Annotated in this window: 109 protein-coding genes, 1 tRNA gene, 1 other RNA gene, 6 pseudogenes and 1 other annotated feature (1 of these 118 only partly in view); of the genes and pseudogenes, 34 read left to right on the top strand and 83 right to left on the bottom strand. The window is 37.2% G+C overall.

Annotation, left to right across the window (positions count from 1 at the left end):
• Positions 1–480, bottom strand: the 5' portion of a protein-coding gene (locus PYW34_RS04805; protein ID WP_002294466.1) for a YbaK/EbsC family protein. The gene continues 3 nt to the left of window position 1, outside the view; the window shows 480 of its 483 coding nt (coding positions 1–480); it begins with the start codon at positions 478–480; the stop codon falls past the left edge of the window.
• A 149-nt stretch (positions 481–629) separates the two neighbouring features.
• Between PYW34_RS04805 and PYW34_RS04800 the strand changes: the two genes are divergently transcribed.
• Entirely contained in the window at positions 630–998 is a 369-nt protein-coding gene (locus tag PYW34_RS04800; protein WP_002294467.1) for an iron chaperone, read from the top strand.
• 464 nt (positions 999–1462) lie between these two features.
• Positions 1463–1915, top strand: a complete 453-nt coding sequence (locus tag PYW34_RS04795; RefSeq protein WP_002294470.1) for a helix-turn-helix domain-containing protein — start codon at positions 1463–1465, stop codon at positions 1913–1915.
• Positions 1916–2038: 123 nt separating this feature from the next.
• Here PYW34_RS04795 and PYW34_RS04790 read toward each other — a convergent pair whose 3' ends face one another.
• The 5 genes from PYW34_RS04790 to PYW34_RS04770 all read right to left on the bottom strand — a co-directional run bounded on the left by PYW34_RS04790 (position 2039) and on the right by PYW34_RS04770 (position 8684).
• On the bottom strand, positions 2039–2890 hold the full coding sequence (locus tag PYW34_RS04790) for a GRP family sugar transporter (protein WP_002288523.1): 852 nt from the start codon (positions 2888–2890) through the stop codon (positions 2039–2041).
• Positions 2891–2902: 12 nt separating this feature from the next.
• Positions 2903–3688, bottom strand: a complete 786-nt coding sequence (locus PYW34_RS04785; RefSeq protein ID WP_002294471.1) for an SDR family oxidoreductase — start codon at positions 3686–3688, stop codon at positions 2903–2905.
• Positions 3689–4082: 394 nt separating this feature from the next.
• A complete protein-coding gene (ribF, locus tag PYW34_RS04780) occupies positions 4083–5024 on the bottom strand; it encodes a riboflavin biosynthesis protein RibF (RefSeq protein ID WP_002294472.1) in 942 nt (313 codons plus the stop codon).
• Between the two features lie 3 nt (positions 5025–5027).
• A complete protein-coding gene (truB, locus tag PYW34_RS04775) occupies positions 5028–5951 on the bottom strand; it encodes a tRNA pseudouridine(55) synthase TruB (protein ID WP_002294474.1) in 924 nt (307 codons plus the stop codon).
• 369 nt (positions 5952–6320) lie between these two features.
• Complete coding sequence (locus PYW34_RS04770) at positions 6321–8684, bottom strand: phosphoketolase family protein (RefSeq protein WP_002294145.1); 2364 nt, start codon at positions 8682–8684, stop codon at positions 6321–6323.
• A 164-nt stretch (positions 8685–8848) separates the two neighbouring features.
• Between PYW34_RS04770 and PYW34_RS04765 the strand changes: the two are divergent.
• Positions 8849–9353 (top strand): annotated as a pseudogene (locus PYW34_RS04765) (hypothetical protein); the annotation flags it as partial.
• Positions 9354–9460: 107 nt separating this feature from the next.
• Here PYW34_RS04765 and rbfA read toward each other — a convergent pair.
• The 15 genes from rbfA to rpsB form a co-directional block, all read right to left on the bottom strand.
• A complete protein-coding gene (rbfA, locus tag PYW34_RS04760) occupies positions 9461–9808 on the bottom strand; it encodes a 30S ribosome-binding factor RbfA (protein WP_002294142.1) in 348 nt (115 codons plus the stop codon).
• 26 nt (positions 9809–9834) lie between these two features.
• Complete coding sequence (infB, locus tag PYW34_RS04755) at positions 9835–12141, bottom strand: translation initiation factor IF-2 (RefSeq protein ID WP_002294141.1); 2307 nt, start codon at positions 12139–12141, stop codon at positions 9835–9837.
• Positions 12142–12153: 12 nt separating this feature from the next.
• Positions 12154–12465 carry a YlxQ-related RNA-binding protein gene (locus PYW34_RS04750; RefSeq protein WP_002288509.1) on the bottom strand — a complete coding sequence of 104 codons (312 nt, stop codon included), beginning with the start codon at positions 12463–12465 and terminating at the stop codon, positions 12154–12156.
• Positions 12462–12755 (bottom strand): RNase P modulator RnpM, encoded by a 294-nt coding sequence (gene rnpM / locus PYW34_RS04745; RefSeq protein ID WP_002288501.1) that lies wholly within the window; start codon positions 12753–12755, stop codon positions 12462–12464. Before rnpM ends, PYW34_RS04750 begins: the two co-directional genes overlap by 4 nt.
• 21 nt (positions 12756–12776) lie before the next feature.
• Entirely contained in the window at positions 12777–13952 is a 1176-nt protein-coding gene (gene nusA / locus PYW34_RS04740) for a transcription termination factor NusA (protein WP_002288500.1), read from the bottom strand.
• Between the two features lie 23 nt (positions 13953–13975).
• A complete protein-coding gene (rimP, locus tag PYW34_RS04735; protein WP_002288499.1) occupies positions 13976–14449 on the bottom strand; it encodes a ribosome maturation factor RimP in 474 nt (157 codons plus the stop codon).
• Positions 14450–14592: 143 nt separating this feature from the next.
• Positions 14593–18945, bottom strand: coding sequence for a PolC-type DNA polymerase III (locus tag PYW34_RS04730; protein ID WP_002294138.1), 4353 nt, complete (start codon positions 18943–18945; stop codon positions 14593–14595).
• A 211-nt stretch (positions 18946–19156) separates the two neighbouring features.
• The gene (locus tag PYW34_RS04725; protein WP_002294137.1) at positions 19157–20866 is read right to left on the bottom strand and encodes a proline--tRNA ligase; all 1710 of its coding nucleotides are present in this window, start codon (positions 20864–20866) and stop codon (positions 19157–19159) included.
• 67 nt (positions 20867–20933) lie between these two features.
• Positions 20934–22202, bottom strand: a complete 1269-nt coding sequence (gene rseP, locus PYW34_RS04720) for an RIP metalloprotease RseP (protein WP_002294136.1) — start codon at positions 22200–22202, stop codon at positions 20934–20936.
• Between the two features lie 160 nt (positions 22203–22362).
• Complete coding sequence (locus PYW34_RS04715) at positions 22363–23163, bottom strand: phosphatidate cytidylyltransferase (RefSeq protein WP_002294135.1); 801 nt, start codon at positions 23161–23163, stop codon at positions 22363–22365.
• A complete protein-coding gene (locus PYW34_RS04710) occupies positions 23160–23972 on the bottom strand; it encodes an isoprenyl transferase (protein ID WP_002294134.1) in 813 nt (270 codons plus the stop codon). Before PYW34_RS04710 ends, PYW34_RS04715 begins: the two co-directional genes overlap by 4 nt.
• A gap of 194 nt (positions 23973–24166) precedes the next feature.
• Entirely contained in the window at positions 24167–24724 is a 558-nt protein-coding gene (gene frr / locus PYW34_RS04705) for a ribosome recycling factor (RefSeq protein WP_002293875.1), read from the bottom strand.
• A 2-nt stretch (positions 24725–24726) separates the two neighbouring features.
• A complete protein-coding gene (pyrH, locus tag PYW34_RS04700; protein WP_002293877.1) occupies positions 24727–25449 on the bottom strand; it encodes a UMP kinase in 723 nt (240 codons plus the stop codon).
• 135 nt (positions 25450–25584) lie between these two features.
• On the bottom strand, positions 25585–26466 hold the full coding sequence (gene tsf, locus PYW34_RS04695; protein ID WP_002293878.1) for a translation elongation factor Ts: 882 nt from the start codon (positions 26464–26466) through the stop codon (positions 25585–25587).
• A gap of 98 nt (positions 26467–26564) precedes the next feature.
• Complete coding sequence (gene rpsB, locus PYW34_RS04690) at positions 26565–27347, bottom strand: 30S ribosomal protein S2 (protein ID WP_002293880.1); 783 nt, start codon at positions 27345–27347, stop codon at positions 26565–26567.
• Between the two features lie 358 nt (positions 27348–27705).
• On the opposite strand from rpsB, the gene PYW34_RS04685 reads away from it, so the two are divergent.
• The 3 genes from PYW34_RS04685 to phnX all read left to right on the top strand — a co-directional run bounded on the left by PYW34_RS04685 (position 27706) and on the right by phnX (position 30271).
• Positions 27706–28185, top strand: coding sequence for an arginine repressor (locus tag PYW34_RS04685; protein WP_002293881.1), 480 nt, complete (start codon positions 27706–27708; stop codon positions 28183–28185).
• Between the two features lie 216 nt (positions 28186–28401).
• Complete coding sequence (gene phnW, locus PYW34_RS04680) at positions 28402–29493, top strand: 2-aminoethylphosphonate--pyruvate transaminase (protein WP_002326249.1); 1092 nt, start codon at positions 28402–28404, stop codon at positions 29491–29493.
• Entirely contained in the window at positions 29486–30271 is a 786-nt protein-coding gene (phnX, locus tag PYW34_RS04675; RefSeq protein ID WP_002293884.1) for a phosphonoacetaldehyde hydrolase, read from the top strand. The genes phnW and phnX overlap by 8 nt, the downstream gene beginning before the upstream one ends.
• A gap of 345 nt (positions 30272–30616) precedes the next feature.
• Here phnX and argS read toward each other — a convergent pair whose 3' ends face one another.
• From argS to arcA, 4 genes are all read right to left on the bottom strand, one after another.
• Positions 30617–32308, bottom strand: coding sequence for an arginine--tRNA ligase (gene argS / locus PYW34_RS04670; RefSeq protein ID WP_002293885.1), 1692 nt, complete (start codon positions 32306–32308; stop codon positions 30617–30619).
• A gap of 76 nt (positions 32309–32384) precedes the next feature.
• Positions 32385–32582: a binding site (T-box leader), on the bottom strand.
• Positions 32583–32729: 147 nt separating this feature from the next.
• Positions 32730–33677, bottom strand: a complete 948-nt coding sequence (gene arcC / locus PYW34_RS04665) for a carbamate kinase (RefSeq protein ID WP_002288434.1) — start codon at positions 33675–33677, stop codon at positions 32730–32732.
• Between the two features lie 114 nt (positions 33678–33791).
• Positions 33792–34811, bottom strand: a complete 1020-nt coding sequence (argF, locus tag PYW34_RS04660) for an ornithine carbamoyltransferase (protein ID WP_002288437.1) — start codon at positions 34809–34811, stop codon at positions 33792–33794.
• 90 nt (positions 34812–34901) lie between these two features.
• A complete protein-coding gene (gene arcA / locus PYW34_RS04655; RefSeq protein WP_002288439.1) occupies positions 34902–36131 on the bottom strand; it encodes an arginine deiminase in 1230 nt (409 codons plus the stop codon).
• Positions 36132–36591: 460 nt separating this feature from the next.
• On the opposite strand from arcA, the gene PYW34_RS04650 reads away from it, so the two are divergent.
• Positions 36592–37293, top strand: a complete 702-nt coding sequence (locus PYW34_RS04650) for a Crp/Fnr family transcriptional regulator (protein ID WP_002288442.1) — start codon at positions 36592–36594, stop codon at positions 37291–37293.
• A gap of 571 nt (positions 37294–37864) precedes the next feature.
• Here PYW34_RS04650 and tsaD read toward each other — a convergent pair.
• The 7 genes from tsaD to galE all read right to left on the bottom strand — a co-directional run bounded on the left by tsaD (position 37865) and on the right by galE (position 44277).
• A complete protein-coding gene (gene tsaD, locus PYW34_RS04645; RefSeq protein ID WP_002293887.1) occupies positions 37865–38881 on the bottom strand; it encodes a tRNA (adenosine(37)-N6)-threonylcarbamoyltransferase complex transferase subunit TsaD in 1017 nt (338 codons plus the stop codon).
• Positions 38878–39342 (bottom strand): ribosomal protein S18-alanine N-acetyltransferase, encoded by a 465-nt coding sequence (gene rimI / locus PYW34_RS04640; protein ID WP_002293888.1) that lies wholly within the window; start codon positions 39340–39342, stop codon positions 38878–38880. The genes tsaD and rimI (PYW34_RS04640) overlap by 4 nt, the downstream gene beginning before the upstream one ends.
• 6 nt (positions 39343–39348) lie before the next feature.
• A complete protein-coding gene (rimI, locus tag PYW34_RS04635; protein ID WP_002293890.1) occupies positions 39349–39891 on the bottom strand; it encodes a ribosomal protein S18-alanine N-acetyltransferase in 543 nt (180 codons plus the stop codon).
• Positions 39875–40597: a tRNA (adenosine(37)-N6)-threonylcarbamoyltransferase complex dimerization subunit type 1 TsaB gene (tsaB, locus tag PYW34_RS04630; RefSeq protein WP_002326250.1), complete on the bottom strand. Its 723-nt coding sequence runs from the start codon at positions 40595–40597 to the stop codon at positions 39875–39877. Before tsaB ends, rimI (PYW34_RS04635) begins: the two co-directional genes overlap by 17 nt.
• A 190-nt stretch (positions 40598–40787) precedes the next feature.
• On the bottom strand, positions 40788–41768 hold the full coding sequence (locus PYW34_RS04625; protein WP_002293893.1) for a LacI family DNA-binding transcriptional regulator: 981 nt from the start codon (positions 41766–41768) through the stop codon (positions 40788–40790).
• Between the two features lie 23 nt (positions 41769–41791).
• On the bottom strand, positions 41792–43276 hold the full coding sequence (gene galT, locus PYW34_RS04620) for a UDP-glucose--hexose-1-phosphate uridylyltransferase (protein ID WP_002293895.1): 1485 nt from the start codon (positions 43274–43276) through the stop codon (positions 41792–41794).
• An 11-nt stretch (positions 43277–43287) separates the two neighbouring features.
• Positions 43288–44277, bottom strand: a complete 990-nt coding sequence (gene galE, locus PYW34_RS04615; protein ID WP_002293897.1) for a UDP-glucose 4-epimerase GalE — start codon at positions 44275–44277, stop codon at positions 43288–43290.
• A gap of 248 nt (positions 44278–44525) precedes the next feature.
• Between galE and PYW34_RS04610 the strand changes: the two genes are divergently transcribed.
• Positions 44526–44693, top strand: a complete 168-nt coding sequence (locus PYW34_RS04610) for a DUF3042 family protein (protein WP_002288457.1) — start codon at positions 44526–44528, stop codon at positions 44691–44693.
• 61 nt (positions 44694–44754) lie between these two features.
• On the opposite strand, the gene PYW34_RS04605 is transcribed toward PYW34_RS04610, so the two are convergent.
• The 10 genes from PYW34_RS04605 to PYW34_RS04560 all read right to left on the bottom strand — a co-directional run bounded on the left by PYW34_RS04605 (position 44755) and on the right by PYW34_RS04560 (position 52884).
• The gene (locus PYW34_RS04605) at positions 44755–46566 is read right to left on the bottom strand and encodes an FAD/NAD(P)-binding protein (protein ID WP_002293899.1); all 1812 of its coding nucleotides are present in this window, start codon (positions 46564–46566) and stop codon (positions 44755–44757) included.
• Positions 46563–46928, bottom strand: coding sequence for a DUF488 domain-containing protein (locus tag PYW34_RS04600; protein ID WP_002288459.1), 366 nt, complete (start codon positions 46926–46928; stop codon positions 46563–46565). Before PYW34_RS04600 ends, PYW34_RS04605 begins: the two co-directional genes overlap by 4 nt.
• A gap of 162 nt (positions 46929–47090) precedes the next feature.
• The gene (locus tag PYW34_RS04595) at positions 47091–47486 is read right to left on the bottom strand and encodes a rhodanese-like domain-containing protein (protein ID WP_002293900.1); all 396 of its coding nucleotides are present in this window, start codon (positions 47484–47486) and stop codon (positions 47091–47093) included.
• A 17-nt stretch (positions 47487–47503) separates the two neighbouring features.
• Positions 47504–48466 (bottom strand): ROK family glucokinase, encoded by a 963-nt coding sequence (locus tag PYW34_RS04590; protein WP_002293901.1) that lies wholly within the window; start codon positions 48464–48466, stop codon positions 47504–47506.
• Positions 48466–48678 carry a YqgQ family protein gene (locus PYW34_RS04585; RefSeq protein ID WP_002293902.1) on the bottom strand — a complete coding sequence of 71 codons (213 nt, stop codon included), beginning with the start codon at positions 48676–48678 and terminating at the stop codon, positions 48466–48468. The genes PYW34_RS04590 and PYW34_RS04585 overlap by 1 nt, the downstream gene beginning before the upstream one ends.
• A gap of 20 nt (positions 48679–48698) precedes the next feature.
• Positions 48699–49397, bottom strand: coding sequence for a rhomboid family intramembrane serine protease (locus PYW34_RS04580; RefSeq protein WP_002289885.1), 699 nt, complete (start codon positions 49395–49397; stop codon positions 48699–48701).
• Between the two features lie 19 nt (positions 49398–49416).
• A complete protein-coding gene (locus tag PYW34_RS04575) occupies positions 49417–49959 on the bottom strand; it encodes a 5-formyltetrahydrofolate cyclo-ligase (protein WP_002289886.1) in 543 nt (180 codons plus the stop codon).
• A gap of 131 nt (positions 49960–50090) precedes the next feature.
• The gene (locus PYW34_RS04570) at positions 50091–51095 is read right to left on the bottom strand and encodes a FecCD family ABC transporter permease (RefSeq protein ID WP_002293903.1); all 1005 of its coding nucleotides are present in this window, start codon (positions 51093–51095) and stop codon (positions 50091–50093) included.
• Entirely contained in the window at positions 51092–52081 is a 990-nt protein-coding gene (locus PYW34_RS04565) for a FecCD family ABC transporter permease (protein ID WP_002293904.1), read from the bottom strand. Before PYW34_RS04565 ends, PYW34_RS04570 begins: the two co-directional genes overlap by 4 nt.
• Positions 52078–52884: an ABC transporter ATP-binding protein gene (locus tag PYW34_RS04560; RefSeq protein ID WP_002293905.1), complete on the bottom strand. Its 807-nt coding sequence runs from the start codon at positions 52882–52884 to the stop codon at positions 52078–52080. Before PYW34_RS04560 ends, PYW34_RS04565 begins: the two co-directional genes overlap by 4 nt.
• Before the next feature lie 165 nt (positions 52885–53049).
• On the opposite strand from PYW34_RS04560, the gene PYW34_RS04555 reads away from it, so the two are divergent.
• Positions 53050–54006: an ABC transporter substrate-binding protein gene (locus PYW34_RS04555; RefSeq protein WP_002293906.1), complete on the top strand. Its 957-nt coding sequence runs from the start codon at positions 53050–53052 to the stop codon at positions 54004–54006.
• A 76-nt stretch (positions 54007–54082) separates the two neighbouring features.
• On the opposite strand, the gene PYW34_RS04550 is transcribed toward PYW34_RS04555, so the two are convergent.
• Positions 54083–54601: a dihydrofolate reductase gene (locus PYW34_RS04550; protein WP_002296121.1), complete on the bottom strand. Its 519-nt coding sequence runs from the start codon at positions 54599–54601 to the stop codon at positions 54083–54085.
• A gap of 87 nt (positions 54602–54688) precedes the next feature.
• Positions 54689–54853 (bottom strand): 50S ribosomal protein L33, encoded by a 165-nt coding sequence (gene rpmG, locus PYW34_RS04545; protein WP_002293909.1) that lies wholly within the window; start codon positions 54851–54853, stop codon positions 54689–54691.
• 214 nt (positions 54854–55067) lie between these two features.
• Here rpmG and PYW34_RS04540 point away from each other — a divergent pair, with 214 nt between their 5' ends.
• Positions 55068–55514, top strand: coding sequence for a DUF2188 domain-containing protein (locus PYW34_RS04540; protein ID WP_002293914.1), 447 nt, complete (start codon positions 55068–55070; stop codon positions 55512–55514).
• Positions 55515–55707: 193 nt separating this feature from the next.
• Here the strand turns inward: PYW34_RS04540 and asnB are convergent, their stop codons facing one another.
• The 4 genes and pseudogenes from asnB to PYW34_RS04520 all read right to left on the bottom strand — a co-directional run bounded on the left by asnB (position 55708) and on the right by PYW34_RS04520 (position 60039).
• Complete coding sequence (asnB, locus tag PYW34_RS04535) at positions 55708–57603, bottom strand: asparagine synthase (glutamine-hydrolyzing) (protein ID WP_002293915.1); 1896 nt, start codon at positions 57601–57603, stop codon at positions 55708–55710.
• Between the two features lie 324 nt (positions 57604–57927).
• Positions 57928–58902 (bottom strand): annotated as a pseudogene (bsh, locus tag PYW34_RS04530) (choloylglycine hydrolase).
• Positions 58903–59240: 338 nt separating this feature from the next.
• A tRNA-Ser gene (locus PYW34_RS04525) sits at positions 59241–59328 on the bottom strand.
• Positions 59329–59472: 144 nt separating this feature from the next.
• A complete protein-coding gene (locus tag PYW34_RS04520; protein WP_002293919.1) occupies positions 59473–60039 on the bottom strand; it encodes a TetR/AcrR family transcriptional regulator in 567 nt (188 codons plus the stop codon).
• Between the two features lie 255 nt (positions 60040–60294).
• Between PYW34_RS04520 and PYW34_RS04515 the strand changes: the two genes are divergently transcribed.
• Together PYW34_RS04515 and PYW34_RS04510 are read left to right on the top strand one after the other, a co-directional pair.
• Positions 60295–61626, top strand: a complete 1332-nt coding sequence (locus PYW34_RS04515; protein WP_002334505.1) for a DUF1576 domain-containing protein — start codon at positions 60295–60297, stop codon at positions 61624–61626.
• Positions 61592–61945, top strand: coding sequence for a hypothetical protein (locus PYW34_RS04510; RefSeq protein WP_002293923.1), 354 nt, complete (start codon positions 61592–61594; stop codon positions 61943–61945). The genes PYW34_RS04515 and PYW34_RS04510 overlap by 35 nt, the downstream gene beginning before the upstream one ends.
• Positions 61946–62036: 91 nt before the next feature.
• Here PYW34_RS04510 and PYW34_RS04505 read toward each other — a convergent pair whose 3' ends face one another.
• Positions 62037–62456, bottom strand: a complete 420-nt coding sequence (locus tag PYW34_RS04505) for a cupin domain-containing protein (protein ID WP_002306407.1) — start codon at positions 62454–62456, stop codon at positions 62037–62039.
• Positions 62457–62801: a carboxymuconolactone decarboxylase family protein gene (locus PYW34_RS04500; protein WP_002293927.1), complete on the bottom strand. Its 345-nt coding sequence runs from the start codon at positions 62799–62801 to the stop codon at positions 62457–62459.
• 349 nt (positions 62802–63150) lie between these two features.
• On the opposite strand from PYW34_RS04500, the gene PYW34_RS04495 reads away from it, so the two are divergent.
• Together PYW34_RS04495 and PYW34_RS04490 are read left to right on the top strand one after the other, a co-directional pair.
• A complete protein-coding gene (locus PYW34_RS04495; protein ID WP_002287776.1) occupies positions 63151–63747 on the top strand; it encodes a TVP38/TMEM64 family protein in 597 nt (198 codons plus the stop codon).
• Positions 63748–63870: 123 nt separating this feature from the next.
• A complete protein-coding gene (locus PYW34_RS04490) occupies positions 63871–65670 on the top strand; it encodes a glycerophosphoryl diester phosphodiesterase membrane domain-containing protein (RefSeq protein ID WP_002293929.1) in 1800 nt (599 codons plus the stop codon).
• A 277-nt stretch (positions 65671–65947) separates the two neighbouring features.
• Here the strand turns inward: PYW34_RS04490 and PYW34_RS04485 are convergent, their stop codons facing one another.
• Positions 65948–66160, bottom strand: a complete 213-nt coding sequence (locus tag PYW34_RS04485; protein ID WP_002293930.1) for a hypothetical protein — start codon at positions 66158–66160, stop codon at positions 65948–65950.
• Positions 66161–66620: 460 nt separating this feature from the next.
• Between PYW34_RS04485 and PYW34_RS04480 the strand changes: the two genes are divergently transcribed.
• From PYW34_RS04480 to PYW34_RS04470, 3 genes are all read left to right on the top strand, one after another.
• Positions 66621–66770 carry a hypothetical protein gene (locus PYW34_RS04480; protein ID WP_002293931.1) on the top strand — a complete coding sequence of 50 codons (150 nt, stop codon included), beginning with the start codon at positions 66621–66623 and terminating at the stop codon, positions 66768–66770.
• 267 nt (positions 66771–67037) lie between these two features.
• Positions 67038–67424, top strand: coding sequence for a YxeA family protein (locus PYW34_RS04475; RefSeq protein WP_002288573.1), 387 nt, complete (start codon positions 67038–67040; stop codon positions 67422–67424).
• Positions 67425–67491: 67 nt separating this feature from the next.
• Positions 67492–67680 carry an integrase gene (locus PYW34_RS04470; protein WP_080115581.1) on the top strand — a complete coding sequence of 63 codons (189 nt, stop codon included), beginning with the start codon at positions 67492–67494 and terminating at the stop codon, positions 67678–67680.
• 104 nt (positions 67681–67784) lie between these two features.
• Here the strand turns inward: PYW34_RS04470 and PYW34_RS04465 are convergent, their stop codons facing one another.
• Together PYW34_RS04465 and gdhA are read right to left on the bottom strand one after the other, a co-directional pair.
• Entirely contained in the window at positions 67785–69131 is a 1347-nt protein-coding gene (locus PYW34_RS04465) for a glucose-6-phosphate isomerase (protein ID WP_002288574.1), read from the bottom strand.
• 111 nt (positions 69132–69242) lie between these two features.
• Entirely contained in the window at positions 69243–70592 is a 1350-nt protein-coding gene (gene gdhA, locus PYW34_RS04460) for an NADP-specific glutamate dehydrogenase (RefSeq protein ID WP_002293933.1), read from the bottom strand.
• A 116-nt stretch (positions 70593–70708) separates the two neighbouring features.
• On the opposite strand from gdhA, the gene PYW34_RS04455 reads away from it, so the two are divergent.
• Entirely contained in the window at positions 70709–71962 is a 1254-nt protein-coding gene (locus PYW34_RS04455; protein ID WP_002293934.1) for an NAD(P)/FAD-dependent oxidoreductase, read from the top strand.
• A gap of 70 nt (positions 71963–72032) precedes the next feature.
• Here PYW34_RS04455 and ybaK read toward each other — a convergent pair whose 3' ends face one another.
• From ybaK to PYW34_RS04440, 3 genes are read right to left on the bottom strand one after another with little or no spacing between them, the layout of a single operon-like run.
• Positions 72033–72518: a Cys-tRNA(Pro) deacylase gene (gene ybaK, locus PYW34_RS04450; protein ID WP_002288577.1), complete on the bottom strand. Its 486-nt coding sequence runs from the start codon at positions 72516–72518 to the stop codon at positions 72033–72035.
• A 22-nt stretch (positions 72519–72540) separates the two neighbouring features.
• Positions 72541–73299: a type I 3-dehydroquinate dehydratase gene (gene aroD / locus PYW34_RS04445; RefSeq protein ID WP_002293935.1), complete on the bottom strand. Its 759-nt coding sequence runs from the start codon at positions 73297–73299 to the stop codon at positions 72541–72543.
• Positions 73300–73314: 15 nt separating this feature from the next.
• Positions 73315–74493: a class I SAM-dependent rRNA methyltransferase gene (locus PYW34_RS04440; RefSeq protein WP_002334180.1), complete on the bottom strand. Its 1179-nt coding sequence runs from the start codon at positions 74491–74493 to the stop codon at positions 73315–73317.
• Positions 74494–74722: 229 nt separating this feature from the next.
• On the opposite strand from PYW34_RS04440, the gene PYW34_RS04435 reads away from it, so the two are divergent.
• From PYW34_RS04435 to PYW34_RS04425, 3 genes are all read left to right on the top strand, one after another.
• Entirely contained in the window at positions 74723–76843 is a 2121-nt protein-coding gene (locus PYW34_RS04435; RefSeq protein WP_002293938.1) for an LTA synthase family protein, read from the top strand.
• Positions 76844–77065: 222 nt separating this feature from the next.
• Positions 77066–77791 carry a hypothetical protein gene (locus PYW34_RS04430; protein WP_002297641.1) on the top strand — a complete coding sequence of 242 codons (726 nt, stop codon included), beginning with the start codon at positions 77066–77068 and terminating at the stop codon, positions 77789–77791.
• Entirely contained in the window at positions 77781–78290 is a 510-nt protein-coding gene (locus tag PYW34_RS04425) for a hypothetical protein (protein ID WP_002288586.1), read from the top strand. The genes PYW34_RS04430 and PYW34_RS04425 overlap by 11 nt, the downstream gene beginning before the upstream one ends.
• Positions 78291–78359: 69 nt before the next feature.
• Here PYW34_RS04425 and PYW34_RS04420 read toward each other — a convergent pair whose 3' ends face one another.
• The 3 genes from PYW34_RS04420 to PYW34_RS04410 are packed head-to-tail and all read right to left on the bottom strand — an operon-like array spanning position 78360 to position 80855.
• Positions 78360–79808, bottom strand: a complete 1449-nt coding sequence (locus tag PYW34_RS04420) for a sensor histidine kinase (protein ID WP_002293941.1) — start codon at positions 79806–79808, stop codon at positions 78360–78362.
• Complete coding sequence (locus PYW34_RS04415) at positions 79808–80524, bottom strand: response regulator transcription factor (protein ID WP_002293942.1); 717 nt, start codon at positions 80522–80524, stop codon at positions 79808–79810. Before PYW34_RS04415 ends, PYW34_RS04420 begins: the two co-directional genes overlap by 1 nt.
• Entirely contained in the window at positions 80505–80855 is a 351-nt protein-coding gene (locus tag PYW34_RS04410) for an SdpI family protein (protein ID WP_002293943.1), read from the bottom strand. Before PYW34_RS04410 ends, PYW34_RS04415 begins: the two co-directional genes overlap by 20 nt.
• 143 nt (positions 80856–80998) lie before the next feature.
• Here PYW34_RS04410 and PYW34_RS04405 point away from each other — a divergent pair, with 143 nt between their 5' ends.
• Positions 80999–81772: a Cof-type HAD-IIB family hydrolase gene (locus tag PYW34_RS04405; RefSeq protein WP_002293945.1), complete on the top strand. Its 774-nt coding sequence runs from the start codon at positions 80999–81001 to the stop codon at positions 81770–81772.
• A gap of 170 nt (positions 81773–81942) precedes the next feature.
• Positions 81943–82309: a transfer-messenger RNA gene (gene ssrA, locus PYW34_RS04400) on the top strand.
• 304 nt (positions 82310–82613) lie between these two features.
• On the opposite strand, the gene PYW34_RS04395 is transcribed toward ssrA, so the two are convergent.
• On the bottom strand, positions 82614–83567 hold the full coding sequence (locus PYW34_RS04395; RefSeq protein ID WP_000222572.1) for an IS30 family transposase: 954 nt from the start codon (positions 83565–83567) through the stop codon (positions 82614–82616).
• A 243-nt stretch (positions 83568–83810) separates the two neighbouring features.
• Positions 83811–84125, bottom strand: coding sequence for a hypothetical protein (locus tag PYW34_RS04390; protein ID WP_002323892.1), 315 nt, complete (start codon positions 84123–84125; stop codon positions 83811–83813).
• A 285-nt stretch (positions 84126–84410) separates the two neighbouring features.
• Between PYW34_RS04390 and PYW34_RS04385 the strand changes: the two genes are divergently transcribed.
• The gene (locus tag PYW34_RS04385; RefSeq protein ID WP_002321266.1) at positions 84411–84650 is read left to right on the top strand and encodes a hypothetical protein; all 240 of its coding nucleotides are present in this window, start codon (positions 84411–84413) and stop codon (positions 84648–84650) included.
• Between the two features lie 361 nt (positions 84651–85011).
• Here the strand turns inward: PYW34_RS04385 and PYW34_RS04380 are convergent, their stop codons facing one another.
• The 9 genes and pseudogenes from PYW34_RS04380 to PYW34_RS04340 form a co-directional block, all read right to left on the bottom strand.
• Positions 85012–85272, bottom strand: a complete 261-nt coding sequence (locus tag PYW34_RS04380) for a hypothetical protein (RefSeq protein WP_002289617.1) — start codon at positions 85270–85272, stop codon at positions 85012–85014.
• A gap of 184 nt (positions 85273–85456) precedes the next feature.
• The gene (locus PYW34_RS04375) at positions 85457–85954 is read right to left on the bottom strand and encodes a GAF domain-containing protein (protein ID WP_002293950.1); all 498 of its coding nucleotides are present in this window, start codon (positions 85952–85954) and stop codon (positions 85457–85459) included.
• A gap of 129 nt (positions 85955–86083) precedes the next feature.
• Positions 86084–86794 carry an acetolactate decarboxylase gene (gene budA / locus PYW34_RS04370; protein WP_002289619.1) on the bottom strand — a complete coding sequence of 237 codons (711 nt, stop codon included), beginning with the start codon at positions 86792–86794 and terminating at the stop codon, positions 86084–86086.
• Between the two features lie 12 nt (positions 86795–86806).
• On the bottom strand, positions 86807–88471 hold the full coding sequence (alsS, locus tag PYW34_RS04365; RefSeq protein ID WP_002293952.1) for an acetolactate synthase AlsS: 1665 nt from the start codon (positions 88469–88471) through the stop codon (positions 86807–86809).
• Between the two features lie 205 nt (positions 88472–88676).
• A complete protein-coding gene (locus tag PYW34_RS04360; protein ID WP_002297646.1) occupies positions 88677–89339 on the bottom strand; it encodes a DUF624 domain-containing protein in 663 nt (220 codons plus the stop codon).
• 9 nt (positions 89340–89348) lie between these two features.
• Positions 89349–90164 carry a carbohydrate ABC transporter permease gene (locus tag PYW34_RS04355; RefSeq protein ID WP_025477565.1) on the bottom strand — a complete coding sequence of 272 codons (816 nt, stop codon included), beginning with the start codon at positions 90162–90164 and terminating at the stop codon, positions 89349–89351.
• Between the two features lie 64 nt (positions 90165–90228).
• Positions 90229–91125: a carbohydrate ABC transporter permease gene (locus tag PYW34_RS04350; RefSeq protein ID WP_002293955.1), complete on the bottom strand. Its 897-nt coding sequence runs from the start codon at positions 91123–91125 to the stop codon at positions 90229–90231.
• Between the two features lie 52 nt (positions 91126–91177).
• Complete coding sequence (locus PYW34_RS04345; protein WP_002334178.1) at positions 91178–92437, bottom strand: ABC transporter substrate-binding protein; 1260 nt, start codon at positions 92435–92437, stop codon at positions 91178–91180.
• Between the two features lie 28 nt (positions 92438–92465).
• A pseudogene (locus PYW34_RS04340) lies at positions 92466–92780 on the bottom strand (glycoside hydrolase family 88 protein); the annotation flags it as partial.
• A gap of 56 nt (positions 92781–92836) precedes the next feature.
• Here PYW34_RS04340 and PYW34_RS13045 point away from each other — a divergent pair.
• Positions 92837–92983 (top strand): annotated as a pseudogene (locus PYW34_RS13045) (CPBP family intramembrane glutamate endopeptidase); the annotation flags it as partial.
• A gap of 87 nt (positions 92984–93070) precedes the next feature.
• Here the strand turns inward: PYW34_RS13045 and PYW34_RS04335 are convergent.
• Positions 93071–93313, bottom strand: a complete 243-nt coding sequence (locus PYW34_RS04335; protein ID WP_002293958.1) for a DUF2087 domain-containing protein — start codon at positions 93311–93313, stop codon at positions 93071–93073.
• Between the two features lie 553 nt (positions 93314–93866).
• Here PYW34_RS04335 and PYW34_RS04330 point away from each other — a divergent pair.
• The gene (locus PYW34_RS04330) at positions 93867–94097 is read left to right on the top strand and encodes a hypothetical protein (RefSeq protein WP_002293960.1); all 231 of its coding nucleotides are present in this window, start codon (positions 93867–93869) and stop codon (positions 94095–94097) included.
• A gap of 5 nt (positions 94098–94102) precedes the next feature.
• Positions 94103–94402, top strand: a complete 300-nt coding sequence (locus PYW34_RS04325; protein ID WP_002325004.1) for a DUF5960 family protein — start codon at positions 94103–94105, stop codon at positions 94400–94402.
• 538 nt (positions 94403–94940) lie between these two features.
• Here PYW34_RS04325 and bsh (PYW34_RS04320) read toward each other — a convergent pair.
• Complete coding sequence (gene bsh, locus PYW34_RS04320) at positions 94941–95915, bottom strand: choloylglycine hydrolase (protein ID WP_002334499.1); 975 nt, start codon at positions 95913–95915, stop codon at positions 94941–94943.
• Between the two features lie 162 nt (positions 95916–96077).
• Here bsh (PYW34_RS04320) and PYW34_RS04315 point away from each other — a divergent pair, with 162 nt between their 5' ends.
• A complete protein-coding gene (locus PYW34_RS04315) occupies positions 96078–96335 on the top strand; it encodes a hypothetical protein (RefSeq protein WP_002295273.1) in 258 nt (85 codons plus the stop codon).
• Between the two features lie 193 nt (positions 96336–96528).
• Here PYW34_RS04315 and PYW34_RS04310 read toward each other — a convergent pair whose 3' ends face one another.
• The 3 genes from PYW34_RS04310 to PYW34_RS04300 all read right to left on the bottom strand — a co-directional run bounded on the left by PYW34_RS04310 (position 96529) and on the right by PYW34_RS04300 (position 99253).
• Positions 96529–97437: an IS982-like element ISEfm1 family transposase gene (locus PYW34_RS04310; RefSeq protein WP_002337288.1), complete on the bottom strand. Its 909-nt coding sequence runs from the start codon at positions 97435–97437 to the stop codon at positions 96529–96531.
• Between the two features lie 147 nt (positions 97438–97584).
• Entirely contained in the window at positions 97585–97935 is a 351-nt protein-coding gene (locus PYW34_RS04305; protein WP_002290348.1) for a hypothetical protein, read from the bottom strand.
• Positions 97928–99253 carry a Y-family DNA polymerase gene (locus tag PYW34_RS04300; RefSeq protein WP_002333089.1) on the bottom strand — a complete coding sequence of 442 codons (1326 nt, stop codon included), beginning with the start codon at positions 99251–99253 and terminating at the stop codon, positions 97928–97930. The genes PYW34_RS04305 and PYW34_RS04300 overlap by 8 nt, the downstream gene beginning before the upstream one ends.
• A gap of 295 nt (positions 99254–99548) precedes the next feature.
• Here PYW34_RS04300 and PYW34_RS04295 point away from each other — a divergent pair, with 295 nt between their 5' ends.
• Complete coding sequence (locus tag PYW34_RS04295) at positions 99549–100508, top strand: IS30-like element IS6770 family transposase (protein ID WP_002325007.1); 960 nt, start codon at positions 99549–99551, stop codon at positions 100506–100508.
• A gap of 158 nt (positions 100509–100666) precedes the next feature.
• On the opposite strand, the gene PYW34_RS04290 is transcribed toward PYW34_RS04295, so the two are convergent.
• From PYW34_RS04290 to PYW34_RS04280, 3 genes are read right to left on the bottom strand one after another with little or no spacing between them, the layout of a single operon-like run.
• A complete protein-coding gene (locus PYW34_RS04290; protein WP_002295186.1) occupies positions 100667–101143 on the bottom strand; it encodes a PTS sugar transporter subunit IIA in 477 nt (158 codons plus the stop codon).
• Between the two features lie 12 nt (positions 101144–101155).
• Positions 101156–102658 (bottom strand): PTS transporter subunit EIIC, encoded by a 1503-nt coding sequence (locus PYW34_RS04285; protein ID WP_002295185.1) that lies wholly within the window; start codon positions 102656–102658, stop codon positions 101156–101158.
• Positions 102659–102671: 13 nt separating this feature from the next.
• Entirely contained in the window at positions 102672–103361 is a 690-nt protein-coding gene (locus PYW34_RS04280) for an N-acetylmannosamine-6-phosphate 2-epimerase (RefSeq protein WP_002289253.1), read from the bottom strand.
• 160 nt (positions 103362–103521) lie between these two features.
• Here PYW34_RS04280 and PYW34_RS04275 point away from each other — a divergent pair, with 160 nt between their 5' ends.
• Positions 103522–104340, top strand: coding sequence for a MurR/RpiR family transcriptional regulator (locus PYW34_RS04275; RefSeq protein WP_002289254.1), 819 nt, complete (start codon positions 103522–103524; stop codon positions 104338–104340).
• 229 nt (positions 104341–104569) lie between these two features.
• Positions 104570–104800 (top strand): resolvase, encoded by a 231-nt coding sequence (locus PYW34_RS04270; protein WP_002289255.1) that lies wholly within the window; start codon positions 104570–104572, stop codon positions 104798–104800.
• A gap of 222 nt (positions 104801–105022) precedes the next feature.
• Here the strand turns inward: PYW34_RS04270 and PYW34_RS04265 are convergent.
• A pseudogene (locus tag PYW34_RS04265) lies at positions 105023–105121 on the bottom strand (IS30 family transposase); the annotation flags it as partial.
• 264 nt (positions 105122–105385) lie between these two features.
• A complete protein-coding gene (gene tnpA / locus PYW34_RS04260; RefSeq protein WP_002295182.1) occupies positions 105386–105841 on the bottom strand; it encodes an IS200/IS605 family transposase in 456 nt (151 codons plus the stop codon).
• Positions 105842–106083: 242 nt separating this feature from the next.
• Between tnpA and PYW34_RS04255 the strand changes: the two genes are divergently transcribed.
• Positions 106084–107510, top strand: a protein-coding gene (locus tag PYW34_RS04255; RefSeq protein WP_115354383.1) for an IS3 family transposase whose coding sequence is annotated in 2 segments (ribosomal slippage) — positions 106084–106657 and positions 106657–107510 — 1428 coding nt in all. Because the reading frame shifts where the segments join, the coding sequence is not laid out codon by codon here.
• A 169-nt stretch (positions 107511–107679) separates the two neighbouring features.
• On the opposite strand, the gene PYW34_RS04250 is transcribed toward PYW34_RS04255, so the two are convergent.
• Positions 107680–108642 carry a LacI family DNA-binding transcriptional regulator gene (locus PYW34_RS04250; RefSeq protein WP_002302077.1) on the bottom strand — a complete coding sequence of 321 codons (963 nt, stop codon included), beginning with the start codon at positions 108640–108642 and terminating at the stop codon, positions 107680–107682.
• Position 108643: 1 nt separating this feature from the next.
• Positions 108644–110083: a sucrose-6-phosphate hydrolase gene (locus PYW34_RS04245; RefSeq protein ID WP_002293865.1), complete on the bottom strand. Its 1440-nt coding sequence runs from the start codon at positions 110081–110083 to the stop codon at positions 108644–108646.
• Between the two features lie 184 nt (positions 110084–110267).
• On the opposite strand from PYW34_RS04245, the gene PYW34_RS04240 reads away from it, so the two are divergent.
• Entirely contained in the window at positions 110268–112214 is a 1947-nt protein-coding gene (locus PYW34_RS04240) for a sucrose-specific PTS transporter subunit IIBC (RefSeq protein ID WP_002293868.1), read from the top strand.
• 263 nt (positions 112215–112477) lie between these two features.
• Positions 112478–113350, top strand: coding sequence for a fructokinase ScrK (scrK, locus tag PYW34_RS04235; protein WP_002292418.1), 873 nt, complete (start codon positions 112478–112480; stop codon positions 113348–113350).
• A gap of 234 nt (positions 113351–113584) precedes the next feature.
• Here the strand turns inward: scrK and PYW34_RS04230 are convergent.
• Positions 113585–114966 (bottom strand): annotated as a pseudogene (locus tag PYW34_RS04230) (IS3 family transposase).
• Positions 114967–115343: the final 377 nt, after the last annotated feature.

Here is a 115343-nt window from a genome sequence, read left to right as displayed (position 1 = left end):
ATTGTTTTTTTCGTTTGCCGGCATCAAAAATATCGGCATCTCAAGTAGCTGGATGATTTTGTTTAAGTCAACCGTTTGGATGACCATCGTTTGATCTGGTCTACCTGGTGCAAAAACAAGTTTTTCATTTGATAAGAGCTCTTCATCAATAATAATCGGAATCTGTTTTTCATAACCAAACGGAGAAACAGCGCCCTGCTTTTGTCCCGTTTGTTCTTCCATGCGTTCTGATGAAACAATAGAAAGCCTTTTACCGACGATCTTCCCTAATGCTTTGAAATCCGTTTGTTTCGTAGTAAAAGTCAGATATACGTAGTTATTATCTTTTTTATCTTTTAAGAATAAGCTTTTGGTCTCTGTACCTGTAAATCCTTGTTCTTTCTTTATTACCAAAGCATCTTCATTTGTATAAATGGCTCGATGATGATACAACTCAAAATATATATTTTCGTGTAAGAATTTCTTTGCCAAGTCAATCATTTTTATGTCTCTTTTCTATTTTATTATTTGAGACATCTTATCATATAAATATAGCGGTTACAACATTACTTGTGTTTTGTTCGTTTTTTATACATAACTATTGTTTTTCTGGTAAAATAAATCAAACCACTTAATGGAGGCGTTTTAGAATGGAAAAATTTCAGCCGATCATCAATCAGATCAAAGAAAAAGAACATCAACAAAAGATCAAAGACCTTTTTGCTAAGATAACAGAAACGTATCCCCAGCTAGACACAACTGTAAAATGGAACCAACCTATGTTTACTGACCATGGTACCTTTATTATTGCATTTAGTTTTGCTAAAAATCATTTTTCTATCGCACCGGAAAAAGCAGCGATTCGTGCCCTTGAAAAAAATATCCAAGAAGCAGGCTACGTATATACGGATAACGTCATCAAAGTTCCTTGGAAAAGTGTAATCAACTGGGAATTGATTGAACAATTGATTTCATTTAATATTGAAGATAAAAAAGGTCATGATAAATTTTGGCGATAAAGCTTTATACGAATAAACCTTTTACTGGCGAGGAAACTATTCATCAGCTTATACAGGTTTTGTTCAATCCTATCCTTTTTATCATCCCTGGTTAAACACTTAATTGACAAAGTATCTGCTATTTTTATAAGGAGTCTTTCTTGTGCTGAAAAAAATCACTGATTGAATGGCTTTGAATTTTCCACTTAGTAAAATTATTTTTTCAGCAATTTTCCTGCAAAACTTTTGAATAAGGAAAAAATACGAGAAAATATCAGTGATCTTTCATAATACTGCCCATTATTTTCAGGTATATTTAAATATAATATCACTTTAGGAGAGAACGAATTTCTTTAGAGAAAGAAAAGTTAGAATTTTCTGACTTGATTTTTACAATGACCTTAATTAAAATCGTTCTTTCTACATTTCGTGATTAAGCAAATATCAACTAAGTCAGTAGAACCATTCACATAGGAGGGTGAACATTGAAAGATTTTTACTCAGTAAATGAATTAGCCGAACAATTAGGTGTTACTACACGTTCTATCAGAAATTATCTTCATGAAGGAAAACTAAAAGGAACAAAGGTTGGCGGGCAATGGAAATTTTCTGAACGTAATCTTTTTGAGTTCCTATACGGAGATCAAGCAGAGGAAGCAGCAAAAGAAATGCAGCGATTCATGCTAAATGCACCAATCACGATGCGTTTCAACCTTCAGTATCGTGATTTTACAGCAATCAATCAAATCCGAGAACAATTAGTCCAGTACCATAACGATGTTTACGCAAATAAAAAAGACCGTCTTTTACAATACGATCTTTATAAAGACAATCATGCGGAGATACTAATCGGTGGTAACTTCAATCATGTCGTAAATTTTAGTCAATGGATCAATGAAAAATTATTGATGCAGACAGATATTTCACTTGTATCTTAAACAATTAAAAAGCGCTAGAAATTCCAGAGATGTTGGAAATTCTAGCGCTATTTTTTTATAAGTACTTACTGTTTGGTTCAAACAAATATTTTTTTAATAAATGAGATTTTACCATCTTTATCCTCAAATAAAGACCGTGACCATGCTTCCTACTACGATCAGCAATAATCCGATAATCGTTAATTTTTTTTCTTTTGGTGTCTTATTTTCATGCAGGATGTACATACCGCCTAATGTAGAGATAACTACGTTTAGCTGTGTAATGATATATGCAGTAGCAACCCCATTTTCATTTGCTGAAAAAATATAAGCCAATGCTGACACACTGAAGATGGCTCCAACTATTGTTGCTTTCCAACTCTTGTCTTCAGAAAATGCGGTTGGTTTTCGGAAAATCACATAAATCACTGCCCCTAAAAAGACACCGATCATTTGCGGAAAGAAAATGGAAAGTCCGCTTGCATCAACTAGTTTGGGCAATGCACTGTAAACCCAATAACCAATACTTGTTGATGCTAATAGACTGATTCCTTTTGTGATACCGCCTTTTTTTCCAGGATCATCACTGATTGCCGTTAAAGCAGAACCAAATACAAGAAGAATGATTGCTGCTGCACCAATGATTTTTCCCATACTTCCAGACCATTCTCCAAAAGCGAAGACACCAATCAATGAGGTTCCGACTAACTGTAATGCAGTCGAAATTGGCATCGTTTTAGAAACACCAATCAAGTTGAAAGATGTATACTGTCCTGTTTGTCCGATGACCCAGAATGCACCAGAAAGTAAACTAATCAAAAATGTAGTCACTGAAATACCAGCTGGAGAAGCGAATAATTGAACAAGTAAGCCAACGAGCACGGCTCCAATACCAGTTCCTAATATCTCATTTGTTGGTCTGCCACCAATCTTTTTCAAAATCAGTGGCTGGATCCCCCACCCAACTGCCGGGATCAATGCAATCAATAAACCCATTTTTATTCACCCTTATCCTTTTCCACCTTGGAAAGAAGGATATAAAGTCATCCCACCATCTGCAAATAGTGTAATACCTGTAACATAACTGGATTCGTCTGAAGCCAACCATGCAGCTGTCGCCGCTATTTCTTTTGGTTCACCTACGCGTCCTAGTGGGATCATACTTTCCAAGAGTTCTTTTTGTTCAGGATCATCAAATTTTGCCGCATTAATAGGTGTACGGATAGCACCAGGTCCTATACTATTGATTCTGATTCCCTTTGGTGCGTACTCCATTGCTACCGTTTCGGTGAATAGTTTTACTCCGCCTTTTGAAGCAGCGTAATGAGCAAACGTTGGCCATGGGATTTGTTCATGAACAGAAGACATATTGATGATATTTCCTTTTTTATCATTCTCTGTAAAGTAATTTAAAGCCGCTTTCGTTCCGATAAAAACGCCAGTCAAATTGACTTTTAATACTCTTTCCCAATCTTCAAGGCTAAGTTCATGGGTTGGATGCTGATTTTCCATCCCAGCATTATTAATCCAAACGTCCAGTGTCCCAAAATTTTCTAAAGCCGTATCAAGTAAACGCTGTATTCCTTCTTCAGAACTGACATCTGCTTGTACAGAGACTGCTTTTCCGCCTGCCTCTTCGATTGCTTTGACTGCTTTTTCTGCTCCTTCTTTATCCGAGTTATAGTTGACAACTACATTCATTTTTTCTTTCCCGAATCGTTGAGCAATCGCTGTTCCAATCCCCTTTGAGCCACCAGTTACTACTGCGACTTTGTTTTCTAATTCCTTATACATAGTACCCACTCCTTTTTCATACCTAAACCTGTTATTACGGATAACTTTTATTTCCGTCTTAAAGTGAGTGTACACCAAGATATATAGTCTAAAGCAAATGATACGCTTTAGCAATCGTTTTCATGAATTGCTAGTGTCCTTTTATTTCTATAAAGAAAGAGGTTGTGACAGAAGTGGCCAGCTTCAAGAAATAAGAAGTAATTTACAAAAATTACTTCTCAAATTTTTGTGAAATTTCGGCTTATTTCCGAAGAAGCTACTTCTGAAAAACCATTTATTTGGAAAAAAAGGCTGTGACAAGACTTTTGTCACAGCCCCTTTCCTGGGCTTATTTATCACCCATTTTATTGAAATTGCTAGTTATACATAAACAAGAGATTTTATGCATAATGTTTTATTGCTGAGAAAAATATTCAGCTGTTGCTTGTTCATCCTCTTTGAGTTGTTCAATCAATTCCTCTACACTAGAAAATTTCACTTGATCTCTTAAAAATTGATTCCAGCGTACTGCGACATGTTCACCATAGATATCTTGATTAAAGTCCAAAATATACAATTCTACAGTCAGCTCCCGTCCTTCACCGAATGTATCATTATGTCCAATTGAACCCATGGCTGGATACCAAATTTCCCCAATTTTTATTTCCGATACATAAACACCTTCTTTAGGCAAATGAACTGTGCTCTTTACTTTGACATTTGCTGTAGGGAATCCTAGTAGTCTGCCTCGTGCATCGCCATGGACAACTACCCCTTCTACCTCATATGTGCAACCTAATAGTTTTGCTGCTTCTTTTACTTGTCCGCTGTCTAGTAATCCTCGAATACGGGTAGAGCTGATTTTTTCACCTTGTTCTTCTTCTTTAGAAACTGTGACGATTTTGAATCTTCCTTTGGCATATTCAGGAAAATGAGCGACATCTGCAATGTCTTTTGGTCCATACGTATAATCAAAACCGGAAACAGCATATTTTGCATGTAACCCTACGATGTATTGATCAACAAATTCCTGCGGTGCTAAATGAGCAAAAGAAGAAGTAAAATCAACTTCATATAAATAATCTATACCCAAAGCGGCCATTTTTTCTTCTTTTTGCTTAAGGCTAGTCAAATATTTCACGCTGCTAGGATCGATCTTTTTAAAGACAATCGATGGATGCTGATTGAAAGTCATCAATGCTAATTTCAATCCTTCTTTTTGTGCAATTTCCATACCTGTCTTTATGACTTTCTGGTGTCCAATATGCACGCCGTCAAAAAATCCCAGTACTAAAACGACATCGTCTTCTGGAATTTGTTCTGATTGGTAAGGATGTCTGATCTTGATGATATTCATTCGTTATTCCTCATTTCTCAATACTTTACTAGGTTTTAATTTGTTTTTTTCTTTCGGGTTTGGCTGATAGATACTGACAACTTTGCCTTTATAAAACAAAGCAATTTCTTCTGACGGCATTTCTGGGAGCGCAAATACAGTATAATTAAGTCTCATACCGTTTTTTACTTTCTGCCATACTTCATCAGTAATATCTACTCGTTTGAATCGTTTCACTCCTTTTTCTATTGGCAGCAAACAATCATCGATTGTCCCATTTTTCACAGCTTGAGCTACTTCTTCTAATGTCAGAGCATCTTTCTGGGACATACCGGCACTTGCTGTTCGGGTCAGATCAGACATGTGCGCAGGGTAACCAAGTTTCTTGCCTGTATCTACAGCTAATGTGCGGACATAGGTTCCTTTCCCGCATTCTACTTCGAAGCGCCAAGAAATGGTTCCTGTCACTTCGTCTCTTGTCAATTCACTTGTCCGGATAAAACGGTAAATCTGAGCCTTTCTAACAGGACGCTCCACTGTTTCATTATTGCGGGCATATTCATATAACCGCTTACCGTTGACTTTTACCGCTGAGTACATTGGTGGTATCTGGGTGATCTCACCAATAAATGAAGCCATCACTTCATCTATTTTTTCTTCAGATAAAGACATATCTACTGGTTTTGTTTCTACCCGTTCTCCGGATCGATCTTCCGTCGTTGTACTGAAACCTAGAGTTATCTCGCCTACATAGATTTTCCCAGAATCTGTCAAATATTCGATAACTTTTGTGGCTTTTCCAATACAAATGGGCAACACACCGTCTACGTCTGGGTCAAGCGTACCCCCATGTCCGATTTTTTTCGTATGTAAGATTTTTCTTAATTTGAATACGCAATCATGACTTGTCATTCCGCGTTCTTTCCATAAAGTTAATAACCCGTCCATGTCTTTTCTCCATTTCATTTTTGATTTAACTGAATTATTATAACACATTGCATCAATTACTGACGAATTTGACATCATAATGAACGGTTTTTATTTTTCGGCAATAAAAACGTAACAAAATTCATGCTCACGTAAATAGAAATCATGTTATGTTTTTTTTAAAGGAGGGAATAGAATGGAAGATTTTTTCTTTGCACCATTTGATTGGATTTATGGGTGGCTTACAGGTAAATAGTTTGGTTTTCACTTCCCAAAAACGAAAAAAAAGACTGTCCATTCTTCCAGTCTTTTTTCCGTTTTTTTTTATTTATTTTTTCAGTTTCTTAATCAATGTAAAAAATTCTGTTTTGCGGGATCGATTTTATCATTTTATTGGTCAAGATTTTTCCATTTCCAATCCAATACTTCTGGCAGATCAATACCATTTTCACGAATATAGTTTTGATGTTCTTGTAATTTCTGATCCATTTTTTCCGCAAAATCTTCTGCTTGACTTCCTTTGATTTTTAAAGCTGCGTCTTTTGCCAAATGATAACGATCAAGTTCATTTACTACACGCATGTCAAATGGTGTCGTGATATCTCCATTTTCTTTGTAGCCATGAATCATTAAATGATGGTTATGACGATCAAAGAAAATCGTGCGGACCAATGTTTCATAACCGTGGAAAGCAAATAAGATCGGTTTGTCTTTTGTAAAATATTGATCAAATTCTTCATCGCTCAACCCACGCGGATCTTGACTTGGATGACGTAATTTCAATAAATCTACGACATTGATGAACCGAATTTTTAGTTTTGGGAATTCTTCCAGCAGCAAAGTTACAGCTGCTAATGCTTCTAAGTTAGATTCCGTTCCTGCAGCAGCAATGACCAATTCAGGTTCCTCCTCTTTTGCTGTCGAAGCCCAATCAATGATTTTCAAGCCTTCATTCACTAAGACGGCTGCTTCTTCTGCTGAGTAAAATTGAGCACGCGGATGTTTGGAAGAGATGATCAAATTGATTTTTTCTGACGAGCGGAATGCTTTATCCATGACTGCGAGCAATGTATTTGCATCCGCAGGCAGATATTCACGGATGAACTCCGCCTTCTTTTCTGCCAAATGTGTCAATATTCCTGGATCTTGGTGGCTATATCCATTGTGATCTTGCTGGAAGACTGTTGAGCTTGCAATGAGATTCAGCGAAGGATAATCTTTTCGCCAAGAAAGGTCATGTGATTTCCGTATCCATTTGAAGTGCTGAGTCAACATAGAGTCAACCACTCGCAAGAATGATTCGTAACTTGCAAAAAAACCATGCCGTCCAGTCAGAACGTACCCTTCTAAGAACCCTTCATCTTGGTGTTCCGATAATTGACTGTCGATGACGCGACCAGATGGCGAAAGCCATTCATCATTTTCTGGTTCGATTTTTTCCATCCATTGGCGATTTGTCGTTTTGAAAACTTGATTCAATCGGTTTGATTTTGTTTCATCTGGTCCAAATATACGGAAATTTTCTGGATTTTTCTCAATGATCTCGCGAACGAATTTACCAAGTTCGGTCATATCTTCTGCTTTAACGGAGCCTGGTTTTTCAAATTGCAAAGTATATTTTTTCCAATCTGGCATAATAAGCGGTCTTGGATCGATTCCACCATTGGTGATAGGATTTTTTGCCATTCTTTGGTCACCAGTAGGCGCAATTTCTCTGATTTCTTCTAAAATACGTCCTTGTGCATCAAATAATTTTTCTGGTTCATAGGATTTCAGCCAACGGAGTAAAGCATCTGCATGATCCATATGTTCTTGATCTACAGGAATCGGTACTTGGTGTGCTCGGAAGGTTCCTTCAATTGGTTCCCCGTCCCATTCTTTTGGACCGGTCCATCCTTTTGGTGTGCGTACGATCAATACTGGCCATTTTGGCATCACGACATCTGTTGCTGTCTTCAGGCGAGCTTCTTTTTGGATGGATTTGATTTTCTCGATTGCTTGATCCATTTTTTCAGCCATAACAGGATTTAATTTTTCTGGATCATTTCCTTCAATAAAGAAAGGCTCCCAGCCAAGTCCGTTAAAGTAATTTGCTAATTCTCCATCTGATTTACGTGCCAAGATCGTTGGGTTGGCTATTTTTGCACCATTTAAATGAAGGATCGGTAAAACAGCTCCATCTATCACTGGATTGATAAAGACATTTGAGAACCAGCTTCCAGCTAAAGGACCGGTTTCTGCTTCACCATCACCAATCACGACAGCAGAGATTACTTCAGGATTGTCTAATACAGCTCCGACTGCATGTGAAAGAGAGTATCCAAGCTCTCCGCCTTCATGGATAGAACCTGGTGTTTCTGGTGCTGCATGAGAAGCAATGCCTCCAGGAAATGAAAATCGCTTGAATAATTTTTGCATTCCTGTCTCATCTTCCGTTACTTCTGGATAGATCTCTGTGTAACTTCCATCTAAATAAGCATTCGATACCATGACTTGTCCGCCGTGTCCTGGCCCTTCGATATAAAACATGTTCAAATCATATTTATTGATGACTCGGTTCAAATGGACATAAATAAAATTTTGGCCAGGAATCGTTCCCCAATGACCGATTGGATGTTTTTTGACATCTTCTGGTTTCAGTGTACGTCTCAGTAAGGGGTTATCTTTAAGATAAAGTTGCCCAACAGAAAGATAATTAGCAGCACGCCACCAAGCCGTCATTTTATCAAAGTATTCTTTACTAGAATAATCCATACATAACACTCCTTTTCATTATTACTCTTATTCTAGCGCAGATACTCCCAATTGAAACCTAATAAGCACTTCTGTTCATTTGTTTGGATTTTATATCTAGCCAAATGAACAGGTATAAAAAACCACGAAATTTTTCCTTTCGCTGACGTTTTTTACATTGATCCAAAAAACTTGTCGTTATCACAATGGCTGTTCCGCAGTTCATTTCGCTCCTCATCATGCATAATTTGCTGAATGACGCTAGGCCAGTTAACACATTGTTGGAAAACTGGGGCTGGATCGAGCAATTCCTTTCCTGATTGATCCGTTTTATGTAAAAGTCTCTGTTATCTTTGTCAATATGTGAATTGGTATCCCAGCTACTATGCTAATTTCTACAGGGATTATCCAAAATTTGGATCGTGACCAAATCGAAGCGGCGTAATCGGAAATATCAATAACTTCAACGTGATTTTTCTTTTAACTGTCAACGGACCGACAAACTCAAACTTTTATGGTGCAGGTTCCACTGATCTTCTAGTTACTTGGCTATACCTGACTGTCACTAAAATAGATTACAATCTAGCTTCCGTTATCGGTATCTTGATCTTTATCTATATGCAAAAATTTATATACTATAGAAAAAAGAAAGTCGAATTTTTTACTTTTCTTTTTCTCTTTTTTGGTTAGCTGACACGCTACCAGACTAAAGTCATGGAACTCTTAGGTAATACGTCTTAATGAAAACAAAAAAATCCCGCAACCCCTGATTTCACAGGATTTGCGGGATTTTTTGATTAGTCTTTGTTCAAGTCGCGAAGCAATTCATCGATATGGTTCCCATAGACAACTGATTCATCAAGTTCAAAGAACAATTCAGGTGTCTTATAAATACTTAGATTGTGCCCTAACTCTCGACGAATCAATCCTGATGCTTTATTCAATCCATCTTGTGCTTTTTTCTTATCTGATGCTAAGTCAGATAAAATGCTGTAATAGATCGTTGCTTGCTGTAAGTCCCCCGTAACTTTCACATCTGTGATCGTTACGTTCTCCACACGAGGGTCACGGACCTTTTTGCGCAAAATATCATTGACTTCTTTTAAGATTTCTTGACCGACTCGGCGATCACGGTAGTTAGCCATAATGATTGGCCTCCTTTTATCAGTTTTTAGTCATTTTTGACTTCTTCCATGATAAATCCTTCAATTACGTCATCTACTTTGATGTCATTGAATTTTTCAATCATCGCACCACATTCATAACCCATTTTGACTTCTTTCACGTCATCTTTGAATCGTTTCAGACTTGCAAGTTGGCCTTCATAGATTACGATTCCGTCACGGATTACACGGACACCGCTATCTCTACGAATATATCCTTCTGTTACATAGGCACCTGCAATCGTACCAACTTTAGAAACTTTGAAGGTTTCACGAACGATCATTTGACCGGTGATTTTTTCTTCAAATTCAGGGTCTAGCATCCCTTTCATCGCAGTTTCGATTTCTTCGATGGCTTTATAGATGATACGGTGAAGACGAATATCGACTTCTTCAGTATCAGCTTGCACTTTTGCCTGCGGTGTAGGACGAACGTTGAAACCGATGATAATAGCGTTGCTGGCTGCTGCTAAGGTTACATCACTTTCATTGATTGCTCCGACAGCTGAATGGACGATTTTTACACGGACACCTTCCACATCAATCTTCTTCAATGATGCAGCCAGTGCTTCTGCTGAACCTTGTACATCTGCTTTGATGATTACGTTAACTTCTTTCAATTCGCCTTCTTTCAGGCTTTCAAATAAGTTGTCCAAAGTCACACGGCTTGTGGCAGCACGGTTTTCCAATAATGCACGTTTTGCGCGTTCTTCACCCGCTGCACGTGCTGTCTTTTCGTCTTCGAAGACTACGAAACGGTCACCTGCTTGAGGTACATCATTCAAGCCAGTGATTTCTACTGGCGTTGCAGGCCCTGCTTCTTTATCGCGACGGCCAAGATCGTTTGTCATTACACGGACACGTCCGTAAGTATTACCGACAACGATTGGGTCACCAACGTGAAGTGTTCCTTCTTGGACAAGTAAGGTTGACACAGGACCTTTACCTTTATCAAGACGTGCTTCGATCACTGTTCCGATTGCGCGTTGTGTTGGATCTGCTTTTAAATCTTCTACTTCTGCGACTAACAGGATCATTTCCAGCAATTCTTCGATGTTTTGGCCGAATTTCGCTGAGATCTCAACAAAAATCGTTTCTCCACCCCATGCTTCAGGAATTAATTCATACTCACTTAATTCTTGCATAACATGCTGAGGATTTGCACCTGGTTTATCAATTTTATTTACAGCGACGATGATTGGAACGCCTGCAGCTTTGGCATGGTTGATTGCTTCAACTGTTTGTGGCATGACGCCATCATCTGCAGCAACAACTAAGATCGTGATATCTGTGATACTTGCTCCACGTGCACGCATACTTGTAAAGGCCGCATGTCCTGGTGTATCCAAGAAAGTGATTGGTTTACCATCAATATCGATCTGGTAGGCACCGATATGCTGTGTGATTCCGCCGGCTTCGCCGCTTGTTACACGTGAATGGCGCAATGTATCCAATAAGGTTGTTTTCCCGTGGTCTACGTGTCCCATAATCGTTACTACTGGCGGACGTGAGACTAATTTATCTGGATCGACTTCTTCTGCCTCGAAGAATTTATCGATATCAGCAATGTCAACTTGGACTTTTTCTTGTGGTTCCATGCCATAGTCCGTCGCTAACAGTTCAATCGTATCTTTATCCAGTGCTTGGTTTTGATTGACCATGACACCAAGCATAAATAATTTTTTAATGATTTCTGCTGGCTCACGATGAATTTTTTTCGCAATATCTGCTACGTTCATACCTTCAGTATACTCTAATACATCTGGCAATTCACGGAATTTGCGTGGTGGTACAGCTGGTTTAGTTGATTGTTGCTGTTTGCCTTTTTTACCTTTTTTATTATAACGATTACGGTTATTATTATTAAATTTGCCGCGATTGTTATTGTTTGGTTTGTTGTTATTGTTAGTACGGTTTTGATTGCCGCCTTGGCTCGTTCCTTGACGATTTTGGCTGCTGGTATTTCCCGTATTATTTTGGTTTGTTGTTGGTTTTTTTCCTTGATTCACTTGACCGCTCCCTTGACCGCGATCTTGATAACTGCGGTTATTTTTATTTTTTTGTTGATTGTTCGTTGTTTCTTTTTTACGTTGATCGTTCGGCTGTTGATTGGCTGGTTTTCTGCTTGCTTGTTGTGCAGCTTGTTGTTTCGTGCTTGGGTTTTTGAACGCTTGTTGCAATTTCTTCTCATCACTGCTAGTAATCGCACCCATATGGTTTTTCACATCGATGCCAAGTTGTTGTGCTTTTTCCACGACGTCTTTACTAGATTTTTTGAGTTCTTTTGCTAATTCATAGATTCTTTTGTTGCCCATGCAATCACCTTCCTAACCTTCAATTAGCTCCTTGGTCTTCTTCGCAAATCCGGCATCCATTATTCCGAATACCTTGCGAGGTTTTCCGATCATCTGCGTGATTTCTGCTTCAGAAAATAGCTCAAAGCAAGGAACTTCATAATATGAACTCTTATCTTTTATCTTTTTTCTTGTATTCTCACTTGCATCGGTTGCCACAAACACCAATTTTGCTTTTTGTTTGCGGATTTCAGCAATGGTCAGTTCTTCACCCGTGATTAGTTTTCCCGCGCGCATCGCTAGACCGATGAGATTCATGGCTTTTTGCCGATTAACTGTATTCATTTTCCAAATAACTCTTTACGTGCTTTTTGGTGAGTGACATAGTCAAGAAGTTCTTGATAAAACTCATCTGTTAATGTTGTTTCGAGTACTCGATCGAGAATTTTTTTATCCCAAGCTTGTTGTACTTCTTCCGGCTCAAGTGAGACATACGCTCCTCGTCCAGGCATTTTTCCAGTTGGATCGATCGATACTTCCCCTTCTTTTGAACGGGTGATTCGGACCATCTCTTTTTTAGGTTTCATTTCACCTGAAACCACGGATTTGCGTAAAGGAATTTTCCTTTGTTTCATCTCTTTGCCTCCTTACTAAAGTTAAGCTTCTGGTTTTTCTTCGACCGTTTCATTGTTGAATGCAATTGTTTCATATTCATCGTCTGTTAAATCTGACTGAACGATTGCTTCATCATGCAGTTCTTCTGTTTCTTTTTGTTGTTCTTGATTTTCATAAAATTCCGTCATGTCAGATTCTGATTTGATATCGATTTTATGGTTAGTCAATTTAGCAGCTAAACGTGCATTTTGTCCGCGTTTACCGATTGCTAGCGATAATTGGTAGTCTGGAACGACAACTGTGCAGGCCTTTGGATTTGTCTCATCGAAGATCACATCCATGACTTGTGCAGGATTCAATGCATTTGCGATGAATACAGCTGGATCTTCATTCCATTCGACGATATCCATGTTTTCGCCTTTTAATTCATTGACGATTGCTTGAACTCGTTGTCCCTTTGGCCCGACACATGTACCGACTGCATCGATATTTGGATCATTTGAGCGAACTGCCACTTTTGAACGATCGCCAGCTTCACGGGCGATGCTGACAATTTCAACGATTCCATCATAGACTTCTGGTACTTCTTGTTCAAATAAGCGACGCAATAGGTCTGGATGGCTGCGGCTAACAAATACTTGCGGACCTTTAGACGTATTTTCTACTCGGGAAACATAAACTTTGATTCGATCATGTGGTTGATAAAATTCATTTGGCATTTGATCTTGTTTAGAAAGAACTGCCTCAATTTTACCAAGATTGACATAAATATAACGTTTATCCTGGCGTTCGACGATTCCTTGCATGATGTCTTTTTCATAAGCACTGAATTCGTTATAAATAATCGTTCTTTCTGCTTCACGTACACGCTGTAAAATAACTTGTTTAGCCGTTTGCGCAGCGATCCGTCCAAAATCTTTTGGTGTTACTTCAAAACGGATCGTATCACCGATCTCATATGCTGGATTGATTAAAAGTGCATCTTTCAATGAGACTTCCAACTGTGAATCCATCACTTCTTCCGTTACTTCTTTTACCGCATAGACATGGATCTTTCCTTTTTTCTGATCAAATTCCACTTCGACGTTTTGTGCTTGGCCATAGTGACGTTTGTATGCAGAAACCAATGCTGCTTCTAAAGCATCGATCACGATTTCTTTTGAGATCCCTTTTTCAGCTTCTAAAGCGTCTAACGCATTTAACATTTCTTTACTCATTTTTTTCTGATTCCTCTCCGTGATTAAAATTGGATAGCTAAGCGAGCTTTTGCAATATTTTTTCGGTCAAAAGTCAATTCTTTTTCTCGTGTTTTTATGCGTATTTTCAATGTAAGCTGTTCAGCATCAAATGATTGAAGAAATCCTTCATATTGTTTTTCGCCATCTACTGGTTGGTATAAGGAGACATGGACATAATCACCAAGTGCCTTTTCATAGTCGCTTTCTTTTTTCAATGGCCGCTCTGCTCCCGGGGAGGATACCTCCAGGAAATAAGCTTGAGGAATCGGATCTGGATCTGCTGCATCAAGTTTTTCACTCAGTTTCTCACTGACAAAGGCGCATTCTTCGATATCGATACCGCCTTCTTTGTCAATAAATACTCGTAAGAACCAGCTTTTTCCTTCTTTTACAAATTCGACTTCGACAAGTTCAAAATTTTGTTCATCTAAAATCGGTGTCACCATTTCTGTGACTGTTTCAACGACGCTACTCAAAAGTTTCGCCTCCTTAAAAATTAAGTGCGTAATTCCATTAAAAAGAGTGAGCGAAAAATCCGCTCACTCACAGTTAGTATCATTACCTATAAGAACTATACCATACTCTGCTTAAAATTACAAGCAGACAGGAAAACAGATGCTTATAGCATATCGAATAACGATAATTGATTTTCATCTGGTAGATCTTTCAATACGCCATTGTCGTTCATATATTCGATCAATGTTTTTGAAACTTTACCGCGGGTGGCAAGATCTTCTTTGGATAAAAATGGACCGTCTTTTCTTGCTTCAACGATTTGTTTCGCCACGTTGGTTCCCAAACTTGGGACAGCTCTAAATGGTGCGATCAACGTATCACCTTCAATAACAAAGTTAACGGCATCCGATTTATACAAATCAATCATTCCAAATTTGAATCCTCGTTCCAGCATTTCATTGGCTAACTCCAGCACTGTCAGTTGATTCTTTTCTTTTACGGAAGCATCTAATCCCTTGTCCGTGATTTCTTTCATTGCTTGTTTCACAGCATCTTTTCCTTTGCACATGGAGACTAGATCAAAGTCGTCTGCACGTACAGAAAAGTATGCACAGTAATACAAAATAGGGAAATAAACCTTGAAATAAGCGACACGAAGAGCCATCAATACGTAAGCTGCAGCATGGGCTTTCGGAAACATATATTTGATTTTTGAACAAGAATCGATATACCAGTCGGGCACATTATTTTCTTTCATCGCCGATAGATAGGTTTCTCGCAATTCATCAGGGATCTTGTTCCATTGTCCTTTACGAACAGTTTCCATGATTTTAAATGCCATCCCGCTATCTAATCCAGCATGGATCAAATAAACCATAATATCATCACGACAGCCGATTACTTCCGCCAGTGTCGCATCTCCTCGTCGAATCAATTCTTCCGCATTTCCTAACCATACGTCTGTACCATGAGATAGTCCGGAAATTTGCAGTAGTTCTGCAAAAGTTGTAGGATGCGTTTCTTCTAACATCCCTCGAACAAAACGAGTGCCGAATTCTGGAATACCTAATGTCCCTGTTTTGGAATAAATTTGTTCCTGACTTACTCCAAGTACTTCAGGACCGGCAAATATCCGCATCACTTCCGGGTCATCCGTAGGGATCGTTTGTGGGTCGATCCCTGATAAATCTTGAAGCATCCGAATAACAGTTGGGTCATCATGCCCTAGAATATCTAATTTCAATACATTATCGTGAATCGAGTGGAAATCAAAATGAGTCGTTTTCCATTCTGAATTTTGATCGTCTGCTGGATATTGGATCGGCGTAAAATCATAGACATCCATATAATCGGGAATAACGATGATCCCCCCTGGATGCTGGCCGGTTGTCCGTTTGACTCCAGTAGCGCCTTTTGCTAATCTGTCGACTTCTGCACTTCGAAACTGCAGATTATTGTCCCTTTCGTATCCTTTTACATAGCCATATGCTGTTTTGTCGGCGACTGTACCAATCGTTCCGGCACGGTAAACATAGTCTTCGCCAAACAATACTTTCGTATAGTTATGGGCTTCTGCTTGATAATCACCTGAGAAGTTCAAATCAATATCGGGCACTTTGTCTCCATGGAATCCTAAAAATGTCTCAAATGGAATATCATGACCGTCTTTGTTTAAGCGTGCACCACATTTTGGACATTGTTTTTCTGGCATGTCAAATCCAGAACCATACGTACCATCTTCAAAAAACTCGGAATATTGGCACTCTGGACAATAATAATGAGGGGCTAATGGATTAACTTCAGTGATTCCTGTCATCGTCGCAACAAAGCTAGAGCCAACAGAGCCACGTGAACCTACTAGATAGCCATCTTCATTACTTTTATGCACTAGTTTTTGGGCGATCAGATAAATAACCGAGAAGCCATTACCATTAATAGAATTCAACTCTTTTTCTAATCGTTTTTGAATGATCTCAGGTAACGGATCTCCGTACATTTGTTTTGCTTTTGTGTAACTCAATTCTGATATTTCATCTTCTGAACCTGGAATCTTCGGTGTATAAAGTTCATCTTTGACTGGAATCACTTCTTCGCAGATATCTGCGATTTTATTCGTATTTTCTACTACGATCTCTTTCGCTGTTTCTTCCCCTAAAAAGTGAAATGCAGTTAGCATCTCATCGGTTGTTCGGAAATGGACATCCGGCAAACTATGACGATTCAACGGATTCGCTCCGCCCATAGAATTGATCAAAATTTTTCGGTAAATGGCATCTTCTTCGTTCAGATAATGTACATTACCTGTTGCAACAACGATTTTATCCAAACTTTTTCCGATTTCTACCAAATTTTGGATAATTTCTTCCAAATCATGTTCATTTTTTACCAATTCTTGCTCGATCAAAGGCGCATAGACCGCTTTTGGCATAACTTCAATATAATCATAGAATTTTGCTCGGTTTCTTGCCTCTTCTACCCCTTTTTGCATCATGGCTTCGAATATTTCTCCCTTATCACAAGCTGAGCCGATCAATAGATTTTCACGCATCTTTTTCAATTGGGAGCGTGGTATTCGTGGGACGCGTTCGAAGTATTCGACATTCGACATTGAAATCAGTTTGAACAAATCTTTCAGTCCTGCCTGATTTTTTGCTAAAATCGTTACATGGAAAGGTCGAGCCCTTTTGTAAGAATCTCCTTCTCCGATATGCTCATTTAGCTGATCATGATAAAGCATGTTATGATTGTCCATTGCCTCTTTCACAAAGATCCATGCTAAGTGACCAGTTGCTTCAGCATCATAGATTGCTCGGTGATGCTGTTCCAAGCTAACACCAAACTTTTTAGATAACACACCTAATCCGAAACGTTTGAATTGAGGATACAGATATCTAGCTAATTCCAACGTATCAATGACTGGATTGGCCGCTTCAGGAATACCATACCTTGCGTAGCTAGTATTCAAGAACCCCATATCAAAAGCCGCGTTGTGGGCTACCAAAATTGTATCTTTTGAAAATTCAAGGAACATCCGCAATACTTCTTCTTCCGACTTTGACCCTCGAACCATTTCATCCGTGATACCAGTCAGATCTACCGTTGTTCGTGACAATGGATGTCCTGGATCGATAAATTCATCAAAGCTTTCGATCACATTTCCTTTATACATTTTGACTGCGGCTAGCTCGATGATCGTGTCATATACTGCAGACAATCCTGTCGTTTCCACGTCAAATACGACGTATGTGGCTTCACTCAATGCTTCATGTGCATCATTATAAGCAATTGGGACACCATCATCTACGACATTCGCTTCCACGCCGTATAAGATTTTCACACCTGCTTTTTTTCCAGCACTATGTGCTTCCGGAAAGGCTTGCGCACCACCATGGTCTGTAATGGCGATAGCTCGGTGTCCCCATTTTCCTGCTTGTGCCACAAGATCAGAGATGCTGTTTGTTGCATCCATCGTACTCATATTGCTATGAACATGAAGCTCTACTCGTTTTTCCCCTTCAGGAGCATAATCTTTGCGAGGTGTATGTTTGACTTCTATGATATCTTGCGCATTCATGACCAAATCACGGACAAACGTATCTTCTTGAATACTTCCTCGTACCTTTAACCAGCTACCGACACTGATCGCATCAAATACTTGTTCATCTTTTTCGCCGTTCGAGAATTTTTTGACGATAAATGATGAAGTATAATCTGTGATTTTCAAAGTCAAGATCTTGCGTTTTGAACGTAGTTCTCTGACTTCTTTGTCGAATACGTACCCCTCAAGTGTGACTCTTCGTTCTTCTTCAACGATACTGATCATTGGTGTCGTTGGTTCATCGGCTGGAATATTTCGTCCTAGCTGGATGGGTCCTTCAAGAGCTGGCGATTGCTCTTTTCTTTCCTTTTTCTTTTGTTCGTGGACAACTAGACTTTCAGCTGCTTGCTTCATAAAGGCTTCTGCCTGTTCTTGTTTGCGTTCTTCAAAAAGTTTCAATACACGTTCCGCTTGCTGCTCATCCACTTCTGGTTCGATACGAAATTTTGGGAATCCGTAACTGACGAACAACTCTTCTACTAATGGCAAGTATTGTTGCTTCAAATAAGAAATAGCTCCTGTACTGTCGATTGGCAAGATGACTTTACGATCTTTTATCACAGGTACCTGCGTTTTCAATACTTGCTGTGCTAGTGGTGTATCGCATTGCTGATTTTCCAAAGCTTGGGCCCAGTAATCTTGCAAGAGCTGTTCATCGAATGTCTGGTCATCTGCTAAGATATTCAGTTTGACTTGTGCAATATCTTTAAAAGCGATAGTCAGATGCTGAGTCAATGACCGATATAGCATAATAGGCAAAATTTTGGAAAAATGTAGCGTAAATTCCCATAAACGCGATTTACGATGGACCACTACACTATCCATTTCACCAGCAGTAAGCAGTGGATGATTTTTTTCTGCTTCCTCTAGTTGGATTTGTTCCAACAGTTTTTCAAATAAATCTCGTTTTTCTGACAAAGATATACGCCCTTTCTGATGAGAAACAATGCAATTGATCGCATCTTATCCTCTTCTTTTTCAGTACCTTTTAGTATACTCGTTTTTTCTGAGTTTTACATTAAAAAATTGGAACTGCGATTCAAATCGCAGTTCCAATTTTAAAAGCGAATCATCAGATTGTCAAAAACAGCTGATTCAGCTATTTTTATTTTCTGTGTTTTAACGCTTATTATTCGCCTTGGTTCAAGAGGATTGGTAAAGTATTCGCCAATTCTTCTTTACGTACTTCAACCATTTCGCCAGTTTTCTTGATTTTCACTTCTACGATTCCATCCACTGCTTTTTTACCGACAGTGATTCTGATTGGACAGCCAATCAAATCAGAATCCGCGAATTTCACTCCTGCGCGTTCATTTCTGTCATCAACCAGTACTTCATAGCCAGCTTTTGTCATCGCTTCTTCTAGTTCATTCGTCAGGCTTGTTTGGTATTCGTCTTTTAGATTCATTTGGACGATATGCAGATCAAATGGCGCAATTCCTTTTGGCCAATTGATTCCTTGTTCATCTGAATGTTGTTCTACGATTGCTGATAATAAACGACTTACACCGATACCATAACAGCCCATAATCACAAATTTTTCTCGTCCATTTTCGTCTAGTACAGTTGCTCCCATAGATTCACTGTAACGAGTGCCGATTTTGAATATATGTCCGATTTCGATTCCTCGAGTAAAGGCAAGAACACCGTTGTTGTCTGGTGAAGGATCTCCTTCTTGTACAAAACGAAGATCTTCATAAGAAAGCACAGTGAAATCGCGTTCTGGATTCACATTTTTATAGTGGAATCCTGTTTCGTTCGCTCCAGTAATGGCATTCGCTAAATCTTGGACATAACGGTCTGCATATACTTTTACGTCATCTGAAACACCGACTGGTCCGACAGAACCAAACTCAGCACCTAGATATTTTTGTGCTTCTTCTTCTGTTGCTTCTTCTAAAAAGTCAGCAGATAAAAAGTTTTTCAGTTTTACGTCATTGACTTCATGGTCTCCACGTACCAAAACAAGGACAGGTTGTTCATCCGCAATGAACAATACAGACTTGATGATTTTTTGAGGTTCAACAGAAAAGAAATCTGCTACTTCGTCAATTGATTTTACGTTAGGTGTAGCTACTTTCTCCAATTCAAGCTGTGTTTCATGCGATTTTTTTGATACATAGTAGCTTGTAGCCATCTCCAAGTTTGCAGCATAATCACTTTCAGTCGAATAACAGATCGTATCCTCCCCGATTTCTGAGATCGCCATGAATTCCTTTGAGTCTTTCCCGCCCATTGCGCCGCCGTCTCCGATGATCGAGCGAAATTCTAAGCCACAACGCTTGAATACTTCGGTATAGGCTTTTTCGTAATCTTTATATGTCTCGTCCAAACTTTCTTCCGTTGCATGGAAAGAATATGCATCTTTCATGATAAACTCTCTTCCGCGAAGCAAACCGAAGCGAGGTCGTTTTTCGTCACGATATTTAGGTTGGATTTGATAAAGATTTAAAGGTAATTTCTTATATGAATTGATTTCATTACGCATCAAATCAGTAAAAGTTTCTTCGTGAGTTGGTCCAAGGATCATTTTTCGATCATTGCGGTCTTTGAAACGATACAAGTTTGGTCCATATGTTTCGTAACGCCCGGATTCTTCCCAAAGTTCTGCTGGCAAGATGGCAGGCATCAGCATTTCTACCGCTCCGATTTTTTCAAATTCTTCCCGCATAATGCGTTTCAGTTTTTCCAATACACGATTTGCTAATGGCAGATATGAATAAATACCCGCTGATACTTGGCGGATATATCCAGCTCTTAGCAAGATTTGATGGCTTAATACTTCTGCATCATTTGGAACTTCGCGTAATGTTGGAATCAACATTTTTGATTGTCTCATTCTATATACTCCTTTATTTCCTCAAAATAGTTATCGTTTGTTATTATACCCTATTTGTCAACTTTTTCTAGAAAAAGAATCGTTGAATATCGTTCCATGTAACTAGCACCATCAACAACATTAAAAATCCAAAGCCAGCTAATGTCAATATTCCTTCTTTTTCTTGACTTAATGGTTTCCCGCGAATCCCTTCAAAAATATTCAAGACTAATTTCCCGCCATCTAAGGCAGGAATCGGAAGCAGATTGACGATTCCGAGATTCATTGAAAGAAGCGCCATCAAACTAATAACAGTTGTTACACCTTGATTTGCTGCTTCTGAAGACAATTGGTACATCATGACAGGTCCGCCTAATTTATCTAAACTGAAACCTGTAAATAGTGATCCTAAGGCTTTGAAAATTTCCAATGAACCGCTGAAAGCTTGACGCGTCCCTCCAATGATCTTATCCATAAAACCTGTATTCATTGGGGCTTTTATACCAAGTTGGCCAACTTTTTCGCCATTTGACTCTACAGATTTCGGTGTCACGTCGACAGATTGCACCTGACCTTCTCGTTCGATCTTAAAGTCTAATGTTTTACCTGGATTTTTCGTAATGACTGTTGTCAGATCATTCCATGAATGGATTTCTTTTCCGTCCACACTGACTACCTCATCATTTTCTTTTAAGCCTGCTTCTGCCGCAGCTCCATTAGGCATGATCTCTCCTACGCGATTAGTGTTCGTCACTTGAACACCACCTTGCATAAATGCCAGAATGATGAATAACACGATTGCCAAAATAAAGTTATTCATGGGTCCAGCAAAGTTGGTCAGCATACGCTGCCACAATTTAGCCGATTGGAACTGTACGTCTTTTGGCGCAATTCTGATTTCTGTTCCGTCGTTTTCAATAATCGTCGCATCGTGATCAACAGGGTAGGTTACTACTTCTGTTTCGTCTCCATTCACATAACCAGTGATAGTCAGCTCATCTTCTAAATCATAACGGCTCAATTCCATCGGGATAGCATTTGTCAATTGGATTTTCTTACTTAAATTTATCTTCTCTACGATGCCGTCAGAATTTAGTAAAAGAGAAAGAGGCATTCCTGGTGCCATTTCTGTTTCATCATCCCCATTGCCTGCCATTCGAACATAACCGCCAATAGGTAATAGGCGAAGCGTATATGTTGTCCCGTCTTTTGCTTGATGCCCATAAATTTTCGGACCCATACCGATAGCAAATTCGCGGACGAGGATTCCTGATCGTTTCGCAAAGAAGAAATGACCAAACTCATGAACAATCACTAATATACCAAAAACGATGATAAATGTCAGAATCGTTTTCATAGCTTTTTTCTCCTTTACTTGTTTTTTGTGTTTTTTATAAAACAACGATAAAACACTATAATTTTACCATAGTATACCAAAGACACCAATAGTATCAATATAATGAAAAATAAAAACCTGCGTCTTTTATGAAATTCACAAAGAAACGCAGGTATACTTACTAAATAATGCCAAATAAATGCATGATAGGAAATACAAACAGCAAACTGTCGAAACGGTCTAAGATTCCACCATGGCCTGGTAAGATATTTCCCGAGTCTTTCACATCATAATGACGTTTGATTGCAGATTCGACCAAATCACCAAATTGTCCGACTGCTGAAAAAATAATCGTCATCAGAAGCATGACAAACATACCATGATTGAATAGTTCTTTTGCTGGGTATAGCAATAAATAAAGAAATGCGACTACAACAGCACTACCGATACCACCGAGCGCACCTTCAATCGTTTTGTTGGGCGAAATATCAGGACTTAACTTATGCTGACCATAACGTCGACCAACCATATATGCTCCGATATCAGTTGCCCAAACAATAAATAGACCAAATATCAAAACAGCCAAGCTTTCTGTTCGTGCATTGACAAAATTCTGGAAACCTATTCCCACATACAAGCTGACAAGCACAGGAAAACCTGCTTCATCAATCGTATACGTATTTTTAGAAATAACTGATGTTCCTAAAAGAATCATAACTATAAGATAAAATAACATAAATGTACTTACATTCTCTGGAAGAAAGAAAAACCATCTTTCTTTTGGCAAAACAAGTAACACTGCACCAACGGCGGATAAAACTCCTTCAAAACTTAAGAGTGTCAATCCTTTCATCCGGAACAGCTCGTAAACTCCTACTACCGCTAAGATTGCTGCTGTAAGCTCAACCGCTATGCCTCCGATCCATATAATCGGAATAAACAAGACTAGCGCCACAGCTGCTGTGATCACACGTTGTTTCATGACTGATCCCCTTTCTCATCTTCTGTTTTTTTTACACCGCCGAATCGACGGTCTCGATTTTGATAAGAGGCGATTGCTTCTTCAAGATGCGCACCATCAAAATCAGGCCAAAGCGCTTTTGTAAAATACAGCTCACTATATGCGATCTGCCATAACAGAAAATTACTAATTCGCTCTTCTCCACTTGTACGGATCATCAGCTCAGGATCTTGTAACTCTTTAGGCAAGAAACCTGTCATTAAATGCTTAGCAATCAATTCATCATCGATTTCTTCTGCGTGTATTTCTCCTTTTGCTACTTCTTCGGCAATTTCTTGGACAGCAGTCACGATCTCTGCTCTACTTCCATAATTCAAAGCAAAATTCAATACCATTCCAGTATTGTTTTTTGTTTGCTCAATTGCACGTCTTACAGCATCTTGCGTATGTTCTGGCAATACGTTTTCATAACCCATGACATGAACTTTGACATTTTCTTTAATCAATTCTGGTACGAACGTATCAAAGAAGTCGACAGGTAGTTGCATGAGAAAACTTACTTCATCTTTTGGTCGCTTCCAGTTTTCAGTCGAAAAGGCATAAAGCGTCAACACTTTCACTCCAAGCCTTGATGCTTTTTTTGTGACTTTCTTTACTGTTTCCATGCCTTCTTTATGGCCAGCAACTCGTGGCAAACGACGGTTTTGCGCCCAACGACCATTGCCGTCCATGATGATGGCAATGTGCTGAGGAATTGGTCCATCGGTATTAAATTGAAATTCGCTTTTTTCTTGAATATATTTGTTTTTTTGCGGAAAAAAACGTAACATTCTTTTTCCTCCTATACTTAAAAGATTCCCACTATCTTAAGTATTATAGCAATATCTAACTGTTTTTCCTATGAAATCATTGTTTTTTTATTTAAAAACTGAATAATTTTTTCTTTTTTTAATTTTTAAATAAAAGAAATATAAATAAAAACAGAGGAAGCGGAATGATCCGCCCCTCTGTTTTTATGATTTTATTAAACTTCCAATAATTCTTTTTCTTTATCAGCAGCGATCTTATCTACTTCTTTAATGCTGTTATCTGTCAATGTTTGTACGTCTTTTTCTAATCCGCGCAAATCATCTTCGGTAATATCACCATTTTTTTGTTGTTTTTTATATTCATCGATCGCATCACGACGGATGTTACGAATCGCGATTTTTGCATTTTCTGCTTCTTTTTTCACATCTTTAGCTAATTCTTTTCTGCGTTCTTCTGTCAGTTGCGGGATAACTAAGCGAATGACATTTCCATCATTGGTTGGACTGATTCCGATATCACTTGCCATAATAGCTTTTTCAACATCTTGAAGAATGCTCTTGTCAAAAGGTGTGATCATTAAAACACGTGCTTCTGGAATTTGGATTGATGCCATTTGGTTCAATGGTGTTGGCGCACCGTAGTAGTTCACAGTAATACGGTCCAAAAGGCTAGCGTTCGCACGGCCTGCGCGGATTTGCCCAAGTTCACGTTGAAGATTTTGTGCTGCTTTTTTCATTTTTTCTTTTGCTTCTGTCATAATTGCATCTGCCATTTTTATTTCCCCCTTACAGTTGTTCCGATATTTTCGCCTAAGATTGCACGGCGAATATTTCCGTGTTCATTTAAATTGAAGACAAGCAGTGGAATATCATTATCCATGCTTAGTGAACTTGCAGTTGAATCCATGACTTGTAATCCTTTGGCAATAACTTCCAGATGAGTCAGTTCTTCAAATTTTACTGCATTTGCATCTACTTTCGGATCAGCAGAATAAACACCGTCTACATTGTTTTTAGCCATCAGGATAACATCTGCGCCGATTTCTGCCGCTCGTAATGCTGCTGTTGTGTCTGTCGAGAAGTACGGGTTGCCGGTACCGCCTGCAAAGATAACGATCCGTCCTTTTTCTAAATGACGTTCTGCTTTACGGCGAATATATGGCTCTGCGATTTGACGCATTTCAATCGAAGTTTGCACGCGTGTCGGTACACCCACGTTTTCCAACGTATCCTGTAAAGCTAAGGCATTCATAACTGTAGCTAACATACCCATGTAATCAGCTTGAGCACGTTCCATGCCCATTTGTGCTCCGATTTGTCCGCGCCAGATATTTCCGCCACCCACAACGATTGCCATTTCAACGCCCAGCTCGTGAACTTCTTTGATTTCTTGGATGATTTCTTTGATTACTGGTGGTTTGATTCCAAATCCTGCATCCCCAGCTAAAGCTTCTCCACTCAATTTTAAGACTACACGCTGATATTTCGGTGTGACCATGTTCATTCCTCCAATATTTTCTATTGCCATTTTACCATACTTAGATGATTTCGACACTCTAAGACTGGTTTTTCTTGTTTTGCTTAAAAAAAGGGAGCGCACAAACCGTGCGTTCCCGTCTGTTATTCAACAGAATTATTTTTTCACTTGGCTCATAACTTCTTCTACAAAGTTATCTTCGCGTTTTTCGATACCTTCGCCAACTTCGAAACGTACGAATGTTTTAACAGTTGCGCCTTTTGATGCAACGTATTTTTCAACAGTCATATCAGGATCTTTAACGAATGGTTGGTCCACCAAAGCGATTTCTGCTTTGAATTTCTTCAAGCGTCCTTCTACCATTTTTTCAACGATATTCGCTGGTTTGCCTTCGTTCAATGCTTGTTCTGTAAGAACAGTTTTTTCATGTTCTAATTCAGCTTCTGGAATTTGTGATTCGTTTACATAACGAGGATTGATAGCTGCTACGTGCATAGCTACGTCTCTTGCAACTGTTTCGTCAGTTGTTCCATCTAGAACAGTCAATACGGCAATACGTCCGCCCATATGCAAGTATCCACCAAATGCAGCATTGTCGTCTTTTTCTACAACTTCAAAGCGACGGAAGCTGATTTTTTCTCCGATAACTTGAGTTGCTTCGATCAAGTCAGATTCAATTGTACCTTTATCTGTTTTGATTTTCATTGCAGCTTCCATGTCTGCTGGTTTGTTTTCAGCAACAAGTTCTGCAATTTCTTTTACTAAATCTTGGAACATTTCGTTTTTAGAAACAAAGTCTGTTTCTGAGTTTACTTCAACGATTGCTGCAGTGTTACCTTTCACAGCAACTGAAGCCAATCCTTCAGCTGCAATGCGGTCATTTTTCTTCGCAGCCTTTGCCATTCCTTTTTCACGTAAAAGATCAACTGCTTTTTCCATGTCGCCTTCTACTTCAACTAATGCTTTTTTCGCATCCATCATTCCTACGCCAGTCATTTCGCGTAGTTCTTTTACCATTTTAGCTGTAACGTCTGCCATGTTTAACTCCTCCTGTGTGTTTTTCTTTTTAAAAAAAGCTGCTTCAAAGGAGAGTGAGGCTTGTCGCCCAGCCTTTGAAACAGCTCCATCATTCAAAATTATTCTGCTGAAGAATTGTCGCCTTCAACAACATCTACGATTTCTTCGATTGATGTTGCTGTGTTTTCTTCTGTGAAATCTTCTTCAACTACTTGATCTTCACCTTGGTTTCCTTCGATGAAAGCATCAGCCATTTTTGAAGTAATCAATTTAACGGCACGAATTGCATCGTCGTTTGAAGGGATTACTACGTCGATTTCATCTGGATCGCAGTTTGTATCAACCATAGCTACGATTGGGATATTTAATTTGTGTGCTTCTTGAACAGCAATACGTTCTTTACGTGGGTCAACGATGTACATTACATCTGGGATTCTTGGCATATCAGCGATACCGCCTAAGAATTTTTCAAGACGTTCACGTTCTTTGTTCAAACCAGCAACTTCTTTTTTAGGTAGAACTTCAAAAGTTCCATCTTCTTCCATTGCATTGATTTGTTTCAAACGGCTGATACGTTTTTGGATAGTATCCCAGTTTGTCAATGTTCCGCCTAACCAACGATGGTTAACGAAGTATTGTCCTGCACGAGTTGCTTCTTCTTTGATTGCTTCTTGTGCTTGTTTTTTTGTACCTACGAATAATGCTACGCCGCCTTCTTCAGCAACGCTCTTCATGTAATCATAAGCTGCATCTACTAATTTAACTGTTTTTTGCAAGTCAATGATGTAGATTCCGTTTCTTTCTGTGAAGATATATTTCTTCATTTTTGGATTCCAGCGACGAGTTTGGTGACCAAAGTGTACGCCGGCTTCTAGTAATTGTTTCATAGAAATTACTGCCATGTTTGTTTCCTCCGATTTGGTTTTATTTTTCCTCTTCTTATCTTCTACCTTGCCGGCAAACTTTTTCAAGCACCTACCGACAATCCAATAAGAATGTGGATTTGCTGATGCATAAAGCACCCTCAGCTATTATACAGACAAAAGATCCGTATCGCAAGAGCAAATATACTTTTCTGCTCAACATTCAATAGTTTACCTGAAAGATAAAAAGAATTCAAGAAAAACAGTAGATTTCTCTTTGTTTCTTTATTATCCTTTTTCCATAAAATAATTTTAGGTATAAAAGACGAATATTATTGGGCAATCCTTCTTTTTTTTGTTATGATACATGTGAAATCTTTCGTAAAGGAGAAAGAAAATGCGCAAAGCTCAAAGACATTTGCTGATTAAACAAGTCATTGAAGAATTCCCGATCCGTACGCAAGAAGAACTATTAAACAAACTTGGGCATTATGGCGTTACCGCCACGCAGGCAACGATTTCTCGAGATATCCGTGATCTAAAAATCGTGAAGGCACCTGATGAAAATGGCGTTTCCCGCTTCGTATTGTTTCGCGAAAAAGGAACTCCTGAGACTAGGACTGAGGAAGAGGATCGGCTGGTTCAAATGATTGAAGACATTGTATTGAAAGTCGAACGAGTCCACTTTTTGACGATCGTCAATACCTTGCCAGACAATGCTCATTTATTTGCATCTGTTTTAGATGAGATCAAACCTCCCTCTATTGTCAGTACAATTGCTGGATTCGATACGATCATGGTCATCTCGGAAAATGAGGAGGACGCAAAACGAGTAGAAGAATTTCTTCACCATCCAACTGAAGTATCACTTTTTTAATCAGAGCACGTATTCCTAATATGGAATGCGTGTTTTTTTATTTTCAATATTTTCCTTATTAAATAAACCTTTACACTCTTTACAAAAATACATCATTTTTTATTCAATTTTTTCAACACCTTGATTGAATCACAATAATCATCATTTATATTGGATGTTAACAAGAGCAGCTTCTTGCTCTTTGTGTATTTCAAAAAAGAAATGAAAGGAAATCATATGTATAAATTATTAACTCCTGGACCATTGACGACTTCTGAAACAGTGAAAAATGCTATGCTGATCGATCATTGTACTTGGGATCAAGAATACAAAGAAATTACACAATGGATAAGAAAAAAATTATTGGATCTTGCTCAAGTATCGGAAGGAATATACACAACGGTCTTAATGCAAGGTAGCGGCTCCTTTGGGGTAGAATCGGTATTAAGTTCTGTGATCAGGCCAGAAGATACTGTACTGATTTGTTCAAACGGCGCATATGGACAACGAATGATCAACATGTGCGAATGTCTGAAACTGAACTATACCGTTTATGAGGTATCGGAACATCAAATCCTCCAAGCTCATGTGATTACACAGCTGATTGAAGAGAATCCCTCTATCTCCGCACTAGCAATGGTCCATAGCGAGACTACTTCCGGTATTTTGAATAATTTGGAAGAGATTGCTGCTGTCACACAAGAAAAAGATCTTTTGTTTATAGTGGACGCGATGTCAAGCTTTGGTGGGATACCGATTCGTGTAGCCGAACTAGGGATTGATTTTTTGATTTCCAGCTCAAACAAATGTATTCAAGGTGTTCCAGGCTTTTCTTTTGTACTTGCTAATAAAGCGGAACTAGAAAAGCGAAAAAATGTGAGTCGAAGTTTGTCACTTGATCTATATGACCAGTACCGCGTGATGGAAAACGAGAATGGCAAATGGCGTTTCACTTCCCCTACCCATACGGTTTTGGCTTTTCAACAAGCGCTGAAGGAACTAGAGGCAGAAGGAGGAATCGAAACTCGATATTCACGTTATCTCGCCAATAATCATGTACTACGACAAAAAATGACAGAGATGGGGTTCCAGCCTTTCATTCAAGAATATCAGGGGCCATTCATCACCTCTTTTCTTTACCCTAAGGACTGGCGATTTGATTTTAATCATTTTTATCAGTATTTAAAGCAAAACGGATTTGTGATCTATCCCGGGAAAATCAGCGATCATGAATGTTTTCGTATCGGAAATATTGGCGAGATCTATCCGGAAGATATTTTGGAACTGACAGCAATTATCAAAGACTATAAGGAGAACGTTAATGATTAAAACTGTAATTTTTGATTGGGCAGGAACAACTGTGGACTTTGGCTGTATGGCTCCTGTCCACGCTTTTAGAAATGCTTTTCTAGAAAAAGGAATCCAACTGACTGACAAAGAAATCCGCGAACCGATGGGAAAATTAAAATGGGATCATATCCAACAGCTTCTTTCCCTCCCTTCTGTCAAAAAACAATGGATAGCTATTTATGGACAACTACCTCAGGAAAAAGAGGTGGAGGAATTGTATCAACAATTTGAACATTATCTGTTTAAAGATTTGGTCAAGCATTCTACCTTGAAACCCGACACATTGGAAACGATCGAACGGTTGAGAAACGCTGGGATCAATATTGGTTCCACGACTGGATTTACTGCTCCTATGATGACAATCGTAGCAGAAACCGCAAAAAAAGAAGGGTATTCACCAGACTTCATGGCAACTTCTGAAGACGTCGAAGGGTATGGTCGACCGTTTCCTTATATGATCCATAAAAACATGCAGTACTTCAAAAACAAGTCGGTTGATGAAGTAATCAAAGTCGGAGATACGGTCTCAGATATCCAGGAAGGGAAAAATGCCGGAGTGTTGACAGTAGGTGTAATTGAAGGTAGTTCGCTAATGGGGATTTCTTATGATGAGTACCAAAAATTAGAGATGGGGAAAAAAGATCGTTTAAAACAGTCTGTTGCTCTTAGATTCCAACAAGCTGGCGCTGATATTTGTGTAAACAATTTAAAAGAGTTAACAGAATACATTTTGTACGCTGACAAGAATCCAGAATGACTTTTATACAAAATCAGAGGTCGTGAAAAAGCTGTACTGCATCAAGTAATAAGAACAGCCAAACAAAAATAGCTCCTCATATTTTTCGTTTGGTTAGGCTTATTACCGCAGATGCAAGCTTTTGAACACCGTTTATTCGAAAAAAAAAGGGAGCTGTGACACGACTTTTGTCACAGTCCCCTTATTTACAAACAAACAGTGTTTAAGAGACAACCTCTCCACTAAACGGTGTTCATTCAGCTGACTCTCGGTATTTGCTCAAAAAACGATAAAATTTGAAAAGCTATTTTCTCTTTTGTTTCTCTAATACTCGGATCAGAACGCTGATTTCACATTCTCTTTTTCTTACATCTTATCTGGTGCATGAAGTCCTAGCAAACGAAGGTCTTCTTTCAATAATACAGTCACTGCATAAACTAGAGCTAAGCGTGCTTCTTTTTGTTCATCATCAGCTAAAATCTTCGTATGAGCATAGTATTTGTTGAATGCTTGTGCTAATTTGATTGCATGTTTCGCAATCACTGACGGTTCGTATTTTTCCCCAGCAGACAAGACCGTTTCAGGGTATTTTTGAACTAATTTAACCACTTCCCAGCTGGTATCGTCATTCAATGCATAGTCTGCTGTTTCTGAAGGGACAAATCCTGCTTTTTCCAACAGGCTGACTGCACGAGCATGTGTATATTGCACATAAGGTCCAGTTTCTCCTTCAAATCGAACAACTTCTTCCAGGTTAAAGTCAAATGTATTCAGTCGATCGTTTTTCAAATCGTGGAAAATGACTGCCCCAACCCCAACTTGTTTAGCTACAGCATCTTTGTTTTCCAAATCAGGGTTTTTCTCGCTGATTTGTTCTTTAGCAGATTGGATTGCTTCATTTAATACTTCTTCTAATAAGACGATCTTTCCTTTACGAGTTGATAATTTTTTACCACCTTGCGTGATCAAACCAAATGGAATATGGCGCATATCGTCAGACCAGTCAAAGCCCATTTCCTTCAAGACAGCTTTCAACTGTTTAAAATGATAGCTTTGTTCATTCCCTACTACATATAGAGATTGTTTGAAGTCGTAAGTACGTTTACGGTACAATGCAGCAGCTAAGTCACGTGTAATGTATAGTGTCGCACCGTCTGACTTCTTAATCAACGCTGGATTCAGGTCATAAGCAGATAGGTCAACGATCTCTGCACCTTTATCCTCGTTCAGCAAATGTTTTTCTTCTAAAAGTTTGACGATTTCATCCATCTTGTCATTGTAGAAAGCTTCACCGTTCAACGAATCGAAACGTACTTCCAGCAGATCATAGATTTTATTGAATTCTTTCATCGATTCATCACGGAACCATTGCCATAATTGAATAGCCTCTTCATCGCCTTCTTCCAGACGTTTGAACCAAGCACGAGCTTCTTCATTTAATTCTGGTTCTGTTTCAGCTACTTCATGGAATTGGACATATAAACGAAGCAATTCATTGATTGGTTCTGCTTTAACAGCTTCTTCTGTACCCCATTTTTTGTAAGCGACGATCAGTTTTCCAAACTGTGTTCCCCAGTCACCTAAATGGTTGATGCGGATTGGCTGATAACCGATTTTTTCCATAATGAAACCGATCGAATTACCGATAACTGTCGAACGCAAATGTCCCATTGAGATTGGTTTGGCAATATTAGGAGAAGACATGTCGATTGGTACTGTTCCTTGATTCCCGATATTGCTATCCCCATAATGTTCTTTTTCTTTCACTACTGTTTGCAAAACTTTTTTGCTGATAAGTTCTTTATTCATGAAAAAGTTCAAGTAAGGTCCGACAACTTCGATTTTTTCAAAGTTGGCAGAATCGATTTTTTCTGCTAAATCTGCAGCGATTTGCTGTGGCGCTTTTCGGTAAACTTTTGCTAATGAAAAGGCTGGAAATGCAACATCTCCGTGTTCAGCTGATTTTGGATTTTCTAGTAATTGTTCGACTTGTTCCAGTGTTAAATCATCTTTGACAGCGTCATAGACAGCTTTTGCGACAAGATCTTTATTATTCATCTTTATTCCTCCTAAAGTGCTCCCTTGATTGTTAAACAAAAAAAATCTCTAGCGACGGCATACTTAGTATGCCATCACTAGAGACGAGATTTCCCGCGGTACCACTCCAATTGTCCTAAAAAAGGACCAGCTCCATCTGATATCGGTAGACGACCGTCTGTTTAAAACAGAATTCTCCAAGTGCGCTTCGTTGTATCTTCTTCATTCGGCTTCCACCACTTCCGAATTCGCTAGCCAAGAATGATACAAGTACTCTCTTGTTCAACAAATCTTAGTCTTATTAAACTTTCTTGAATTATATCAGAAAAAAAAACGAAAGGCTAGTCGTTTCTGATAAAAAAACAATCCAGATGGCCTAAAGGAGAAGAAATACCACCTGGATAGCTATAAATCATTTCGTAAATACGAAAGACTTAACAAATTAATCAGCTACGATAATCGTTCCTTCTTCAGAAGCTAAAAGATTCTCGATATTTTCTAAAGAAGTGATGATTGCCTTAGCGTTTGGTTTTGCTTCAACAAATGCAATAGCTGCCTCTACTTTCGGAAGCATGCTTCCTGGAGCAAATTGCTTTTCATCAATGTATTGTTTCATTTCTGAAACAGTAACAGTTTCTAATTTCTTTTGATCTGGTTTTTGGTAATTGACATACACATTGTCTACTCCTGTCAATACGATCAGCAAATCCGCATCGATGATTTCGGCTAATTTTTCTGAAGCAAAATCTTTATCGATTACGGCTTCTCGTCCTTCTAATCCAGTAGCTGTTTCTACAACAGGAATCCCACCGCCACCAACAGAGACTGTGATAACTCCTTGATCGACCAGCGTTTCGATGACACGTGCTTCTTTAATCGAGATGGGTTTAGGGGAAGCGACTACTTTTCTCCATCCACGTCCAGCATCTTCTTTGAATGTCACAGTGGAGTCAGCATTCATTTGTTCTTTGGCTTCTTCTTCCGTGTAGAATGGACCGACTGGTTTACTTGGATTTTTGAATGAAGGATCATTTTCATCCACAATAACTTGAGTGACTAAAGAAACCACATCTTTATCGATCCCTTTTTCCTTCAGTACTTCGCCCATGGCATTTTGTAACCAGTAACCGATAGATCCTTCTGTCATTGCAACACATGTATCTAAAGGCATTGCCGGTGTTTTCTCAGAATCAGCAGCTTGCTGCTGAATCAATAGGTTACCGACTTGCGGACCATTTCCGTGGGAGATGATCAATTCATCTCCTTGTTCGATAAATTTCACTAAATACTTTGCTGTTTCCATTAACGCTTCTTGTTGGGCTTTTGCACTTGCATCCGTAGACAAGATTGCATTACCCCCTAAAGCGACAACTACTTTTCGTTTGGCCATTTCATTCGTCCTTTCTTCAGTTCTACCGAATTTTCTAGATAACAAAACGAGCCAGCGTTTTGTGATTTTCCCTCAATGCTGACTCGTTTTTTCGTGAGATGAATGTGGTTATGCTTAAACGCGAGGGATAAACAAGTTACCTAATGTTGCTGCCATGATCGCTTTGATTGAGTGCATACGATTTTCTGCTTGGTCAAATTGACGAGCATATTTGCTGCGGAAGACTTCATCTGTTACTTCCATTTCAGTGATGCCAAAGCGTTCTTTCATTTGTTCACCGTAAACAGTGTTTGTATCATGGAAAGCTGGCAAGCAGTGCAAGAAGATCAAACGATCTGTGTTGTGTGTTTTTTCTACCATTTCCATATTGATTTGGTAAGGTTTCAACAATTTGATACGTTCTTCGAATTTATCTTCTTCACCCATTGATACCCATACATCAGAATAAAGGACGTCTGCTCCGTCTACACCTTTATCAACATCGTCGGTAATCATCAATTGTGCACCGGATTTTTCAGCAAAGCCTTCTGCCATTTTGACGATTTCTTCTTCAGGTTGTAATTCTTTTGGTGCAACGATACGCATATTCGCTCCTAAAATTGCACCTGTGACTAATAAAGAGTTAGCCATATTGTTTCGACCATCTCCGCAGTAAGCAACAGTGATACCTTCTACTGTTCCAAAGTTTTCTTGGATAGTTAAAAAGTCAGCGATCATTTGTGTTGGATGCCATTCATCAGTCAAGCCATTCCAAACTGGAACACCAGAGAATTCTGCTAGTTCCTCTACCATTTTTTGACTGAATCCACGGAATTCGATTCCATCAAACATACGACCTAGTACTTTAGCTGTATCTTCTGTGGATTCTTTTTTACCTAATTGGATATCATTTGCACCTAGATATTCAGGATGTGCACCTAGATCGATCGCTGCAGTAGTAAATGCAGAACGAGTACGTGTAGATGTTTTTTCAAATAAAAGCGCAATATTTTTTCCTTCTAGATAGTGATGTGGGATACCACGTTTTTTCAAGTCTTTCAAGTGTTCTGAAAAATCGATCAAATATTGTAATTCTTCTTTTGTAAAGTCTTTTTCTGCTAATAAGCTTCTTCCTTGGAATACTGATTCTTTCATATTAAACATTCTCCTTTAGATTGTTTTTATTTAAGATTAAAGAGGAAATCCCGACGGCAGCTGACAGTAAGACCGCCGTCAGGAAACAAATTACTTCAAGTCTTCACGGACAAGTGGTTGGCTCATGCAGCGTGGACCACCACGGCCTCGTGACAATTCACTTGAATTGATTTCTAACACTTTGATGCCATAGCTACGAAGCAATTCGTTCGATACATAATTTCGGTTATAAGTGACTACAACACCTGGAGCGATTGCCAATGTGTTTGATCCATCATTCCATTGTTCTCGAGGTGCAACGATCTCATCTCCATTACCAGTTGGGATCAGTACAAGATCATCTAATCCAAGAGCAGCTTTCATCGTTTCGTGTAAGTTATCTGAATGAGTAATCTTGATATCATCACCATCTGGTTCGATTGTAAAGACATCCATCTTACCGTCTTTACTTTGAATTGCTGGATGGATAGTGAATTTATCGTGATCTACCATTGTAAATACGGTATCCAAATGCATCATTGCACGGTTGTTTGGAATTTTGATTGCTAACACTTTTTCAAATCCTGAATTTTTTGCGAATAGGTGGCGTGCTAATTTTTCTAAAGCTTTCGCATTAGTTCGTTGAGAAATCCCAACAGCTACTACTTTATCGCTTAAGATCAATTCGTCTCCGCCTTCGATATGATCTGGATTTTCACGATCCAACCATACTTCGATTCCTTTATTTGCAAATCTTGGATGATGTTTCAAAATATATTCTGTAAACATCGATTCACGACGACGTGCTTCAAAAGTCATCTTATTGACTGTCATCCCATTTCCCATTGATGCGGAAGGGTCGCGTGTAAAGTACAAGTTTGGCATTGGGTCCATGTAAAATGGATAGTCATCGTCTGCTGACAGATCGTATAGACTGCTAGAACGTACTTCAATATCTTTTGTACGAACCCCAGCCATGATTTTATCTACCATTTCTTGCGTTTCCATTGATAGAAGGAACTCATGAAGACCCTCTCTTACAGCATTCGATGCAATATGAGATTCATCCAACATTTTATTCAAGAATTGTTCTTTGACATTGCCTGCGTCAATCGCTTCTGCCGCTAATTTTTCCAAGTAAAGAGTCTCGACGCCTTCATTTTGCAATGTCTTTGCAAAGTTGTCATGTTCTTCTTGAGCAATCGGAAGATATGGAATATCATCGAACAACAGACGATCCATAATATCTGGTGTCAAATTTTCCACTTCTTGTCCAGGCCTTTTCAGTAAAACTGTCTTTAATTTCCCTATTTCAGAGAAAACGTGAATAGGTTTATCCATGTTGTGTTGCCTCCTTCTTTTTGATTACATGTATAGGATATCCTCCTTTTGTAATCACTTTCATAATTTTGTCTCATTCAAAATGAGACATTCCTCACATTAATATTCGATAATTAAATAATTAAACGTTTTTCTATTTTTAAGCGTAATTTATTCATTTTTTATTCTGTATACACTTTCAAAAAAATATTTATTCATTGAAAAAATTTTTTTGAATAAATTAAAAAAATAAATTATATTAGCGTTGTTAGCGTTTACTATATGTATTATTGTTGTTTTTTATACACAAATCATTCGCTTCAAAACAAATTATTCAATACCATTGTATATTTTTTACATAATAACAAATTATATTTGTAAAGTATTAAAACTTGTTTCTAATGTTGGTATGTTAAAACTTTACAAATTCTTTAAAAAAAGTGACAATAAATATAGTGAACAATAAGGAGAGGACTTTTTAATGCGTGTTAATAAAATCGATTTTCACTTTTCAAAACTCAGATATCAACCTGATTTTGAACATTTCTCGGATGAAGAGTTCCAACAGATCAAGGAACATACTGTTCTTCGTTCTTATAAAAAAGGACAGATCCTTTTCGACGATGGTGATCCCAGACAACGGTTGTATATCTTGACCAAAGGACTCGTTCGTTTAGAACGTTATGATGAAAGTGCAACTTATTACTACTATGACTATGTGAATACAAATAACCTTTTTCCTATGTCAGGAATGTTTGGAGAAGAGACCTACACTTATACAGCTCAAGCGATGACTGATATTGAAACATTCTACCTTCCTGTTTCCTACTATGAAAAATTAGCACGAAAAAATCCCGAACAGTTGATCTATATGATACAAAAAATTTCTAAAGTAGTTGAAATACATGAATTGCGTATCCAAATCGGATTGACCTCTAGCGCCTTTGACCGGGTAAAACAAAATTTATTCATTTTGAAAGAAGAATTGGGCGTACCAACAAAAGATGGTCATATCACCATTCCTTATCCGATCACCTTAAAAGAATTAGCAGTGAATAGCGGCACGACACGTGAAACTGCTGGACAAGTAATCAAACAACTACGTGATTCCGGACTGTTAGATTATGACAAAAAGCGTTTTACTTTCTGTAAGACAGCTACTACTCCAGCTATGAGAGAATAACGCGAACAAAAATAAGCAGTGACCCTGATATTTATCAGGGTCACTGCTTATTTTCCTCCCTAAAACTTCTGAAAGATCCGGCAGTTTTAGATCACTGGGCAAGACTCAAAGATTTTCTATGTGTGTTTCAGTTATGTAATATTCACTGTTTGCAAAAAATACTGATAGATTAACTAGAGGAAGCGTCTTGTCCTCATCCGACCTAGATTATTCGATATTCCTCGACAATAAACGATTAATCAGTGAGGGCAATCAGAGGAACGGATAATGATGAATAAGCTGTAAAAAATAGGGCTTTGACAAAAGCGTGTCACAGCCCTTATTTCGATTAAACGGTGTGTACCTGTCAACTCTTCGGTCACAAGTCATAATGTTCATAAACATGAGGAGCTGTTTTTTGAAATTGTTCCTTGTGAATCAGAGTTAAACGACAGGCTTACGAACTCTTGATTAAACGGCGTTCAAAAGCTTGCATACGCGGTAATAAGAACAGCCAGGTCAAAAACATGAGAAGCCGTTTTTCCTGGGCTGTTCTTATTACTTGATGCAGGGCAGATTTTTCACAACCTCTTTATTCAGATAAAACCAAGCTTGGATCAGCATTCAACTGATAGCTAGCAAAATTTCTTTTTTGCATTTCCACATGTGCTGCTGCTCCAATCATTGCAGCATTATCTCCACAAAGTCGAAGAGGGGGAATCACTAGTTCTACCTCAGGGAGTTTAGTTGCCAAAGCATCCTGCAATCCTTCACGCAACCCTTGATTGGCCGCTACACCTCCAGCTACAATCAGTTGCTTGACTGGATAATTTTGACAAGCTCGAAGTGTTTTAGTAATCAATACATCGATCACACTTGCTTGAAAGCTAGCTGCTAAATCATTTTTGTCTAGATCTTCTCCACGCTGTTGTGCATTATGCACCAAATTGATAAATGCACTTTTTAATCCGCTAAAACTGAAATCATAATTATCTTCATGGATCATCGCTCGTGGAAAATGGTAATTATCTTTTCCCTGATGAGCTAGCTGATCGATTTCTTTTCCGCTTGGGTAAGAAAGACCTAATACTCTTCCAACTTTGTCATAAGCTTCTCCTGCTGCGTCATCTCTTGTCTCCCCAATGATTTCATATGATCCATCTTCTTGCATATAGACTAATTCTGTATGTCCTCCGCTAACAAGAAGTGCCATCAATGGAAACTGGAATGGTTTAACCAGACGGGCTGCATAGATATGCCCTGCCATATGGTTTACAGGAATAAGCGGCAATTGGTGTGCCCAAGCAAAAGCCTTAGCTGCAGAAATACCAATCAGTAACGAGCCGACAAGTCCTGGTCCATAAGTGACAGCGACTGCCGATAAATCTTCTGCCGACACACCAGCTTCTACCAGTGCATCTTCCAAGCATAAGGTGATTTGTTCTACGTGATGGCGGCTAGCTACTTCAGGAACTACGCCACCAAAACGTTTATGACTGTTTATTTGAGAAGCAACGATGTTAGATAAGATCTCTGTTCCATTTCTAACGACCGCTACACTCGTTTCATCACAACTTGATTCAATCGCCAGAATCAATTCTTCATTCATTTCATCGTCTCCGTTTTTAACTTTCTGCTCATAATGATCGCATCTTCCGTCGGATTGCGATAATATGATTTCCGTTTACCTAATATACGAAACTTTTCTGATTCATAAAGTTTTCTTGCTGCTTCATTAGATAGACGTACTTCTAAAAAAACATGCAGCGAATCTTTTATTTGTTCCGTAATCAGTAATTGTAACAAATGCCGTGCATGCCCTTTTCCTTGTTCTGAAACTGCAACAGCAATATTTGTGATCTCGACTTCATCTATTACTTTCGAGTATCCAATAAAGCCACAGATCTGGTTATCTTCAACTAAAAGCAGATAATCAGAGTGAGGCTGTTGGATGTCTGCCAAAAACTGCATTTTCGTCCAAGGTGAACCATGTGGATAAGCATTTTCGCTAATCATCCATACGCATTCTGCCAAGTACGCTTCATCAAAATCTTTTTTTCTGCAAATCAACTAATCTCACTCATTTTCTAAAAGTTTTATCATATCCAACGCATCTTCTTTTGTTTCAGTGTAATATCTTTTTTTGATCGTTGTTGCTTGAAAACCTAACTTCCGATAAAGTCTTTGTGCATCTTGATTACTCATACGCACTTCTAATGACATCGTCTCACAGCGATTCATTATAGCAAAGTTCTCGATTTCGTCAATAAGCAGCGAACCGATTCGTTTACGCTGATATGCCGGTCGAACGGCAATATTCGTGATATGGCAATCTAAACCGAACGCTCTTGAACCGATAAAACCAATCATTCTTCCATTATCAAAGATACCTAGATATAGATGAGGAAGCGGTGACTTCAATTCTGATATAAAGGCACTTTTTGTCCATGGCAATTCGCCATTATAGACTTCTCGTTCGACATCCAGCAGCTCTTTGATATCTTCTGTAGTCAATTCTCTTAGTACGTAACGACGATCGATTTGTTCGATTGTTTTTTCTGTATAAATCATTTTATCTTGAAAAAAGCTTCTGGCATACGCTCTAAATTTTTTCAACATAACTTTCGTCTCCAGGTGTGTGCGTCTCCAACCATTTTTCTTCTGCTTCTACCCGTTTTAAATAGCGAGGAAGAAAAGCTTGTTTCTCTGCAACTGGTTCAGCTAAAGCACCTAATTGAGCCACAGTTACACCACTTGGAATATCCCATGCTGGAACTGTATTAATCATCGCACTAGGCAATATTTCCTTTATTTCATAGAAGAATTTGTGACAATCACTCCCGACGAAATAAATAGCTTCATTCAGCTTTTGTAGTTGTGTGAACAAATCAGAAGCAGAAATATGTACATCTTCAAGTACAATTTCTAATCTATTTTCTTTCCAGCGGTATGCCCCAGCGTATACATTTTTTCTTCGAGCATCAAACATGGGCACAATAATTTTATCCACACCGATGCAATTAGCCGCGATGGTTTTCAGACTAGATACTCCTACTAGCTCTTTATCTAATGTATAAGCAATCGTTTTTGCTGTCGTTACACCTATACGAAGCCCTGTATAAGAACCGGGACCATCAGAAACCGCGATTCGGTCAATGTCTTTTGGACTTATTTGAAGATCTGCAAACAATTGGTCGATTGCAGGCATCAGTGTTACACTGTGGTTGCGTTTGATATTTGTTTGTATTTGTCCAAGAATTTGTTCGTCTTCTACCACACCGATCGCCAAAGTTTGGTTTGCAGTATCTATTCCTAATGTAATCATATATTTGATCCTTTCTGCTATGACATTCTCGCCTTCCATTGTAGCATACTTTTTTATTCTGAGGATGAAAATACCAAAGGCAAAACTAGTACAATGATACATGATTATCTGCTGGCGGGCAAATTTTGCCCCTTCCTGAAACACAAAAAAGCTGCGGTATCACTTCATTTCCCCACAGCTTTTCCATCTTTTATTTCGTTGATTCTCGAATAATCAACTCTGTTTCCACAATAATCTTTCTTGAAACCGGTGCTTTGGAATTACTTAATTGAAGAATCGTCTCCACTGCTAGCTCTCCCATCCATTCGGTATAAACTTTTACAGTAGAAAGAGAGGGCGTTACATATTTCGCTACACTGACATCATTGAAACCCATCACAGAAATATCTTCTGGTACCACTAAACCTTTTTCTTGAATCGCTTTCAGTGCGCCAATCGCTAATGCATCATTAGCTGCAAAAAGCGCATCAGGAACATGCGGATTCGTTTTTAAATACTGCTTCACTGCTTGATATCCTGACTCGACAGAAAAATCTGCTTCGATAATTGGACCTTCGTCGTAGCCTTTTTCTGCCAAAACTTGTTGAAATGCCATAATTCTGGGATCTTTTAGCCGCTGATGGTTTTTCTTCGTATATTCTGTTCCAGCAAGCATAGCGATATGTTGCGCTTTATGGGAGACAAAATGTTCAATGACTTTTTGAACACTTGACTTAAAGTCGACAACTAGAGAGTCGATTCCTTGAGAAGTGCCGTCAGAATCTACCAAAAGCAAGGCATTTTGGGATCCTTTCATTTCTAATAACTGAGCTTCGTCGAATTTTCCTAGTGCGATCGTTCCATCTGTCGGAAGATCACTAATGGAATCCCACGTTTCTTTCAATAAAGTAACGTTTGCTTCTTCTGCCTTTTTTTCGATTCCTAGACGAATAGATAAATAATAAAGATCTTCAAGCTCTTCCGTATCGTCGTACCACTGGATCAGGCGAAGCGTTTGCTTAGTATTTGCTGCATTTTTACGATGTTTCGTATAATTTAAGCGTTCTGCTGCTTCAAAAATTTTTTGCTTTGTGGCTAAGCCAACGGAAAGATCAGGATCATAGTTGAGAACTCTTGAAACAGTAGCAGGAGAAACTCCTGCCAACTGCGCAATGTCTTTAATTGTTGCCATTTGTCTCTCCTCCTTTTTTACGTTTATAAAATTGCAGTAAATCGTTCAAACGCTGCCTGTCCTTTTTCATCTCGCTTGAATACTCCAGCGTCTTCCAGTACACGTGCAAAAACCTGACCTACAGATTTTTGTACGACATCGGTGACCGTATCTTTCGTCAAATCAGGATGTTCTTTTTTTAATTGTTCTGCCCACGGACGATGATATTCAGCCATCTGGTTTTCTTCTCCTAATAAGAAATGCTCTACTTCTACTAGTTCTGGTTTCAAACGAGGTGGTAAAACAGCAAGCCCCATTACTTCGATTAACCCAATGTTCTCCTTTTTGATATGTTGGACATCTTTATGTGGATGAAAAATCCCATCAGGATGTTCTTCTGAAACATTGTTGTCTCGAAGGACAAGGTCCAACTCAAAGTAATTGTCCCTTCTTCGTGCAATTGGCGTAATCGTATGGTGTGGTGTACCATCTGCTGAAAAAGCTCTGATAGATACTGTTTCATCCGAATATGCTTTCCACTTTTCCAATACTGAGTTAGCTGCTTCAATCAGCAATTTTTTCTCTGTTGATTGCAAACGGATCACAGACATCGGCCATTTCACGACTCCTGCGATGACTTGCGGATAATCTGCTAGTTTGATAAGTTTTTCTATCGGTGCTTTTGCCATAGGAAATTCATGACGTCCTGCCTGATAATGATCATGAGAAAGAATCGATCCTCCAACAATCGGCAAGTCAGCATTCGAACCAACAAAGTAATGAGGCAAGACTTCAGTAATCCGAAGCAGTCTAGCAAATGTTTCCTTTGTGATTTTCATCGGGCGGTGTTGTTCTGATAAAATGATCGAATGTTCATTGTAATAAGCATAAGGAGAATATTGGAATCCCCAGCTTTCACCGTCTAGATTCATTCGAATAATCCGGTGATTGGTGCGGGCTGGATAGTTCAAGCGACCTCTATATCCTTCGTTTTCCATGCAAAGCATGCAGGTAGGATAGTCTACTTTTACCGCCTCGCGTTCTGCTGCGATTTGTTTTGGATCTTTTTCTGGCTTAGATAAATTGATTGTGATTTCCAGTTCACCATACTCCGACTCTGCCGGAAATTTGATGTTTTTTGCGATGGCTCTTGTTTTGATGTAGTCATTTTTCTTACTTAAATTAAAGAAATACTCAGTTGCTTCCTCTGGGCTTTTCGAATAGTGCTGTGCAAAGAATGCATTGACGACTGAAGGTGGCGGTGTGAGAAAATCCATTAATTGCGCTTCAAAAATCTCTTGTTCTGCTGGCAATTCTGAAAGAACACCATTTTCTCTTGCCTTAGCGACAAGCTGATCCAATAAGTCTACAGATTCTTCCTTAACTGGTCTTACTTCAATGCTTTCTAGAGCATCTTCTCCTACCATCCCTAAAAGACGATTCTGTAAATATAAGCGGTCCATTTCCATCCATCCGCCAGCTTCGATCGCAAGTGTGGCAAAATCACAAATCGTTTGACTGATTGACATATCTCATTCCCCTATTCTTCATAACCATTTGGATGGCTGACATGCCAATCCCATGCTGTTTTGATAATTGCTTTGATATCTGTGTATTCAGGTTTCCAACCCAGAACCTCTCTCGCTTTTTCACTTGAAGCGACTAATCGGCTAGGATCTCCAGCTCTTCTTGGTGCTATTTCTGCTGGAATTTCTTTTCCTGTCACTTCTCTAGCTGCTTCTAGCATTTCCTTGACTGAGTATCCTTTGCTGCTGCCTAAATTGAAGAAGTTGCTTTCATTTCCTTCTTTCAAGTATTCCAAAGCTAAAATATGTGCAGCAATCAAATCTTCTACTTGAACATAATCTCTGATACATGTTCCATCTGGTGTATCATAATCGTCTCCATAAACAGCCAATGCTTTTCTTTGACCAAGAGCTACTTGTAAAATGATTGGGACAAGATGCGTTTCTGGTGTATGATCTTCTCCGATAGATGCATCTGCTTTTGCTCCGGCTACATTGAAGTAGCGCAAAGCGACATAGCGCATGCCATATGCTTGGTCACACCACTTCATCATTTTTTCCATCATCAATTTACTTTCACCATACGGATTTTTAGGATTAGCTGGTGTATCTTCTGTGATTGGAGACTCTTTTGGTTCTCCGTAAGTTGCTGCAGTAGAAGAGAACACGATTTTATTCACATTGAACTCGTGCATGACTTCAAGTAAGATTTGCATACCGTATACGTTGTTGTTGAAATACATCAATGGTTTTTCGACAGATTCTCCTACTAAAGAGCTTGCAGCAAAATGGATTACTCCTTCAATCGGTTCCTTTTCAAATACGGAACGTAGAAATTCTTTATCCCGGATGTCTCCTTCATAAAAATGAGCATCTGGATGTACTGCTTGTTTGTGACCTGTGAGCAAATTATCTACCACAGCTACTTGATACCCCTTTTGAACTAGCTGGTCTACAGCGTGCGAACCGATATAACCGGCTCCGCCTAGTACTAAAATTGTCATAAAAAACACTCCTTTGATTAGTAAAATTGTGTTTGTTGATTATATATAATTTAAAAAAACGAAGTTTACTTTTATGGTGAAAACAAACAAAGTAAAATTTCGTAAATTCATATGGTAAATTTATAATAAAACATTTAGTAAACATTTTCAAGGATTTTTTGCAAAGGTTTACAAACAAACGTAAAACTAGCCTTTTTTTCTCTTTTGTTCCATAATAGATATAACAAATAATAAATGAGGTGGATTCAATGAAAAAATTTGTATCTGGAATATTAGTAGGAAGTCTGGCAACAGCCGCTGCCGTTGCTGGTTTGGTCGCTTCTGTGAAAAAAACAGTGATCGATCCAATTGACGAAAAAGAAGCAATGATCGAAGAAAACCGTAAAAAAGCAATGCGCAAACGCGTTTCTCGTTAATAATTATTTAAAAACACGCATGAAGACTTGTGAAAGAACAGATAAGTCATCATGCGTATTTTTATTTGTCAGTCAATATAAGTTGTGCTATTTTATCTGCCTGTCTCAGATTCCATGGATCTGTATAAGGTCTAGCTACTGCTGCAGTTAGCCAATCCACACCTTCAACAGGTATTCCATAGCAATAAAAGTCAGACTGGATTTCCCCTGAAGCATCAATCACGCGATTCGTACCTCGCTCAACATCTATAGCTTCTGAATGATAACTTCCTGTATTATCTGAAAATGAAAAAGGGCGAACAAGTTTGTTTTCCTTCAAATTTTTTATGACAGGATTACTTGAACGAGAAAAGCTTGTTTGTGGCAATCGAGCTTCAATCAAATAGCGACTGCTGATTTCTTTATCTTGTAGAGAAATAACATAGCGGTTGTGCTTTTGCTGAATATCAAATGGCGGTTCGAACAAATGAAAAATACCCGCATCTATCAGTGCTGCTAATTCTTTCGTCCGAATGACTGGCGGACCGATCGTTAAAAAGCTATTTAGATGAGTAAACCATCCCCATAGTATTTCTTTGTATTCCTTTGCAGAAAAAACGTGCCATTCAATAGCCTGCCGGATTGGATCACGCCAGTCTTTTAATGCATCAAATGTTGAAGCAAATGCTCCTGTGCAATTGCCTTTTTCCGCTTCTTTTATCTGCCCTTCAATAAATGCTCGGCTAGCTTCTGCAAAGGACTCATCCTGATAGGTAAGAGGAATTTCTAAATACGACCAATCCCATCTATAAGGGATTAGTGCTGGATGCTTTCCGAGACACTCCTCTGAAGAGAGGGAGAGAAAATCATGCTCAAAATTTTTCTTTGGAATCGGCAAATGATATTCTTCGATGATTTTCTTGTAATAAAACAACTCAACGTCTTTTTTCAGATAGTCAAAAAATGTTTCGCCAGTCAAAAATCCCGACTGATGCCATTGCTCCAGGTTTTCTTTTGTTAGTAACCGTGGCCATGCCATTGATCCGCCTTGCTTTTGGTTTCTTCCTCGAGGGTAATAAGGGAGCCCCCTTCTTGATCCACTGTATACAATCGGTTCCTTGCCTGATGGATGATAGACAAGTTTTCCTTTTTCGTTCTCGAAGCGCCCTTCTCTTGATACTGTAAACAATCCGACATAATCAAAAAAACTTAAGCCTAGACCTCTTAAAAAGACATTTTCTTTAGGCGGTATCTTCGAAAGATCGACATCTGCAGGATTAGAAGGAAGCTGATACAGTAAATCATTTTTCTTTGCGTAGTCTACCCACACTCTTTCTTCTTCTGTCTCATCATTTTCCCAGTGACCGCTTGCTAAAACAAGCTGATCGATAGAATAGCTTTGCTGATCTGTCTGTAAAAGATAACCATCTTTTCTTTTGCTGACTTTTTTTACTAAAGAATAAACAAACTGAATAGAAGCTGGAAATTCTTCTTGCAACTTTGAGAAAAACCAGCGTTGATAGAGTCCGTATAAACATCGAGTAGATTGCTGATCTTTTTCCAGACGATTGATTTCTTCTATAATTAGTTGCTTATTTTTGGTTACCGTCTGTTCGATATAATCTGTAGCAGGTCCTTTACTCCATTGAAACAAGTTGGGTCCCTGTGTTACCAATCCTCCACTGGACAATGTTTCATCTGTAAAAAGCGTCACTTGTTGAGAAACAGAATTCATTAATAACTCCGGTGGCTGATTCAACCGCCAAACTCGACCTCCAGGACCATTGGGATCGAAAAGAAAAAGTTCAAGAGAATGTCTGTCCTGATTATTATGGAGAATCCTTTCTGCTATACTTAATCCTCTAGGTCCGGCACCAATGATCCCTATTTTCATTTGCATGCCTCCATTTCGATAAATTTTTTCAATAAAACAGCATGGTTCTGATGTTCATTTTTTGCACCATAAACAAAAGTAATGACTGGATGTTCTTTCATAAGTTGACTGAGTTTAAAAATAGCTTGCTTCTTTTCTTCTTCGAAAATCAATTCTTGCTGGTATTTCTTTGCAAATGAAGCAAATCGTTCTGGTACATGGTCAAAAGTTTTGCGTGCTTCATTACTAGGTGCAATTTCTTTCAACCACAGATCTAACTGCGCTTTTTCTTTTGAAATTCCTCGTGGCCAGAACCTATCCACGAGTATTCTATAGCCATCCTCTTTTTCAGCATCAAGGTAAACACGTTTTAATTTGATCATAGTTGTTTCCTTCTTTCTGCCTTTTCGCTTAGCTTATATATGTAGATAATAGCACAAAATAAAAAAAATGAACGGCACAACTATCCATTGCGCCGTTCATGTGATCTTGGTCAAAATCTAATGATTGATTCGGTTTTTAAAGCTGTCATACAATCATCTGTTTTATACTTTTTTACTTTTGATTTTTCCAGACCATCCGTCATATCCACCCTTAAGTAAATAAATCTCTTGATAACCTGCTTTACGTAATTTATTTGCTGTACGGATGCTCAAGCTTTTCTTTTGATCGTAAATATAGACAGGCTGGTCTTTTCGAATAGATCCTAATGAATCTTTCAAAACAGTGTAAGGGATGTTTCTTGCACCTAAAATATGCCCAGCATCAAACACATCTTTTTCGCGAACATCGATTACTTGTGCTTTTCTCATTCCTTCTCGAAATTCTTCTTCTGTCAAAGTCGTTGCTGAACGCTTGGCCATTACTCGTAGATAGACTTCCCAAAAGATGATTGCAAGCACAATCAATAGCAAAATGATATTAATTACCCATAAAACCATGTAATGCCTCCGTTTTTTTAAGCAAATTTCAAGGCTAATGAGGCAGCACCAATGACACCAGCTTCATTACCAAGCTCTGCTAATTTGATTTTTGTTGATTCTCTTACTTGCGGGAAAGTAAATTCTTTAAAATATTTCTCTACACGGCTACGTAAAAATTCTCCTGCTGCCGATACTCCTCCACCTAACACAATACTTGACGGATTCAATGTATTCCCCAAGTTGGCGCAAGCTAAACCTAAGTAGAAGCATACGCGATCAACAACCATCAATGCAAACGGATCGTCTTCTTGAGCCATTTCAAAGATATCTTTACTTGTTACTTCTTCACCGTTGTCTAACATTGCTTTCAGTTTTGAATCTCCTGCGTATTCTTCTGCCAAGTAACGACCTAGACGTACCACACCAGTAGCGCTAGACACAGTTTCTAAACATCCGCGTTTACCGCAAGTACATTCGAACCCTTCAGGATCCACAGTGATATGGCCGATCTCTCCGCCTGCTCCGCTCACGCCGTGAATCAAATTTCCGCCAGCAACGATACCACCGCCAACACCTGTTCCTAGAGTAACGAATACAACGTCTGGATCGTTTTCTCCAGCACCTTTCCATCGTTCACCTAAAGCAGCAACATTCGCATCATTATCGATAGCGAATTTGATTCCTGTTCCTGCCTCGATCAGTTTTTTCACAAATTGAACTTCTGTCCAGTTTAAGTTATACGCACCAATAACCGTTCCAGCTTCGCTGTCCACGCTTCCTGGGGTACCCATGCCGATTCCGATAAAGTCTTCGGCTTTCATATTATATAAATTCAAACGATGGTTGATTGATTCAATGATTTCAGGAACGATATGCTTACCATCATCCAAAATATTGGTATCGATGCTCCATTTTTGTTGAATCTCTCCTTCTGGTGTTAAAATTGCAAATTTTGCTGTTGTTCCACCTAAATCAATCCCAATAATCTTCTTGTCCATTACAAATTTCCTTTCTTTCGGCTTTCTTCAATTCGGTGCTCTCTTTTTAATATGCGCCACGCTGTCATGTATGTATCATGATCAATCAAACGGCTATCATACAGATTACGCAATTCGATAGTCATTAATTCAATGTCATAGATGCGTGCACCCACATAGATAAAGATGCCAAATTTTTTGAACAGCTGCTGTACATCATATAAGCTCTCCATCTTTAAGCACTTCCTTCATATTATACAAGTAAACCATATTTTTTTAAACCCAGTAAAATACATATTACAAAAAGAAATACAAAAACTAGTGTAGAAAGAATCCTTTGGTGTATCGAATAGCTTGTCTGTTGTTTCGGTAGACCCAAAACATTCCCTAACACTAATCCGCCAATTAGCCCACCGACATGTCCCCAAACATCTACAGAGGTATCCAGAAGACCAAAAACAAATGTCAACACAATAAATAAAAGAAAATGTCTGACTAGCTGCTGGATCGCTGGGTTATGTTTAAAATGAAACCCTAAGATAAACAACGCACCGAACAAACCGAATATCGAAGTACTCGCACCACCAGACAGAACATTCGCTTCGTTAAAAGCAAAGCTTGCTGTATTTCCCATTATCCCGCTGAACATATAAATCAAGAAAAAACGCCAATGGCCATAGATTGCCTCGATTTGCTGCCCCATAAAATACAGTATCAGTGAGTTCATTACGAAATGCATCAGTCCAAAATGGATGAAGATTGGTGTCACTAAACGCCACCATTCATTGAAGTGAACAAGATAAGGACCATACATTCCGGCATAATAAGGGATCTCAAGTCGCGGAAATAATTCCATCATGAGGAAGACCGCTGTCTGTATCCCTAAAAAAGCATAGGTCCATAACGGTCGTCTTAACCATGCACGCAATTTTATTTGCTGTTGATAATTCATGAAAACCTCCCATTTCATTTTAGTCAATAAACAATTGTTGGATCTTCTGATCAAAGCTCTCCGGTTGCCATTGTTCATTCAATTGTTCACGAAAAACAAGGCTACATGTTTTTTTATGAAAATTATTTAAATACCGGTCGTAATAACCACCGCCAAAACCGATTCGATAACCGGCTCTATTGTAGATAATACCTGGTACAATGAGGAGATCGATCATCTCCGGCAAATAGAGCTTCTCTGATTGTGGCTCAAGAACACCAAAACTCGAACGTACAAGAACGGACTGTTCATCCATTTCATAAAACGCCATCTGACGTTTCGGCAAAGTTTTAGGTACAACTATTTTCTTTTGTTCTTTTTCTGCTCGTTGGATAACCGGCTGTGTATCCAGTTCAAATTCATTCGATAAAGTCGTCCCTATCACTTTTGCTGACTTCCAGTACTCGCTGGCGAATAGCTGTTTATAGATTCGCTGTTCTTTTTCCTTTTTCTTGCCACTTTTGGCCAGATTTTTCAGCTTTTCGATTCCTTTCCGGCGTAATCTTACTTTCAATTGGTCCAAAAACTCACCCTTCCTTCTCTCATAAAATGGTATAGGAAAAAAAGAAAAATAGCAATCGAACTTTCAAATAAATGCATAAATAGAATAAAAAGAAGACCTAGAAATGATTGACCTTCCTTTTTTAATGAATTTCAACTGTTCAGCGCGTGTTTTTGTCTGATAAAAAGTGCATACAGAAAATATGGCGCACCAAAAAGGGCAATCAAAATTCCTGTAGGTACTTCCCCACTTGGTAGAATCACTCTAGCAACCATATCTGCACTAAGCACAAAAATGGAACCGAACAAACCGCTCAGAACAAAGGTCCAGTTATTTTCTTTACGTACGACTAGCTTCGCAGCATGAGGAGCTAGTAGTCCTACAAAAGATAAACTACCTGTCACCGCTACACTACCGCTTGCCAAAGCAACAGCTAACAACAAAAGGATTTTTTGACTTTTAGCCACGTTAAGGCCTAATCCTTGCGCGCGTTCTTGACCAAATGATAGCAATCCAATCCTCTGTGCATAAAGTCCTCCTAGCGGAATTAAGATAACCGCCCATGGAAGCAATGCCCAAACATAAGGCCAGCTCGCACCCCAGATTGATCCCGCTAACCATGCATTCACAAATCCATAATTTTCCTTAGATAATTGGATCGTGCATAGCAATGTTAATGCAGAAAGGCCGGCATTAACGGCAATACCGGACAATAAGATTCGATTCATACCCAAAAAGCCATTTCGATCATAGGCCGCAAGATAGACACAGCAAGCAGCTAAAACACCACCTAGAAAGGCTACAACTAGCAATAGAAACGGCAGCGAATAGTGCGAAAAGAAACCTAAATAAAGCATCACTAAAAATCCTGCTCCGGCATTAATGCCCAATATACTAGAATCTGCCAATTCATTTCTTGTTACTCCTTGCAAGATATAACCAGAAACGCCAAGACAAGCTCCTGCTAATAAACTGATCAGTAATCGAGGAACTCGAAATTCTCTAACAATCAGCGCCAAAGAAGATGATTCTTTCCCTATGAACGTGGCAAAAAGCTGATCCAGGTAAATAAAAGGCGTACCAATCATTAAACTACCTATAGACAGGATGACAAGTACAAAAAGCAAGAAATAAAACGTCCAATATATTTTTTTCACCGTTGTTCCCTCCTTACTTGTATCAGTAAAAACGGAACGCCAATCAATGCAATGACTAATCCAAAAGGTGTTTCAAAAGGGGGATTGATCATCCTCGCTGTAAAATCCGCCAACATAACCAATCCACCGCCAACTAAAAAAGAGACAGGTAGAACATAACGATAGTCCGTTCCAACCATTCCACGAACAACTGGCGGAACCAACAGTCCAATAAAGGAGACTGGACCGACTAACGAAACTGCTATGGCTGCCAACACTGCGACTAGACAGAAAACAATCAACCGCGTTCGTTTAGGATGACTTCCAAGAGCTAATGCATGTGTTTCACTCAAATGAATCAAAGATATTGCTTTTCCTAATGAAAAAGAAACCAAAACAGCAAGTATATATAAAGGAAACAATACTGCTAATTGTTTCCATGTGATATTGGCAGCTCCGCCTACAAACCAAAAAGCAAGATCCTGCTGCAGATTAAAGAATTGGGTCAGTGCTTGGCTGATAGCAGTAAAAAAAGAACTAATAGCTACGCCAGCTAAAATCAGCTGTAAAGGATTCATGCCCATTTTCGAAAACTGCAAAAAACCAAATACGAGCAAAGTTACAGCAAAAGAACCTGCCAATGACATTAGAAATACAGAAAAATCAGAAGCTTTAGGCCAAAAAGCAAAACTAAGGGCCATTGCCAACGAAGCACCCGCGTTGATTCCTAGTAAGCCTGAATCTGCTAAAGGATTTCTTGTCACTCCTTGCATCAATGCACCGCTCAATGCAAAACAACTCCCTACAAGAAATGCTCCCGCCACACGAGGCAAACGAATATTTCGTATGATTTGGTGACTTTGTTTTGATCTATCAAAATCAAACAACGCCTGCCAAAAATCTGCTTTTCCCACAGTCGCTGCGCCATTTGAAAGAGCAACAAAAAAAATAATCAAAAGAACAAAACAGACCAAAAGCAGGAGTCTATTTTTCTTCATAGTCCTCATAATTGATCCTCCTGCTCTTTTGGCAACAAATCATAGGTTAGAAAAACTGGTTTATTTGTTCTTGGAAGCGTGACAATCGTTGCATCAATCTCAAATATTTTTTTCATACACTCTTTTGTGATCACTTCTTCAGGTGTACCTTCTGTGATCAACTTACCGTTTTTCATTGCTAATAAATAATCTGAAAAACGTGAAGCATGATTAATGTCATGAATCGACATCAAGATCGTTGTTTGTTTCATTTGATTGATTTCAGTCAATAACTGTAGGATCTCTAATTGGTGTGCCGGATCTAAAAATGTTGTCGGTTCATCCAAGATCAAGATATCTGTTTCCTGAGCAAGCGCCATAGCGATCCAGACACGCTGGGTTTGTCCACCAGACAGCGTTGCGATATCCCGCATACGAAATCCAGCTAGACCTGTAGCATCCAACGCCCACTCGATTGCTTCATGATCTTGCGTGTCCATGCCACTGAACAGTTTTTGATAAGGGTATCGTCCGTAAGATACTACTTCTTCTACTGTCATACCTGTAGGGTGTTCACTAGTTTGTGCTAATAATGCAATTTTTTTTGCAAGTTCTTTTGAACTGTATGTAGAGATATCAGAGTTATTGACAATGATCTTTCCTGATTTCACAGGTAGTATACGGGTAAAACTTTTCAATAAAGTAGATTTTCCACTTCCATTTGGCCCAATCAAACTAGTGATTTTCCCTTCAGGAATCGTAACAGACATGTTTTCAATGATTTTTTTGTTTTCGTAGCCGGCTGCAATGTCAGCTGCTCTTAATCTCGTCATTTCACCCATCCTTTCGCTGAAAATCATTCTCAATTATGACGCTGTTTCAACATTTCGTCAAGCGCTACTTTCATATCTATAGCCAAATGAAGCGGTTGACAGCGTTCGAAATATCAGGAATAATAACCAATGAGAAAGATTCTCAATTATGTCAGGAGGAAAGAAATGAAATTAAAAACAAAAGTATTCACATTATCTAGCATATTGCTGCTGGCTGGAGTACTGAGCGCTTGCTCCCCCTCTTCAGATAAAGAAACAGCTACAACTGCCAATTCGACGACTTCATCCAATAGTACTCATACAGTCACAGATACACTTGGACATAAAGTAGAGATTCCAAACGCGCCCAAACGGATCATCGGCAGTTACTTAGAAGACTATCTGATTGCACTAGGGGAAAAACCTATCGCCCAGTGGACTGTTGGCAGTGGTTCCATTCAAGATTATCTGCAAGATGATTTAAAGGATGTCCCAACGATTTCTTATGACCTTCCTTATGAGAAAGTGTTAAGCTTTGAACCTGATTTGCTGTTGATTTCTTCTTCCGCTACTGTCGAAGGCGGGAAATACGAACAATATAGCAAAATCGCGCCAACTTATGTTGTAAAAAACGGAACAGATGTCACATGGGAAGAACAACTAAAAGATGTCGGCAAAGCTTTGGCAAAAGAAAAAGAGGCAGAAAAAATCATTTCCGATTATCAAAAATCCATCAAGAAAACTCGAGAAGAACTAGCAGATAAAATCGAGAACAAGACAGCTGCAGTGTTGTGGGTGACCAACAACTCAGCCTTTATGGTCAGCAAAAATCGGTCAAGTGGAAGAATCGTATACGACGATCTGGAATTTGGTGTTCCTGATCTAGTGGAAGAGGTCTCCAAAAAAGCCACTTCTGACTGGTCTGCTGTTTCCTCTGAAAAGCTAGCTGAATTAGATGCTGACTACATCATCCTTGTGAACAGTGACAAAGATGCTGCCATGTTCAATGAACCAAGCTGGAAGAATCTTAAAGCAGTGACAGACAATCATGTACTGCAATTCGGACCTGAATCTAGCTGGCTATATAACGGACCTATTGCCAGTCAGGAAATGGTCAATGATATCAAAGAAAAACTAAATTGATTTTAACTAAAAAAAGCATCTTCACGATTAGTCGTGAGATGCTTTTGTTCTTATTAACAAACTAGACGCATAGATTTTATTCTTCTTTTGAAGCAACCCTATTTTTTACTCTTTCCCATTTTTGAAAACGATGGGCATATAGATTTTCTTGATCCGTTATCCCCTCATACTCCTCTATAAGGGCGAAGTCTGAAAAATCAATATTCCCAATATACGTATCGCCTTCAAACGTGCTATCGATCAATGTTCGCCAGATCCGACCAGTGTAAGGAAGAAGTTCTTGAAAAATCCGACTACCACCCGAAACATAGATATCTTCTGAGATCGTTTGACTATACGACAAAAGTTCATCAATCGAATGCATTACTTCCGCATTTTCTTTCGTACGGAAATTTGGTTGCGTTGTCAACACGATGATATGACGATAAGGAAGTGAAAGATCCCCCATTCCTTCATAGGTCTTTCTTCCCATCACTAAAATTCGATCCATTGTATGTTCGCGAAAGAAACGCATATCATTTGGCAATCGCCATGGTAACAAACCATTTTTGCCGATCAGACCATTTTTATCTTGTGCCCACATGGAAATAAACATATTATCCGCTCCTTATGATTTTAGATGTTTTGAGATAAAAAAAGTCTCAATTCTTTGACCAGCAAGGAATTGAGAACTTTAAAAACATTATTTTGTTTCACGGTGCAAAGTAACTTTGCGTTCGCGTGGGCAATATTTTTGTTTTTCCAAACGATCAGGATTGTTACGTTTGTTTTTGCTTGTTAGATAGTTACGTTCTTTACAAGAAGTACACTCTAAAGTGATGTTTACGCGCATGATTTTCCCTCCCATTTTTACAAGAATCCTCTAAGATGACTCTCAGACTTGATTATCTTACCATGATTTTTTCCAGATTGCTAGTGTTTTTCACGATTTTGTTAAGTAAAACTACTTGACGATAAATACAACGGTTTTACTTCTCAGACAAAATCTTTTTCTTTTTGTATAAATACCCTTACACTTGTTTATAGAGACTATGTTTTTTTAAATAAAGGGGGATACTAATATGCCATGGAACATGAAGGACTTTCCTGCATCAATGAAAAACTTAGATAAACTGACAAGAAAAAAGGCGATCGACATCGCAAATGCTCTATTAGACGAGGGTTACCCTGATAGCCGTGCGATCCCAATTGCCATTGATCAAGCAAAAGAGTGGTATGAAAATGCTAGTGAATCAGAAAGACGAACATTCGAAAAAGAAAAAAATCCAAGTAAGTCGGATAAACATGATACGAATCCTCGTGCCGGAAAATTGCTTGATTCAGATGTGATCGTAGAATATGCCGAAGAACAATGGATCGTGAAATCTAAAGGAGCAAAAAAGGCTAGCAACCATTTTGATACAAAGAAAGAAGCGATCGAAAAAGGAAAGCAAGTAGCACAAAACAAAGAATCAACTTTGGTCATTTATAAAAAAGATGGGACAAAAGAAAAAGAAATCGATTATTGAACATATGTAAAGGGGTTGTGACGAAAATCGTGTCACAACCCCTTATGTTCGAAACAATGGTGTTCCTCTGCCAAATCCGAACCACAAGTCATAATATCTATAAAACGGGAAGAGCTGTTTTTTTTAATTGTTTCTTATCACTCGGTGTTAAACGGTAGGAGCAAACCTATTTTTTATTGATATTTGATTTTCATCAAACAGTCACATAGTCGATTGCTTCTGCTTGCGGAATCGTTTCATCTACAAAGTAGACTTTATACCATGTCAAGAAACTGAAGATTGTCCAGATTTTTCTTTGCTCTTCTTTACGTCCTTCGTGATGGTCATCTAGCAACTTCATGATTTTTTCTTGATCAAAAAATTCTTTTGCAAAATCTGCTTCGAATAATGCTTTGACTTGTTCGTAGCCGTGTTCTTCTTTCAACCAAGCTTTGATTGGCACAGGGAATCCTAATTTCACACGATTCGACCATTCTTCCGGAAGATGTTTGTTCGCAGCTTGTCTGAAAATATCTTTTGTGTTGTTTTGATTCAATAAGAACTTACTTGGTATTTGTTGAGCCAATTTCATGACTTCGATATCCAATAAAGGTACTCGGACTTCCAAAGAACTTGCCATAGAAAGTTTATCTGCCTTCAACAAGATATCTTTTGGCATCCATTGATGAAGATCGACATATTGCATCTTATTGACTTCATCTTTGATTCCTTCTGTTTTCTCGTAATGAACAGTCATGATTTCATCCACAGATGGTGCTGTTTGATATTTTGGTGTCAACACTTCTGATGCTTCTGATTCTTCGAACACTCGAGCATGACCGATAAAATATTCTTTTGCAGGAGCAAGTGATTCATATAAATGGATCCGTCCATGGAAATTTTTCATTTTTCCGATTTTACGTCCTAAATTATAGCGTGTTCCTTTTGGTAATTTTTTCAATCCTTGAGCAATCACACGGATGAATTTTGAATTCGTATGGAATCCATACGTTTGGTATCCCGCAAACAGTTCATCCGCCCCTTCTCCAGATTGGACTACCCGCACGCTTTGTGAAGCAAGATTTGCTAAAAAGTACAAAGGTACGCAAGAAGGATTTGAATCAGGTTCATCTAAGTGATACTGGATCAAAGGGAATGCTTTGAACGACATGTCTCCGTCGATCACTGCTGCTGTATTATCTAAATCCAATAGTTCGGTTAGTTTTCTGGCTTCAATCGCTTCATTATAGGTTTTATCATCAAACCCGATTGAGAAAGAATGATCTGGTTTCAATACAGAGGTTACATAACTGGAATCAACCCCGCTGGATAAGAAAGAACCAACTTCTACATCACTGACCGTATGTGCTTCAATAGAAGCTTGAACGGTTTCGTCGATTTTTTCGATCCATTCTTGTCGGGAATGCGTTTCTTTTGTTTCAAAATCTGCATCCCAATATTGCTGAATGTCTAGTTTTCCATCTTTATACGTATAATAATGGCCTTCAGGCAAACGATAGACATCTTTGAAGAATGTTTCGCCGTTTAATGGAGAATATTGGAAAGTCATATAAGGTTTCAACGCTTCTTTGTTCAATTCTTTGTTAAAATCAGGATGAGGCAGAAAACTTTTGATTTCTGAACCAAACATAAATGTTCCGTTCATTTCTGCATAATAATATGGTTTGATCCCAAAGTGGTCTCTTGCACCGAATAACTCATTCTTTTCATTATCCCAAATAGCAAAAGCAAACATTCCGCGGATCTTTTGCAATAATTCTGTTCCCCATTCTTCGTAACCATGCAAAAGGACTTCTGTATCTGCATGTGTTTGAAAAACGTGGCCAGCTGCAATCAATTCTTCTCTCAAAGGCTGGTAATTATAGATTTCGCCATTAAAAATAATGATCTTTGTCCGATCTTCATTGTAAATAGGCTGAGTACCGCCCTCTAAGTCAATAATACTTAATCTTCTGAATCCTAAAGCAACATGTTTATCGATATATTCTCCTGAACTATTAGGTCCACGGTGAACGATTCGATCCATCATTGTATTAATAATTGTTTTTTTGTTGTCCTTGTCGTTAACAAAACCTACAATACCGCACATTTAACTTTCACATCCTAATATAAAATTACTGTTTATTTCATTCATATGCATCTTATCATAGAATAAATAGCGGACGAATATTTTCTCTCTTACAGTTTCGTCACGTGAAAACAAAAGATGAAAGTTTCTGTTTTTACAGAAAATAAAGTCCCAATATCTAATTTACCATGTTTTCTTTTTTGAGGCTATCTTATTCTCTTCGTGTTAAAAAAATATTAGTGGATGCTATTTCCAAAAAAACCAGCAAAAAAAGACACGACCTAAAGATCGTGTCTAATTATGACTGTATCAGAAAATATGATACCAAACGGATCTATTCATTAATTAATTGACATAGTTTATCTGTTGCTCTTTTATGACTGGATAACTGACCAATTCATGACGATCCAAGTCTTCTTTATTCATATTTACAGCAGTAATTTGACTGTCTTCATACGTACGATAATAATAAATCCCTTTATCAACGTTACAGCAAGAAGAATAAATCGTATATTCGTATTTTCCTTCTCCAGTATCTCATACTCCTTTTTGTTGCTCGACTGAGCCTAGTATATGAAAAAATTGACTGATACTTTCAGATTCTGAATCACCTGATGCAGCATTCATTTTAGTAAATGTGGCTTTTACAAATCGAGAAACAGAAGAGAGAACTCCAGGTAAGCCCAATCCTCCCATCCCACGACTATAAACATCCAAGCTGATCTGGTTTGAAAAATGATTTTCTGGTGTTCCATTTGATAGCGAGCGATAATTGTTCAGATTAAATAATTGATAATCAAATGGTGGATTATTTGTCAACACACCGACAGGATTATCATATAAATGAAGTCCATCTTTCATACTTTCAATTACTATCGATTTTTCTTTATCAGCTAATAACCAGTGTAAAGGTGACAAGGGTAGTTTTTCACTAAAATCGATATTGACTAGATTGATAGTAGCCAATAATTCTTTAGCTTCGTCTATGGTTGAGCATTGCCCTAGTATCCATGGAATAAACTCAAATGGTGCAACGTTATCTTTTCCTTCTTGTAATTCTTTATAATCAGCATTGCCAGGAAAATTCAGTCCTGCCATACTCAATCCTTTTTCATTTGTAGCCTCATAATAGAGTGGATAGTTGGCTACCCCAGCTGCTATCCCAATCATTGCATAATGTTTATCTAAATTTTTTACCTTTCTAAAATCGAAACGATAATTTCTTGGAGTAATAGTGACTACTTCATTATAAGACATCTCATAATCAAAATTCCTTCCAAAATAATGGTCTTTCGTCGCATAAGTGATTGCGGTACACATCGTTTTCCCTCCTAAAACAAATCGTTTTTACACTTTTATCTTACATCTAGTATTTTTTTTTATCAAAAAAAAGGCCAAAGAAGATTGATTTACTAGCATTTATAAAAAATAGTACTCAGGGGGAATCAAAAAATATTGTAGGCTAAAAGTACAACAAAAATAAGGGGCTGTGACAAAAGCCTTGTCACAGCCCCTTATTCCGAACAAACGGTGTTCAAAAGCTTGCATCTGCGGTAATAAGTCCAACCAAACGAAAAAATAGGAAAAGCTATTTTTGTTTGGCCGTTCTTATTACTTGATGCAGGACAGCTTCTTTACAACCTCTAATCGTTGATATAAGGAAGGTACAGGATTTGAACCTGCGCGCCGGTATTAGCCGGTTCGCCGGATTTCGAGTCCGGTGCATTACCACTCTGCCAACCTTCCGTAAGTACTATTTTTAAACTTTTTCCACGAAATGTCAAGCCTATTTCTAATAGATAAATAACAGAAATCGCTTTTTTTAGCAAAAAAGTCCATTGACAGTTTGCAGCCAACGGACTTACCGATCAAATTCATACAGATAGAACACTATCTGATTATTTCAGGATTATCTAATGCTAAAATCGAGTCAATTGTCCGTTTGATCAGTGCAATGATTTGTTCTTCTGTTGGATGCATGATATTTGATGACATCAATGACGCTAAGCCAGTCACTGCTACCCACGTACCAGTATGCAGAGCATCGACATATTCATCCGATAATTGATTGTATCTTTCATCTTCTTTAACTATTTCACAGAAATAATTGTATGAAAAATCATGAATTTTCTTTCCGTCCCCATGTTCATCAATGTACAATGCCATGTAAAGACTATGATGCTTTTTTGCAAAGTAGATATAGTTCAAACCGAGATCAATGATTTTATCACCAGTACGTTCAATAGGGAAAACATCTTCTTTTAGTTGTTCAAAGATAGAATCCAGCAACGTATTTTTTAAATCTTCCATGTTTTTGAATTCCAGATAAATCGGCTGTGTCGAAATCCCCATCTTTTTAGCAATATTTCTCGCAGTAAATCCTTTAAACCCTTCCTTTGCAACAACATCATAAGCAGCTTTTAGAATTTGATCCTTGGTATAGACTTTTCTTCTCATTAAAACTCCCCCACTTCTTTACTGCAGTATATGTTGTTTTATTGTACCCTATTTTTAGCATTTTTTGCAAACATTTTACTCAAAACGTTATATTTTAAATTTTTTTCTCAGTCTTCTTTAACTTTTTTTGCAAAATTAAAAAAATTTGGTTAAATTCAATGGGTTCCCTTACATTTTTAGTTTTGACCTAAATGATAGTTGACCAAATCTTTCATTTCAAGTTATAGTTAAAGAAAATGAAAAAGAAGGTGTGTAATGGAAAACGAAACTGACGTTATTTATATTCATCCTCAAAAACGAATCGTTTCACAGAAAAGAAAGTATTTTTATCTTGGTTTTACAGGTGCTTTTTTTCTTTTTATTGGCTTGCTTTCTGGTACTCCTACTGATAATTGGAGTGGATTGCTAACTATTCTTACCTCGCCAAGCAATCTTTTGACAGATTATTTTGCTTTAGGCGGTTTCGGAAGCGCATTCATAAATGTAGGGATTTTGACCTTACTTTCTGTGCTTTTAGCTTATCGGCACAAGGTGATTTTAAACGGTCCCTTATTTGCTTCGATTCTAACAGTTACCGGTTTCTCTTTTTTTGGCAAAAACCTTTATAATTCTATCTCAATCATTTTAGGTGTGTATCTATACGCTGTATTTGTCAATAAACCTTTTTCTCAGTACATCATGATCGGACTGTTTGGTAGCGCATTATCACCGGTCGTTAGTTATATCACTTTTGGTATGCGTTTTCCTTTACTGATAGGTATTTTATTGGGGAATTTAGCTGGCATAGCAATTGGTCTACTTCTTCCGCCCTTAGCTGCTCAAACTTTAGTTTTCCATCGTGGATTCACACTTTATAATATTGGATTCACCTCTGGGTTGATTGCGATGACTTTTACTGCTGTTTTGAGGTTATTCAGCTATTCAATCGTCGAAAATACATTGGTTTCCAATGAATATCACTTTCCTCTCATTTGGATTATTTTTGGCTTTTTTTCGCTGACAGTCGGAATTGGTTTCTATTATAATTCCTTTCGGCTTTCGGGGATTCGAGAGATTTTCGATTCATCTGGAAAATTAACAACTGATTTCATTGCTAATTCTGGTATTGGTGCTACTTTGATCAACATGGGCTTAGTTGGTCTGATGCTGTCTTCTTATGTTTTACTGGTTGGCGGTCAGTTAAATGGACCTGTCATCGGTGCTATTTTATCTGCGATTGGTTTCAGTGCTTTTGGTTGTCATTTAAAAAACAGTTTTCCGATACTAGTCGGAATATTTATTGCTTCTTTGTTTGGAACTTTTCATGAGATCACCAGTACTGGCATGCTTGTGGCAGGTGTGTTTGGGACAGGTCTCGCGCCCATAAGCGGTTTTTACGGCAGTTTTTACGGTGTAATAGCTGGTGTGCTACATATTGCTCTTGTCCATAACGTCAGCACTTTACACGGAGGACTAAATCTATATAACAGTGGTTTTTCAACTGGTTTCGTTGCAGGTATCCTTGTACCGATACTAGATAACTTTACCGCTGTCAGAAAGGAAAAAAAGACACTTGGAAAAAGAATTATCAAAAAGAATCATCGATGAGCTTCTTACTTATTTATATTCCCATGAAATAACTGAAATACGTATTGGAGTAGAATTTGCTGAGGAAGGGCTTTTCATAGAGATACAGGGTACGGCAGAAACTCAGCCAGAAGATTTAGATGTACTTGCTGATTTGCTGAACAATCCTCGGGATCCTAGTATGGAAATCTACTATCAGGAACTATTAGGTAATCCCCGACATGATCGGGAAGATTATCATCTGTTAGGTAGTTTGATTGATGACGTGGAAATCATGTACGCCCAGCCGATTATCAATATTAAGATCTTTCGACGTGCTTCTCCTCGTTCCTATTATTAACCCTATTTTCTATTTATAAAAGGCTGAATCAAAAAAGCAGCTCCTGAAAGTTCGATTAAAATCTACTTTCAGGAGCTGTTCAAGCTTGACATTATTGATTTTCCAATCCTTCATACACTTCATCTGTTACAGGTTCTAAAAACTCTGAGTTTCCGGAAGTGATCGCTAAATGTTCAAACCAACTGTCTTTTGTAGCACCATGCCAGTGTTTGATTCCTTTGTGCGTCACCACAACGTCTCCAGCTCTTAATCGTCTTGCTGGCTTTCCTTCTTCCTGGTACCATCCTTCTCCGCCAGTCACAAGTAAGATTTGATATCCATCTGTATGGACATGCCAGTGATTGCGACAACCTGGTTCAAATGTTACATTCCCTACACCAACAGAAACTTCGGGATCATTCACTAACATATTCAGATAGCTTTGCCCAGTAAATACCTGAGCGTAAGCTTCGTTTTTTTCCCCTGCTGGAAAAATCACGCCATTGTGTATTTCTTCGTATTTTGTCATCATTTACGCCTCTTTCTTGTTTACGCTGTTTCCTTCTAGATAGATTTCTTTTGCTAAGTTAAAAGCTGACCAAGCTTTTGGCCATCCTACATAAAAAGCTAAATGGGTAATGATTTCTGCTATTTCTTCACCAGTAATGCCATTTTGTTTGCCAATCTTCAGATGAGCTGGCAATTGTTCAAAATTTCCTCCTGAAATTAATGAAGATATGGTGATGATACTACGCTGATGAGCAGATAATTCTTCTCTGGACCATACTTGTCCAAATAAAACATCATCATTCAATTCTGCAAATTTTGGTGCAAAATCTCCTAATTGATCTCGTCCTGCGGTTTGTTTTTCTGCCATTTCTCTTATTCTCCCTTCACGACTGTTAGGTGATTCAACTATGGTTCTAAGGCAACTTTATTTTCTATTGTTTCTTCGCATTTCATTTTAAATGTAGTCTTTCAGCCTGTCCAATGCTTAGTTTATTCAGTCGATATGCTTTTTAAGCATAGTTGCTAACGCTTTTTTTATTTAAAAAAAAACAAGTTATTAAATAAGTCTTTAGTTGGATGTTTTTTTGAGATCAATCTTTTATACTTATGATGAACTTACAAAATTGTTTGTTTTCTGTCATATCAAAAAATGGCGCAGTTAGTTGCTTTTCTAGTAAAGTATAGTTAACAAAGAACCTCTAAGGAGTTGATGAATAATGAATATTGCTGCCTCTCGAAAACTGATAAATTTCATATCCATTATCGGATTAGGCCTATCAATCGCGCTGACGATTTATTTTATTAATTTAGGTGTTTTCAAAGATTTGAATGCGTTAAGAGGATTAGTAGGTGATTCCATCATTTTAGGACCGATTATTTTTGTCTTCATCCAAATCCTGCAAGTAGTTATTCCAATCATTCCTGGAGGGATCAGTACTGCAGCTGGTGTCCTGATATTTGGCCCTTATGCTGGATTTATCTATAACTATATTGGAATCTGCATTGGTTCGATTATCATTTTTCTGCTAGGGCGTCGTTATGGAAAGCCATTCATACTTTCCATGATTAGCGATAAGACATATAACAAATATATTGGCTGGCTGGATAATCAAAACCGCTTTGAGAAGCTGTTTGCTCTAGCTATTTTTCTTCCAGTTGCTCCTGACGATGCGTTATGTTTGATGGCTGGATTGACAAACATGTCAGTGAAACGATATACACTAATCATTTTGATTGCTAAACCACTGTCGATTTTCTTATATAGTATGGCCTTGATTTATGGAGGCCAATATCTAAGTGGTCTTCTTGGATAATATTTATTTTGCAAAATTAGTCATTGATTGACAATGTTAAATCTGGGAAAGGGGCTGCAAAACACACTGCACCCTTTCCTTTTTCATTAGATTTGCGCTACAATGTGAAGAGCAGGTGATAGGATGAATTATTTAAAACGTAGCTTAGGTAATGCTTGGGACTTTTTAAAAGGAACACAAGCTTATTTCCGTGATGTCTTGCTGATGCATGGCTTTATTTTATTTATTTGTTTACCCTTATTGAGCAGTACGACCCGTTTTATTTTACACCGAGGGGCAATTGACTATTTGTCTTATGACAATATTCCTTCAATTTTTTCTCAACATCCTGGAGTTCTACTCTCGTTAATCGTAGTTTTGATGATGATTTTACTGTTAGTTTATTTCGAATTTACTTTTCTTTTGATGAGTGTCTTTTTTATTAAAAAGAAAGAACCAATCTCTTTGAAGCAACTCTTACACTTGACGATACTTCAGCTGAAGAAAGTGAGACCCATTACTTTTTTGTTTTTCCTTGCTTATTTTTTATTGATTCTACCGATCAGCGGATTAAGTTTTAATTCTGATCTACTGTCAAAAATAAAAATCCCCGCTTTCATTATGGATTTTATTTTTGCTAACCGTTGGATCATCGTCAGTTCCTTTTTACTCGTTTATATTTTCCTTGGCTATATTGGGATTCGACTGATTTTTGCTTTACCGGAAATGATTCTACGAGATCGTCCTTTTCGAGCAGCCATTCGGGAAAGCTGGTCATTGACCAAATCGCGTCTTTTGGCCATCACGGGCCAATTTATTGTGATTGGCGGTACGATTTTACTCCTTTCTTCTTTAGGATATATCGTTGTTATTTTGGCACAAAGTATGGTTGAACAATTTTTCCCAGACTATGCATTGATCAGCGCTGTGTTTGCTATGACGCTTTTACAAGGGATTTTATTATTCAATATCGTGATGTCTACCGTAGGGATTTTTTATATCATTGTTGATTTCATGGATGACGAAGGCTTCTTGCCTGAGATCCCTAAGTGGTTTATCCCACAAGCCCCCAACTTGCGTTTCTCTGCGCTGAAAAACACTGGTTTGACTCTTTTTGCAGTTTTTTTCGGTATTGGCGTCTGTCTTTACAATATGGATTATCTGACTTCAGCTGTTCAGACAAAACCAGTGACTGTCTCTCACAGAGGTGTGAGTACCCAAAATGGGGCGCAAAATACTTTAGAAGCACTTGAAAAAACAAGCAGAGACTATCATCCTGATTATGTAGAGATGGATGTTCAGGAAACAAAAGATGGTCATTTCGTAGTGATGCATGATGCAAATCTTCGTCACTTAACAGGGGTAAATGGAACACCACAGGATCTTACATTGAAAGAATTGACAAATCTTACAGTTACTGAAAACGGAGTGCAAGCCCCTGTTTGTTCTTTTGATTCTTATTTGGAAAAAGCACATAAGCTAAACCAAAAATTACTTATTGAGATCAAGACCTCTAAAAAAGATTCGGATGACCTTGTCGAACGATTTGTCCATAAATACCGCAAAGTTATCTTAGAGAACCATCATATTTTGCAAAGTTTGACGTACCAAACCGTTTCAGATTTAAAAGAAGCAGAACCAAACTTTTATGTGGGCTACATCTTACCTTTCAATATTGTTGGGCCCCCTGTGACGCCTGCTGATTTTCTGACAATGGAATATAGTACGATCAACCGTAACTTCATTAATTCTGCCCACCAAGACGGAAAAGAAGTATATGTATGGACAATCAACGATTCAGATGCCATGAGTCGCATGATGTTTTATGGTGTGGATGGTATCATAACCGATGAGATGGGACTACTAAATGAAAGTGTGAAACAAACAGATGAAGAAATCACTTATTCAGATAAACTGCTAAATTTTGTTTTGGGAGTCGGCTAATCAAAAATCGTTAATGAAAAAAGTCTTTATACAACAAAAAACGCATAACCTGCCACCGCAGGTATATGCGTTTTTTGTTTGACGCTCATAATGTGTGCTTAACTTTCTCTTGATTCCTTCATCGCACGAACAATAGCTAAAATAGCAGGAATTGCAGAGATCACTGCAAGAATAATTCCCATTTTCCCTGAACTTTTTCTTTTTGGCATATCTTCTCGCTCCCTTCTGTCTTTATTTATATTATAAGGGAGTTCTTGCGAATTCTCAAAAATACTGTTTAAGAAACCAATTCAGTAGGTGCGCTAATATCACAGAATTTTACGAGCATGCGATACTTGCTTTCATTGATAAGTTGATAGTCTCGTTGGTCATAACTTTCAACATACACGACAGCCGTGTTGATATATGTACGTTCAATACAGCCGATTAGTTCATGAGATACTCCGATCGGTTTGCATATATAAGATCTTCCTACTTCTGCTTTTACCATTTCATTCCCTCTTTTCTTTATTTTTATTTTGTTTTTCTTTATTTTATAATAACAAATTACCTTATATTTGAAAACGTTTTTATTCATTTTTTTATTTTTTATTTTGAGTATCTTTCTGCTTTTTAGATAACTATTTTTTAACACGATCTTAGACGTTGTGACAAAAACGTTTGTTTATATTCCTATGTTGTTCGTGCGTTTTTTTCTTTATATTGCTAAGTTATTTATAAAGAGGTGAGCATATGATTTATATTCAAGCAATAGTATTTGTAACCTTGATGATTGGGCTACTTATCGGATTAAAAGAAAATAGCTAAACCATTTAAGAAAAAATAAATAAGGAAAATGATAAATGCTTTTTAATTGCATCAAAAAACGTACGATGCTAAACTTGGTATAAGTTCGAAAGTTTAAAGGAAACTTTCAAGAACTAAATTACATTACAAAGGAGATGAATTTTATGACGTTTACAAAAACAAATATGCAATACCGCGTAGCTTTTGATACAACTTCTAACCGTTTTATGGCGATTGATGCACAAAACGAAAATAACGTTGCGTTTGGTATTACAATCGAACAAGCAGTCCGAGCATTAAACGAATCTAGATAAGGAGTGAACCATTCCAAATGGCGACTGATGAGATCTCGGAAAATCAATAAAAGACGTTTGTAACGGTAATCCGCAACAAACGTCTTTTTGTATTCATTACATATATTTGGAAATTGTCTCTCTTTATCTCTAGACCTAAACAAAAACACAAGTTCTAATATCAACCATCTCGTTTTTTATGACAATTTTGTTAGCTGTTTCGATGATAATATTCCGTTATTATCTGTATAATATTTAATATAATAAAAATAAAAAAGGAGATCTTTCATGAAAAAAATTTTAGGGTTGATCGTTATCATATTGATTGCTTTTATAGGATGGAAAGGTTGGGACTACTATCAGTCTACTTATGTAGGTAAAGATTATTATGCGGTAGTCAAAGCTCCAATGCCTGCAGAAACTGATATCAAAGCAGATAATGGGGAAGTAATTGGAAGAGGTTTTAAATACAACGTAGATGCTTATGCTGAAAACGGTGAAAAAAGACAGTTAGATTTCGATGTCATTACTTCTGGTGACTCTGCCAATGGTTCTGCTTACCCCGAAGGAACGATCTTGCAGTTGAAAGCAAGCGAAAAGCGGATCATAGAGAAAAAAGTAATTACCAGCGATAAGGTACCCTCATCTGTAAAAGAAAAATTAGGCCTATCTTAAGCTAAGAATATATCGTAAAAAGCACTCGAAGTGAGTGCTTTTTTTGTTGATTTTAGAAAACAAAAAAATAGAATGGGTCTTCGAAGTCACTTTCCTGTTCTTCCAGTCCTTATTAGAAGATATCAAAGATTTTTTAGGTCATAAAGATATTTCTACTACACAAGTCTATGCCCATATTTCTCCCGAAGTGAAAAAAAGATCAATGAATCAACTAGAAAACTATATAGAAGAGCAAATAAAAAAGCACTCAAATTGAGTGCTTTTTTTTAAGTTCGCTATCACTAAAACTATCACTAATTTTATTTAGAAGCGAACATGTTTCTATCACTGATTTTTTAAATCTAGCGAAAAAACCTTATCTTACAGGCGTTCGTTCAATTCTTTGGCAAGGTCTTCAAAGCCTGGTTTGCCTAGAAGTGCGAACATGTTTTTCTTGTAAGCTTCTACACCTGGTTGGTCGAATGGGTTGATTCCATTCAAGTAACCTGAAATACCTACAGCAATTTCAAAGAAGTACATTGTATAACCCAATGTATAAGCATCCATTTCTGGAATTTTGACTAGCAAGTTAGGCACGTCACCGTCTGTATGAGCAAGCAATGTTCCTTCAAATGCTTTTGTATTTACGAAGTCCACTTCTTTTCCTTGCAAGTAGCCTAGACCGTCTAAATCTTCTGCTTGTTCAGGAATTGTGATTGATTTACGAGGTTTTTCAACCTTCACAACTGTTTCAAAAATATTGCGACGTCCTTCTTGGATGAATTGTCCTAAAGAGTGCAAATCAGTTGAGAAGTTTGCACTTGAAGGATAGATGCCTTTTTGGTCTTTTCCTTCAGATTCACCATACAATTGTTTCCACCATTCTGAGAAGTATTGCATTCCTGGTTCATAGTTGATCAACAACTCAGTTACTTTGCCTTTACGGTAAAGAATGTTACGCATTGCTGCGTATTGGTAAGCTTCGTTTTCTTCTAGTTTGTCGCTTGAGTATGCTTTGCTTGCATCAGCGGCACCTTGCATCAATGCATCGATATCTGCACCACTAACAGCGATTGGTAACAAACCAACAGCAGTTAATACAGAGAAACGTCCGCCGATGTCATCAGGAATCACGAAAGTTTCCCAACCTTCTGCATCTGCTTCTACTTTAACTGCACCTTTTGCTTTATCTGTTGTAGCGTAGATACGTTTGTTTGCTTCTTCTTGTCCATATTTCTTAACAAGAAGCTCTTTGAATACACGAAACGCAATCGCTGGTTCAGTAGTTGTTCCAGATTTTGAAATAACGTTTACTGAAAAGTCGCGATCACCGATTACTTCGATCAAGTCAGCAATATATGTTGAGCTGATTGAATTTCCGGCAAAGAAGATTTGTGGTGCTTTTCTTGTGTTGCTATCTAATAAATTGAAGAATGTGTGATTCAAGAAGTCAATCGCTGCACGAGCGCCTAAATAAGAACCACCGATACCGATAACAACTAATACTTCAGAATCAGATTGGATTTTTTTAGCTGCTTCTTTGATACGTGCAAATTCTTCTTTGTCATAGTTCGTTGGTAAATCGATCCAGCCGCGGAAGTCGCTTCCTGCGCCAGTACCTTCCCGTAATTCGTTGTGGGCTGCTGTTACTTGGCTTTGCATGTACCCTAACTCTTGTTCGTTGACAAACGGTGCTACTTTTGAATAGTCAAAATGAATGTGTGCCATTTGTTCTCCTCCTTATAGGTTTACTCTACAGGTAATACTTTACGTTTTTTTTTATTATTTTTCAAGCAAATAAACAAAATGCTGACAATATTTCCAAGAAAGTTTCATTTTTCAAACTAAACCTTCTGCTGCCATTGCTTTGGCAACTTTTTCAAATCCAGCAACATTTGCTCCAAGAAGCAGATTTTTTTCGTCGCCGTACTCGGCTGCTGTTTGGCGACACGCATGGTAAATCGTTTCCATGATTTGATCCAGCTGCTCATCCACTTGCTCTCTTTCCCAAGTCAATCGCTGGGCGTTCTGACTCATTTCTAAAGCAGATACTGCCACTCCTCCAGCATTAGCAGCTTTTCCTGGACAATACCACACGCCTGCTTCATGAAGAACAGAAACAGCTTTTACTGTACATGGCATATTAGCGCCTTCTGCTACGATTTTGATCCCATTTTCTACTAAGATTTCGGCCAAGCTTTCGTCTATTTCATTTTGAGTAGCACATGGCAAAGCGATATCCGCTTTTTCTTTCAATGTCCAAACAGATTCTCCAGCATGATAAATAGCAGAAGGACGTTGGTTTGCGTATTCCGTCAAACGTTGTCTATTGATTTCTTTGACTCCTTTCAATAGTTTCACATCTATTCCTTCTGGATCATAGATGTACCCGCTAGAATCTGAACATGTAACAACTTTCCCGCCTAGCTCTTGCACTTTTTCGATTGCATAAATGGCTACATTCCCGCTTCCGGAAACAAAAACTGTTTTTTGATTAAATGAATCTTTTTCTTCGTTCAATAGATGTTTGACATAATACACTAATCCATAACCAGTAGCTTCCGTACGTATCTTACTTCCCCAAAAATCCAAAGGTTTACCTGTCAACACACCAGTATCATATTTTTTCAATCGTTTATATTCGCCGAACAAATAGCCGATTTCTCTAGCTCCTACACCGATATCTCCCGCAGGAACATCAATCGATGGGCCGATATGTTTTGACAATTCCAGCATGAAACTTTGACAAAAACGCATGATCTCATTATCAGATTTTCCTTTAGGATCGAAGTCACTTCCGCCTTTTCCTCCACCGATTGGCAGACCGGTTAAACTATTCTTGAAAATCTGTTCAAAAGCCAAAAATTTTAAGATACTTAGATTGACACTAGGATGGAAGCGCAATCCACCTTTATAAGGGCCGATAGCTGAATTGTATTGGATACGGTAGCCTCTATTTACTCGCCAGTTTCCTTCATCATCTTGCCAAGGCACTCGAAATTGAATAACTCTTTCTGGTTCCGTTAAAAGTTCTAAGATATTCTTTTCGATATATTCGGGATGAGTGTCCAAAAAAGACATAACCGTGGGCATGAATTCATCGATTGCTTGTAAAAATTCTTCTTGCCCTTGATCCTTTTGATGTAGCTTTTCTTGAATTGCTTGAACATATTCTGTTGCGTTTGTCATCGTTCCACGCTCCTTTACTTATCTTCCCCCATTTTAGCTCATTTTCTCTTTTGGCTCAAAACATTTTTTTCTGTTTTCTTTCTTCAGATATGCTACACTTTCCTTGAGGTGAGTGAATGGAAAAACTGTATGATGTGATCGTAGTCGGCGCTGGAACAAGCGGGATGATGGCAGCGATCAGTGCAGCTGAACAAGGCGCACGCGTACTCTTGATCGAAAAAAACAAAAAAGCAGGAAAAAAACTACTGATGACAGGTGGTGGTCGGTGCAATGTTACGAACAATCGTCCTGTTGATGATTTGATTGCACATATTCCTGGAAATGGAAAGTTTTTATATAGTACGTTTGCGCAATGGAATAATTTCGATATCATGAACTTCTTTGAATCACAAGGCGTACATTTAAAAGAAGAGGATCATGGACGGATGTTTCCTGTAACAAATAAATCAAAAACGATTATCGAAGCATTGCTCAATCGTCTGAAAGAACTAGATGTGACGCTTCTATTCTCTACTCGAGTAGAGAAATTGATCCACAAAGAACATAAAATTTACGGTATACGCACGGAATTCGAAGAGTTTCATGCTCCTGCCGTTATCTTAACAACTGGTGGACGGACTTATCCATCTACTGGTTCTACTGGAGATGGGTACAAGATCGTGAAGCGAGTGGGTCACACGGTGACGCCTCTTTATGCGACAGAGTCCCCCTTGATATCGGATGAACCGTATATTCAGGAGAAAACACTTCAAGGGCTTTCTTTACAAGACATCACTTTACGCGTTTTAAATAAAAAAGGTCGTGTATTGACTGAACATACGATGGATTTACTTTTCACCCATTTCGGTATTTCTGGTCCGGCTGCACTGCGTTGTTCAAGTTTTGTCAATAAAGAATTAGAGAAAACGGGAGAACCAGTGACACTTTCTCTGGATTGTTTCCCTACACAAACCAAACAAGAGCTTATTCATTTATTGACAGAAAAAAGTAAAACCACCAAAAAGAACTTGGTAAATGCCTGGCACGGTTTATTACCTGAGCGGTTGTTAGTTTTCTTTCTTGAGCGGCTTGAAATGGATCATCTGACAGGACAACAAGCCTCTCAAAAACAAATTCAAGATTTCGTTCAATTATGCAAAGAGTTTAAGCTATCAATCAACAAGACTTTTCCTATTGAGAAATCATTTGTAACTGGCGGAGGGGTTTCTCTAAAGGAAATTCATCCTAAAACGTTGGAGAGTAAAATCATTGATGGTCTGTATTTTGCGGGAGAATTACTGGATGTCAATGGTTATACTGGCGGCTTTAATATCACAGCGGCTTTCGCTACAGGGCATGTAGCAGGAATGAATGCTGGGCAAAGAGCATAATGTATAAAAAAGAAAGAAGAAGACTGGGCAAACAACATCCCGGCCTCCTTCTTTCTTTTATACGTATGATTTATTGTTTTATATCTGCAAATTGTCCGCTCGTTAATGCACAGATATCTTGAGGTGCTAACTCCATCTGTAGCCCTCTTCTGCCAGCCGAGACAATGATTTGTTCATAGCTTTCTGCAATTTGATCTAAATAAGTAGGAAATAGTTTTTTCATACCTATAGGCGAGCAGCCACCACGTATGTATCCGGTCGTTGCTTCCAAATCTTTTAAATGGAGCATTTCTACTTTTTTATTCCCTGAAACTTTTGCTAATTTTTTTAGATTCAATTCGGCTTCTCCCGGTATCACAGCAACAAGAGGCCCCGTCACATTGCCCACAGCAACCAGTGTTTTAAATATACGAGATTGGCTTTCTGGAAGCTGTTCAGCGACCGATGACGCACTTAGGTGGCTTTCGTCCCACTCATATTCGTGCTCTGTATAGGGAATCTTTTTTTGTTCGACCATACGGATTGCATTCGTTTTTACTATTTTTTTCTTTGCCAAAAAATATCACCTCAAACTTGTTCTACAACGGTTCATTTAATAATTGAATAATTTGCTTCAATGCTTTGACCGGTAATTGTCCTGGAGCAGAAGTAGAATCGCTGCTTAAGGAACCAAATGTCATAACGGAACCCGTCGTTCCGCCAGCCAGACGAGAAATTTTACCAAGATTTCCCATGGACATCGTAATAATAGGCATGGAGACAAAAGCATTTGCCCGTCTAGTCAACTCCATCAACCGCAAAACATCTCGTTCATTATTGGGAGTTACTGCCAGTTTTCCGATATCGGCTCCAAAATGTTCCATAACATTCAATCGGTAAAGCAAGACAGGGTCTGCTGGTGTTTCTTTAAAATCATGACTACTGATAATTAAAGGAATGTTTAAAGACTTGATTTCCTCTATCAGTCTTTTTCCTAGACTTTCTACTTTGAACAACTCGATATCGACCATATCTACTAATCCTGTGTGTATCACATGTTCATAAAGGTCGCGATACTGACGGATCGATATGTCTTGTTCTCCGCCTTCAGCTAAGGTACGAAACGTAAATAATAACGGCAGTCCATCAAGCATCTCATGGATAAGAACCAATGTTTCTGCTACTTCATCAAAAGAAAAAACTTCACGATAATGATCGACTCGCCATTCGACTAAATCGGCCCCTGCTTCACGTGCAAGAACTGCTTCACGTAATACTTCCTCTCGGACGGCCCCGATAAGAGGCGCACAAATCTTTGGTCTACCGCTTCCTATATTCAATCCCTTTACCCGAACCATTCTGCATCGCTCCTTCTAATGGTTATTTTTAATTTGATAAACAAACACTTTCAGATAATTGCCTTCTAAAAAGGTATCCGTCGTCTGGAAATCTTTTGGCAGACGATATAAAGCAAGTTGTTCAAAAGAAACATTTTTGGTATGGAATTCCTCTTCAATCATTGTTTGGAATTGTTCTATCGAGACATTCGCAGCATTTGTAGACGCAATAAGTATCCCGTCTTCTGCTAAAATATCCAGACTATCCTTGACCAGTTCCCCATAATCTTTTGCTACGCGAAAGACTTTTTTCTTATTTCTGGCAAAACTTGGTGGATCCAATACAATCATGTCATATAAAAATTGTTTTCTTTTGGCGTATTTGAAATACTCGAATACGTCCATAACAATGATTTTTTGCTGATCGACATCCAAACCATTCACTTCAAACTGTTCCTGTGTTTTTTTTAAACTGCGTTTTGCTAGATCGACACTTGTTGTTTCGATTGCCCCTCCCATTGCGGCAGCAACAGAAAAGGCGCCGGTATAACTAAACATGTTCAAAACTGTTTTCCCAGAAGCGAAACCTTCTGCTAATGATCCCCGTACTTCTTTTTGGTCTAAAAAGATCCCAGTCATTAATCCTTCATTTAAATAAACGGCAAATTTTACTCCGTTTTCTTTTACGATCAAGGGTTCCGGTGCCTCTTTTCCGTAAATGAACTGGCTCTCAGGCAGATTTACTGATTCAAATCGAATTTTCTCATAGCCTCCTATGATTTCCGGGTAGATTTCACGAAAAGCTTGAATCAATAATTCACGATGTGCATATAACGTTTCGTTATACCAAGAAAAAACAGCATAACCTGCATAATAATCAACAATCAGACCGCCGATCCCGTCTCCTTCTCCATTGAATATACGAAAAGCGGTAGTAGAATCATCTGAAAAAAAGAAAGTTCTTTTTTCTTTTGACTTCACAAAAAGTTCTTCAAAAAATGATTGATCAAATGGGATGTTCTGCTGGCTCAATACCCAACCGATTCCCTTATTCTGCTTTCCTAGATATCCTTTTGCGATAAATTGGTTTTGCGAATCAACTAATTCCACCCATTGCGTGGTTTCTTTTTGGGGATGAGCAAGGTCTTCTTTTTGGATCAGTGGATATCCTTTTTTCAATCGATTGCTTGCTCTTTTTTTTACTTGTACTTTCATTCCTTCACCTACTTTAGCTTTCTCTTCCCAAGTATAACAAAAAACATAGGACTTGTCTTACTGCTCATTTTTTCATGAAGCTTAAAGAAAACCTTAATGAAACAGCATAAACTTCTGGTTTCAATTGACACTATATTGTCATACTAGTAAAATAAATGAGAATAAGTGAGCTGTGTAACATGGTTTCATGACACTTCTGTGATTAAGAAGTGCAGAAAGGAAGATTATCTTGAAATATATAAAAACACCTGCCTTTTTGAATAAGAGGCTCGGATTTTTTTCTTTACTAGTCGTTTTACTTTGGTTGAAAACGATTTTTGCCTATTTAGTTGATTTCCATCTCGGAATCGAAAGTGGCATTCAATACTTTATCTTGTTTATCAACCCTATTGCAACTACATTGTTATTACTTGGAATTGCTCTTTATATCAGACGCCCTAGAGTTGCTTATATCACGATGATGGTCATTTATTTTCTTTTGACATTGCTTGTTTTTTCGAATGTCACTTATTATCGAGAATTCACGGACTTCATTACGATCAACACGATTTTAGGTGCTGGGAAAGTAGCGAGTGGTCTGGGAGAAAGTGCCATTCGACTGTTTCGCCCATATGATGTGATCTATTGGATCGATTTTATTATCTTGGCTGTTCTGCTGATTGCAAAAAAAATCAAGTTGGACCCTCGCCCGATCCGAGCAAGAATGGCTTTTGCGATCTCTACATTAGCAGTTATGATTTTCTCAGGAAATCTTTTTATGGCGGAAGCTGATCGTCCAGAATTGCTGACTCGAACATTCTCTCGTGATTATTTGGTCAAATATCTTGGCTTGAATGCTTTCATGGTTTATGACGGTGTTCAAACTTACCAGACAAACCAAGTGCGGGCAGAAGCAAGTCCCAATGATATGAAAGAAGTAGAAAATTATGTAAAAGAACATTATGCAGCACCAAATGACGATTTGTTCGGTCTTGCTAAAGGAAAAAATGTGATTTATATCCATTTAGAAAGCTTCCAGCAATTCTTGATCGATTATAAATTGACAGATGAGAATGGTGTCCAGCATGAAGTTACACCTTTCATCAATAGTCTTTACCACAGCAACAGCACGTTCAGTTTTGACAACTTTTTCCATCAAGTAAAAGCAGGAAAAACAAGCGATGCGGAAACGCTGATGGAAAATTCATTGTTTGGCTTGAATCAAGGCTCCTTGTTCACACAATTAGGCGGAAAAAATACTTTCCAAGCTGCACCTGATATTTTAAGTCAAACACAAGGTTACACTAGTGCGGTATTCCATGGGAACGCTGGTACATTCTGGAATCGAAACGAGACATACAAGAATTTAGGATATGATTATTTCTTTGATTCTTCTTATTATGATGTTAATGATGACAATTCGTTCCAATACGGGTTGCATGATAAACCATTTTTCCAACAATCCGTACAATACTTGGAACGTCTGCAACAACCATTTTATTCAAAATTCATTGCTGTATCTAACCATTATCCTTATTCAAAATTCACCAATGACGAAGCAGGATTCCCGTTAGCCAATACAAATGATGAAACGATCAACGGTTACTTTGCGACAGCCAATTATTTAGATACCGCCGTACAAGAATTCTTCAATTATTTGAAAGAAAGCGGCTTGTATGATAATTCAGTCATCGTCCTTTACGGTGACCATTACGGTGTCTCGAATTCAAGAAATAAAAATCTAGCTGAATTAGTTGGAAAAACAAGTTCTACTTGGACAAACTACGACAATGCACAAATGCAGCGTGTCCCTTATATGATCCATATCCCTGGACAAACACAGGGCGGAATCAATCACACTTACGGCGGACAAGTTGATGCCTTGCCTACATTACTTCACTTACTAGGTGTAGATACAAAAAATTATATTCAGTTAGGACAAGATCTATTCTCGAAAGATCATGAACAGCTTGTTTCTTTCCGTGATGGTGATTTTGTTACACCAAAATATACTTACTACGGTGGTACGATCTATAGTAACGAAACTGGTGAAGCTATTACTGAACCTACTGAGGAAGTACAGAATGAAATTGATTCACTGAAAGAAAAAGTTGATAAACAGTTAGCTGTTTCTGACCAAATCAATAATGGTGATCTTCTTCGGTTCTATACGAATAGTGGATTAGACCCAATTGATACCAGTGATTATGACTACAAGAATGGCTTAGAGAAATTAAAAGAAGCTGAAAAATCTCTTGGTGACAAGTCAACTAGTGTCTTTAGTGAACACAAGGGACAATCAACTGTTGATCTTTATAAAACGCAAACGTACCAAGAACTTCACGGAACGACCACAAGTTCTTCCGAATGATAAAATAAATTTAAAAGGAGCAGCGACAAAATTATTGTCGCTGCTCCTCTTTTCGAATAAACAGTGTTCAAAAGCTTGCATCTACGGTAATAGAATAGGGCAGCTTCTTCACAACCTCTTGCTTTTTACAAAATATTTTCTGGTTTTAATTCGTGATTTCACTAAAGGAATTTCATACTTTATTCATATTCATTTTCTATACTTTTTATAGAGGTGAAAAGTATGAAAATAATCCGCTATGCTACTGCTCGATTAATTTATTACAAAAAGCAGACAATACTCTATTGTTTATTTTCAAGCTTTTCTGCTTTTTTATTGATAGCATGCCTGACTCTTTACCATTTGCAATCGGCTTTAGCCAATCAAGTCCAAGATCGGCTTTCATTTATTGGCGCTTCTGCATCTACAGAGCTTCTTCCGGCTTTAGAATTAGCTAGCCGATTTTATATAAAAGGCATATTCAGTTTATTTTTTCTATTTGCCTTCCTTTTTATCTTTTTCTTTTACTATTCAGTCAGGCAAAACAAGCAGGAATTGATCAATTGGCGCCTGACTGGTCTTTCTAAAACCAAATTATTCCTTTTTATTTTCTGGCAGCTGTTCTTTCCTCTCTTTCTTTGTTGTATCTTGGTTTTATTGTGGATCGTCAGCTTCCAGTCAGTTTATGAAGCGCTTCTTCAAAGGATCAATTTTCTTGTCTTAAAGACTACTGAACTGCCAGATATCCGTGATATCTTGACTTCGGTAAGCGGACTTACAATTCCGATGGATCAACAGACTTTTTTTACCATCGATTTCCAAAATGATCTTTTTTTCACAGATATACTTAAGGGATTTGCCCAAACTCTTATTGGGCTCAGTGGATGCTGTCTCATTCTTAGTCTATTCCCTTTCACTTTTTTTATCCATCATTTGCAAAGTAGGAGGCCTGGACGTAATGAAACCTGAATATTTGATTCATGCTGAACACTTGACCGTTATTTTGTGTCCTCTCGAAAAACAGCATAAAATATTGGAGCACTTGAAAAAAGAGGTTCTTGTTGCAAAACTGGATAATTTTGCGATCATCCAAAAAAATTGGCCGATGTTTCCTTATCTGAATCTTAAAGACCATGTCCTGTTGGATGTACCGGAAAAAGAAATCAAACAAGATCGTTTGGCCTATCAAGAAAAACTTGATATCTCTCCTTCCTTGCTTAATTGTGCGGCAGCTGAGTTGACGTCTTTTGAAAAAGTAAAGCTGCAATTACTTCATGCCTTGCTTTCCAAGCGAAACAATATTGTTATTGAAGATACATTTGATGAACTTAGTGTATTGGAGATCCAAGAGCTACTCCACTTGCTTTCTTATTTAGCTCATGAAGAAAATCAAGGTATCTTACTCTTTACTCATGATGCTACTATTGCTCAAAGTCCTTATATTGATCGTTTAGAGCCCGCGGGCTAAATCAATCATTTTATAGTAAAAACAAGCGGTATAGAAGATCGATTCATGATCTTTTATACCGCTTGTTTTTTACTCTTTTTTGATTTCTACGTCAGGCAAACGAACAGCGAATTTTGTTCCTTTTCCTAATTCGCTTTCTACTTCTAATTTTCCTTTATGCAAGCGTACAAGTTGCTGCACGATTGGTAAACCTAATCCTGATTCACCATATTTTGTATTTTTTCTTGAAGGATCTACTTTATAATAACGATCCCAGATACTTTTCATTTGTTGTTCAGACATTCCAATTCCCGTATCTTCAATCGTGATGATCGTTTCAAGATAGCCTTTTTCTAAAGTAATCGTGATTTGGCCGTTTTCAGTAAACTGTATCGCGTTTTGAATAATATTGACCATGATTTGGACAAATCGGTCATAATCAGCGTAAACATCAATATCATCAACGGCTTTCAATGTCAATGTATCTCCTGCTGCTTCTGCTTTAGCTTCTAACTGTGCAACAATATTTTTCAATGTTTCTGTTCCATTGAATTTTTTAATGACCATACTGATTTGATTCGTACGGATTTTTTCATAATCCAAGTTTTCATTCACCAAACGGATCAGACGCTCTGTTTCATTTTTCATCAATTTAATCGCGTTTTCTCGCTGATTTTCAGGGATTGCATTGTATTCTAACCCTTCCAGAAGTCCGTTGATTGTCGTAAGAGGTGTTCTCATCTCGTGAGAAGCATCTGCCATAAATTGTCTTCGACGATTTTCTTGTTCTTCAATTTCTGCTTGAGATTCTCTCAATGAATTCGTCATTTTATTGAAATCATCTGCTAACTCATCAAATTCATCTTTGTCATGTACGGGGAGCTGTACATCAAAATTACCATTCGTCACTTCTTTCGTCGCATTCCTTAACCGATTGATACGCTTAACTTGGAATGCTGCAAAAGCATAGCTGGCAATAACTGCAACGATACTGGAAAAAATAAATCCTTTGAACAGGTTCAGTGTAATTGGACGAACGCTGTTATCGATATTTCGCGCAGGTTGACTAACTACAAGTGCTCCATAGAATTCATGATTCAAATTAAATGGCACAAGTGCGTAAGAGGTCGCCTGTGCTTGTCCTAAAATATTTTTATTCGATGTGAATTTTTCTTGACGTCCATTCCTCAGATTTTTCCATTGATCAGCTGTTAAGGTAAAATTCAGTAAAGCTGTATTAGTCGGATAAATGACACGTTCGTTTTTATCGATAAATATAAAGTTCACATTTTGTTCTGTCAGTACTTGCTCTGTCAGCAGCAATGCATTTTGAAACGCCTGATCTTGACTAAACTGCGGGAGCGTATCGGCATAGGTTTGCGTTGTCTTTTCAACTGATTCAGCATATCCAAACAGTTGCTGGTAATTGTTTTCTTCAATCGTTTGTTTTGTCAGTTGTGTAAAAGAAACTCCAACGATCAATAAGATCAACGCGACCATTCCGCAAAAAGCTAAGAGTTGCTGATACAAATAACGCATTAGGCAACACCAGAATCATCGAATTTGTAGCCGACTCCCCAAACAGTTTGGATGACTTGTGGTCCGACCTTTTCGATTTTTTGTCGTAATTTCTTGATATGGGCGTCCACTGTCCGTTCATCACCAAAGTACTGATAATCCCAGACTAATTCAAGCAACTGCTCCCGAGAGAATACTTGACGTGGTTTTTTTGCTAAAGTAAACAATAGATCGAACTCTTTAGGCGTCAGTCCTTCAATTGGCCGGTTGTCCAGATACGCTTCTCGTGTTTTCGTATTCATCTTGAAATGACTAGTCTCGATATCAAAATGATCATCTGAAACTGCTGCTTCTTCTCTTGCTTCTGCCAACTCACTACGGCGATGCAAAGCTTTCATTCGAGCAATAAGCGTCAGAGGACTGAAAGGTTTTGTGACATAATCATCTGCCCCCATCTCTAAGCCGATCACCTGATCGCTTTCAGAATCTCTAGCTGTCAGCATGATAATCGGCACAGTACTTGAAACTTTGCGGATCTCTCTTCCTACTAGCATACCGTCCAGTGTGGGCAAATTCAGGTCTAGTGTAATCATATCCCAATGTTGTGGGTTTTCTAAAAAGGCATCGAGCCCTTCTTTTCCATCATACTTGAAAGTTGCTTCCCAACCTTCATTTAAGAAAAACATCTGCATCATTTCAGAAACAGATTGATTATCTTCAATCATTAAAATATTCATTATCGTTCCCTCCAGTTTCCAGGTCATATTTCTGTAATGTCTTTTCTGTCATAATAAAAATAGGCATAATTGGAAATACTAGCAGAAGCATTTCAATCAGAAAATAATTCGTATGCCCAGATGTCTTTAAATAATAGCCGATCAATGCCATCAGTAAGCCCATAAGAAAAAACCAGTTTCCGCTTGTCTTTTGAGCCAGCCGCCAATGAGCGTCTGTTTTTGCGGCAAGAGGCGAATGATACCCATAAAAAGGCAGATTTCCTTTTGAGGGCAGAATCCGAAAAAGACTGCCAATTATTAAGAATAAGATACCAATACTGAAAAAAATCATTCTTTCCCTCCTAAATTCTCTTCTTATAGTATACTCTAAATTGTTGACTGAACCAATATGTTCAGGAATTCTTCACGAAAGGTTTGTCTTTTGTTCATTCTTTGTTAAGATAAACTTATTCCAATAAAAAAGGAGTTTTATTTGTGTCAAATTATCGTGCAATCACTTTCTTTGATCTTGATGGAACATTACTAGATGCGAAATCAAAAATCACACCCGAAGTGGCAAAAGCTATGAACGCATTAAAAGAAAACAATGTTCTCCCCGTCATCGCTACAGGACGTACAGAAGCAGAAATCCACTCTATCATGGAAGATGCGGGCATTACTTCTGCGGTCACCATGAATGGTTCTTTCATTCGAGTAGACGGCGAAGAAATCTATTCTCAAACATTTTCTTCAGAAGAATGTCAAAAAATGTATGATCATGTACAGTTGAACGGTCATGAACTTTCTTACTATAACGATCAGAAAATCTGGTGTACCGGTCATAGCCAAACAATGATCAATGCTTACGACTTCATTCATTCAGATGTTCCGGAAATTGATCCTTTAGGCTTTAAAGAAAACACAGTAAATATGTTGCTGATCTTATCTCAATCAGGTGACGAATACTATCACGAACATTTTCCTGAGCTAACTTTTTATCGGAATGGTCCTTACTCGATCGATACAGTGAAGAAAGGAATCTCAAAAGGGGCAGGTGTCAAACGTCTGCAAAAAGAACTTCAGCTGGAAAAAGTTCCTACTTTTGGATTTGGCGATGGTCCGAATGATTTTGCCTTGTTGGAAGCTTGCGACAACAAAATCGCTATGGACAACGCCTATGACGGATTAAAAGAACTTTCTACCTTTATCACAAAGAAAAATACAGAAGGCGGAATTGTCCACGCATTGAAGTATTTTGATCTGATTTAAGATCTTTTTTTGAAGCTACCTCTTTTCTTAAGAAAATCGCTTATTTTTTCTTAAGAAAGGGGCAGTTATTATATAAATAATGGGATATGATTCGCTTTTTTATTGAATTTATCCCAATATATGCTATACTAATTTTGTATGAAAAATACACGTAACCCTTGTTAGCTAACGGGGACGTTACGGATTCGACAGGCACAGTCGAGCTTGAATTGCGTTTCGTAGGTTACGTCTACGTAAAAACGTTACAGTTAAATATAACTGCTAAAAACGAAAACAACTCTTACGCTTTAGCTGCCTAAAAACAGTTAGCGTAGATCCTCTCGGCATCGCCCATGTGCTCGAGTAAGGGTCCTAACTTTAGTGGGATACGTTTCAACTTTCCGTCTGTAAGTTGAAAAAGAGAACATCAGACTAGCGATACAGAATGCCTGTCACTCGGCAAGCTGTAAAGTGAATCCTTAAATGAGTTGACTATGAACGTAGATTTTTAAGTGGCGATGTGTTTGGACGCGGGTTCGACTCCCGCCGTCTCCATATATGTATGGTTGAGACAGATAAACATGTATGAAAAACGTTGTTAAATCAACGTTTTTTTATTTTGGTCAAGGAGAGAAAAGTAGAGAAATACAAAATTTTTTGCATTGATTTTGCATTCAAAAAAACATTCAAACATTTAGAAATCCCCAATACGTATTCAGGAAAATCTATTTTAAGGTTTACAAAAAGAACTTTTGTTCGTACACTCTTTTTGAGGTGAACTTTTATGCTGATGGAAGGAAAAACACAATTATGGTTTAAGCATGTTCCTTCAAATAAGTTTTTTTAATTATTATTTGTCAAATTAAGCGAGACAAAACTTTCCATTTACGTAACTCAAAAAAACTTCTAATGGTGTTTGGTAATTTAGTGATTTTCTAGGGATATGGTTTCTTTTAGACGCAACGGATGAGATGAATCCTTGATTGACTTGGTTGAATTCCATTTCTTTTGGTAGTCCATCTTTTCGGAGGAGTCCGTTTGAATGTTCATTTAATCCCCGTTGGGAAGGCGTTCCTGGGTCTGCGAAATAAATATCAATATCATTCGTATTACTAATACTTTTCCAATTAGAGAATTCTTTTCCACAATCAAAGGTAATTGATTTGAAAAGATTTTTGGGTACGGATTGAAGCCATTCATTAATCGAATTTTCAATATCAACTGCCTTACGGCCTTCTGGTTTCAAGGCGATAATGGCTTTTGAAAGTCGCTCAACGAGTGTGATGACGGCACTTTTATGGTGGATGCCGACAATCGTATCACCCTCTAAATGTCCAAATTCTTCTTCGAAAACGACATAATCTTTTTTACGTTCAGAAATATTTCTTTTGAATGCCTGTTTTCCACGTTTTTCCTTATAACCATTTGGTTTTCGTTTTCCTTGCATCGGTAAATGTAAAACATTGAATTCTCCCGTCTTAAACCGGCGATAGAGGGTACTTACTGAACAAGAGAAGGTTCGCTCTGCACGGCCAATAATGACGTCTGGGGTCCAACCTTCAGTTGATCTTTTTTCAATGTATTCTTTTTCCTCAGCAGGAAAAATGATTTCGGTTCTCCCACAACGTCGCTTATTTTCTTTGTATTGTTCAAAGTATTCAAGTGCTGTTCCACCACATTTGAGAAAGTTATAGACATTGTAAATTGTTTGGCGTCCACGTTTAAGCTGCTTCGCAACGATAGCAACCGGAGTTTCTTGATGAAAATATGCTTCTATCATTACAAGCTCGTTTGGTGTAAGATGGGTATAAGTCATTTATGTTCACTCTCCTTGTATGCTTTAGCGGGTATTACAATTTGAGTGTAACATAAATGGCTTTTTTATTTGTCTCGCTTAATTATACAAACGGCGAATTATAAACTCTAGAGAAATTAATTCATCCTAACATAAAATAATTGTTCACTCAAAAGTTTTTCTAGAACAATTAAAACAGCAGGCTTCACATTCGCTATACATTTGTAAGAAGTAATAATTCCTGTACTAAAAGGCATAATTGCTTTAATTATTTTTTGACTTCTCTTCAAACACAAGAAGTAGTTGTGTAATAATTGCAGAAATAAGGATTCCAATAATAGATATAAAATTTGACATGGAAACGTCTATAACATTAAAAGAATAAAGTGTTGAAGAAAGTAAACTGATTGAAATAACCCCTCCGTAAAAAATAGTCTGTGAATATACCCACTTTTTTTCAGAAGACGTACTTCGTTTGGTTCTAAAACCTATCCCTGCATTTCTACTCTTATCAAAAAACCAAATATTTAGAAGTAATAATATTGCTATTATTAAGATAAAATTACTGTAAAAATCCAAAAGCTATCCTCCTAGCAACTATTTAAATACCCAAAAAAATGACCTCTAGATAATATCATACCTACGTTTTCACTTATAAATTTTTTCATAAAAAAAGCGTTTAGAGGCATAATCGTTAATACAGATGGTAACCAATGTATCTGGTTTGAACTGGGATATCACCCTCTCCATATATGTATTACTAAGACTAATAGATACTATAAAAGACTTGATAGTTTTGCATTGATTTTGCCTAATACTGAGCATAGGTGTATGCTAAACGATACTATAAGGAGTGTGTACATAATGAAAAGAATTCTGTTTATCAGTTTATCAAATTTATTGTTACTTACTGCTTGTGGGACTTCTGCATCAAAGAACATACCTTCAGATACGCAAATTTCGAATAGTATCGATTCAACAATTTCTACAAATGAGAAAAATTCTCCGGTAGAAACTTCCGATATAAAAGTTTCTACCTCTGCAAAAAACAGGGTAAAGAAACTGTCAGCACGTCTCCTTTATTTCAAACAAACTCTGAATTAGCTTCTTCATCTTCTTCAGCAAATAATGATGATAGTTTCGCGTTTACTCCTAACTAAATGCAACCTTTATAAATGCTTTACGATAACAAGCCTGAGCTAAATGATCCTGATATCAGTTTTGCATTTTTTGAAATGATTGGATCGGATGATCTTTTTAAAACTACTAGTTTGTCTATCCGAAAATAGGACAGTTCTGGCAGTATAGGTTTTTATCGAGTTTCTCCACCAGGCCTCGTTACAGAGACAGATTCTCTAGGCAAACCTTTTGAATAAATCAAAAATCATGAACAATCACTGCCAACTAAATAAAGTGCCTTCAAAAGCTTGGTCTTCTCGCTTTTGAAGGCACTTTATTTAAATCTTTATGAAACTAAAGTATGTTCATATTTGTTGCTATAGTTATATAGATATTCTGTTGTTTCCAACTCATAAACGTGAGTATATTTTGCCACTACTTTTCCGCATTTTTCTAATATTTCATTGCGATCGACGTCATGATATTCGTCTACGCAGATCACAACACAATTTTCTAATTTACTGATTACTTCTCCAACCACTTTTTGTTTCAAGCCAATAGGTTGGCAAATATATTTTTTTCCTAAAATGATAGTTTCGTTATTCATATTTCATCCATCCTTAATGTTTTTTCATTATTTAAAATGATAATAACATTAAAATATGATTATGAAAATCAATAACACTTGTGATTTTATAAAAAAATAAAAAAACCGAAAAACAGAAATGCCCACTGTCTTTCCGGCTCTTTTTATTCTTGATTTCTCTTCTTTTTTGTTTCAATAGACGATTTTAGTTATTAATAAATGAAAAAGCATTTATATTAAAATTTGATAATAAAAGATCTACATATTTTTCTAGAAATGCTTGATCGATTTCATCATACCCTTTCGTTACTCCGCAATCGATATCTAAAACACCGATTAAATTACCTTCTTTTACCATTGGCACTACGATTTCTGATTGTGCGGCTGAATCGCAGGAAATGTAATTTGCATGGGTTTTGACATCATCAACGATCAATGTTTCTTGTTTTTCAGCTGATTCTCCACAAACTCCTTTTCCCATCTTGATACGTGTGCAAGAAACTCGCCCTTGGAACGGTCCTAAAATCAATTCATTACCATCGAATAAATAATATCCTGCAAAGACAGTCTCAGGCAAAGTCTCATTCAACAATGCAGATGAATTTGCTAAATTTGCTAACCAGTTATCTTCTGCTTCTAATAATCCTTGTTGCTGTAATAATAAAATTTCGTATGCATCTTTTTTCTGTTTTTCTGTCCACATGATAAAAACCGCTCCTTTTTGATCTATGGAGAAGATTATAGCTCAGTTTTTTTGTAAACGCTAGGTTTTCTCCTCAAAAAAACGAGATACGTCAGGTTAATCACCTTGAACGCATCTCGCTGTCTTTTTCTATTCTGCTTGTTGGATTTCTGCTGCTAAATCAGCATAATCAATCGTTTCGTGAACAAAAGTCGGATCATCAACTGGAAAATGCTGTACAAGGGACGAGATGCGGCTAATCTCAACTTTTCCTTCAGCCACTTCAAAATCCATTACATGTCCGCCAAATGTATGTGTATCATCGATAAAATGCAGGTGAAATCCCGCTGCAGCAACTCCTTGGAATAATTCAGGCGTAAAGAACCCGACTAATGTTCCTTGGACATTGCTTTGTTGGAATTCTGGTTGAGACTCTGAAATTTTTGCTAGTCTTCTGTAAGGTTTTTCTTGCTTCGGCATGATACGGATGTGCATATTTTTGAATAATCCAGTTATCTTCACTGCCAAAAATAGGTTTTCCCCGGCTTCTCTTACTAATATGTCTTTTTTCAATTGTTCTCCATCTGCAGTTTTTGAGACAGAAAAACTAGTATCTGGCGTAAAATCTGTAATTGCTGCATAGGGGGTAAGTTCACTTCCATCTAATTGGGCAACTGAGCCATCTGATCTTCCTTGATAAGCTACGCCATCTAAAAAGATGACTTCACCATCAAGCCCATGCAATGTTCCCAATCCCAGAGTTCCTTTTTCTAATATATGAGCAATCGTTTCTGTTCCATCCATCAAGCCGGCCATCAAAGCTCCTAATGTCCCGTGCTGGTATAAGATTTTTTCAGTCATGTCGACACTTCCTTAATAGAATTGATCTGGTAAGATTGTTTCTCCCAATTTCTCATTATCACGGTAATCAATCGGAATATCAATAATTACGGGTCCTTCTGTCGCAAATCCTTCTTCTAAAGCTTTTTCTAATTCCTCTACACTTGTAGCTCGGATTCCTTTAGCGCCAAAAGCTTCTGCATATTTCACAAAATCAACTGGACCAAAGTCTACACCTGACGCCCGCTGATATTTCATTTTTTCTTGGAACTCTACCATATTGTAGTGTCCATCATTCCAAATCAAATGAACGATATTCAATTTTTTACGTACCGCCGTTTCTAAATCCTGGGCAGAGAATAAAAATCCCCCATCGCCGGAAACTGATACGATTTGTGTATTTGGACGCACCAATGCAGCAGAAATCGCCCATGGCAATGCAACACCAAGCGTTTGCATACCATTACTGAATAACAAATGACGAGGTTCATAACTTCTAAAGTGGCGTGCCATCCAAATATAATGACTACCTACATCTACGGTAACAGTCATATCATCTGTTACTTTTGACTGAAGCGTGTTAATAACTTCTAAAGGATGCAAGATACCTGCTTCTCCTTTTGATTGAACAATGTCCCGCTCCGTTAATTTTGCTTGAAGAGATGCTAAATATTCTTTTGCATCTTCTGACACTTGTTGAGGCTCTAATGAACCTGTCAATAAATCAAGAGTGGCTGAGATATCACCGATCAATTCTCTTTCAGGCTGCATAAAAGGATCGATTTCAGCTGGCGCTTCATCGATCACAATGATCCGCGCATCTTTTTCCGCATTCCAGTTTCTTGCTTCATATTCGATTGGATCATAGCCAATTGCAATAACTAGATCACTTCGTTTCAAAAGCATATCTCCTGGTTGGTTTCTAAATAAACCCACACGACCAAAGAAATGCGCTTCTAATTCACGTGAGATCACTCCAGCTGCTTGGAATGTCTCTACAACAGGCAATGCTGTCTTTTCAACTAATTGCCTGATGGCTAACGTTTCTTTTTCACTTGATCCTCGCATACCTACTAATAGTACCGGTAGTTTTGCTTCTCTAATGCGTTCAGCTAGGTAACGGATATCATCTGCAGAAGCAGAACCTAATTTAGGATCGCTCAATGGCTTGATGACATTACCTTGGACAGGTGCATCCACTACATCTTGCGGGATACTGATAAAGCTCGCGCCTTTTTTTGAACTCTTAGCCATACGATAAGCATTGGCAATCACTTCTGAAATTGTTTCTGGATCTTGGATTTCTGCACTGTATTTTGTGATTGGCTGGAACAGTGCTGCATTATCCATGCTTTGATGGGTCAACTTCAATAGATCGCTTCGTTTTACTTGTCCGGCAATTGCTAAAACTGGGTCACCTTCTGCTGTCGCTGTTACCAAACCTGTAGCTAAGTTACTAGCACCAGGACCACTTGTTGCGATAACTACTCCTGGCTCTCCTGTAATACGTCCGATTGCTTGTGCCATAAATGCAGCATTTTGTTCGTGACGAGTCACGATTAATTCAGGACCTTGATCCTCTAATTCATTAAATACACCATCGATTTTTGCACCTGGTATACCGAATACATAATCAACATGATGATTAATCAAACTTTCTACTACAGATTTCGAACCTTGTTTCATTTTTTTAGCCATTGAACATCGTCCTTTTTATGCTTTATTTTTAATTATTAGTTAGAAATAATCACAAATAAGTGATACAGTTTCTAAACCTGTTTCATTCAAAAGTATAGCATGTTTTATTTCATTTGTTTAGCCATATGTTTCAAAAAATGAAAAAGAATGACAGTTTTTACATAAAAAACTGTCATTCTTAATTGAAAGTTTCAATTTATAAAGTCTACAGATCCATAGTTCTCATCAATTTACGATTGTTGAAGTAAATCAAACCAAATACGATAGAAGGACCTAGTAGAATACACCATTGGGGCTTTACGAAAAAGAAGAGAAACAAACTTGTCAATAGTAAAAAATCTAGTAAACTCACATACCATTTTTTCAACGTATAGTAGAACGCTATCCGTAGAACTTGATTTGGTTTCGACGCTGGATTTCTCACCTGAAAATACCAGCAGTTGATGCTAAAGGAAACTGATAAACAAGCAAGTAAAACAAACAACGGAATCAACCATTTTCCATAAGAAAAACGTATAAAAAAGAAACAATCAAAAATCATTATCACACTAACTATCCAAGCAAATAGCCAATAAAAAAATCCCTTTAGCCAAAATTGGCGAAACGTCTTTATGAACAAACGTACTGGTGAAAAACTTTTTTCTTTTGCTAATTCTTCTGTCATACCTATCATCACGATGCAACCTGGACCAATAAAAAGTAAAGAAAAAATAAAGGAAAAGACATTCCTTCCATCTATCGACAAAAGGAACGCAGCTGCTATATACAAGATATTGACACACCAAAAACAAAGGCTACTTGCCAATGATTGATACAACCAATAAAAGAATTCCATATAAACATTTTTGTCAAAACGCTGCTCTTTCATAATCACCTCCTATTCCTTCATTCCTGATGAAGCGATCCCTTCTACAAAATATTTTTGCATCGCTAAAAATATAAAAGCAACAGGAAGAACAGAAACAACTGAGGCAGCCATGATTAATGCGTACTCTGCATCAAATAGCCCAATAAACATTTTCAACCCTAACTGGATTGTTTTATTTTCCGTAGAAGACAAATAAATGAATGGCCCCATATAATCGTTCCATGTATTAACGAATGTGATGATCGTCAAACTGGCAATCGCCGGTTTTGTAAGAGGTAAAATGATCTTGCGATAGATTTCCCACTCTGATAAGCCATCGATCCGCGCACTCTCACATAAAGAATCTGGGATACTACTGTAATATTGCTTCAACAAGAACACACCAAAAGCATTGAACGCTTGTAATAGCACCAACGACCACAACGTATCTGTTAAACCCACTTTTCTCATCATAATGAACTGCGGGATCATATAAGACTGCCAAGGGACAGCAATCGTGCCGATATATGCTAAAAATAAAATATCGCGCCCTTTAAAATTTAGTTCAGAAAACCCGTAAACAGCAAAACTAGAAGTAAACAACTGAATCAACGTGATCACAACGCTTAAAAAAGCTGTATTCTTAAAAAATGTCACTAAAGGAATACGAGACCAAATAACCAGATAATTCTCTAAATGCCAAGTTTTAGGGATCCATTGAATCGGAATCGTTAACACTTCATTATTTGCTTTGAATGAAGCAGAAACCATCCATAAAAAAGGAATGATCGTCAATAAAGCTAATACAATCAGCAGAATCATACCCAACCATTGAATAAAGGGCATGTTTTTTGAACGAATTTTTGCTTTTTTTCTTTCATTTCGAACACTCTCTTCCATATCACACCTCCTAAGTACGACGCTTATTCCAAGAAAATTGAACAACCGTAACGCCCAAAACAATTACGAACAAAACAAGTGAAATAGCTGAAGCATAACCAAAATCAAATTTTTTGAATGCTTCATTGTAGATTTGGTAAACCAGCACATTTGTCGCTCGACCAGGGCCGCCATCCGTCATCACTTGCACAAGGTCAAACACCTTGAAACAATTGATGACAAGCATGATCGTTACAAAGAAGGTTGTTGGTCTCAACGAAGGTAATGTCACATTCAAAAATTGTTTCCAACGGTTTGCTCCATCTAGCGAAGACGCTTCATATAGTTCTTTTTGGATACTTTGTAGTCCTGCAAGGTATAGAATCATGTAATAACCCATCCCTCGCCAAATACTGACAATTACAATTGCCCAAAGCGCCCAATTTGAACTTGAAGTCCAACCTGGAGGATGTTCAATAAATCGTCTTAAAAAGATATTAATAGGTCCCACTGTTGGATGAAACAACATATTCCAAACAACAGCAATTGCTACTAAGGAAGTAACATACGGAAAGAAAAATATCGTACGAAAAAGCTTCATCCCTCTAATTTTCTGATTTAGTAGTAAAGCTAGCCCTAACGAACAAACAAGTGTGCCAGGCACTACAGCAGCGGTATATAAAAAAGTATTTTTCAAAGAAATCCAAAATGTCTCATCGTTGGCCATTTTACGAAAGTTATCTAGTCCAGCAAATTCTGGCGTTGAAAAAGAATCCCATTTCATAAATGCTAGTACAAGCGAAAACAGGATTGGTATTAATGTAAAAACGAAAAAACCAATGAAATTCGGGGCGATAAACGAATAAGCGATCCACGTTCGTTTTCTACGCAAATGATTTGTAGCTTTCTTATTTATACTATTCTCCATTTCGATGACGAAACCAAGAGTGTTTGATCTCTTGGCTTCTCTCCTTTCATGATTATTCTTTTTCCGCAGCTACACGTTTCTCCATATTTACCGTTCCTTTTTCCGGCGTTTCATCTCCAACCAAAACTAAGTCATATTCTTCTTGTAAAATCTTATCGATTGCAGGCCCATACGTATCAATCGGAAATTCAAGTTTGATTTCATCAGGAGAAAAAGCTTTTTTAGAAATTTCATCCGTTGGCATTCCAGCGAGATTAAAATAAAGCTGATCAATCTCATCCGTACGATATGAAGGAACTACTCCTACTCCTGCTAATACTTTTGCTCCTTCTTCACTGGCTGCAAATTCAATAAATTCTTGCGCCGCTTTTTGTTTCTTTGAGTTTTTATTGACAGCAAATGCTGTTGGTGAGCCAAACGTCGTGACCGATTCTCCTTTTTTCTTCTGAGGAATAGCTGTAATTCCCCATTCTACTTCTGTCTTACTTGCTTCTTTGTTTGCGAGTATGCCAGCCATATACCAAGTTCCCATGTACATCATTGCTGCTTTTTGTTCTTCAAATTGAGACTGATAGGTTACTTTCGTTGATTTAGCCGTGCCAAAATCCATCTGCGCGCCTTCTTTTTGCATCCTCAATGCTCGATCATAATAATCAGTCATATATTGATAATCTGGTTCAACAAGATTCGCCTCGTTTTGAGCAGCTGCAATAGCTTGGATTGTCGAACGCCAGATATGTTGATATGCTCCGTAAACTTGTCCGTCATTTTTACTAAGTTTTTTTGCTAAATCTTCATATTCGTCCCAAGTTAGATTTTTTGGATATTCGATTCCTGCATCATCAAACATTTTCTTATTGTAATATAGTACCCAAAAGTCCGTTCGATATGGCAATGCATATGTTTTTCCATCGATATCATACATTTCATATGTTTCTTCAGCAGCATCAGTGTCTAATTCTCTAATTCGTTCTGGTTGATCGACTAACTGATCTCGTAAAGCATAATTTGAATACGACAAAAGATTTTTCATCGTCAATACATCTGTCGTGTCTCCAGAAGAAAGCATCGTGGTGAGTTTCGTATCATAATCATCTGAAGCAATATCTACTGCTTTCACTTTGATTCCCGTTTTCTTTTCGAATGCTTCAAAGAGCGCTTTGAATTCAGGTGTTGTTTCATAATTCCATGTCGAAACGGTAATTTCATTTGCTGATTCTTCACTACTGTCTTCTTGATTACCACAAGCACCAAATACGAGTGACATTCCTAAAACTATTGATCCAATCATCATTTTTTTCCATCGCTTCATTATATGAATCCTCCTCTTCTCTTATACATCACCAGTAACAGTACCATGTTTTAGCTAGACGAGTGATTCCTTCTACATAAAAGTAATCGCCCCAGATCACACATTCATCTACACCTTTTAAGCTGTTTTTATCATAAACGGCATGGAGAAGCAGACCGTTTGATCCGTTAACTCGTTTCGTTGTATAGTTTTTCTGTAATTCTTCCAAGATTTTGATTGCTATCTCTTCGTAATCGAAATGACGAGGATCTGAAACAGGCAGTTGTTTGGAAAGTTCTAGCAATCCACATGCCGCTATAGCTGCTGCAGAACTATCTTTTTCCTCTTTGCTATCTTCTTTGAATCTAATTTTAGGAGGTACGTTTTGGTATTTATTCGTACAAATAAAAGAGAATTATCTTTATTCATGTAACGCATCCAATTGATTTTTTCATGTACGCTCCTGGAACGATTTTACTGACGATTGCTTATTTAACTGCGAATCGCTCATTAGCTTTTATCATAGCTATCCATATTTTGAATAACGTTCTTGGCTTTGTATTATAGATACAGATGACAAAAAAAGTTCAAGTATGCGGTGTAGAACCAATATCGCATACTTGAACTTTTTTCAATGAGTATAAATTAAAACTTCTAATTTTCAATTCCCATCATCTGATATGCCCGACCGTCTGAACTTCTTTTGAAAAAGCCAAATGTGATTAGATAACGTCTTTGTTCGACATAATCGCCACTAGAAAATACGTTCAGCAGTATCGAATTAACCTCTGTTTCTGTATAAGTCACTCCATGGTCAAAGCGTTTCAAGACTTCTTTCAATAGGATGTTTTTCTTTTTTGTTGAACTTGGTACTTGTTTTACTTTTCCATCATTCATGAATGTGTCTCAAACTTTCATTTTTTCTTGCTCCGTATAAGTATAAACCATCTTCTTTCTCCTTTTGATTCTAAGAATACTCCATTTATGTTAGAATATTCTGGATTTTTTATTAAAGCGGTTACTCTTAAGAAAGATATTATCATAGTGCTCTTTTTTTTACTACTACTTATAGGTAGATTTATTCTAATCCATTATTCTCCCCTACCAATAATTAAAGAAAAAAACTGGATCAGGGTGTTCAAATTACATGCTAAGAAAAAAGAACCCTTGAATACCAAGGGTTCTTTCTCAGTCTGATAACAATGATTAACGACGGATTTCTTTGATACGAGCAGCTTTTCCGTGTAATGCACGTAAACAAAACCACTATATTCTATTATGTATCTAACACCCTCAAAACAGCTATAAATCAACAATACCGACATAAAATAAACACTATGTTCAATCTGAGATATATCAAAGGTAAACGCATTTTTGCCCCCTTTTTGCCCCTCAAATATCGCTTTACAATAAGAACGTAAGTTCGTATAATCGTTTTGAGGTGATTTTTATGATGGAAGAATTTATTAGAAAAAATATCAGTGACGAATATGCAGACTTTTATGAGAAAAGCAGCAAAAAAGATAAATTCCAGATGGATGTTTCAATCTTAGCTATATTAGCTTTTTCCGAAAATAACCAACCTGTAACTGCAAAAAAAGAAACAGTATTCTCTGAAGGCAAAATAAAAACTCGATATATATTAGAGGTAGAAACTAAGTTTAAAAATAGATCGGAGTAATGGTTATGCTTTTTAATGAGACGCAATTATGGTTTAAATTTGACCATTCGAATAGATTTATCAAAGATTTTTATAAAGTATGGAATTCAGAAGTTTTCTTTTTAGCAATCGAAGATAGCTTATTAATCAATCTCTACTATTCTAATAAGAACTACTTTAAAATCCCTGCTGCGAAAACTAGAATGAAGAAAGACGTATATTTTTTGTTTGATGTCGTGACTGACGTGCCAGACGCTCGAAGCGATCATCGGCGTTATGACTATATAAAGTATACTTTCGTTGATCCAGAAAGGTATATAGATTAAAATAAGTTACCTAAAAAGGACAAATACAAATTTTATTATCTTATTCACAGTAAGAAGATAATTTTAAGATTGCGAAATACGATACTATTTGTAATCTATAATATCAGTCCTATAAAATAAACATCTAATTAATTACTCTAAATCCTAATTATAAGCCTTTTTTCTCACTTTTTTTCAAAAATATGGTATGCTTCTTAGTGAATTCAAATATAAAAGAGTTTAAAGCGTAATACACTTATGGGGAAGTGGTTTGGGGTGCGCTTTAAACTCTTCTTTATTATTATCTCACAGCAGGCTTAAAAGGTCTATGGATTAAGTTATGTAAAAAAGTGCCTCTTTAAACGTCCTAAAATCCAAACAAGGATAGCATAATATACACTATCGTTGATCCAGAAAACAGGTAAATAAATTTTGCAAAAGCAATAAGTTAAAAACATTACAAAAAAGACAAGGATATCACATCAAGAAAAAATGTTTTGAAAATATCTTTGCCTTTTTGTATTATATCTATATTAAATAATCAATCACAACACATTAACTAATTTATATATTTAATTTGTTGTTTTTCTATAATTGGATAACTAATTAACTTATGACTATCTAAGTCTTCTTTATTCATATCAATTGCAGTAATTTGACTGTCTTCATATGTTCGATAATAATAGATTCCTTTGTCAACATTGCAACAAGAAGAATAAATTGTATATTCATATTTTCCATCACCAACATCACACAAACCTTTTTGTTGTTCTACTGAACCTAAGATATGGAAAAATTGACTAATACTTTCTGACTCTGAATCTCCAGATACAGAATTCAGCTTCGTAAAAGTCGCTTTAACAAAACGAGATACTGAGGATAAATCTCCAGGCAAGCCTATCCCTCCCATACCGCGGCTATAGGCATTCAAACTTATTTGATTTGAAAAATTATTTTTAGGAGTTTCACTCGATAAGACACGATAATTGTTTAAATTAAATAATTGATAGTCAAATGAAGGATTATTGGTAAGAACGCCCACAGGGTTATCATATATATGAAGTCCATCTTTCATACTTTCAATGACAATTGATTTTTCTTTATCAGCTAATAGCCAATGTAAAGGGGATAAAGGAAGTTCGTCACTATAATTTATATTTGCTAAATTGATATTTTTTAACAATTTTTTAGCTTCTCCTACTGTTGAGCATTGTCCTAAAATCCAAGGAATAAATTCAAAAGGAGATACATTGTCTTTCTCTTCTTGTATTTCTTTATAATCAGCATACCCAGAAAAATTTAGTCCAGCCATACTCAATCCTTTTTCATTTGTCGCATCGTAATAAAGAGGGTAGTCAGCTATACCAGCGGCAATACCAATCATTGCATAATGAGTATCCAAATCATTTACCTTTCGAAAATTCAACTTATAATTTCTTGGAGTAATAGTGACTACTTCATTGTAAGATATTTCATAATCAAAATTCCTTCCAAAATAATGATCACTTGTTACATAAGTAATAGACGTACACATAGTTTATTCCTCCTAAATATTTTTCTGTCCACGTTCATATTACTCCAAAGTTTTCCTCATTCCAAAAGAAAAGCACAGAATACACAAAGAAGCGTTTTTATTTGTATAAACTATATCAAAGTTCTATACTTAAATTATCAAATAAAAAGGACGTGAAGATAAATGTCAAATTTAGAAAACAAAGAAGAAAAAGTTGTAAACAAAATTGTTTCTGTTGTCAATAAACTGGATAAAGAGTTAGACGAACTTGATACGTTATCTGAAAATCCAGAAAAAAAACATAACCTAAAAAAATGGTTAGTTGAACGAAAGGCTATTCATGAAATTAAAAAAGTTCTTCATGAAGCTGATAAATATGAAAAATATGATGAAAAAGAACTTGATAAAGAATTTAAAGAAATCAATGACTTATTACTCTGATCTATTAAACGACTCATTATGAGTCGTTTTTTTATACAAAGAAACTATCTGGAGGTAATCCAAATATAAATATTGATTGTAGTACAAAAAAGAAGCGTCCGAAGACGCTTCGCTGTTTAAATGCGTAAAAAGATTGGGAATTTGATTCATCAGCTATTACGACTATTATTATAACCCGTGGTGCTAGTTAATTTTAATATCCTAAAGAATATCTCAAAGTTCCTTCAAAACGTCGTTGTGCTCGACTTAATAGAACACTGTAAGCCAGTAATATGCTTTCAAATCTACTCTCTAGCCCTTTAACAGAACGTGAGTTGAAATTTTGACAACCTAATTTTTCTAAGGAAGAAAAAACAGTCTCAACTGTTTTTCTTTGTTTTCCAAGTAAGCTGTGGTCTAGTTTTTCTGATTTATCCATGTTTTTACGTGGCGGAACGGATATAGTAATGCCCTTAAGGGCAAGCTTTTCATGGATTTTATGGCTAATATATCCTTTGTCCCCTAGGATATTGGGAAGATTCGCTTCTTCCGATAAAGTCTCTAACACTTTCACGTCATGGACACCTGGATTCGTGATTGAGTAAGTAATCGGAAAGCCAGTCTTAGTAACGATCATATGAATTTTAAGACCATAAAAATAAGATTTTTTTGTTGAGTTATAGCCAACTTTGGCTATTTGATTCAATAGTTTTGCTTGTCTATTTCTAACTGGCTTACATAATGGACTAGGAAAACTATCTATAATTCCGACTAGTTCACCTTTGGTGAGCTTCTTGATGAAAAAGTATCGAATAAACTTGATAGTGTAAGCTAAGTTTGAACTTAAGCGAGTGAATCGACTCCTACTAGGAAAGTCACCATTAGGAAATAAGACGGAACAAACCGCTCTATACGTGGCTCTTTGGCTAGTATAGCCATTAATTATGCCCCATATAACACAAGCAATAATCACTGTATCGCGTTGCTTCAGTTGATCAGTATTTCTTCGGTTTTTAATCTTATCTGGTACACAATTGTGGTATATGTTAGAAACAGTTCTCATAATTTCCTTGAATGTTATAAAAGTATCTGTATAATGTTCAGTATATTTTGATGAACGCATATGTAGTCCTCATTTCTTGGGAGTTTTGAGACTACTATATGCGTTTTTTTGTTGATTTACCAACATGTTTAGACATTTTCCTCTAGGAAAAAATTAACTAGCACCACGGGTATGTTATATACTTTAGCTCATATTGCTGGATAATGTTCATTCTAGTCGACTCCACTTATTATCCTGGTAAAATTCAATGTGCCGTATTTCGTCGTAGTGAATTTTGTCTTTTCCAACGTAGATTCCCAGCTCATCACTACCTAAGATCTTTCCAACAATATCGTATGGATAGTATCCTTCGGCGTTTCGTTCTTCTTTTTGGATACATACTGATCTATTTTTTATGACTGCAGCGTTCAATACTTTCACAATATCTTCAGTCGTCATTTGTTCTTTTGCCAAATTATGATTGGTACGTTGCTCATTGTCCGCATCGATCTCTTCAGTATGATCAGATAAATAAAACCCTGCCCACTTTAAACGACCACGATCATTGTAATCAATCATTTTTAATTCCCCCATTTCCGCCCGCATGACCACCAACAAGTGTGCTTCTAGTAATGCTTCTAGCGCCTTCTAACATTGAAGAAGCATGTACAATCGACGTAAAACCATATTTTTGCCGAATCTTGTCAATAATTTTATCTAAATTTTCTTCGTCAATTTGCTTTTGTGGATCACTAAATAAATCCAGCTGAAGCGAATCAGTATAAAATAGCTTGCTGTAAGTGATTCCGACGTGGCGGACTTCTTGTCCTTCATAATACTTATCAAACAAGAAAAGACAATAATTCTGCAATTCCTTTGTATTGTCTGTGATAGGGATTTTCATCTGGTGTGAGAACCCTGGTCTCGTTTCTAAGATCGATGTACCAATGTCTAAATGGACACATCCTGTTTTACAATTATGCTGTCTGATACGAATGGCTACTTGTTCCGCCATTTCTTTTACAACCAGCTCGATTTCATTTCTTCTAGTATAATCACGTGGCAACACTTGTGAATTACCATAGGACTTTTCTTTTGTCGGTTCTGGTGGGATTGCTATATCAGTTCGATCAATACCATTTGCATGAAAGTATAGCTGTAAGCCAATCACACCTAAACGGCTCTTAATGGTGTATGGATTCCAGTTAGCAAGATCTCTAATGCTCATAATCCCCATCTGATTGAGTCTTTTCTTCATTCGAGAGCCAATGCCCCAAAAGTCCGTCATTTCAGGAATATTCCATACTTTTTCAGGAACGTTTTCGTACGTCCATTCCGCAATAAATCCTTCATTATGCTTTGCTTCATTGTCTAAGGCTAGTTTAGCCAAAAGGGGATTATCGCCGACGCCTACCGTAGCAATCAAACCTAACTCTTCTTTAATACGTTCTTGGATCATTTGAGCGAGCTTCTTCCTTCGCTGACTTCGTGTTCCTTCAGTCGTAAAAAGATTCAGTGATCGGGTCACTTTTAAGATTGATTCATCGATCGAGTAAATCAGTAGATCTTCATCAGCCACATATCTTCTGAAAATATTATTTACCTGCATATTTCGCTTGATATATAGGTTCATACGTGGTGGAACAACGTGTAGTGTTTTAGGAAATGGTTGTGGTAAGTCACGTGGTCTACTCACATTTGTAATACCATACCGCTTTTTTGCTTCAGGAGAAGAAGCTAATATCAATCCTGAACCAGTATTATCAGATCGACTCATAACAACAAGTTCTGTTGTTAATGGATCTAAATTTCTTTCTATACATTCGACACTTGCGTAAAAGCTTTTCATATCGATTAAAAAGTAATCATTTACTGGCTCTTTTGAATAATCCATCATAAATAACACTCCATTCTTTCACGTTATACAAACATATGTTCGATATTGTAAAGAAGAAATAGCTAAATACATAAAAAAGAAGCATAGGTATGCTATCCCCCTGCTTCTTCTTTTGATTTGTATAGTTAACTCATTGTATCTTTTTATTATATATTTTGAAAATCGATTAATTATCATTCTTAGCTTTTCTTATAATACACGCGAATTGTAAAATTAAGTTAGAAAAATAAAAAGGCATTTATGGTACACTCAAATTGTATTTCCGACGAAAGAAAACAAAGGAGTGTAACCATAAATGACCTACAAACATCTTACCATAGACAAACTGACAATGATAGAATCATATTATCTTCAACATAATAAGCCGGTTGAAATCGCTAACCGAATGGGACGTGCTATACAAACTATTTATAATGTAGTCAATAAGTTCAAGCAAGGCAAGACTGCTCTTGATTATTGGCACCAGTATAAAGAAAATAAGAAAAAATGTGGTAGAAAAGTCATTCAATTACCTGCTCATGAAGTAGATTACATTAAAGAGAAAGTCACTCTTGGTTGGATGCCTGACGTCATTATCGGGCGAAAAGAAAGGCCTGTTTCATGCGGTATGAGAACACTTTATCGTTTATTTTCTAAAGGAATATTTGATATTGACACACTACCGATGAAAGGTAAAAGAAAACCCAATGGCCATCAGGAAAAACGGGGAAAACAACAGTATCAGCGCTCAATCCATGATCGACCTGATAATTATCCTGATTTCAATTCTGAGTTTGGTCACCTTGAAGGTGATACGATCGTTGGCATTCATCATAAAAGTGCCGTCATTACTTTAGTTGAAAGATTATCTAAAGTCATTATCACGATTAAACCCAACGGCCGTAAGGCATTAGATATTGAAACTGCCCTTAATCAATGGTTTTCTCGCTTCCCTAAAAACTTCTTTAAATCTATTACGTTTGACTGTGGAAAAGAATTTTCTAACTGGAAAGCCATTAGTAACCAACATGATATTGATATATATTTTGCGGACCCTGGAACACCTTCTCAACGCCCATTAAACGAGAATTCTAACGGGATTCTGCGTCGTAATGGACTGCCGAAATCAATGGATTTTAGAGAAGTGAATCAGACATTTATTTCCAGTGTCAGCAATCAACGTAATCATATTCCAAGAAAATCATTGAATTACAGAACACCAATCGAAATATTTTTGAGCTATGTACAAGAAGCATTTTATTCTAGCTTAATTTGACAAATCATAACTTTAAATTACGGATCATGATTTGGCATGGGGAATCATTACTAATAAAATAAAAAAATGAACAGAAAGAAAACAGTTCTTTCTGTTCACCAACTTCATTTGACAAATATCCTATTTAGCTTATTTTATAGCTTTTTATATACACTTTTTTAAAAAGTGATTTTTCCACATGAATTCCCATGAGCAATTCGACCATTATCTATTATTAAATCATTGAACTGATTTTTCTCCGGAAAAACAACTATAACAGAAGTATCTTTACCAGATTTTATTATTTTGTCAAAATCCACATCAACCAACGAGGTTTCAAGAGTAACCTCATCATTTTCTTGAACACAAATCGAAAAAGGCTCTCCTTGTAATTCGACTGTATCAATTCCAATATGAATCAAATAATCAATGCCTGAGTTGCTTTTTATATTAATAGCATGTTTAGTAGGAAATATATTTGTTACTCGACCAGCCAATGGAGCATAAATTTTTGAACCATCAGGTATGACGGCAAAACCATCACCTAGTAATTTTTGTGAAAAGACAGGATCATTTACTTCTGTGATGGAAATGATTTTTCCGGAACAAGGTGCATAAAAAGTTTCTTGTTTTTTCTTTTTGAAAATTTCAAACATATTAAAAACCTCCTAATTATCTTTTCCTAATATTTGATTGATTTCTTGACTTAATAAGTCAGCTTTCCCTCCAAAAACAGCTTGGATGCCACCCTTCACTTCGAAGACAGCAGTTGCACCAGTGTCTTTTATTGTTTGTTTTTGAATAATCTCCCCATTCGTAACAGCAACACGCAAACGAGTTGCACAAGCTTCAACAGACTCAATATTTTCTTTTCCACCAAGAGCTTCAATAATGATAAGAGACTCTTCATGTAATGATGTATTTTTGTTTATTACTTTTTCAGAATGAACTTCTGATTCTTCTTCCATTCCAGGAATATCTACCTTAAATTTTTTGATAAAGAATGTAAAAACAAAGAAATATATAAATGCCCATGCAATACCAAAAGGAATTAATTTTAACCAATTAGTTTTGTCATTCCCTTGAAGTACACCGAATAATAAAAAGTCGATCAAACCACCTGAAAAGGAATTCCCTACACGAATATTTAAGATATCAGCAAAATAAAAAGATAATCCATCTAAGAATGCATGAATCACATAAAGCCAAGGAGCAACAAATAAAAACATATATTCAACTGGTTCAGTAATTCCAGTTAAAAATGATGTAAGGGCCCCGCTAAAATAAAGCCCACCATTCTTTTTACGATTTTTCTTAGGAATTGCACGATACATTGCATAACATGCTGCAGGTAATCCAAACATCATTGTTGCAAATCTTCCTGCAAAAAATCTAGTACCATAAGTAAACAGACCAGTGTGGTTTGGATCAGCTAGTTGGGCAAAGAAAATATTTTGGGCTCCAGCAATTGTTGATCCAGCTACAGTTTCGGTACCACCTAAAGATGTATACCAGAACAAAGGGTAAATGGTGTGGTGTAGTCCAACAGCACCTGTTAAACGCAATAAAAAACCATATAAAAAAGTTCCTAAACTACCCATTTGAGCAATTTGTTCACCAGCAACTACTAAACCATTTTGAATTGGTGGCCAAATTAAGTAAAAGACAGAACTAATAATGATTGCAGCTAAACTAGAAACAATCGGAATAAATCTTGATCCTCCAAAAAAACCTAAGAATTGTGGTAATTCAATTTTTCTATATCGATTGTGTAAAAATGCAACAGTACCACCAACAACAATTGATCCCACTACACCTGTATCTAGTGTTGCATCTTTTGATGAAAAAAGTTCAAGAAACCCACTAATAGTTGCAGTATATACTAGATAAGCTACTCCACCAGCTAAACCAGCTGTTCCTTTATCTCCATTTGCAAGTCCTACAGCAATACCAATTGCAAAAATTAGTGCTAGGTTTGCAAAAACTGCATTTCCAGCATAACTCATAATACTTAAAATTGTATGCAACCACGGTTGATCTAAAAATGGATAAGCATTTATAGCACTCTCATTTGTTAACGCTCCTCCCAGTCCCAATAGTAATCCGGCTACTGGTAATATAGCAATTGGTAACATGAAAGCGCGTCCTAATTGTGAAAATTTTTTAAACATTTTATTTCTCCCCCTAACTTAATGCTTTAACAAATCTTGATGCAATTTCCTGTGGTCGAGTAATAGCACCACCCACAACAATACCTGCAACTCCTATTTTTTTTATCTCTTTTGCTTGTTCTGGAGTATGAATCCTTCCCTCAGCAATTACACAAATCCCTTCTTCTACCAATTTTTTAATCAAATCTATATCTGGCCCATCTTGTTTTTTACTTTCCTCAGTATATCCACTTAAAGTAGTTCCTACAAAATCTATTCCTGCTTTATATGCATTTTTGCCTTCTTCAAATGTAGAAATATCTGCCATAAATAACTGATGAGGATATTTTTCTTTTATTTTAGTAATAAAAGAATTTATAGATAGTCCATCATGCCGATTTCTAAGAGTGCAATCAAGAGCGATTACCTCAACACCGGTTTCTACTAATTCATCTACTTCTCTCATAGTGGCAGTAATGAATGGAGATTCTGGTGGATAATCTCTTTTAATAATTCCAATCATTGGTAATGATACACACTTTCTAATTTCAATAATATCTCGAACAGAATTTGCACGTATACCAACTGCTCCAGCCCTTTGAGCAGCCAAAGCAAAATAAGGCATTAAACTTTCTTCCTCTTTGTAAAATGGTTCACCAGGTAATGCTTGACATGAAACAATCAAACCTTTTGAAATAAGATCTAAAAACCTTTTTTTATCCATTATCCTAAACACTCCAATTTTTTATTATTTTTGGATAATAACTCCAAAAATAATATAGCATCCGCTTTCATAAAAGTAAAGATAAAAATAGAGTATTTAGGAGTTTTTTTTATTATTTTGGAGTATAATGGAGAAAAGTTGAAATTGTAGAGGAGTTTGTATGAGTTATATCTATTTAATTAAAGAAAATTATCCATTTTTAACGAAGTCTGAAAAAAAAGTCGCTGATTTTATTTTAAATTCTGGGAAAACTATTATTTATAGTACGATGAGTGATATTAAGAAAAACACAAAAGTTGGCGATGCTACTATTATTCGCTTTTGTCAAAAAATTGGTTTTTCTGGTTTTTCTGATTTAAAAATTGAAATTGCAAAGGAAGACTTTAGTCAAAAAAAAGAACATCCGACTAGTGTAAAGTACTATGATGAAATTGCTAATAGTTTAACAGAAGCTCTCTATTCCACTATTAGGCTTTTAGACGAAGAAAAATTGAATGAAGCCATTAAAATGATCACTCAATCAAAAAACATATATATATTTGGAGTGGGATCTAGTGGAAATACTAGTCTTGATTTAGAAAATATGTTTCTTCGCGTAGGAGTTCAAGCAAAAGCTGTACTAGACCCTCATTTTCAAGCCCAAGTCGCTTCTTTATTAACAGTTAATGATTTAGTAATCATTTTTTCTTTATCTGGGAAAACGAAAGATACTTATGATTCATTGAAAATAGCTAAAAAAAATGGCGCAAAAATTATTGCTATAACTAACTATATTCATTCACCTATAGGAAAGTCTGCAGACTTAGTTTTACAAACAGCCATTGAAGAATTTCTTAATGGTGGATCTTTAGCTGGAAAAATATCACAACTTTATATTTGTGATCTATTAGTTCATGGTTATGAACAAAACAATAATATTGATTCAGTTGAATTAAGAGAAAAAGTTTTGCGCTCTATTATTGATAAAAGTATTGAGTGAACTACCCCCACTTAGCTAAACCTAACGGTTTTTAACGATTGAAGTAGGCAATTCTTGGGATGAGAGCATACTTGATAGCTTATTTTTTACTAATAGCGGTGGCTCTTATTGACCAAATATCCCCGTAGTTCCTACGGTTCTTGATTTTATCTAAAGATATTTTTATCGTGGAAGCTATTGATCAACTTGAAAGAAAAACGTGTAGCTCATTATCACTAGTTTATCGAGTATGGATGAAGCAATGGATCATCCTCTCTTAAATAAATTTATTAAGGATCTGATCCTTCAAATTTTTTCCATGATCGATGAGCAGGAACCTACTGAATCTAAACGACATCGGGCACAAGGAATTATTAAGATTGCTAAGCGAATGTTTTCTATAAAGGGTGTTCTAAGCTATACAGTGTTAATTCAAAAGATTCCCAATCATCTTGTTTATAAGAACAACGTTGAAGATTAAAAAAGTGTTTCAATGCTAAAATTGCAAAATACTTCAATGTTATGAGACAAACTGTCTATAAGAATCAATTTCCACCCATTTCATCACTTGTTAAAAGTTTATGATCCTTTTGATTTTTATATTAATTTATCTGTATTTAATACAGATTTTATTTATTAGTTCATCTGCCTATTGTATTTTATTTTGTTGCCTTACCATCTGAAGTAAATATACTCTTAATTGTCAAATTAAGTTAGACAGATCATCAATACTTACGTAACTCAAAAATACTTCCAAAGGTGTTCGATAATCCAGTGATTTTCTAGGAAGATTATTTCTGCGCCAGCATTTTCTAATGTTTGAATTTGTATTTTGTAATCTTGGTTGCTTGTGCTAATTCTTGAATAGCCGTAAATTGCCAAAATTTCATCACCCTTTCTGGACATAAGTTTCTGACACCAGTTAAAATCAAGTCTATCAGTAACCCATACACCCGTGAGGACGGGTGTATTTTTAATCCCCCTAGAAGGGGTCGACACTCGCTGCCCCTTAAAAGGGGATTTTTAAAAGACCGCCAACTGCTCATCTTCACTCACTTACTTCTCTTTATTTTTTAAATGGTTCTACGTACTCTCTTTTACTTATAATATATCGAATGCGATCATCAGCTTCTTGTTCACGGATGTATTTTTCATTTGTCTTTTGATTCAATCCGACTGTACTCACATAGTATCTCTTCGACCAAAAGGATTTGTTTCCGTATTTATATTTGAGATTTGCGTGCTGCTCGTGGATTAGTACCGCACTACGACCTTTCAGATACCCCATAAAACTGGATATACATATTTTTGGTGGTACTCGAACAAGCATGTGAATATGATCTAGCATTGCATGTGCTTCTATGATTTCCACATCTTTCATTTCGCACAACTTCCTAAGTATTTTTCCAAGATCTTTTCGTAATTGCCCATAGATTACTTTTCGTCGATATTTTGGTGTAAAAATAATATGATACTTACAATTCCAACGAGTATATGCTAAACTTTTATCGTCATTTGACATGAAAAAACTCCTTTCGATCTGATGAGCGGTTGGTAGCCACTCACTAGTATATCGAAAGGAGTTTTTATCGCTAAAGATACTTCTTCCACGCGTAGAAACGCGCGGTTTTCTTGTTTCGCACGCTTTACGCACAAAACTGACTGAAGCCATTAAGAAAATAAAAGGGTCTAAAACTTTTAAGTTTTGTACCGACCCCCAAAAGTTAGACCAAAAAATCTAACTTTTGGAGGTCGGTATTTTTTATAGCTAAGTATACTTTTGAACTTAAATTAAAGATCGTTCATGATTATTTGGATGGTAAAGGCGGAAGTGATTATCTGGCAAAGAAACATTCCATTAAGGTTCCATCACAAGTGAAGCGCTGGATCAATGCCTATCAAGTATTTGGTGAAGAGGGTCTAGTAAGAAAGCGACAAAAGAAAAAATATTCTGTTCAATTTAAGCTGGATGCGATAGAGTTATATCTAACAAGTGAGCTGTCCTATCGTGAAGTTGCCAACACACTTAACATGAACAACCCTAATTTGATCGCTAGTTGGATGCATCAATTCCGTGAGGGTGGGATCGATGGACTCTCAAAAACGAAAGGATGTCCACCTATCTTGTCTAAGAAATATGAACCCAAAAATAAGAAAAAATCTACAACTAAAGCAACGTCTAAAGAACGTGAACGCATCGAGGAGTTGGAGAAACGAGTCCGTTCCCTTCAAATTGAAAATGCCTCTTTAAAAGAATTGAGGAAGCTGCGAAAACAGGAAGCCCAACAACGACGAATGAAGCAATCGCACGAATCATCGCAAGCCTCCGATGACCGTTTAAATTAGTTGAGCTTCTAGAAACTTTAAAGTTCCCTAAGGCAACCTTTATGTACTGGCAAAAACGATTGGACCGTAAAAATCCAGGTCAAGAGATTGAAGCGGAAATGCTTAAAGTTCGGGAGAAGCACAAGGATTATGGCTGTTTACGGATGACCAATGAACTAAGAAACCGCGGGTTCTCTATCAATAAAAAGAAAGTTCAGCGCCTGATCAAGAAGCTAGGAATAAAAGTAACGACATACACACGTAAATCACGGCGCTACAATTCTTATCGAGGACAAGTCGGAGCAGTAGCCAAAAATCGGATCCATCGTCGTTTCTACACCAGTATCTGCCATCAGAAAATCACGACGGATACAACTGAATTTAAATACCATGAAGTGGATGCCAAAGGCATTATCCGTCAAAAGAAATTGTATCTAGATCCTTTTATGGATATGTTCAATAGTGAGATTTTATCCTATCGTATCTCTGAAAAGCCCAATGCATTAGCGGTAATGGAAAGTTTGGAGGAAGCTATCCAGACCACTAACGATTGTCCCTATCGTCGTACGTTTCACTCAGATCAAGGTTGGGCGTATCAAATGAAAGCTTATAGAAACAAATTGAAGGAGTACAAAATCTTTCAAAGCCTGTCTCGGAAAGGGAACTGCTTAGATAATTCACTTATGGAGAATTTTTTTGGCTTATTAAAACAAGAGATTTTTCACGGGAAAGTTTATAACTGTTTCGAGGAATTAAAATCAGCCATCGATAGCTATATCTATTACTACAATAGTGAACGGATAAAACAGAAATTAAACTGGCAAAGTCCCGTCCAATTTCGTAAAACAACCGTAACAGTTGTGTAAAAATATCATTTTAGAGCATGAAAAAAGGAGTGGATTTCTCCACTCCAAAAAAGTCTAACTTTTGGGGGTCACTACAAGTTGACAACTCCTTTTTGTTTACAAATCAATTGGATATCTACAAATTGTATTTTCTAACGAATTTTATAGACATTAAAAAATTAATTTAACGTTAAATACTTCCTCCAGAAAGTATTGAGATTGGTAAAATATAATCCTTATTTGTCTTTTCGCCTTTAATTTTTTTCAGAAGAATATCAACAATAAGACTTGCAATTTCATCAATTGGTTGTCTTATTGTTGTCAATTGTGGGAAAAATTTCTCAATAAAAGAGGTACCATCGTATCCAATAATTTTTAAATCTTCTGGGATATTAAGTTTAAGTTGATGAGCAATTTTCATAGTGAGAATGGCTGTTAAATCATCAGAAACAAAAATACCATCTGGTTTGTGATTTATAATAGTTGACTTTATTTCCATTTCACGACGGATAGTAGACAGATTATTAGGAATTTTGAAAATTTTTCCATTTGGATTTTGAAAAGAAAAACCTAGTGCACGTAATTCTGTGGGAGAATCCGTGTTATCATTTCCTGTAATCATAATGGTATTTTGACAACCATTTTTTTGTAAAGTCTTAGCTGCAAGTTTTCCCCCTTCAAAGTTATCTGAAGAAACAATGGAAACATTAGGAGCTAAATTTCTATCAAAAGCAACAATAGGTGCTCTCACACGCTCATAATCAGCAATTCCAAGATTATGGCTTGATGAGATTATGCCATCAACTTGGTTGGCTTCAAGCATTTCAATGTATTCTCTCTCTTTAGCAGGATCATTTTGACTATTGCAAATAATCGTTTTATATCCATGTTTAAATAACTCTATTTCGAGATACTCAATGAGTTCAGAGTAAAAGATATTACTAATATTAGGAAAAATAAGACCAATAAGCTGAGGTGACTTTCCTTGAAGTCCACGTGCTAAATTATTTGGTTTATAACCAAGAGTTTTCATAGCTTCATGAACTTTTTGTTTTGTTTTTTCTGATAAATATCCCTTATTATTAATGACGCGTGAAACGGTTGTTGGGCTAACTCCAGCTAATTCAGCGACATCAGTTAATTTTGCTACCATTTTAATATTTTAATTCAAAGTATTTTCCAGTAGGTTCGCCTGATTTGATTTGAATACCATTTTGGTGATTTTCAGGGAATACACGACTAGTAAACACTTTTTCTCCTTTATTAATAAAAATCTCAATGATTGAGTTATCTACAAAAATGTTAGCAGTTGTTTCTTTAGTATCAATTGAGCATTCACGAATCGTACCAAAGTCAGTGGCATATTGAATGCCTGCTTTGCTGCGATCTAAAATAATTTTTCCTTCTTTGGTATCTACAATCAAGCTAAGTCCATTTCCTTTACTATCAGAGAAAAGAAGTAACTCCGATTTCTGATTTGGAGGAAAAGTTAGTTCAAGCTCATAAGTATTATTTGTTTCTGCTTTTGCTGTAAATTGTTCAGAACTAGCACGTAATGATGTAATAGCTTCTACTGGATATTGGTAAAGTTTACCATCTTTTATTGAAAGTTCTTTTACAAGACTCATTGCTCCCTGATAATCATACTTATCAGTTGGATAATCGATATCAGGTAGTCCAATCCAACTGACAATCAGAGCACGACCATCAGGAGTATTGAATCCTTGAGTCGCATACGCTTCAAATCCATAATCAAGATTTTGAATTTCTGAAGCGCCCACAAGTTTTACTTTTTCTATGTCAAGCGATTGACAGATCTTAAAAGTATTCGGATAGATATTCCCATAATTTAGCTCAGATTTATCCAACCCTTGAGGACAATAAATGAGAACAGGTTTTTTGTCTACAAATACTAGATTTGGACACTCAATCATGTATTCTGAACCAGTGCCGCCAAAATCAAGGTTGCCAACTTCCTCCCATGTTTCCACGTTATTGTCATCCGCTTTGTAAAGTTTGATAAAGCCTGATTTTTCTAAATTTTGTGCTCCAACAATCGCATACAATTGTCCTTCATAATTAAACATTTGTGGATCACGAAAATGATCAGTTACATCAGCAGGTTTATGAATAAGAACATTCTCACCTTTCGTAATGTTGTAGTCTTTATCCATCCATGCTCCGATTTGAAGTGTATCACGTTCCCAATTTTCATTTCGAACGTTTCCTGTATAGAGTAAGAATAGATTCTCCTCTATTTCATATGCAGAACCGGAATAAGCGCCGTGGCTATCTCGTTTTGTGTCTGGAAGAAGTTCTGCTCCTGTTACATGAAAATGAATTAAATCATCTGATTCATTGTGTACCCATTCTTTCAACCCATGAGCAGCTCCAAATGGCCAATTTTGATAAAAAAGCGTATATTTTCCGTTAAAAAAAGAAAAACCATTAGGATCGTTTAACAATCCTGTTTTAGGTTCGATATGATAGCTAGCACGCCAAGGTGATCGTTTTACATTATCCTTAATTTTATCCATCTCATCTTTAGTCCAATCAGAATAAGCACGATATCGTATTTCTCGAGGTAAGTTCATATTTTACTCCTTCAATTTATCTTTTTACAACTAGTATGGTAAACGTTTTCCGTTGAAAAATCAATCATTTCATTTAAAAAAATAAACTATATGACAAACGTTTGACATATTTTTAAGATATGCTAAAATAAATTTGCATTTCAGTGAACCGTTTTCACGTAAAAATAAAAAAGGAGTGATTCGAATGAATTACAGTAAAGTAGCTTCCGACGTAATACAAGCGGTCGGAAAAGATAACCTTATTGCAGCTGCACACTGCGCTACACGTCTTCGTCTCGTACTAAAAGATGACACGAAAGTGAATCAAAAAGCTTTAGACGAAAATCCAGATGTGAAAGGCACATTTAAAATTGATGGACAATATCAAGTGATTATCGGTGCAGGTGATGTTAATTTCGTTTATGACGAACTTATCAAAAAAACTGGACTTTCGGAAATTTCAACAGATGATTTAAAACAAATTGCTAGTAAAGATAAAAAATTCAACCCCATTATGGCATTAATTAAATTATTATCAGATATTTTTGTTCCAATTATACCTGCCCTTGTTGCAGGTGGTTTATTAATGGCATTACAAAACTTTTTAACAGCTGCTGGACTTTTTGGACCAAAATCAATTGAAGAAATGTATCCTGCGATTGAAGGTATTTCCTCAATGATCCAACTGATGTCCGCTGCACCATTCATGTTCTTACCAATTTTAGTAGGTATTTCAGCTGCTAAACGTTTTGGAGCAAACCAATTTCTTGGTGCTGCAATTGGTATGATCATGACAACACCAGATCTTGGTGGCTCAACTGAATATTGGAATATTTTTGGTTATCATGTTTCACAAACAAACTATGCTTATCAAGTTATTCCAGTTTTAGCAGCTGTTTGGATATTATCTATATTAGAAAAATTCTTTCATAAAAAATTGCCATCATCTATTGACTTTACATTCACGCCATTATTATCAGTAATGATTACTGGATTTTTGACTTTCACAGTTATTGGCCCTGTAATGTTATTGTTGTCTAATGGAATTACAGACATTATTGTTTGGCTATATAACACTACTGGATTTATTGGAATGGGTATTTTTGGAGGAACATATTCACTTATAGTCATGACTGGTTTACATCAATCATTTCCAGCTATTGAAACTCAATTACTTTCAGCGTGGACAAATGGTATCGGACATGGAGACTTTATCTTTGTAGTTGCATCTATGGCAAACGTTGCTCAAGGTGCTGCAACATTTGCCATTTGGTTCTTAACTAAAAATTCTAAGACAAAAAGTCTTGCTTCCTCTGCGGGTGTCTCAGCACTTCTTGGAATTACAGAGCCTGCCTTGTTCGGAGTTAACTTAAAATACCGCTTTCCATTCTTTTGTGCTTTAATTGGTTCAGGAATTGCTACAGCAGTAGCAGGATTACTTAAAGTAGTTGCTGTTTCACTTGGTTCAGCAGGTTTCTTGGGATTTCTTTCAATTAATGCAACATCTATTCCATTTTACGTATTGTGTGAATTGATTAGCTTTGTAGTTGCTTTTGCAATTACTTACTTCTACGGTAAAACAAAAGCTGCTGGTATCTTTAAAGCAGAAGAAATTGCTGAACAAACACCAGTTAATTCTTCAAAAGTAGCAACAACAGATCCAATATCTACTGATGTTGAATCAACACAAACAAAAGTTTCATCAGAAACAATTGTTAGTCCCATTTCTGGTAAAGTGATTAGTCTTTCTTCAGTAAATGATCCAGTCTTTTCATCAGAAGCTATGGGAAAAGGGATTGCCATTAAACCAAATGGAAACACGGTCCATTCTCCAGTAGATGGTACTATTCAACTCACGTTTGAAACTGGACATGCTTATGGTATTAAATCAAATAATGGTGCTGAAGTTCTAATTCATATTGGTATTGATACTGTATCAATGGGAGGAAAAGGATTTACACAAAAAGTTACTACTAATCAAAAAGTTAGAAAAGGCGATATTCTTGGAGCATTTGACCGTTCAATGATTGAGAAAGAAGGTCTTGATGATACAACAATGATTATTGTGACCAATACTTCGGATTATTCAGAAGTAAATATAGTAGCTGAAAATACAGTCACTGAGGGTACTGATTTACTTGAAATCAAATAAATATATTTCCCTGAGTAAAGATGGAATTTTCTTTCCAAAATCAAATAATATAGATTAATCAAATATTTGAGAATAACATTTTATTTAATCTTTTCATATATCAATTGTATGAAAAATTATTAGAATTTTAAAAAATGATAAAAATTCAAAAAGAAAAAATAGTAGTTATTTACTTGTCATGTTACTAAATAAAAAAATAATTTAAATATGATATATAGTCATTTATTTAGTGATTTCATTCTAAAATAAAGGGAGAAATGTCTATGCTATACGGTGCAATTGAAGCAGGCGGCACAAAATTTGTGTGTGCCATTGGCGATGAAGAAATGACGATCAAGGAAAGAGTGAGCTTTCCGACAACGACACCTGAGGAAACAATGCCTTTAGTCATTGACTTCTTCAAACAATACCAAGCAGATTTAGCAGGGATTGGGATTGGCTCATTTGGGCCTATCGATATCCATCGCGATTCCGCCACTTATGGGTACATTACCTCGACCCCGAAATTGGCATGGCAAAATTTTGATTTCATCGGTACCATGAAAAAAGAATTTCCGATCCCGATTTCTTGGACAACAGATGTCAATGCGGCTGCCTATGGTGAGTATGTCTTCGGCAGTGGCAAAGGATTGAGCAGTGTCGTTTACTATACGATCGGTACGGGTGTTGGCGGCGGTGCCTTACAAGAAGGGCGCTTTATCGAAGGGTTTAGTCATCCAGAAATGGGGCATATGCTCGTCGTCCCTCATCCAAAAGATGACTTTGCTGGCAGCTGTCCATTTCATGGCAACTGTTTAGAAGGGATGGCCGCTGGACCCGCCATCGAAAAACGCTTAGGGAAAAAAGGACAAGAGGTTGCAGAAGATGATCCTTATTGGGAAATCGAAGCCTCCTATATTGCTCAATGTGCCTACAATACAACCTTGATGTTTTCTCCAGATGTGATCATTTTTGGCGGTGGTGTGATGAAACAACGCCATATGCTGCAAAACGTCCACGACGCATTTGCAAAATTGGTCAATGGGTATGTCGAAACACCTGAGTTAAGCAAATATATCGTGACCCCAGCATTAGAAGACAACGCTGGAACGCTCGGTTGTTTGGCATTGGCTCGAGAAGCGGTCTTACATTCATAAACGAAAAAAGGCTCTTCGACATTTAGTGTTGGTAGAGAAAGATACAACTGAAAATTTAGTCATAACCAGTTAGGCAGAGTGCTTAACTGGTTTTTGTTTTACTTGGAAGATCAAGCCTTGAATGAGATAAATTCTTGCTCGAAAGTTATGGAAATTTCGATAGCCGTAGGCCACTTGTATTGTGCAATAGTTTTTTACAAAAAAAAGGGGGTGCGGATATTTTTTTGGACCTTTTTAACAAATATATCTTTGCTTCTTCCGATATTGAAGAGGGCTTAGCCCTCCTAAAGATAACTTAATTCGTTGATTATTATACCAATGAATATAATCATCCAATTTGTTTATAAACTGATTGATTGTTGTATTCTTCCAGTCACGTTGATAAAACATCTCGTTTTTTAATCGTCCAAAGAAACCTTCGCACGCTGAATTATCTGGTGAATAACCCTTTTTAGACATAGAGTGAAGCAAGTTGGCTTTGTTCCAATAGTCCAACTAACAATAGCACCATCGTAACAATCGACAAGTGGTGATAAGTAGATTTTCCCTGCGGGAATTCTAAATTCAGTAATATCTGTTAACCATTTTTCATTTGGCTTCTTTGCTTTAAAATTCCGATTTAATAAATTGGGGTGTGCAGGAGAAATTTCCCCAGCATACGAAGAATACTTTTTTCGTCTAGAAAATTTAACAAATAGATTTTCCTCAGTCATCAATCTACGTACAACTTTTTCAGAAAGCTTTTTACCCATATTTTTTAAAGCTTGGTGAATTCTACGGTAACCATACGCACAGAAGTTATGATTGAAAATCGTGATAATTAATTGACGTTCTTTGTAATACTTATCTGGTTTCTCAAGTGCTTGTTTTTGATAAAAATAGCTGCTTTTAGGCAACTGGAGCTGTTGAAGAAGCTCTTTCAAGGTGAACTGATTTCGTAAGGCATCAATCAATATCGTTTTTTCTTGATTTGATAGACAAAGAAGATTGACGCCTTTTTCTTTTTTTAGCAGTTCAGCCGCTCCTTCGAGTAATGCTTTTTCGAGCTGTAATTGGTGTACTTGTTTTTGTAAGTCTTCTACTTCCTTTAAAAGTAGCTCTTTTTGTTTTTCCTGATTTTTTAAAGTCATACGCAATGGAAAATCCTTTCCAAGAACCGTGTTTTTCCATTGATATAGAGTAACTCTACTAATTCCTTCAGATTCGGCTAAATTTTTCCTATTAGTTTGCGGTTTATAGAATTTTTTCAACACAGCTTCTTTTTGGTCTTGTGTTAACTTTACCGCACTTTTTCGGAGTTTTCTAGCTCCTGGTGCAAGTTCTTCACACCACTGCCGCAAGGACTCTCTATTAGGATAACCAAGCATGCGAATGGTTCGTGCATAACATTGACCATATTCAAAATAATGATTCACCGCTATTCGTTTTTGTTCTTCAGAATACTTTGATTTTTTTCGGTGCTCCTGATGGAGCTCTCCGGATTCCAAATACTCTTTATACCATTTCCGTAGTGCACCAATCGACGGATACCCTAATTCTCGAATGGTTGCAGCATAAGAGCAATCGTATTTTAAAAATAACTGAATTGCCCTTACACGCTCTTTGTGGGAAAACACACGGACATTCCTCCTAAGTTTATTTTTTCGTCCAGGATTATGTCCGCACCCCCTTGCTTTCTGATGACTTATTCTGGTTCTTTGAGTGTCAATGCATAGATGTGATGTAGCTAGTTAGAAAAAAATTTTGAATACTCTTTTTTTCTTTCAGACTTCTTTTTAAGTAAGATTTTGAAGTGTGAGTTACGGGGTCAGAAACTTAAAAGTTTTTGTTCCTTTATTTTCAAGTCTGATTTGGCAGCTTTTCGGCAGCTCATTTATTTATGGTCAGAAATAGATGCTGAAATTTTAATCTATTAGCAAATAGTCCAGAACGTATGAAGAGGAGTCGGATATCATTTGTCATTAACACCATAAATATTTATAAAATTCGTGTT

Origin of the sequence: Enterococcus faecium (genome assembly GCF_029023785.1) — a bacterium.
Taxonomy (GTDB): domain Bacteria; phylum Bacillota; class Bacilli; order Lactobacillales; family Enterococcaceae; genus Enterococcus_B; species Enterococcus_B faecium.
Note: the sequence above shows the minus strand (reverse complement) of the source record. Positions and strands in the feature narration are given on the sequence as shown.

What these genes read in the sequence shown, in the direction of transcription:
- PYW34_RS04800 (WP_002294467.1), top strand. Translation starts at nt 630, where the DNA reads ATGGAAAAATTTCAGCCGATCATCAATCAGATCAAAGAAAAAGAACAT.
- PYW34_RS04790 (WP_002288523.1), bottom strand. Translation starts at nt 2,890, where the DNA reads ATGGGTTTATTGATTGCATTGATCCCGGCAGTTGGGTGGGGGATCCAG.
- PYW34_RS04785 (WP_002294471.1), bottom strand. Translation starts at nt 3,688, where the DNA reads ATGTATAAGGAATTAGAAAACAAAGTCGCAGTAGTAACTGGTGGCTCA.
- ribF (WP_002294472.1), bottom strand. Translation starts at nt 5,024, where the DNA reads ATGAATATCATCAAGATCAGACATCCTTACCAATCAGAACAAATTCCA.
- truB (WP_002294474.1), bottom strand. Translation starts at nt 5,951, where the DNA reads ATGGACGGGTTATTAACTTTATGGAAAGAACGCGGAATGACAAGTCAT.
- PYW34_RS04770 (WP_002294145.1), bottom strand. Translation starts at nt 8,684, where the DNA reads ATGGATTATTCTAGTAAAGAATACTTTGATAAAATGACGGCTTGGTGG.
- rbfA (WP_002294142.1), bottom strand. Translation starts at nt 9,808, where the DNA reads ATGGCTAACTACCGTGATCGCCGAGTCGGTCAAGAAATCTTAAAAGAA.
- infB (WP_002294141.1), bottom strand. Translation starts at nt 12,141, where the DNA reads ATGGGCAACAAAAGAATCTATGAATTAGCAAAAGAACTCAAAAAATCT.
- PYW34_RS04750 (WP_002288509.1), bottom strand. Translation starts at nt 12,465, where the DNA reads ATGAATACAGTTAATCGGCAAAAAGCCATGAATCTCATCGGTCTAGCG.
- rnpM (WP_002288501.1), bottom strand. Translation starts at nt 12,755, where the DNA reads ATGAAACAAAGGAAAATTCCTTTACGCAAATCCGTGGTTTCAGGTGAA.
- nusA (WP_002288500.1), bottom strand. Translation starts at nt 13,952, where the DNA reads ATGAGTAAAGAAATGTTAAATGCGTTAGACGCTTTAGAAGCTGAAAAA.
- PYW34_RS04725 (WP_002294137.1), bottom strand. Translation starts at nt 20,866, where the DNA reads ATGAGACAATCAAAAATGTTGATTCCAACATTACGCGAAGTTCCAAAT.
- rseP (WP_002294136.1), bottom strand. Translation starts at nt 22,202, where the DNA reads ATGAAAACGATTCTGACATTTATCATCGTTTTTGGTATATTAGTGATT.
- PYW34_RS04715 (WP_002294135.1), bottom strand. Translation starts at nt 23,163, where the DNA reads ATGAAACAACGTGTGATCACAGCAGCTGTGGCGCTAGTCTTGTTTATT.
- PYW34_RS04710 (WP_002294134.1), bottom strand. Translation starts at nt 23,972, where the DNA reads ATGTTACGTTTTTTTCCGCAAAAAAACAAATATATTCAAGAAAAAAGC.
- frr (WP_002293875.1), bottom strand. Translation starts at nt 24,724, where the DNA reads ATGGCAGATGCAATTATGACAGAAGCAAAAGAAAAAATGAAAAAAGCA.
- pyrH (WP_002293877.1), bottom strand. Translation starts at nt 25,449, where the DNA reads ATGGTCACACCGAAATATCAGCGTGTAGTCTTAAAATTGAGTGGAGAA.
- tsf (WP_002293878.1), bottom strand. Translation starts at nt 26,466, where the DNA reads ATGGCAGACGTTACAGCTAAAATGGTAAAAGAACTACGCGAAATGACT.
- rpsB (WP_002293880.1), bottom strand. Translation starts at nt 27,347, where the DNA reads ATGGCAGTAATTTCTATGAAACAATTACTAGAAGCCGGCGTACACTTT.
- PYW34_RS04685 (WP_002293881.1), top strand. Translation starts at nt 27,706, where the DNA reads ATGCGCAAAGCTCAAAGACATTTGCTGATTAAACAAGTCATTGAAGAA.
- phnW (WP_002326249.1), top strand. Translation starts at nt 28,402, where the DNA reads ATGTATAAATTATTAACTCCTGGACCATTGACGACTTCTGAAACAGTG.
- phnX (WP_002293884.1), top strand. Translation starts at nt 29,486, where the DNA reads ATGATTAAAACTGTAATTTTTGATTGGGCAGGAACAACTGTGGACTTT.
- argS (WP_002293885.1), bottom strand. Translation starts at nt 32,308, where the DNA reads ATGAATAATAAAGATCTTGTCGCAAAAGCTGTCTATGACGCTGTCAAA.
- arcC (WP_002288434.1), bottom strand. Translation starts at nt 33,677, where the DNA reads ATGGCCAAACGAAAAGTAGTTGTCGCTTTAGGGGGTAATGCAATCTTG.
- argF (WP_002288437.1), bottom strand. Translation starts at nt 34,811, where the DNA reads ATGAAAGAATCAGTATTCCAAGGAAGAAGCTTATTAGCAGAAAAAGAC.
- arcA (WP_002288439.1), bottom strand. Translation starts at nt 36,131, where the DNA reads ATGGATAAACCTATTCACGTTTTCTCTGAAATAGGGAAATTAAAGACA.
- PYW34_RS04650 (WP_002288442.1), top strand. Translation starts at nt 36,592, where the DNA reads ATGCGTGTTAATAAAATCGATTTTCACTTTTCAAAACTCAGATATCAA.
- tsaD (WP_002293887.1), bottom strand. Translation starts at nt 38,881, where the DNA reads ATGAATGAAGAATTGATTCTGGCGATTGAATCAAGTTGTGATGAAACG.
- rimI (WP_002293890.1), bottom strand. Translation starts at nt 39,891, where the DNA reads ATGTTGAAAAAATTTAGAGCGTATGCCAGAAGCTTTTTTCAAGATAAA.
- tsaB (WP_002326250.1), bottom strand. Translation starts at nt 40,597, where the DNA reads ATGATTACATTAGGAATAGATACTGCAAACCAAACTTTGGCGATCGGT.
- PYW34_RS04625 (WP_002293893.1), bottom strand. Translation starts at nt 41,768, where the DNA reads ATGGCAACAATTAAAGACATTGCGCAGTTGGCAGGAGTTTCTCCTGCT.
- galT (WP_002293895.1), bottom strand. Translation starts at nt 43,276, where the DNA reads ATGTCAATCAGTCAAACGATTTGTGATTTTGCCACACTTGCGATCGAA.
- galE (WP_002293897.1), bottom strand. Translation starts at nt 44,277, where the DNA reads ATGACAATTTTAGTACTAGGCGGAGCCGGTTATATCGGTTCGCACGCT.
- PYW34_RS04610 (WP_002288457.1), top strand. Translation starts at nt 44,526, where the DNA reads ATGAAAAAATTTGTATCTGGAATATTAGTAGGAAGTCTGGCAACAGCC.
- PYW34_RS04605 (WP_002293899.1), bottom strand. Translation starts at nt 46,566, where the DNA reads ATGAAAATAGGGATCATTGGTGCCGGACCTAGAGGATTAAGTATAGCA.
- PYW34_RS04600 (WP_002288459.1), bottom strand. Translation starts at nt 46,928, where the DNA reads ATGATCAAATTAAAACGTGTTTACCTTGATGCTGAAAAAGAGGATGGC.
- PYW34_RS04595 (WP_002293900.1), bottom strand. Translation starts at nt 47,486, where the DNA reads ATGGTTTTATGGGTAATTAATATCATTTTGCTATTGATTGTGCTTGCA.
- PYW34_RS04590 (WP_002293901.1), bottom strand. Translation starts at nt 48,466, where the DNA reads ATGGACAAGAAGATTATTGGGATTGATTTAGGTGGAACAACAGCAAAA.
- PYW34_RS04585 (WP_002293902.1), bottom strand. Translation starts at nt 48,678, where the DNA reads ATGGAGAGCTTATATGATGTACAGCAGCTGTTCAAAAAATTTGGCATC.
- PYW34_RS04580 (WP_002289885.1), bottom strand. Translation starts at nt 49,397, where the DNA reads ATGAATTATCAACAGCAAATAAAATTGCGTGCATGGTTAAGACGACCG.
- PYW34_RS04565 (WP_002293904.1), bottom strand. Translation starts at nt 52,081, where the DNA reads ATGAGGACTATGAAGAAAAATAGACTCCTGCTTTTGGTCTGTTTTGTT.
- PYW34_RS04560 (WP_002293905.1), bottom strand. Translation starts at nt 52,884, where the DNA reads ATGACGAGATTAAGAGCAGCTGACATTGCAGCCGGCTACGAAAACAAA.
- PYW34_RS04555 (WP_002293906.1), top strand. Translation starts at nt 53,050, where the DNA reads ATGAAATTAAAAACAAAAGTATTCACATTATCTAGCATATTGCTGCTG.
- PYW34_RS04550 (WP_002296121.1), bottom strand. Translation starts at nt 54,601, where the DNA reads ATGTTTATTTCCATGTGGGCACAAGATAAAAATGGTCTGATCGGCAAA.
- rpmG (WP_002293909.1), bottom strand. Translation starts at nt 54,853, where the DNA reads ATGGGAGGGAAAATCATGCGCGTAAACATCACTTTAGAGTGTACTTCT.
- PYW34_RS04540 (WP_002293914.1), top strand. Translation starts at nt 55,068, where the DNA reads ATGCCATGGAACATGAAGGACTTTCCTGCATCAATGAAAAACTTAGAT.
- asnB (WP_002293915.1), bottom strand. Translation starts at nt 57,603, where the DNA reads ATGTGCGGTATTGTAGGTTTTGTTAACGACAAGGACAACAAAAAAACA.
- PYW34_RS04520 (WP_002293919.1), bottom strand. Translation starts at nt 60,039, where the DNA reads ATGAGAAGAAAAGTCTATACCAAGGATCAAATTCTAAAAGCTGCTTAT.
- PYW34_RS04515 (WP_002334505.1), top strand. Translation starts at nt 60,295, where the DNA reads ATGGAAAACGAAACTGACGTTATTTATATTCATCCTCAAAAACGAATC.
- PYW34_RS04505 (WP_002306407.1), bottom strand. Translation starts at nt 62,456, where the DNA reads ATGATGACAAAATACGAAGAAATACACAATGGCGTGATTTTTCCAGCA.
- PYW34_RS04500 (WP_002293927.1), bottom strand. Translation starts at nt 62,801, where the DNA reads ATGGCAGAAAAACAAACCGCAGGACGAGATCAATTAGGAGATTTTGCA.
- PYW34_RS04495 (WP_002287776.1), top strand. Translation starts at nt 63,151, where the DNA reads ATGAATATTGCTGCCTCTCGAAAACTGATAAATTTCATATCCATTATC.
- PYW34_RS04490 (WP_002293929.1), top strand. Translation starts at nt 63,871, where the DNA reads ATGAATTATTTAAAACGTAGCTTAGGTAATGCTTGGGACTTTTTAAAA.
- PYW34_RS04485 (WP_002293930.1), bottom strand. Translation starts at nt 66,160, where the DNA reads ATGGTAAAAGCAGAAGTAGGAAGATCTTATATATGCAAACCGATCGGA.
- PYW34_RS04480 (WP_002293931.1), top strand. Translation starts at nt 66,621, where the DNA reads ATGACGTTTACAAAAACAAATATGCAATACCGCGTAGCTTTTGATACA.
- PYW34_RS04475 (WP_002288573.1), top strand. Translation starts at nt 67,038, where the DNA reads ATGAAAAAAATTTTAGGGTTGATCGTTATCATATTGATTGCTTTTATA.
- PYW34_RS04465 (WP_002288574.1), bottom strand. Translation starts at nt 69,131, where the DNA reads ATGGCACACATTCATTTTGACTATTCAAAAGTAGCACCGTTTGTCAAC.
- gdhA (WP_002293933.1), bottom strand. Translation starts at nt 70,592, where the DNA reads ATGACAAACGCAACAGAATATGTTCAAGCAATTCAAGAAAAGCTACAT.
- PYW34_RS04455 (WP_002293934.1), top strand. Translation starts at nt 70,709, where the DNA reads ATGGAAAAACTGTATGATGTGATCGTAGTCGGCGCTGGAACAAGCGGG.
- aroD (WP_002293935.1), bottom strand. Translation starts at nt 73,299, where the DNA reads ATGGTTCGGGTAAAGGGATTGAATATAGGAAGCGGTAGACCAAAGATT.
- PYW34_RS04440 (WP_002334180.1), bottom strand. Translation starts at nt 74,493, where the DNA reads ATGAAAGTACAAGTAAAAAAAAGAGCAAGCAATCGATTGAAAAAAGGA.
- PYW34_RS04430 (WP_002297641.1), top strand. Translation starts at nt 77,066, where the DNA reads ATGAAAATAATCCGCTATGCTACTGCTCGATTAATTTATTACAAAAAG.
- PYW34_RS04425 (WP_002288586.1), top strand. Translation starts at nt 77,781, where the DNA reads ATGAAACCTGAATATTTGATTCATGCTGAACACTTGACCGTTATTTTG.
- PYW34_RS04420 (WP_002293941.1), bottom strand. Translation starts at nt 79,808, where the DNA reads ATGCGTTATTTGTATCAGCAACTCTTAGCTTTTTGCGGAATGGTCGCG.
- PYW34_RS04415 (WP_002293942.1), bottom strand. Translation starts at nt 80,524, where the DNA reads ATGAATATTTTAATGATTGAAGATAATCAATCTGTTTCTGAAATGATG.
- PYW34_RS04410 (WP_002293943.1), bottom strand. Translation starts at nt 80,855, where the DNA reads ATGATTTTTTTCAGTATTGGTATCTTATTCTTAATAATTGGCAGTCTT.
- PYW34_RS04395 (WP_000222572.1), bottom strand. Translation starts at nt 83,567, where the DNA reads ATGACTTATACCCATCTTACACCAAACGAGCTTGTAATGATAGAAGCA.
- PYW34_RS04385 (WP_002321266.1), top strand. Translation starts at nt 84,411, where the DNA reads ATGAAAAGAATTCTGTTTATCAGTTTATCAAATTTATTGTTACTTACT.
- PYW34_RS04380 (WP_002289617.1), bottom strand. Translation starts at nt 85,272, where the DNA reads ATGAATAACGAAACTATCATTTTAGGAAAAAAATATATTTGCCAACCT.
- PYW34_RS04375 (WP_002293950.1), bottom strand. Translation starts at nt 85,954, where the DNA reads ATGTGGACAGAAAAACAGAAAAAAGATGCATACGAAATTTTATTATTA.
- budA (WP_002289619.1), bottom strand. Translation starts at nt 86,794, where the DNA reads ATGACTGAAAAAATCTTATACCAGCACGGGACATTAGGAGCTTTGATG.
- alsS (WP_002293952.1), bottom strand. Translation starts at nt 88,471, where the DNA reads ATGGCTAAAAAAATGAAACAAGGTTCGAAATCTGTAGTAGAAAGTTTG.
- PYW34_RS04360 (WP_002297646.1), bottom strand. Translation starts at nt 89,339, where the DNA reads ATGAAAGAGCAGCGTTTTGACAAAAATGTTTATATGGAATTCTTTTAT.
- PYW34_RS04355 (WP_025477565.1), bottom strand. Translation starts at nt 90,164, where the DNA reads ATGCCCTTTATTCAATGGTTGGGTATGATTCTGCTGATTGTATTAGCT.
- PYW34_RS04350 (WP_002293955.1), bottom strand. Translation starts at nt 91,125, where the DNA reads ATGGAGAATAGTATAAATAAGAAAGCTACAAATCATTTGCGTAGAAAA.
- PYW34_RS04345 (WP_002334178.1), bottom strand. Translation starts at nt 92,437, where the DNA reads ATGAAGCGATGGAAAAAAATGATGATTGGATCAATAGTTTTAGGAATG.
- PYW34_RS04335 (WP_002293958.1), bottom strand. Translation starts at nt 93,313, where the DNA reads ATGAATGATGGAAAAGTAAAACAAGTACCAAGTTCAACAAAAAAGAAA.
- PYW34_RS04330 (WP_002293960.1), top strand. Translation starts at nt 93,867, where the DNA reads ATGATGGAAGAATTTATTAGAAAAAATATCAGTGACGAATATGCAGAC.
- PYW34_RS04325 (WP_002325004.1), top strand. Translation starts at nt 94,103, where the DNA reads ATGCTTTTTAATGAGACGCAATTATGGTTTAAATTTGACCATTCGAAT.
- bsh (WP_002334499.1), bottom strand. Translation starts at nt 95,915, where the DNA reads ATGTGTACGTCTATTACTTATGTAACAAGTGATCATTATTTTGGAAGG.
- PYW34_RS04315 (WP_002295273.1), top strand. Translation starts at nt 96,078, where the DNA reads ATGTCAAATTTAGAAAACAAAGAAGAAAAAGTTGTAAACAAAATTGTT.
- PYW34_RS04310 (WP_002337288.1), bottom strand. Translation starts at nt 97,437, where the DNA reads ATGCGTTCATCAAAATATACTGAACATTATACAGATACTTTTATAACA.
- PYW34_RS04305 (WP_002290348.1), bottom strand. Translation starts at nt 97,935, where the DNA reads ATGATTGATTACAATGATCGTGGTCGTTTAAAGTGGGCAGGGTTTTAT.
- PYW34_RS04300 (WP_002333089.1), bottom strand. Translation starts at nt 99,253, where the DNA reads ATGATGGATTATTCAAAAGAGCCAGTAAATGATTACTTTTTAATCGAT.
- PYW34_RS04295 (WP_002325007.1), top strand. Translation starts at nt 99,549, where the DNA reads ATGACCTACAAACATCTTACCATAGACAAACTGACAATGATAGAATCA.
- PYW34_RS04290 (WP_002295186.1), bottom strand. Translation starts at nt 101,143, where the DNA reads ATGTTTGAAATTTTCAAAAAGAAAAAACAAGAAACTTTTTATGCACCT.
- PYW34_RS04285 (WP_002295185.1), bottom strand. Translation starts at nt 102,658, where the DNA reads ATGTTTAAAAAATTTTCACAATTAGGACGCGCTTTCATGTTACCAATT.
- PYW34_RS04280 (WP_002289253.1), bottom strand. Translation starts at nt 103,361, where the DNA reads ATGGATAAAAAAAGGTTTTTAGATCTTATTTCAAAAGGTTTGATTGTT.
- PYW34_RS04275 (WP_002289254.1), top strand. Translation starts at nt 103,522, where the DNA reads ATGAGTTATATCTATTTAATTAAAGAAAATTATCCATTTTTAACGAAG.
- PYW34_RS04270 (WP_002289255.1), top strand. Translation starts at nt 104,570, where the DNA reads ATGGATGAAGCAATGGATCATCCTCTCTTAAATAAATTTATTAAGGAT.
- tnpA (WP_002295182.1), bottom strand. Translation starts at nt 105,841, where the DNA reads ATGTCAAATGACGATAAAAGTTTAGCATATACTCGTTGGAATTGTAAG.
- PYW34_RS04250 (WP_002302077.1), bottom strand. Translation starts at nt 108,642, where the DNA reads ATGGTAGCAAAATTAACTGATGTCGCTGAATTAGCTGGAGTTAGCCCA.
- PYW34_RS04245 (WP_002293865.1), bottom strand. Translation starts at nt 110,083, where the DNA reads ATGAACTTACCTCGAGAAATACGATATCGTGCTTATTCTGATTGGACT.
- PYW34_RS04240 (WP_002293868.1), top strand. Translation starts at nt 110,268, where the DNA reads ATGAATTACAGTAAAGTAGCTTCCGACGTAATACAAGCGGTCGGAAAA.
- scrK (WP_002292418.1), top strand. Translation starts at nt 112,478, where the DNA reads ATGCTATACGGTGCAATTGAAGCAGGCGGCACAAAATTTGTGTGTGCC.